Origin of the sequence: Streptomyces sp. NPDC050485 (assembly GCF_044458185.1) — a bacterium.
Lineage (GTDB): Bacteria > Actinomycetota > Actinomycetes > Streptomycetales > Streptomycetaceae > Streptomyces.
Genome location: NZ_JBITHR010000016.1, coordinates 1 through 111,865, shown reverse-complemented (window position 1 = coordinate 111,865; position 111,865 = coordinate 1). Strand labels below are relative to the sequence as shown.

The following is a 111,865-nucleotide window of genomic DNA, read 5'->3' as shown; positions in this document are numbered from 1 at the left end:
ACGGGGCGGGCGGCTCGCCGGACGGCTGGGCCAGCTGGAGGTGCAGCTCGGTGGCGGTGAACCAGGCGGCGTACACGACGGGCAGCGGCCGGTTCGCGTCGTCGAGCGACGCGGACAGCCCCCGCAGCGCCTGGTCGAGGAAGCGTACGGCCGCCGGGTCGGCGCCGACCAGCAGGGCGTCGTGGACATCGGCGTCGGCGCCGGTGGGCACCGGCGGCTCCATGCCGCGGCGCCCGGCGACCGCCGTCATCGCGGACTGCCACAGCGCCATCCGGCGCCGACGGCCGAGCGCGCCGAGCACACCGGCGGCGAGCAGCGGTGCCCCGATGAGCGCGTCGGACAGCCCGAACCCGCTCTCGGACGAGGCCGGGGTGGCGGCCTGCGGGGTGTGCTCCTGCGCCGGGGCCGGAGTCTGCTGCTCCGGTACGGCGCTGGGGGCGGCCGGCGTCTGGGCCCGCGCCCCGCCGCCCTGCTGGGCGGGCTGGGCGGGCTGGGCGTGGTCGCCGGACTTGCTGTACTCGGCGATCTGCTGCTGGAGTTCGGGCGAGACCTCGGGCGCCTGGGTGGGCGCCTCGACCAGATCGCCGCCGTGCGCGTCCGCCGGCATCTCCATGATCCAGCCCGGTCGGATCAGGCTGGCCTCGGACAGCTTGGAGCCGTCCGGCTGCACCCGGTCCTTGTTGAGCTGGTAGATCTCGTGGTACCGCCGCCCGTCTCCGAGGTGCCGCTCGGCGACCTCCCAGAGCGAATCGTGGTGACGGCCCTCGGGCGGGTGGATCCGGTAGAACTTGGTGGCGCCCGCCTCGGCCCCGCCCCCGTGCTCCCGCGCCTCCACCGCGGCATGCTCCTGCGCCGCCGCCTGCTGCTGCATCGCCTCGGCGACGGTGGCGGCCTGCTGCTGCCCCGGCAGTTGCTGGGCCGCGGCGACGGCCGGCTTGTGCGTGACCTCCTGCTGCTGCCCGAAGCCCGGCGCGAAACTGGCGGCCGTGGCGGTGATGAGCAGCACCGCCGCGATGAGCTGGCGCGCGAGCAGCTGGCTGGGGCCCGCGCCGGGAACCCGCGAAGGCAGCCCGACCCCGGACACGGCCGCCTTGACCTCCACCAGCACGCAGGCGGTGAACTGCGCCCAGGCCAGCCACACCACCAGCGTGAGGACCTTCACGAACACCGTCACGGAGATCTGCTGCTGGACCATGTCCAGCGACGGCATCCGGTGCGGCAGCGGCCACCCGACGAACGACGCGAGCGCCCCCGGCACCCCCACCAGCAGCACGAGCAGCGCGACGAACGCGAGGAACGCCTTGGCGAAGTCGCCGGGCGTACGACGGCGCGGCAACGGCTGCGGCGTCCGATTCGCCGGACCCGTCGCGCGGGAGGGGGTGCGTGCCATGGCGGGGTTCCTGGGGTTGAGGGGGTGGGCGGGGCATGATGGGCGACCAGGAGCTGGCCGCCCCAACTCCCGCTCGGTTGCTAACGGTTGATGGACTGGATTTCCTGGACGGTCACGTTCTGGGGCGGCGTGGTGAAGATGCTGTCGGGCAGCGCACCGCCCTCGCCGTTCGAGGCGGACCAGCTGACCTTCCAGGTGATGCTCGCCTTGAACGAGTACGCCCCGGGCCGCTGGTACGTCACGCCGCACGGCGGGGTCTGCCCGGCCTTGCCGGCCGCGAACGGCTCACCGATGCTGCCGTCCGCGTTGATCGGGCAGTCGCCGGACGCCGGGAAGACCGTGGCGTCGGACGTGCCCGGATCGATGTGGAGCGCGACGGGCTTGGCGGTGGCGGTCGAGGAGATGCCCGCCAGGGAAGCGGTCACCTTCTTCTCCGTGAACTTGTTCCCCGGCGCCCAGATCCAGGTCGGCAGGTTGACTGTGGAAGTACCGCTTGGCGCCATTGACACCACGGTCGAGGGGAGCGCTATGGAGTCGGAGGCGTATTCGCCGAGGATCTTGGCGTTGACGGCGAGGGGGACGTCCGGCGTCTTCCCGTTCTCCACCCAGAACGGGAACCTGTCGCACTTCTGGGCCGCGGGGTCGTCCTTGCGGTTCGGGTTCACCACCGCGGCCCAGAACATCCCCCTGCCCTCTTGGTCGAGGTTGTAGTTCTTGTAGCCGCCCTTCGCGGGGTCGCCGGTCTTGTACTGGCGGTCGTAGGCGCCAGCGATGAAGTCGCCTATGCCGAAGAACTTGAAGGCGCGCCACTGAGTGACCATGGCCTCCATTTCCTTCGGCGAGTACGTGGGCTCGTACCAGCAGGCGGGCGGCGTCCAGTTGCTGTCGCTCGACGCCAGGTCACCGGTCGGCTTCGTACCCGACTGCTTGGTGTCCCCGGACGTCGTCGCCTTCGACACGCCAGCCTTGACCTGACCGTTGTCGTTCTGGGCGGTCGCGTCGTTACGGCCGGACGTCTTCGAATTACCCTGTCCCGCCCAGGCGGATGAGGCCTGCAGCACGATCAGCGCCGCAGTGAGCATCGGAAGAGCGACGGCCTTCGCTACACGCGTCACGGCTGGCACTTCTGGTCTCCTCGCTGGGAACGCTCCCTGGTGGTCTGCCAAACGCCCTTGTCGTTCTTGCGCAACCGCGTCACGTACGAGATGTACGAATCCTTGTCCGGCGGGGTGACGTTGACCTTGCCCGTCTTCCGGTCTTTCGTGAATCCCTTGGTCTCGTCACCGCAGTAGGTGAGTCCGGCTGACCCGTCCTTGTCGAGGGTGACCTGGCGGTTGAAGTAGCGGACCGTACCGGTGACTGTGGTGCCGTCCTGGATGAATCCGCCGATCCACTGCGCGTCGCCGATCAGCGCCGCGTCCACGGAGTAGTACGCCACGTTCTTGCTCTTCGGGTCCTGCTTGTCGATCGCCTCGTCGATGGCCTTCAGGTACTCCGCGTTGTCGCTGAGGATCGCGTCCTTCACCGGATCACCGGTCTTCTCCGGGTCGAAGGTCAGCACGTTGCCCTCGGGCAGCACCACCTTCGGCCGGTTCGCGGCGTCCGCCCCCGCGGCGGACGCCGACGCCGAGGGCGTGGCAGAGGCGGACGAGCCGTTGTCCGCGCCCGCGATCTTCTTCGGGTCCTTGGCCCCCGCCGAGCCCCCACCACCGCACCCGGTCAGCAGAAGCGCGCCCGCGGCCGCCAGGGCGGCTGCGGCCGTCGTGGCCTTGTGGTTACGCATCAGGGAGTCCTACCTCCGTAAGGGAAAAGGGGGTCACGTCAGCCCACCTCGTTCTTCGCCACGGACCGCCCGTGCACGACGACCTCGCCGCCGTAGAAGAACCCGGTGAACACGGGCTTGTACGTCAACTGGATCTCGACCTCGACCTGTTGGGCGTTGCCGCCCAGGCAGCGGGAGGCCGCGATGTCCGTTCCGGAGAGCCCGGACGCCCGGGCGAAGGACTTCACGCGGGCGCCGCAGTTCTCGTACCGGATCGGCGCCCCGGCCCCGGAGCCGTTGTACAGGGCTTCCTTGTCGATGTCCTGGGCGGCGTAGCGGGCGGCCTGTTCGGCGATGTCCGCCGCGCGCTCCCGCTTGGAGATGGACAGACCGCCGTCGATGACGAACGCGGCGAGGCCGAGGAAGACGATCGCGAAGATGATGACGGCGGCCGCGCCCGAGCCCCGATCGTCCAGGCGCGTGCGCCGCGCCGCGATCCAGGAGAGCGGGGCCCCGGCCCAGGAGGGCGGCCGCGCCGCGATCCAGGAGCGCAGGGCCGCCCCGGGCCCGTCCGTGTTGCGCAGCACCCTCATGCCGTCTTCCTCTTGAACGGGTCGAGCGGCGAGGTCGACGTGCCGGTCAGGGTCTTGGGGACGTTCAGTCCGAGCATCGCCAGACCCCGGATCCGGCAGCTGACCTCGACGGTGAAGAACTCGGCGTCGGCCCAGCCCGCGCTGGTCTGCCGGACGCTGACCGGGCCGGAGCAGACGTCCGCCAGATCGGCCTCCGCCGCCGCCTTCGCCTCGGACAGCGCCGTGCCGTGGTCCTTCTGGATGGAGCCGGCCCGCGCCGCGTCCCGGGCCGCGCTGTCCACCGCGCCCCGCCCGTCCACGAGTTGGCCGAAGGCCACCAGGACCAGGATGAAGAGGATGATCACCGGGGCGAGGACGACCACCTCGATGGTGGAGAGGCCGCGGTCGCCGTGGTGACGGGAGGAGCCCCGGTCCGATGCGGCCTCGGCAGGGCGGCGTACGGCTTCGGCGACACGGCGGCGTACCGCGTCGGCGAACCGGGTCGGCGTGGCGCGTACCGGCTGCGCACCCATCAGTTCGCCCCCTCGCGTACGAATCGTTCCACCGGTCCCTGCGACCGCGCGTGCACCGTCAGGTGCAGGCCGGGGAAGATTGTCGGAACCTTCGCCGTGATCTCCACGCCCACCGTGTTCGCCCTGGGCTCGACCGCCTTGACATCGGGAGCGAGCACGAGCTGCGGGCCGAGCTGCCGGATGTAGCTGGAGGCCTGGTCGCGGGCCTCGCCGCGCCAGGCGCCGGGCTGCTCGTCGGCCATGGCCCGCGCCTTGCGGGCGCCCGCCTGGGCCGCGGCCTGCGCCACGTGGTCCGCGAAGAAGTACAGGCCGAACTGCACGGTCGCGAAGATCATGAAGAAGAGCACCGGGGTCAGCAGCACGAACTCGATCGCGGTCATGCCGGAGTCGCCGCGGGCGGAGGCTGCCTCCACCCGGCGGCGTACAAGAGCCCGGAGTCTGTCGCGCAAGGTTCCCGCGCCTCAGCAGGTCTTGTCGGCGCTCGCGCCCTCGATGCACTTGCCGACCTTGTCGGCGCCGCCCTTGAGAGCCTGGTTGATGATCGCGGCCACCACGCCGACGATCGCCACGACGACCGCGGAGATGATGACCCACTCGACCGCGGACGCGCCCCGGTCGAGCTCGCCGGAGCGGGCACGCTGGACGCGGCCCCGCAGGAAGGTGACCAGGAAGTCGACAGCCGGGTGGCTGATCTTCGGGAACTGCGGGCGGTTCATGGTGTGTTTTCCTCTCAACAGGAGTGGGGGGACGGCGCGTTCAGCCCGACGTCAGACTTGAAAGACGCGCATCGCGGCCGGGAAGATCAGGAAGACCAGGAAGCCGGCACAGAGCAGCAGTTGGGCGACGAGCATCGACTGGGACTTCTCACCCGCCGCGCCCTCGATCTCGGCCATCTCCCGGTGTCGCATCGTTTCGGCTCGGGACGCCAGCGACTCTCGTACCTTCGCGCCGTCGTCCGCCACCAGGGCAAGCGACGAGGAGAGGTCCTTCAGCTCCTCCACGCCCAGCTCCTCGCCGAGCCGGCCGAGCGCCAGCCACTGGCTGGTGCCGGTGATCCTGGCGTCGGCGAGGGTGTTGCGCAGCCGGCGCAGGGCCCAGCCGTCGCTGACCTCGGCGGCGGCCATCAGCGCCTCGGGCAGCCCGCGGCCGCCGGCCAGGTTCATCGCCACCAGGTCGAGGTACGCCCCGATGACGCGGCGCAGGTCCCGGCGCTTGTCCGCGGCGTCCCGGCGGATTTCGAGGTCCGGCAGGAAGAAGAAGACCGCCCCGCACATCAGCGCCAGCCAGACCGGAATGATCGGGCTGCTGCCGAAGCCGAGCACCGCGACGATCACGAAGAGCATCGGTCCGAAGACCAGGCCCGCGACGCCGAGCAGCACCTTGGTCGCCAGGAACCGCTCCCAGCCGCGGTCGAGCACGGCGAGGTCGGCGCGGATCGAGCGCTGCTCCCAGCCCTGCTTGAGGTACAACTCGGCGACCCTGGCACCGATGCCGGACCGTACGCCGGAGAGCCGGCCGGAGTCCCGCGCCTCGGCCTGCGGGGCGTACACCGCGCCCGACGAACGCATCGCGTCGATCCGCGCGACCTGCGACACCGAGGAGCGCTTCGTCCGCGACAGCGCTCTGACCAGGACGTAGACGCCGAGGCCGAGAACCGCGCCGATGAGCGCCGGCATGGTGATGGTGTCCGTCACTGCACTCCCTCCCCAGCGGAAACAGGACGCTGCGGGGCGACGTCCCGGTTCCCGAGCGGCCCTTGCTGGGGCACGTCCGGGCGGACGAAACGGGGCTCCGGCTCGTCCCGGACCAGGAAGCGTTCCGGCGTCTCGATCACCGACAGCTTGCGCAGCCACCAGAAGCCGAGCCCGAACAGACCGCACACGCACGCAAGCACGAGCTGGCCGACCGGCGAGCTGTACGGCTGCACGAAGTCGCGGTTGAACACCGAGAGCCCGAGGACGAACGCGATCGACACCCCGACGACGATCTGCACGCTGCGTCTGGTGGACGAGCGCTGCGCCATCACCCGGTGGCGCATGTCGATCTCCTCGCGCGCCGACTTGGCGAGCGCGCCGAGCACCTGGCGCAGACCCGGGCCGCGCAACCGCGCGTTGAGGATCAGCGCCGCGACGATGATGTCGGCGGACGCGTCGTCGATCTCGTCGGCGAGCAGCTGCAGCGCGTCGGGCAGCGGCGTACGCGCCCGCAACCGGTCGACCAGGGCGTCGAGATGGGGCCGCAGCGCGGGAGCGGCGGCCCGCGCCGACGCGGGGATGGCCTGTTCGAGTCCGACCGCGCCGGCGATGGTGTCACGCAGCGACTCGGTCCAGGCGGCGAGCGCCTCGACGCGCTTCATCGCGGCCTTCTCCTGCGCGGCCCCGCCGAAGAGCCGGTCCCAGAAGAAGACGAGCAGACCGGTGGCGACACCGGCCACCGTCCACCGGGTGAGCAGCAGCACGAGCAGGCCGACACCGACCGCGATCGAACCGCGCTTGCCCACGAACTGCAGCAGTTCGCCGGCCCGTTCACTCCGGCCGCCCTTGCCGCCCGGCTTCGCCTCGAAGCCGCGGATCGCGAGGACCAGCAGGGCGAGGCCGCCGCCGACGGCGAGGCCCGCGGCGAGCGCGTACAACGTCTGGGCCTCGAAGAGGCCTCCCATGGAGGGAATGCTGTTCATACGGCCCCGCTCACCCCCAGGCCCCGGAAGGCCGATAGCCGTGCACGGCGAGGTCCTCGATGCACGAGACCGGGGCGTGCGGCACGATCCGCCCGTCCGGGGTCTCGGCGAAGACCTCGCTGGACAGGACGCGCCCGTCGCAGCCGTTCACCTCGCGGACCGAGGTGACCATGCGCTGCAGTCGGCCGCCGCTCTCGTAGGCGTTGCGCCGCTCCACGAAGACGACGAAGTTGACGGCGCCCGCGACCAGCATCTGGCTGGCCTCGATGGGCAGCCGCTCGGCCGCCTGGAGGGCGTAGGTCGAAATGCGGTTGAAGACCTCGGCGGAGCTGTTGGCGTGGATGGTCGACAGCGAGCCGTCGTTGCCCTGCGACATGGCGTTCAGCATGGTCACGATCTCGTCGCCGAGTACCTCGCCGACGATGACCCGCGAGGGGTTCATACGCAGCGAACGGCGCACCAGCTCCGCCATCGGGATCATGCCCAGGCCCTCGGAGTTGGGCAGCCGCTCCTCGAACGCCACGACGTTCGGGTGGAGTTCGGGGAACTGGTCGAGCCCGAGCTCAAGGGCCCGCTCGACCGTGATCAGCCGCTCGTGCATGGGGATCTCATTGGCGAGCGCCCGCAGCAGCGTGGTCTTTCCGGCGTTGGTCGCGCCCGCGATCATGATGTTCTTACGGGCCCGCACCGCACAGGCCAGGAAGTGCGCCACCTCCGGTGTGAGCGTGCCGTTTCCCACCAGGTCCGCCATGAAGACCTTGCCCATGCGGGCCCGGCGGATGGACAGCGAGGGCCGCCGGGCGACCTCCATGACGGCCGAAAGGCGCGAGCCGTCCGGCAGCCGCAGGTCGAGCTGCGGATTGGCGGAGTCGAAGGGCCGCGACGAAAGGCCGGAGTAGGCGCCGAGCACCTGGATGAGCTCGATGAGCTCCTCGTCGCTCTCGGCGACGGGCTCCCCGCGCACCTCGCGACCGTCGGCGTACCCGACGAAAACCTGATCGCAGCCATTGATGTCGATGTTCTCGACCTCGGGGTCGTCGAGCAGCGGCTGCAGCCGGCCGACGCCGAAGAGCGCCGCGTGCACGGCGGCCGCGTACTGCTCCTCGGTCTCCGCGTCGAGCGGCGTACGCCCGGAGTTGATCTCCGTACGGGCGTACTCCTCCAGTATCTGGGCTATGACGGCGCGCGCGTACTGCCGCTCGTCCTCGCCCGACATGGCCGGTACGCCGCGCACCTGGTCGAGGCGGCGCTGTTCGGCGATGCGGTCACCGGCCTCCTGGCGGAACCGCTTGACCAGCGAGTGGTCGACCGCGCTCATCGGCCGGCCCCGGCCCATGCCGCGCCGAACTGCTGGTACAGGTCGGCGGAGACCTTCCGCGCGCTGCGGATGAGCAGCGACTTGTCGATCCGCCCGCGGCCCCGCCCGGCGAGCAGGGCCGCGCCCGAGGGGTCGTGTGCGAGGGTTCCGACGATCCGGGCGCCGGTCTGCCCGGCCACCAGCATGTCGTTGACCTGGTGCGCGAGCTTGGCGGATACGCCGGCCTCGGCGACCAGGACCACGCCGATGAGCGGGGTGGCCAGCGCGTTTCCGCGCGGGCCGCCGTGCAACTGGGCGGAGAGGGCCGCGGCCCGGTCCCGTACGCGGGCGAGGTGTTCGGGTTCCGTACGCGATACGAGCAGGGCGAGCGCGGCGTGCGGCAGCAGGTCGAGCGCGGGCGAGCCGCCGCTGATCCGGCCGAGGTCGGCGATCACGTCGGCGGGCGCGTGCGGCGACTCGCCGAGCGAGGCGAAGGCCCGGCCGAGCGTCGGCCAGGCGCCGGCGAGACCGGCGGCCTGCTCGGCCGCGCCGAGCCCCACCAGCAGTTCCAGGCCGCCGGCCATCGGCTGGGCGTGGTCCCAGAGCTGGTCGGCGGCGAGTCCGCGGCGGGCGGCCGCGGCCAGCGAGAGCATTCCGGTGTTCGGGTTGAGGGGACCGCCGTTGGTGGCCGTACAGCGGTACACCAGGTCCCCGCCGGCCGGGTCCGTCTCGGCGAGCAGCACGCGACGGGGCCATACGGCGGCCAGGGCCAGGGCCGCCGTGGTGACACCGGGGGAACCCTTGTCGGAGGCGAGTGCGATGAGCGCCATGTCTTCTGGGTCTTCTGTCTCTTCTGCGCCGCTGCGTCGCCGCGCGGCTCAGCCGTTGTCCGGCGCGGCGCCGTTGTCCGGCGCGACCCGCACCACGGCGGCTTCGCCGGCGGAGGCGGCCTGCGCGAGGGCGGCGGCCTCGGCGGTGTTGACGGTGAGCGTGACGGCGAGGTTGCCGCTGCCGAAGGACTTGTCCCGGGTGCCCGTGTCGCTGACGACGGCGCGCTGAACGACCACCGAACCGGCACTGCCGGAACCGGAGTTGCCCGAACCGCTGCCCTTGCCCGCGGAATTCGCGGAGTTGCCGACCCGGTAGACGGTGACCGTCTCGCCGTCCTTGAGGTTGGTCGGGTACTGGCCCTCCTTGAGCGAGACGCCGACCGCGGCCTTGCCGGCCGGGACGCCGCCGTCGGCCGCGAACATCTCGCCGACGAGGAGGGAGCCCGCGTAGAGGTTGGACTTGGCCCGGAGTTTGGTCAGGCCGTCGTACTGCCCCGGGGTGATGTAGTGGGCGCTGCCGGCGGCCACCATCACGGTGGTGAGATCGTGCTTCGTCACGGCGTGCCCCGCGGGCACGTCGCCCGCCAGCTTGTAGACCTCGACCCGGTCGCCCGCCCGCAGCACCAGAACGGTCGCCCCGAGGGCTCCGATCAGGATGAGCAGTACGGCGAGGGCGGCAAGGGCCGGCTTGCGCTCACGAGGCGGCGCCGGAAGCCGTTCACCAATCGGCTGGCCGGGCGCCGAGCCCCGGTGGGTCCCCGCCCCGCCGCGCTCCTGGACCTTCACGTCGCTTCTCCCCGAGGTAATTCTTTTGCGACAGCGCCGAGTTGAGCAAAGCCGCATCAATGCGAACCGACTTGAACAAAGCCGCCTGAAGTCGAACCGAATCGACCCCGATTGACCGCTTCAGCCCCGCCAGGGGCCGCGCCCCGAGGCCACCGGCACACCGTCAGATCACTTGATCGCACCGTAGCAGCAGCACATAAGCACCTCAAGGCGAGTTAAAGATCGCGAACATCACCCGCATCAGCGCCACCACCGCAAACCGGACAGAAGGACCCGATTCCCGGCCTCGCGACCCCGCCCCGCTATCGCTGGGCGATCCTCACGAACCGGTCACCGAACCTCCCCACGAACCACAAACGAACGACTCCAGGCACTAGTTGTGCACGTAGTTGCATGCGCAACCATCGGTTACCTCCCCCAAGCCCGCCGACTGCGCCGGCGCAACACGGGCAACAGGACGAATCCGGCCACCGCGAGGGCGGCGAGCACCCCGCCGACAACGAAGAAGTCCCAGGGCCAGTCGGGACTGCGGTAGCCGTCCTGGTAAGGCGTCTTGGCGCAGTCGGCGGTCACGTCACAGACGACGTGCTTCCCACCTTTGAGCATGAGCCCAGCGACGACACCGAACGCCGACACCACCAGCGCGCCGGCTAGCAGCCCGCCGGGGAGCGCGTACCAGGCCCCATGCGGCCGAAGCCGAGGCAAGGGCGGACGCGGGGCCCACATGGGCGGGGCGCCGGGGGGCGGGCCTTGGGGAGGAGGTCCCTGCGAGGAGTACGGCCCGTGCGGCAGGTTCGGCCACTGGGCCGGGATCGACCCGTAGGCCGGCGGCGGCCCCTGCTCACATGCCGATCCGTGCGCCGCGGCCGGACCGTACTCCGGCCCCGAAGCCCCATGACTCGTCCGACTCATCGAACAACTCCCCCCTCCGCCGTGCTCCGACCGAACACCACCATCCTCACCAGCGGCCACGCGCTCGTCTTGAGTACCCCTACTCATTCGGTACGGGCCCACCGCCCAGGACAGGGAGCGCTCCGACGCCCGCCGTCCGGCGAAGTTCCGAACGACACCCGACAGCCCATGCCGATAGGCGACACCAGGCCGCCATTCCCGTCAGGGAAGCCGAACACAAAGTTCCAGAAGGGGAGATCGTGGGAGATCACCTCACGGTTGCATACCGGTGCGCCCGCTATGCCCCACCCTGCAGGGGACTTTGCCGTGGCGAAGCCCGCCAAGCATCGGTAGCGTCCAATCACTCGCGACCACATCTGTCCCACCGGGAGCATCCGTGAACCGCCGCACCCTGACGCCGGCCGCCGCCGCACTCGCCGCGACGGCTGCCCTGTTGCTGACCGCATGCAGCAGCAACGACGCCAAGCCCAAGGGGTCCGGGGAGATCGCCGGAGCCGAGGAGGGAGGCAAGCCGTCCTCCTCCGCAAGCCCGGTCACCTCACCGGACGCCAAACGTCCCGACATCACGCTGCCGAATGACGTGAAGGACGTCTTCGAGGGCTGGCAGACGGGCGACCCGACGAAGGACGCGGTGCTGGCGGATGCCGCCCGTGCCCAGACCGCGACCAACTACGCCATCATCAAGGGCAATCCTGACGAGCCCGCCATGTCCTTCTACCGGCATCAGGACGCGCTGGTCAGCGGTCAGGTATGGGTCAAGTCATTCGTCGATGCGGGAATGATCTATACCGGCACGCTCCGGTACTTCACTCCCGATATCAAAATGTTCGACCAGAAGTCCGCCGGACTTTCCTTCTGTCTGGATTCGAGCAAAGCGTTCAACAAGAACCTCAAGACGGGAAAGCTCGACACCAGTCCGGCTACCAAGGACTCATACATCCTCTACAGCACACGTCTCGAGAAGAATGCGCAGGGAATCTGGCAGACGACCAAGCTCCAGTCAGAGATGGGGAACAAGAAGTGCACGCCATAAGAGCACACCGCACTCGGCTGGCAGTTGCTGCAGTGGCCGTGGCTTGCGTCCTCCTGGCACCGGGCACAGCCGTGGCCGGATGGGGCCCGGGTCACTCCGACGGAGAGTCCCAGCCAAGCAACAACCAAGGCGGCGCCCCCAGCATTGCCTCGCGGGTCACTTACGCCCCCGTACCTTCATCCGCCCCGGCGGGAGGCCCCTCGCGCGCCACTCCGGTCGGCAACTGGGCACCGCCGGCCTGCTGGTACGAACCCCGCACCGCCGACGAGTTCGCCAAGGAAATGGAAGACGGATACAACTCCGTCGCCAATGACCCACGGCAGCCCAGCTATGCGAAGTCGGCCGTTGGCCAGTACCGGGGAATCTACAAGGACGGCAAATACAAGAACTACAACTTGGACAAGGCCAACGAGGGAACCTTTTATGTCGCGGTCAGGGACCCGGAGCGCTGGCTGACGCCTGAGGCTCAAGCGTGCAACGAAATGCCCTTCTGGGTGAAGAACGGGGAGACGCCACCTGTCAAAAATGTTGTCACCCCTGAGATCCTGGCCCAGCTTGCCTACAAACAGCTCCCGTTGCCCACGGAGAAGGCCCAGCTCAAACCCGACGGCGGCAGCAAGGTCAATCTCCCCACCTGGGTCTGGCTTTCGAAGCTCTACCACGCGTACTCCGTGACCGCCCAGCTCAAGGTCGGCGGCGTCGACATCAGTGCGACCACCACAGCGACGCCGGTCTCCGTACAGCTCGACCCGGGCACGAAGGACGCCACCCTCTTCCCCTCATCCGGAGAGTGCGCGCCGAATTCGGACGGCTCCATCGGAACGGCGTACGAAGCAGGCGACGCCAACCAGAATCCGCCCTGCGGCGTCGCCTATCTTCGAGCCACCGGTGGCGGCTCATACAAGTTCACCGCCACGGTCACCTGGAAGGTCTCCTGGACCGGCACCGGGAACCCCGGCGTACACCCCCTGCCCGACGCCACTTATGGCACACCCCAGGACGTCACGGTCCAGGAGATCCAGGCCATCAACCGCTGAGGCTCAGTCCCTACCCAGCGGCATATAACCCCGTCAGCCGGGGCCTCACACGCCCCGGCTGGCCGGCGGAGGCCGGGCCGTTGGGAAGGGACTCGGGCCGCACCCGTCAGGCGGAACGCCGCCCTGTGATCCGCTCAGTCTTCCGCTCTCATTACGAGAGGTGCGGCTGCGAATACACGAGCAAGGGAACACGAGGCGCAAAGGCGTCCACCGCGGCCTGTAGGCGTTCGGGGTCGAGTCGCCAGAAGTTGATGGGGCGGCTGGCCAGAAACAGCTCATAGTCGACATGCGGAGCCAGCTTCTCGGCCCGCTGCCGGCTGAGGTGACTGTTCATGCCGGGCAGATGAGGAGCCCCGGGCTTGCGCTGCACTCCGATGTGATCGATCCCATGGCCGGCCGTGCGCTGATGCCACACCACCACCGTGGTGACATCCCCCCACGGTACGAAAGCCAGCTGGCGTTCGTACCGTGCGGGAGCACCCCCGAGCAGTACTCCCTCACCGTCGACACGGAAGGCAACCAACTTTTTCCACTTCATGCCGCCGAGCAGTTGGAAAGGAGTGCGAGTGAAGTACGCCTCGTAGACGAGCGAGCTGTCATCGGTCATCAGGAACCTCTTGAGCGGCTGTGGTGCGGACAGTCGACACCACAACCTACTTCGCAGCGCCGGTCTTCTTCTTGTTCTCTTCGTCCTGCACGCGCTGGAGGATCTTGTTGTACTGCCCCCGCGCCGCGTCCAGAGCGTCGTGGATGGCTTTGCGTCGGCCGTTCCACTCCTTTCGGAAACGGTCACCCGCCGGACCCTGCCAGGCATCGGGGCCGGATGTCGCGTCCACCGCGTCCAGCGTCTTGTCGAGCTCGTCGGCGAACCGCTTCAGGTTGTTGAGATCTTTCCTGCACTCTTCGACGCGATCGCTCATCGTGCCCTCCCCGTGAGTACTGACTTACGCAGTCGGCTGCTTGATCAACTTGGTGATGTACTCCGCGAGCGTGCGCTCGCTGACGGCCTGCGCCGTAATGCCTGTCGGTGCCTGCGGCGAGTCCACGTTCACGGCCCACACCTCGCGGTCGGTCGCGTACGTCGTGAGGAGCGGACCGGGCTCGTCGGCGAGCACGATCAACTGACCGACCACCAGGGCCTTGTCGATAACTCGAGCCAGCGACTTGTCCATCGCGTCGGTCGTCAGTGCCGACGGGTCCAGCTGCAGCTCCTTGCCGTCCCGGTCGGCCATCCCAAACGGGTCCACCAGCGCCTGGACGATTCTCGCAGCGTCCCGCACCTTGCTGGCCAGCGTGAAGATGTGCATGCCGCCGCCAGTGACCTGCTCGATCAGCATGAGCTCAGGCGAGTGCACGAAGACAAAGGCCGTCACGGTGCCGCTGGACGTCTGCTGCTCGACTGCGAGCGCCCGCGAAGCCGTGCGCCGAAGTGTCAGCGCCATGCTGACCTCCGGAGTGACTCTCATGTCCACGTCTGCGGTGAGACCCGACTCGGTGCCCTCCGACCGTAGGACGGTGTCGAGTTCGGCGATGTTCGCGACCTCTACCGCTCCCCTGGAGACCAGTGAGCGAAGCGCCGTCCCAAGCACCCACTCACGCTGCTCGTCCGAGAGCGTCGCCAGGTGCGGCGTCGGCACCACCACGTCTTCGAGCGCGCTGGGGTCCAGCACGGCGAGTTCCTCATCGGTCAGCTTGATGAGCGGCTGAGTGCCGCCTTCTGCGAGGGCTTTGCCGATAAGTTCGCGAAACTTGTCCAGCTCGATGTCGAGTTCAGGATTTGCCATGCCGAGTCCTAGAGTCGTTTGAGTTTTTTAGAATGCATCAGGTTACGAAGCGGTCAGGCCGAGCCGACGCGCGGGCCGGTGGTGTCCGCGATGCACACTCCGGCAAAATCGAGCGGGGGCGCTTCACTACCGCCCAGAATGAAACCGAGGGGCAGGATCGTGAGGCCGTACGCGATACCGCCGGCCCACCGGATGAGGAGCTGCCACGGCCTCGCCCGACCACCGTCAGCCAGTCGCACGACGCGAGTGCCGACGATCAGCTTGCCTATGCTCCCGCGGAACAGAAAGACCAACAAGACTTGATTCACCAGGGAAAGTCCCACGCCGACTGCTAGGATCCGCATCCACAACGCTCCGTCGGTGAGCGGGAGCGCCTCCGATGCCGGCAAAGTGATCACATAGAGCAGCCCGGAGATGCCACCGGAGACAATCGCCAGTGTCCCATCGATGGCGGCCGCCCCGTAGCGTCGAGCCATCGAAGCCGGTACCGGATCGGGATCTCGACTGCCTCGCGGCTCCCGTACCACACCGAACAGGTCCTTCGATTCCATCCGAAGATCCGCCTCCTACCAGAATTTGAACTTCTTGATGGTGTTGGGGACTAGGTTCGTGACTGCATTCTTGGCACCATTCGCGATCTCCTTGCCCTTGTCGGCAACACCGCCGGCCCATTTCGTCGTCGCGTTCCAGGCTTTCTTTGCGCCATCCTTGATCGCTTTGCGGTTGTCATAGGCCCAGGTGCCCAAGAAGTATGCTCCGGCTACGCCCAGAGCTGCCCAGCCAACCACTGGTACGGCCGCCGCCACACCCACAGAAGCGCCGATACCGAGAGCAGCCGCCTCGCCCCCGATGGCTGCCGCCGCACCACCCGCTTCCACGAGCCCCATGCCCCGGTCGAACCCGCCCAGCGTGCCCTTGTGATCAGGGAGGACCATCTCCTTGACACCATGGACGATCGCCAGCGGCAAGCCGACCTTGTCGAAAATGCTGAGGCCGGGCGCTTGGTTAAAGATCTTGGCCGGCAGGGGGATCTTCAGCTTTGTGGTGAGGAAGGCACGAAGTCCCTGCTGCCACTTCCAGGGCTGCTGGAAAGCATTCTCGATCTTCTGGAGCTTCAGAAACTCGGACATGTACTGGATGTTCTTCAGCTTCAGCTGGTCGCCGGTGATACCGAAGTACTTGTTCAGCTCAAGGACAGCCTTTGCCCCAGCCACGTTCTGCCCCTGAGCCCACCGCTCGTATAGCTGAATGGATGCTTCGATTCCGGAGGCGACCTTTGTAATCCTGAGTGCGGTCTGAGGTTTTGCCTTCTTGAACTCGTCTACGTATTCGGCGATTTCACCCTTGTGCTCTTCATAGTCTTTCCAGGTATCGAGCACGTGGGACAGCCCCATGAACATGAGCTCCGCAGCCGGGTCAGCATCCAGGATCCCGAGCCGGTTACGTACATCCTTGGCCTGATCGCGAGACCAGGACGCATCCTGGGGAAAGCGCTTGAGGTTTCCCTGGTCGCCTTCCCATTTTGCGAGAAGACCGGAGACCAGCGGCCCCTGGATGGAGAGCGCACCGTCGACGATGTCCAGCGCGGCCGACAGGCGCCGAGCCTTCTCCTTGGTCATTCCTCTGAACGTCATGCAGAAACCCCCCGTTGACGGTGTCCGTAATTGCCACACTGGTGCGGAGCTTCGTCGCCACTCCGCCATCGATGCACTTCCGAAGCACATCGCCACAGGTCTTGACCGGGCCCCTGGACCCGTTACCCGCCTCCTCCGGCGCGTGGTTGCGTCGGGCGCGACAGCAAACAGCACACTCGGCGCGCGTGAGCGGATCCCTGGTGGGGCAAGGGCGTAGTCAAGGGTATTGACGTTAGCCGTGGTACGCATGGTTTCGCCAGCGCGAACTCGCCACGCCAGAACACCACTCCGACTCAACTACCCTGACCCTCGGTCGACTTACCGGTCAGATCGGGACAATGGGCACCTTCTTCGCTCCCTCCGGTCGGCTATTCGCACGCCCTTTACTGGAACCATCGATGGTGCGGTAGCGTCCGTTGTTGCCGAAGGTTTTATCGTTAACACAGTGACACGGGGAGGAACGCCATGGATCGCGGTGCAAGTCTCAAGGAACTCAGGGACCTTGCCAAACTGTTCGGTCGAAGCGCAGGCGACCTGCAGACGCTCATCAACAACCTGAACTCGGCGACGTCCAGCAGCCACGGCTACTGGAAGGGCCCCAAGTCGGACCAGTTCCGTAAGGACTGGGAGGACGCCCGAGGCACGTTCTCCAAGTGGGTCGACACGCTGCACGACGCACAGAAGTCGGCGTCCACGAACGCCGACAACATCGAGCGCGCCACCTGATCCGTACCGGATCGGTTGCCGGATGACGCACCCTGGGGCGTCCGCCTCCTGAGGTGGGCGCCCCAACGCATGTACGCACACCGGCGGTTGCAGGAACAGCGAGCTTTCGGCAGCAATAAGGCCGCTCGCCACCGCCCGCCCGCCTCATGCGCGGCTCACCCCCGCATCACCCCCTGCACCGGCCGGAACGCCCCGCCCGAGACCAGTAGTCCGCTGCCCGGCTGGCCGCTGCCGGTGTTGGAGGGGAGGCGGATGCTGAACAGCTCGCCCTCCTGGGAGTTCTGGGGGTTGAGGAGCAGGCCGTTGCGGGACTTGCGGGCGGCGGTGACGAAGCCGCGGTACTGGGAGGCCAGGCTGTCCGTCGTGCCGGCCGCGATGAGGCCGAGGCCGCCGTCGGCGCCCTTGCGGATGACGGCCTCCAGGGCCTCGTCGAGCCGGGTGTCGTAGAGCAGTTCGGCGTCGTCGGCCAGCACGACGTACGGGCGGCCTTCCGACTTCTCCAGGAGTTCGTCCAGGTCGTCCTCCCTGGCCTCCGCGTCGAGGACGCCGAGCACGCCCTCGCGCCCCTCCAGGTCCCGCAGGGGCGAGCGGCGCGGGGTGACCAGGACCACCGGGGTGCCCTGGGCGAGCAGCGACTCGGCCGCGCACATCAGGGCCGTCGAGCGGCCGGACTTCGGCGGGCCGCCGATGACGAAGCCGGGGCCCGACTCCTCCAAGTCGATGCCGACGGGAGCCAGTTCGTCGCCGCCGACCGCCAGCAGCGCCCACAGCCTGGACGGTGGTACGAAGTCGGGGTCCAGCGCCATCGCCTCGCGGGCCGTGATGCGGGCCGGCAGCGCGTCCACCCGCATCGGCCGGAAACGGGCGGGCGTCCGGCCGTGCGTCGCCCGCGCCTGCTCGGCGATCTCGCGGAGCACCCGCACCTGGGCCTGGCCGCCCGGGTCCGCGTCGAGGAGGGCGATCTGGGTCTCCTCCATGCCGGTGTCGGTGATCCGCAGCGCGCGGCCCGGCGGCATGTTCTTGGGCACCTCGCGCGGCTGCAGACCCGCCATGGAGTAGTCGTTGGGGTCGGCGAACCGCATGATCAGCCGGTCCTGGAAAGCGGAGGCGACCATGCCGCTGAGGCCGCTGCGGTCGGCGGTCATGACGACCTTCAGGCCGACCGCCGAGCCCTCCCGGAAGATCCGCTGGGCCTGCTCGATGAGCTGGCCGTAGTTGTAGTTCTCGAAGGTGGAGAAGAAGCCCTCCCAGCTGTCGAGGAGCAGCACCATCCACGGCAGCCGGTCCTCCGGCGCGGCCGAGGACCGCTGCTCGGCGGTGCTGGACGCGCCCTCCATGGCGAGGAGTTGCTGGCGTCGGCTGATCTCGGCGAGCAGCCGGTCGAGAAGACGGCGTACGCGGTCGGGTTCGTCGCGGTTGACCACCGCGCCGACGTGCGGCAGCCGCACCAGGGGCAGCAGCGCGTTGGAGCCGCAGTCGATCGCGTAGACGTGTACGTCGCGCGGGGAAGCGGTCCTGGCGAGCGCACCGGCGAGGGTGCGCAGGGCCGTCGAGCGGCCGGAGCGGGCGCCGCCGGCCAGCATGGTGTGTTCGCCTTCGACCAGGTCGAGGGCGAAGGGCTTGCGGGCCTGCTGGGCGGGCAGGTCGGTCAGGGCGTACCCGATCGGCGGCACGTCGCCGTGAGTGGGCGCGGGGCCCCTCGCGGCGGCGAGTGCTTCGAGGGTGACGTGCTCGGGCAGCGGCGGCAGCCACGGGCTGCGGGGCGGCGGGAAGCCCATCTTCTCCGAGCCGTCCCGCACGGCGTCGACCAGCACGGCGAGGTCGGTGACCATCGTGCCGTCGTCCTCCGCCTCCCCCGACTTGGGCATCGGGCGGCTGAACGAGGCCCAGGGCAGCGGGGAGAGCATCGCCTTCGGGCCGCTCTTTCCGGTCGCCGGGCGGCGGCCGCCGATGCGCGCGGACTGCACGCCGACCAGGGACTGCGCGCCGGAGCGGACGTAGGCGCGGCCGGGGGTGGACTTGGCGATGGCCCCGGCGTCCGCGGCGTCGATGACGTCCATGGACTCGGTGCCGTCCGTCACCCGCAGCGCGATGCGCAGGTTGGTGTTGGCCCGGATGTCGGCGCTGACCACACCCGCCGGGCGCTGGGTCGCGAGCACCAGGTGCACCCCGAGCGAGCGGCCTCGGCGGGCGATGTCGACAAGTCCCGCGACGAAGTCGGGGAGTTCGGCGACCAGCGAGGCGAACTCGTCGATGACCAGGACGAGTCGGGGCATCGGCTCCAGGTCGGGCTGGAACTTACGGGTGTCGTTGTAGTCCTCGATGTCCTTGGTGCCGGTGTTGAAGAGGATCGTCTCGCGGTGGTGCAGCTCGGCCGCCAGCGAGGCGAGTGCCCGCTCGGTGAGGTGCGCGTCGAGGTCGCTGACCATACCGACGGTGTGCGGGAGCCGGGCGCAGTCCATGAAGGCGCTGCCGCCCTTGTAGTCGATGAGTACGTAGTTGAGGGCGTCCGGGCGGTTGGCGACGGCCAGCGAGGCGATGATCGTCTGCAGCAGCTCGGACTTGCCGGCACCGGTGGTGCCGGCCACCAGCGCGTGCGGGCCGTCCCTGCGGATGTCCAGGGTGAAGACGCCGTCGGCCGCGATACCGATGGGAGCCGCCGTGGTCGAGCCGCCGGCCCGCCAGATCCGTTCGATGTCGGCGCCGGTCGGGTCGGGCATGCCGAGCAGGCTGAGCAGCCGGGCCGCGGTGGGCAGGGCGCCGCCGGCGTCGTCGCGGCTGACGTCGCGGACCGGGGCGAGCGAGCGGGCGAGCAACTCGCACCATTCGGGGCCGACTTGGTCTGCGAGGACCTCGCCGACGGCTTCGAGGCCCGAACCGCGCAGCCGTACGTGGGTGGGCGACTGCGGGGTCCAGCAGACGACCGCCTTGCACTCCTCGGGAAGCAGCCGGTCGTCCTCGTCGAGGCAGAGCGCGAAGATCCCGTACTGCGGCCCCTCCTGGAGGAGTTGGGGCACGCCGGGCATGCGGCGCAGCAGCCGCGCCCCGTCCAGGACGAGCAGGACGTGCGGCTCGCCGCCGGGGGCGCCGCTCATCATGCTGCCCGAGTTCTCCTTGGCAGCCTTGCGCCGGGCCAGCTCATTGAGGAGCTCGTTCACCCGGCGGGCGATGGTTTCGCTGTCGGAGCCGACCAGGGCGACACAGTCCTGGCCCTGCTGCGGCGCGGTGTGCGGCAGCCAGTGCGCCCAGCCCCAGTCCGCGCCGGACTGCGGCGAGGCCGACAGGAGTACGAGCGAGAGCTCGCGGGGGCTGTGCAGCGCGGCGGCCTGGACGGCGAGCCAGTGGGCGGTGGCCAGCGCGCGCAGCCGGTCGCCGGAGACGCCGATGACGCCGAGTTCGGGGAAGGACACGATGACCGGCACGTCGGGCAGCAGCGGCGGCTCGGGCTTCTCCTCGCCGTAGGCCGCGCCTTGGCCGTGGGCGAGTTCGATGTCGGCGGGCAGACTGCCGACGCCGACCCGCAGCCGCAGTACGTCGACGTCGGTGAGCCGGCGCTCCCACAGCCGGCGCCGGGGGCCGGTGGCGAAGAGCAGCACCTCGGCCGGGTCGGGGTTGTCGGCCCGGCGATTGCGCTGGTCCTCCTTGCCGAAGCGGGCCAACTCGGCTTCGTGCTCGGCGAGATCCTTCTTGTACTGCTTGAGGGACTTCTTGTTCTTCTGCTTGCCGTCGCGGTTGTCGCTGACCCACTGGCCGAGCATCATCACCGGGGTCATCGCGCAGAACAGCAGCATGTAGACCTGCTTGGTCATGAAGTACATGGCCAGGCCGAAGACCATCGGGGTGAGCGCGGCGATCATCTGGAAGCGGGCGCGTTCGGACTTGGACGGCGGCACCGGGATGAAGAGCCGCGGCCGCGGCCGCACCGGCGAGAGCCGCGGGGGCCGGTTGTAGGCGAGTCCGCCCTCGCCGGTCGGTGACAGGTGCGCGTCCGGTTCGCCGACCCGGTCGAGGACGAACAGCGAGTCCCCGGCCCGTACGACGCCGCCGAGCGGCCAGTCGTGCGTGCCCTCCACTTGTTCGTCGTCGAGCAGTACCGCGGCCCCGTTCTGCGGGGTGAGGACGGCGCCGCCCCGGACGTCGACGGTGACCTGGGCGGCGACGGGCGGCAGCAGGGGGTCGGGGGCCGACAGGGTGCAGGTCGCGGCGGAGCCCAAGGTGGCGGTGCCGACCGCGAGCCGGACGACCCGGCCGGCGCCCGGGCCGCCGGCGACCCGCAGCTCGTACCAGCCGACGGGCTCGCCCCTGCGGAGCAGCGGGCCTATGGAGTCGTCGACCGAGATCCGCATGCCGTCCCGCAGGACCTGGCCGGCCGGGGTGTCCGGCTCGCAGCGGTGACCGTCGGCCCAGAGGGTCGGCTCGGCACGCCGGCCGCCGTACCTCGGGTCCAGGACGGTGCCGGGCAGCGCCACCACGACCGGCAGCGGCTGCCCGGTCTGCCCGGGGGCCGCCGCCAGGGCCTGCGCCACATCCCGTGCGGTCGCGTCGTCGTCGGCGTTGACCATGACGTCGTGCGGGGGTGCCCCCTCCTGCACGACGGTCACCAGGACTCGCATGGTCGTCTTCCTCCCCCGTCGGCCCCGCCCGGCCCATCGCTCGGTACTGGCCCACCCGAGGCTAATGGCTGCCCCGGCCCCGGGAAGACCGAGGGTAGGGGGATGGGTGCGTATCCGCCCCGGCGGGCCGCGACCGGCCCCTCAGCCGCTCTGCTTGGCGAGCGTTCCCGTCGGCTTGCCCGCCGCCGCCTCCTGGGACTCGAAGCGGAGCCCGCCGCCGGGTTCCAGGGTGTACGTCATCGTCGCGGTGGCCCCGGTGCAGCCGATGGTCGACGGCTTAGCGGGGTCCGTGCGTTCGGTGATGTGCAGCACGCGCGCGGTGGCCGAGTCCAGCGTGCCGATGCCGTGGCATTCGAGCGGGCCGATGGTGGTGGTCGTACGCACCACGTCCGCGCCCTTCGCGCCCTTGGTGATCACCGCTGTGTAGGCGTAGCCGGAGGTGCCGTTGTCCTGGGTGAGTACGCCCTTCCAGGTTCCGATGAACTCGCCTGGTACGTCGGTCAGTTGGCCACCCTCGGACGGCGAGGCCGACGGTGCGCCCGACGGGGACGCGCTCCCCGGCGGCTCCGCCGATGCCGTCGCCGGGCTGGACGCAGGCGGCTTCGCCCCCGTGGGGTTCGCGCCGCCGCCCGGCATCAGGTCGAACAGGAACGCCGCGCCGAGGGTGACGGCCGCCAGCGCGCCCGCCACGGCGAGGGCCACCGTGCAGCTGACCTTGCGGCCCCGGCCGCGTTCGCCCGGTTCGGCGGCGGTCGCGACGGAGAGCGCGACGCGTCGGCCCCGGTCTGCGGGATCCGGCGGACCGGCCGGTCGCGGGGGCGTACGGGGACCGGGCGGCGCCGACCCCTCGGCGCTCCGGTAGGGCGCGTCCGGCGGATCGGCCGGCCGCGGCCCGGGAAGCGCCGCGCTCCCGTACGACGCGTCCGGCGGCCCGAACGCGCCCACCGCCGGGCCATCGAACGGAGCCGGCCCCGAACCCCGCCCCGCTTCCGCCGCCCCGCCCACCGCCGGGCTGCTGAACGGGATCGGGCCCGAGCGCCACTCCCCGTCCTCCGGCTCCAGGTCGAGCAGCCGCACCGCCGACCGGCTGACCTCCTCGACCAGCGGGCCCGGCAGCCAGCCGTCGCTCGCCAGCGCGGCGGCCCCGGCCGGGGCGAGGCGGGCCGACAGGGCGCCCGGAGTCGGCCGCTGGGCCGGGTTCTTGGCGAGGCAGGCCGCGACCGCCTCGCGGAGCTCGCCCGCCAGGGCCGCGCCCAGCTCGGGCTGTTCGTGCACCACCTTGTAGAGGAGCGCGGCCGAGGAGTCCCCGGGGAAGGGCGGCTCGCCGGTCGCCGCGTACGCGAGGACCGCGCCCAGCGAGAACACGTCGGCGGCCCCGGTGACGGCGATGCCCCGGCCGAGGATCTGCTCGGGCGACATGTAGCCGGGCGAGCCGATGGAGACGCCGGTCGCGGTGAGCGCGGCGGTGCCGTCGGTGGCGCGGGCGATGCCGAAGTCGATGAGGCGCGGCCCGTCGAGGGTGAGCAGCACGTTCGACGGCTTCACGTCGCGGTGGACCAGGCCCAGCGCGTGGACGGCGGCCAGCGCCTCGGCGAGGCCCGCGCCCAGGACGCGTACCGAATGACCGGGCAGGGGGCCGTGGCCCGCGACGGCCTGGGCGAGCGAAGGGCCCGCGACATAGCCGGTCGCCACCCACGGAACCGGCGCGTCCGGGTCCGCGTCCAGGACCGGCGCGGTCCAGGCGCCGCCGACCCGCCGGGCCGCCTCGACCTCGTGCCGGAAGCGGGCCCGGAACTGCTCGTCAAGCGCGAAGTGCGGGTGCACCACCTTGACCGCGACCGTGCGGCCGCCCGCGCTGCGGCCCAGATACACCCGGCCCATGCCGCCGGCCCCGAGCCGGCCCAGCAGCCGGTAGGCGCCGATGGAGCGCGGTTCGCCTGCTTCCAGCGGCTGCAACGTCTGCATCGCGGTGCTCCCCCAACGCCAACTGGTCAAGCCGGTCCGACAGCAGCGTAGAGCCGTATGTGCGCCGGATCGCCCTCAGGGCCGGTGGCTCTCGATCGAGACTGATCCGATGCACATCCCGGCGAACCGAATGGCGCGTTCCGCACTCTTGACTGACGTAGTTCGTGCGTAATCGCCCGAAGGGCGACCAAAACGGTCCGCCCGGAACGCCGGTCACAGCACCACCCGCCGCACCGTCCGAACCCCCAGCCAGATTCACGGAGCCCCGAATGAACCGTCGCCGCCCCGCCGCTCTGATAGCAGCCGCCGTCATCGGCTCGGCCGTGCTGGTCTCCGGCTGCTCGGACGAGGGCAAGCCGGTCAGCTTCGACTCCGGGGCCGCCAGCCCCTCGGGCAAGCCCTCGGCCCCGCAGGCCCCGCAGCAGAACGACGACGCCTCCGCCAAGAACGGCGCGGGGGCGCAGACGCTCCTGCCGACCGGCCCGAAGGCCGAGTTCACCACGCAGAGCACGCTCGCCGACGGCACCAAGATCGGCGTGACCACGCTCACGGGTGCGAAGTCCGGGTTCACCGGCAAGGTGTGGGTGTGGGCGCCGAAGCAGTACTTCGAGGAGAAGTACAAGAACAGCGGCTTCCCGGTGCTCATAGCGCTGCCGGGCGGAAACGGCTACCCCAAGAACTACTGGATGGGCACCGACCTCAAGCTCCAGAGCAGCATCAGCGAGTGGTCGAAGACCGGCAAGAGCCTGCCGTTCATCGTCGTGATGCCGGTGCTCAACCCCGACACGAAGCACTACTACGACGGCAGCGACATCCCGGGCCAGCAGAAGATGGGCACCTGGATGACCGATGACGTACCGGACCTCGTGAAGGCCAACTTCCGCACCTTCAAGTCCCGCGACGGCTGGGCGTTCATGGGGTCCTCGTCGGGCGGCTTCGTCGGCCTGAAGTCGGTGCTCAAGCGGCCCGACCAGTTCAAGGCCGTGATCGCCTCGGGCCCGGACATCGTGCCGGACTCCCCGCTGTGGGCCGGCCACGACGCCGAGAAGCAAGCGAACAACCCCGAGAAGCTCGCCCAGGACCTGATCGACAAGAACGGTCCCGAGGTCGACCTCGCCTTCCAGGTGGGCACCAAGGAGGGCATCGTCGTCCAGAACGTGCAGAAGTTCATCGCCACGTACGGCAAGGGCCCCGTGAAGACCCACCTCCAGGTGATCGAGGGCGGCACCCACAACGCCCACACCTATGTGAAGGGCATGGGCGAGGGGACCATGGAGTGGATCAGCAAGCAGCTGCTGGCCCCGGTCCCGTCCTCCTGACCCCGCTCCCCTCGTCCTGACGCGGGTACGACGCCTTACGGAGCGAGCAGTTCCACCTGCACATCGGCGGGGAACCCCGTCGTCGGCCCGGTCCGCCGGGCGAACTCCCGTACCCCGTCGAGCTGCTGGGCCCCGAAGCGGAAGTCCAGCGTCGTGAAGTAGCGCTCCAGGAGCTCGGCGTCGAAGACCTCCCAGCGCGCGGCCTGCTCGGCGACCTTGGCGACCTCCTCCAGGGAGAGGTCCCGCGACGCGAGGAACGCCTCGTGCACCTGCTGTACGAGGCCGGGCTCGCGGGCCAGGTAGTCCTTGCGGGCGGCCCAGACGGCGAAGACGAACGGCAGCCCCGTCCAGTCCTTCCACATCTGGCCGAGGTCGTGGACCTGGAGCCCGAGCCGGGGCGCGTCGTGCAGCGAGGCCCGCAGCGCGGCGTCGCCGATCAGCACGGCCGCGTCCGCCTCCCGCATCATCAGACCGAGGTCGGGCGGGCACGTGTAGTAGTCGGGGCTCACCCGGTACCGCTCGGCGAGCAGCAGCTGCGCCAGGCGTACCGAGGTGCGCGAGGTGGACCCGAGCGCGACGCGCGCCCGGTCCAGGTCCTCCAGCGGGCGCTGCGAGACGATCACGCAGGACATGACCGGCCCGTCGCAGCCGACGGCGATGTCGGGGAAGGCGACCAGATCGTCCGCGTTGCGCAGGAACTCCACGAGCGTGATCGGTGCGATGTCGAGCTCGCCGCTCACCAACTGCTCGCTGAGCTTCTCCGGGGAGTCCTTGGTCAGCTCAAGGTCGAGCAGCGTCCCGGTCCGTGCCAGGCCCCAGTACAGGGGCAGGCAGTTGAGGAACTGGATGTGACCGACGCGCGGCCGACCGCCGTGGTGCTGGGGGCTGGTTGAATTGTCCACATGCCGAGGCTAGACCCGTCCCGGAGTGTGGACGGCGCCGGGCCCTCGCGCGGCACTCCCTCACCAGCTCAGAGGCCTGCCAAACGCATCGGATCAGGTGATCTTTCCCTCTACCGCGGCACACATTCTGCGTGCTACGCTCAGCGCAAGTTGCAGTTTGGTTTCCCTTGCAGTACAGAGCCTGCGGAGCATGTAACCCGCAGGCTTTTGTAGTTTTCAGACTTGTTTGCAGGTTCTGGAGCAGGGCAACCCTTTGGCCCAAGGAGGGCTTATGGCTACCGGAACCGTGAAGTGGTTCAACGCTGAAAAGGGCTTCGGCTTCATCGCCCAGGACGGCGGCGGCCCGGATGTCTTCGTCCACTACTCCGCGATCAACGCGTCTGGTTTCCGCTCCCTGGAGGAGAACCAGGTCGTGAACTTCGACGTCACTCAGGGCCCGAAGGGCCCGCAGGCGGAGAACGTCACCCCGGCCTAACCTGCCCGGGTTGGCGATCGCTGACTTAGCAGTACCCAAGGAGCCCCCGTCCTTCCGGACAGGGGCTCCTGCCTTTGTGCCCGAGGCGCCCGCTAGGCCTGCCGGTACAGCTCCTCGATCTCGGCCGCGTACCGCTCCAGAACGGCCCTTCTGCGCACCTTCAGAGTCGGGGTCAGCTCCCCGCTCTCCACCGTGAAGTCCGCGGGCAGCACGGCGAACGCGCGGATCCTGGCCGGGCGGGACACCTGGGCGTTGGCCGCGTCGACCGCCTCCTGGACCAGCGCGCGGACCTCCGCCGCGCCCCGCCCCGCCGACTCCGGCCCGTCCACCGTGATCAGCGCGACCGGATACGGGCGCCGGTCGCCCGCCATCACCGCGTGCGAGACGATGCCCGACCGCTCGATGGCGAGTTCCACGTGCGAGGGGGGCAGGTTCTTCCCGGCGGACGTGATGATCAGGTCCTTCTTTCGGCCGGTGATGGCGAGGTAACCGTCCGGGTCCAGCTCGCCGAGGTCCCCCGTGTGCAGCCAGCCGTCCGCGTCCAGCGCGTCCGCCGTGCCCCGTTCGTTCGCGTGGTAGCCGGGGAAGACCATCGGCCCCCGGGCCAGCACCTCGCCGTCGTACGCGATCCTCACCTCGCAGCCCGCGACCGGCCGGCCCACCGTGCCGTACCGCACCGCTCCCGGGTGGTTGAGCGAGATCACCCCAGCGGACTCGGTCATTCCGTACCCCTCGAAGACCGCGATGCCGCAGGCCCGCAGGAAGTCCAGGGTGGCCGGGTCGATCGGGGCCCCGCCGGTCAGCGCCCACCGCAGACGGCCCCCGACGGCCGCCCTGACCAGGCTGAACAAGGCCTGCTCGGCAGCCTCGTACTCCTCCTGCCGCTCTTGCGGAAGCTGACCGTCCGCCGCGAGGACGCCGATCGCGACCGCCGCGTCGAACCGCTCGCGACCGCCCTCCTGGGACTCGGCGAGCGAGCGCACCACCGAGTGGATCTTCTCGAACAGCCGCGGTACGGACGGCAGATGGGTCGGCCGCGCCTCGGCGAGCTCGCTCACCACGTCCTCGATCCGCCCGCCGAAATAGCAGAGCTCACCGCCGTACAGCAGCGTCGAGAACTGGATCAGCTGGGCGAGGAGATGCGCGAGGGGCAGGTAGAGGTACGTGCGGTCGCCCGGGCCGCCCTCGATGAGATGCAGCGTCGCGTCCTGGACGGCGCCGAGGTTTCCGTGGGTGAGCCGGCAGCCCTTGGGCAGGCCGGTGGTCCCTGAGGTGTAGACGAGCTCGGCGTCGTCGCCGGGCCGCACGGCTCCGGACCGGGCCAGCAGCTCGGCGAGCGGCACGGCGGACCCGTCGGGCAGCCCCGGAAAGCGCGTCCCGGCGCCGTCCGCCGACAAAGCGCCGTCTCCCGTCACAGCGCCGTCTCCCGCCAGAGCCCCGTCTCCCGTCATCAGGAGTACGTGATCGAGCGCGGGGAGCTTCCCGCGCAGGCCCGCCACCCGGGCGGCGGAATCCGGCCCCTCGCAGATGACGGCCTTCGCGGCGGAGTCGGCGAGCACCCAGGCGGCCTCCTCGTCGCCCGCCGTCGGATACACCGGCACCACCACCGCGCCCACCGCCAGACAGGCCAGCTGCGCGTACGTCCACTCGGGCCGCGTCTCGGCGAGGATCGCGACCCGCTCACCGGCCCGGATCCCGAGCGCGAGCAGCCCGCGCGCGGTACGGCGCACGGTGTCGCGCAGCTCGGCGTACGTGACCGAGACCCAGCCCCCGTCCGCGTCGCGGAACCGGAGGGCCGGCTGATCGGGGTGGCGCCGCGCCGCCCACTCGGCGAACACGGCGAGCGTCTCGGGACGCGGGTGCGGGCTCTGCTGGGGGCTCTGGGGGGTCATGACCCGACGGTAAGTACGGGGACGGCCCACGCGGGATGACGGGAAGCGTCAGCCCGGCTGACCTCAGCGCTCAACCCGGGGTCCGCGACCTGACAGTACGTACCGGCCCCGCCCGCGCGGGATGGCAGGAAACGTCAGCCCGGCTGACCCCAGCGCTCAACCCGGGGTCCGCGACCTGACAGTACGTACCGGCCCCGCCCGCGCGGGATGACAGGAAACGTCAGCCCGGCTGACCTCAGCGCTCAACCCCGCTACCGTCGTTGACCGTGGCGAAGCCGACGATCACCGTGCACCATGTGCGGGCCGTGCTGCGCGGGGCCGAGCGGCACGGCATCGACACTGTGCCACTGCTCCAGGCGTCCGGCATTCCACCGCTGCTGCTCGGCGACGACCGCGCGCGGGTCACCCCGGCCCAGTTCGCGCTGCTCTTCCGCGCGCTGTACCGGGCGACCGGGGACGAGTTCCTCGGGCTCGGCGGCGCCCCCAGCCGCCCCGGCACCTTCGCGATGATGTGCTACGCGGTCCTTGCCTGCCGCGACCTCGGCGGGGCGATGCGCCGCGGCACCGCCTTCTACGGCCTGTTCGCGCACGGCCCCGACCTCACCCTCCAAGTGACCGGCACGGACGCGGTGTTCGCGATCCGCAACGAGCTGGCGGGCCACGACGAGGACCGGTTCCTGACCGAGTGCCTCGTGATCATCTGGCACCGGCTGTGCAGCTGGCTGGTGGGCCGCCGGATCCCGCTGACCCGCGCCGCCTTCGGCTATCCGCCGCCCCCGCACAAGGACGAGTACGAGTCGCTGTTCGGCTGCCCGGTCCGGTTCGGGGACACCCGCACCGAGGCGGTGTTCGACGCGCACTGGCTGACCGCTCCCCTCGTACGCGACGAGGCCGCCCTGGACCGGATGCTGCGCCGCTCCCCCTTCGAACTGCTGAGCCGCCGCGCGTACGGCACGACCGTCGGCGAGCAGGTGCGCCGGGCGCTCGCGGGCGCCCTGCGCGACTCGCCCCGGCTGCCCACCCTGGACGAGACGGCGGCCCGGCTCGCCATGTCCCCGGCGACCCTGCGCCGCCGCCTGGCGCAGGAGGGCACCTCGTTCCAGCAGCTCAAGGACGCGGTACGGCGCGATGCCGCGATCGCCGGCCTCGCCGAGGGCCGCGAGCCGATCGCGGAGATCGCGGCCCGGCTCGGCTTCTCGGAGGACACCAGCTTCCACCGCGCCTTCCGCCGCTGGACGGGGACGACGCCGGGTGCCTATCGGCTGAACCAGTAACGACTGTCGACCGGCTCGGCGAACCCGGTTCCTGTCGCCCGGGTCAGTGAAGGTGAGCGGTACGGTCAGCGCCGTACCTACCGGTCAGTCACTACCTTCTCCTCAACTGCCCGCGCCCCACCAGACCGTTGGGAGAGCCGCATGCACGTCCGTACCAGAGTCGCCGGTGCCATCACCGCCGCACTCCTCCTCTCGGCAGCCACCCCCACCGCATTCGCCGACGACCCCGCGACCGCCGCACCCGGGGACATCGTCACCCAGTCCCCCACCGAGTTCCATCCACTGCCCGGCCAGTGGACCAACACCCGTTCCTGGCACGTCACTTACCGCTCCACCACCGCCAAGGGCGGCCCGAACGTGGTCTCCGGGACCGTCATCGTGCCCAACGACGGCCGCACCGGACCGCGCCCGCTCGTGACGTACGCCGTCGGCACGGTCGGGCTCGGCGACTCCTGCGCGCCGAGCGCCAACTTCCCGTACGGAACGGCCGTCGAGGCCACCCTGATCAACCAGGTCGTGCAGAAGGGCTGGGCGGTCGCGGTCACCGACTACGAGGGCCTGGGCACCCCCGGCGACCACACCTACACGGTCGGCCGAGCCGAGGGCGCCGCCGTCCTGGACGCGGCCCGCGCCGCCGAGCGCCTCGGCATCCCGGGCGTCGACGCCGACTCCCCCGTGGGGATCATGGGTTACTCCCAGGGCGGCCAGGCCAGCAGCTGGGCGGCCGAGCTGCACGATTCGTACGCCCCCGAGCTGAAGGTGAAGGGCACCGCGACCGGCGGCGTCCCGGCCGACCTCATGAAGGTCGCCGCCTCCAACGACGGCGGCCTCGGCTCCGGCCTCATCTTCATGGCGGCGGCGGGCCAGAACGCCGCCTTCCCCGAGCTGAAGCTGGACTCGTACCTGAACCCGGCGGGCAAGGCGCTGGTCGACTACTTCAAGAACAACTGCGTGGCCGCCGACACCACGGTGGGCTCCTTCAAGCACATCACCGACCTGACCGTGAAGAACCCGCTCCAACAGCCGGACTGGCAGGCCCGGTTGGCCGAGTCGAAGCTCGGCACGCACCGCCCGGACGCGCCGGTGTACCTGTACCACGGCACGGTGGACGAGCTGATCCCGTACGCCGTGGGACAGCAGCTCCGCTCCGACTGGTGCGCCAGGGGCGCGAACGTGGAGTGGCACGCACTGCCGCTGCTCGGCCACATCGGCGGCGTGACGGTGGGCGGCGTCCCGGCCGCCAACTGGCTGGCGGACCGCTTCGCGGGGAAGCCGGCAGGGGGTAACTGCTGAGCGTGGGCCGCTAGTTGCGCGCGCGAGCCCGCCCCTCGTTGCATGGCAAGAGCCCGCCCCCTTCACTGCGACATGGGGGCGGGTTCATCGCTGCGGCATGGGGCGGGCCCATCACGTACCTGCCTACAGCCCGTACCGGCGGGTGGACTCCTCCTGCTGGGCGAGGCGGTGCAGTGCGCGCAGGATCGGTTCGAACAGAACGGTCGCGGCGACGGCGGTCTCGACCTTCTCGGCCTCGGAGGGATGGGTCTCCACGAAGTCCAGGTCGCGGACGGCGGCCTGGTACATCAACTGGGCGTACGGAGCCATCAGTTCGGCGTCCCAGGGGTAGCCGAGCCGGATGAGCGCGGCCACCGCGACGATCAACGCCCTATGGTCGGGGGAGAGTTCACCGAGCTCGCGGGTGGTCGTCCAGCCGAGCATCCCAAGGAGCCGGTGCACCTCGGTGCGGGCGATCGCCACGGACTCGTCGGCGTCGTCGGGGTCGGGCCCGTGCGGCAGGGCCCACAGGGCCGCGCCCAGGCGGATCGTGCGGTCGAGCGAGTCGTCGTCGACGTACCCGATCACCTCCTTGGCGGTGGCCACCGGGAGGCGGCCGACCTCGATCAGGGCGCGCACCAGGCGGAGCCGGCGCAGATGGCTCTCGTCGTAGTCGGCCGTGGTCGGACCGACCTTGCGGCCGGGTGCCAGCATCCCCTGCCGCAGGTAGTACTTGATCGTCGCCGTGGAGACACCGCTCCGCTCGCTCAACTCCGCCAGCCGCATCCCTTGCGCCCCTTCCTGGATAACGCCATTATCCAAGACACAAGGCATGGATAACTCCGTTATCCAACAAGGGACTTGCCAGGATTCTGGAGGCAGCATGTTCGCCAAGCCGATCCCGGGCCGCACCACTGCGGCCGTCGAGGGCGATGCGGTGGTTCTGCTGATCGGGATGCGGATCAACCACTTCTGGGCGGTGCACCAGTGGCTGCCGGTGTTCCTGGCGATGCCGCGGATGCTCCGCGAACTCGCCAAGGACAAGCAGCGGGGCCTGCTGGGCCACGTCCTGCTCACCGCGTCACCGCGTACGTACTACGTGGTCCAGTACTGGGAGTCGAAGGAGAAGCTGTACGCCTACGCGCACGCGCCGGACATGTTCCACCGCCGGGCGTGGGCGATCCTCAACGGCAAGGAGCGCAAGGGCAAGCTGCGCCAGCACGTGGGGCTGTGGCACGAGACGTACGTCGTGCCCGAGGGCTCGTACGAGTCGATCTACGCGGACATGCCGCCCTTCGGCCTCGCGGCAGCCACGGGGGTGCTGCCGATCGAGAGCCGGGGGCGGCGAGCCGCGGACCGACTGGCCCACCGCAGCGGGGCTCGGGCTGGTGCGAAGTAACTGCGGGTCGCTGCACGGGGGTTGATCGGGCTGGGGGCCAACCGCAGTGCGGCTCGCGCTCCGGGCGCGAGTAACTGCGTCTCGCTACCTGGGAGTTGACCGGGCTGATGGCCCACCGCAACGGGGCTCACACTCCGGGCACCGAGTAACTGCGACTCAGCGCCCGGAAGTTGATCGGGCTCACACCGCGACGTGGATCACACCCCGGGGTGCCGAGTAACTATGGCTCGGCGCCCGGGAGTTGACTGGGGTCAGCCCTCGGCGGAACGGCGCCGACGGGCGGCGACCAGCAGGCCCGCACCCCCGGCGAGCGCGACGACGGTACCGCCCGCGGCCCACGGCAGCGCGGATCCGGCGCCCGTGGCGGCGAGGGAGGTACCGGCGGCGGCGGCGTTCTGGGCCGCCGGGGCGGACGGCGTGGCCGAGCCGGTGGCGACCGGCTTCGCGCCCTGGTCGCCCTTCTCCGTCACACCAGCGGTGCCGGTGTCCTTACCGGCGCCCTTGGAGGCGTCCGGCTTCGGCGTGCCCTTGCCCTTGTCCTTGCCCTTCGCGGCCGCAGCGTCCGCCTCGTCCTTCTTGCGCGCCTCGAACTGCCCCTTGTCGAGGAAGGCCTGGACGTCCTCGGGGGTGCCGAGGAGGGCCTTCTTCGCGGCCGCCTTCACGGACGGACCGCCCACGCTGTGGATCTGCATTGCCAGCACCCGGTTGTCGATGATGCGGGCCTCGAACTGGCCGACTTCGAGGAACTGCTTGATGGCCTCGCGGGTGTTCGCGTCCAGGGCCTTGCTTGCGGCTTCCCGCACCGAAGGCCCACCGGCATTGATGATCTGGAAGACGTGCACGCGGTCATCCTCGAACCGGGCGTCGTACTGGCCCTTCTCCAGGAACTTCACTCGGTCCTCGGGGGTGCCGTTGAGCGCCTTGTCGCCCTCCCGGCGTACGCCGCGGCCACCCTGGTCGATGATCTGGGCGATCGCGACCCGGTTGTCGTCGTCGCGGGCGATGAACTGGCCGACCTCAAGGAACCGCCGCATCGCGGCCGCGCCGCGGTCGATGGCATCGCTCCCGAACTCCTTGAACACGGGCCCCGCCCCCTTGGCCCCCATGAGCCGAAGGATCTCGGCCCGGTCGTCCTCCTCCTGCTGTGCGGGGGTCTTCGACCCGGCGTCGGGCGCCGAAACAGCGGGCGCCTTGGCGTCGGCGGCGTACGCCGGAGAGGCGAGCAGAACGGCCGGCGCGATGGCGGCAGATGCGACAAATGCGGATATACGCGTGAATTTCATGTGGTTCCCCCAGTTTCACTGGAAACTCATAAACGGTCACCCGCATGATATGTCGCCCTTGACTTTCTCTTTACACTACCCCCCGCCTCTGATCGTCCGGATGCAATTCGGCCCACACGACCTTCCCCACCCCGGGCCGCGCCTTCACGCCCCACGCCACGGCGACCGCCGCCACGAGCAGCAGCCCGTGCCCGCACTCGGCCTCGCCCGGTACCGGCGCGGACGGAGCGGGCTCGCGCTCGCCCCGAGCGTCGCCGACCTCGATCCGCAGCAGCTCCCCCAGCGTGATCCGCAGCTCGAAGTCCCGCCCCGGTACATGACCGTGGGTCACGGCATTGGCGGCGAACTCGGCGACGACGAGCGCGGCGGCGTCGGAACGCGGGCTCCCGTACGGGATCCCCCACGCGTCCAACTGCTGCACCGCCAGCCACCGCGCAAGCCGCGCGCCGCGCCGCGTACTGCTGAATCTCTGGACGAACTCGGTTGCCGTGACGGCGGATTGGGGATTCATGTCACCGAGCGTGACGATGTGTGCGTACGCTGAACAGGGGCGGCGGCGCAACACCCGTTTCCTGTACGGGTAAGTGCTGCGTTCTGTAAGGGTTGTTGACCGTAACCGCGTGCGCGGAGGCATAGGTGGATCAGGAACGCCGCCCGGAATCGCCGGGCGAAGCCGAAGGTACGTCCGAGCTCTTCAGCGCCCTGGGCAAACAGATCCGGGTGCTGCGCGAGCGGGCGGGCCTGACCCAGCGGGAATTCGGCCGGTCGGTGGGGTACGGCGAGGCCCAGGTCTCGGCGATGGAAAGGGGCGTACGCATTCCGCAGCCCGACTTCCTGGACCAGGCTGACGAACTCCTCAGCGCAGGCGGCCTGTTGAGCGTCGCCAAGGACGACGTACGCAAGGCCCAGGCGAAGGCCCGCACGCGGCACCCGGCGTGGTACCGGGATTACGCGAAGCTTGAAGCTGAGGCCATCGAGTTCCACAACTACAACAACCAGGCAGTGCACGGGCTGCTCCAGACCGAAGACTACGCGCGAGCCATCTTCACGCATCGGCGCCCGCTGCTGAACGAAGAGACCGTCGAAACCCGCGTGGCCGACCGGCTGGCCCGCCAGCAGATCTTGGAGCGCTGGACGTCGGCGACGTACAGCTTCGTCCTCGAAGAAGTCATCCTCCAGCGCCCTGTGGGCGGACGGTCCGTGCTCGACGCGCAGTTGCGGCAACTATTGCGGATCGGCCGACTGCGCAACGTGGAGATCCAGGTGCTGCCGACCGATCGCGAGGAACACCCGAACATGGACGGCTCGTTCACCCTCATCACCACCAAGAGCGGCCACCAGGTGGCATACACCGAGATCCAGGGCTACCCACGCCTGATCACCACCGCGAAAGAGGTCCGCCACATCACGGACCGCTATGGGATCATCCGGGCGCAGGCTCTCACCCCACGGGAGTCGCTGTCCCTGATCGAGAAGATGCTGGGGGAACTATGAACACCACCGAACCGGTCTGGTTCAAGAGCACGTACAGCGGCGGCGAGGGCGGCGAGTGCATAGAACTCGCCTACACCTGGCGAAAGTCGAGCTACAGCGGCGGCGAAGGCGGCGAGTGCCTTGAACTCGCTTACGCCTGGCGGAAGTCCAGTTACAGCAGCGGAGCGGGAGGCGAGTGCATCGAAATCGCCGCCCACCCCTCCACCGTCCACATCCGGGACTCCAAGGACCCGCAGGGTCCTCAACTGGCCGTCGCGCCGGAGGCATGGGCGGCGTTTGCCGCGTACGCCGCGCAGTGAGCGCCGGCATGACGACGCGGCCGCACCCCCTTCGGGTAGGGGTGCGGCCGCGCCTTGGCCCGACTCAGGCCTGCTCGAAGATCCACTTCTGGAAGCGGAGCCCCTCGAAGGGCTGGACGGTGAGCTGGGTGCCCCGCTGACCGTCGGGGAGGGTCACGACGCCGTCCATGTACGGGAAGGCGATGCGGAACAGGTTCTCGCCGACGGGCTCGACCGACCACCGCTCGGGGAAGGGCTGCACCGCGACCCGCGGCGGGTAGATGCGCAGGGCGCTCAGAGCGAAGAACACCTCACCACTGCCGAGCGAGCTCCTGATCTGGTACTCGTTGATGCCGTTGATGCAGGTGAACCGCCACTTCTGGTTGGGCTCCTTGCTCAGCGGCCAGCCGATGATGGGCGCGTTCGGCAGCGGGCTCCCGCCGGAGACGTCCGCGTACAGGTCTTCGGCGGCGTTCTTGATCAGGTACTCGCCATCGGGCAGGATCGGCATGAAAGCCTCCAGGTCAGGACGGTGTACGGGTCTGATCGAGCTCCCTCACCCTATGAGCGGACTGGTCGGAGCGTAACGGTCGGATCCGGTCGGTCCCGCATCAATCAACATGGCTTGCCGATAAGGGACTTGAGCGCATACGTACGCCCGGAACGGCACCATCCACCGCCCGGAACCAGCCAGGCCGTGCTTCCGCATACCGACCCAACCACCCCCGGACCGGCCCCGCGCCCGCGTCAAGCCGCCTCCGCGCCACACCGCACGCAGGCGTCCCCGCCCGGCCACGGGGCCCGGTGGAGCTCCGCCCGGTTTGCGTCTACGAGGTGAAGTGGGCATCCACGCCGCAGAGGGCGCGGCGTACCAGCCCTCCTGACGATTCACCCCCCGCCGCACACACGCCAACGCCCGCGCCCCCGGCAGGCGGGGCGCGGGCGTCTCAGGGGCGGGGCGGTCAGGCAGCGGCCGGGACGGCCACCTTCTGCTCCGGCTCGCGAGCGTCGTGGTCGTCGTCGACCGGCGAAAGGTGCACCGCGTTGAAGACATCGCGGTCCAGGATGTTCTCCCGGGCCGCCACCACGACCGGCACCAGCGACTGCCCCGCCACGTTGGTCGCCGTACGCATCATGTCCAGCACCGGGTCGATCGCCATCAGCAGGCCCACGCCCTCCAGGGGCAGGCCAAGGGTGGAGAGGGTCAGGGTCAGCATGACCGTGGCGCCGGTCAGGCCCGCCGTGGCCGCCGAGCCGATGACCGACACGAAGGCGATCAGGACGTAGTCGCCGACGCCGAGGTGCACATCGAAGATCTGGGCGATGAAGATCGCGGCGAGCGCCGGGTAGATCGCCGCGCAGCCGTCCATCTTGGTGGTCGCACCGAACGGCACCGCGAAGGACGCGTACTCCTTGGGTACGCCGAGCCGCTCGGTGACCTTCTGCGTCAGCGGCATCGTGCCCACCGAGGAGCGGGAGACGAAGGCCAGTTGGATCGCGGGCCAGGCACCCTTGAAGAACTGGATCGGGTTGACCTTGGCGACGGTGGCGAGCAGCAGCGGGTAGACGCCGAACATCACCAGGGCGCAGCCGATGTAGACGTCGGCGGTGAAGGTGGCGTACTTGCCGATGAGGTCCCAGCCGTAGTCCGCGATGGCGAAGCCGATGAGGCCGAGGGTGCCGATCGGGGCGAGCCGGATGACCCACCACAGGGCCTTCTGGAGCAGCTCCAGAACGGCTTCGCTGAGGGTCAGGATCGGCTTGGCCTTCTCGCCGAGCTGGAGCAGCGCGATACCGGCGACGGCGGCCATGAACACGATCTGCAGCACGTTCAGTTGGGTGAACGGCGTGATGATGTCGGTCGGGATGATGCCGGTGAGGAAGTCCAGCCAGGAGCCCGTGTGCTTGGGCAGCTTGCCGTCCTTCGGGGTGAGGCCGGTGCCGGCGCCCGGGTTGGTGAGCAGGCCGATGGCGAGGCCGATGGCCACCGCGATCAGCGACGTGATCATGAACCAGAGCAGCGTGCGCGAGGCCAGCCGGGCGGCGTTGTTGACCTTGCGCAGGTTGGTTATCGACACCAGGATCGCGAAGAAGACGAGCGGCGCGACGGCCAGCTTCAGGAGCTGGACGAAGATGCTGCCGATCTGCTCAAGGGTGGACTTGAGCCAGCTGATGTCCTGGCTGCGGGCGAGCCAGCCGAGCAGGCCGCCGAGGACGAGACCCGCGATGATCTGGGCCCAGAACGGGAACTTGGACGATATGGAGAAGCCGCGCTTGGGCTTCTCGTCGGTGGTCGCGGTGGACGCGGACACGGACACACTCCCGGGTGAGCGGAGACGGAGACGTTCGAAGAAGAGCGCGGCGCCCGTTCACAGAGGACTGGTCAGCGTGGACCGGTCGCAGAAGGCTGGGGACACCGCCGCATGATGCCGGGGTCAGACGTCGCGGCAACAGACCGCGGACATGCAGCGGCAGAGGTCGACATGCAGACGCGCCACGAGCGGAACGGCTCCGCCGGTGGGGTGCTGGTGCACTGCTGCTGTCGTCATGTCGAACACGTTAACACTTGAACTTTGAGAACCTCAAAGCAGTTCTTTTACCCGGGATGACCCGAACCCCGCCCCGGGTTCGGCGTGAACTGGCCGCCCCACGGCCGGAAATGGCGATGGCCCCGCCCCGAAGCGTTGGCTTCGGGGCGGGGCCGTCGGAATGTGTGAGGTGCCTTACTCGGCGACGCGGCGCCTACTGGACGAGACCGTCCTCCTGGGAGCGGTTCGCCTCCAGCTTCGCCTTGGCGTGCTCGACCTTGGTGACGAGCTGGGCGGACATCGCGTCGCGCTGCTTGCGCAGGAGCACGAAGCTGAGCGGCGCCGAGATGACGAGCGCGAGCAGGATGACCCAGACGAAGTTGGCGTGGCCGAGGCCCTTGGGCAGCACCCCGAACTGGACCAGCAGGCCGACGAAGACCAGGCTGCCGATGAAGATCCCCACGCGCAGCATGGTGTACCAGATGGTGGCGCTCGGCTTGGCGGCGTTCACGACTGACCTTCTCTCTACGGTTGCCCCTGCCCGACTAGTGAAGCACGCCCGCAATTGGATCTATTGGGCGGGCGCCCGCCGGCCTCGGCTCAGTGCAGCGGGAGCAGCATGATGATGTCGTCCCGGTCGTCTCCGTCGGCGACCCGGATGGCGCCGGGCACCCGCCCGACCTCCTTGTAGTCGCACGAGGCGTAGAACCGGTCGATGCCGGTCCCGCCCCGGCAGGTGAGCCGGATCGCCTCGATGCCGTCGAAGCCGCGTACGGCATCGGCGGTCGCCGCCATCAGGTCGCGCCCGTATCCCTTGCCCTGGTGACCGGGGTGCACCATGACCGTGTACAGCCACACCCAGTGCTTCATCAGGCGGTGCGCGTTGTACGCGACGAACGCGGTGGCGGCGACCCGCCCCTCCTCGTCGTACCCGACGAGCAGCCGCATCCGCCCCTCGGCCATGGCCGCGAAGTGCTTGACGAGTTCGGGGCGTACGTCCTCGACGGTGACCGGCGGTACGAATCCGACGGCCCCGCCCGCGTTGGACACCTCGGCCCACAGGGCGAGGATGCCGTCCCGCAGGGCGGGCGTGACCGGCGGGTCGAGCTGGAAGGTGAGTGCCATGGCGGCCACGCTCAGAAGCGCATCGGCTGCGGCGTCTCGCGCAGCTCCGTGTCCGGGCCCGGGTACTCGCGGATGATCTCGTACCGCGTATTGCGCTCCACGGGGCGGAAGCCGGCCTCGCGGATGAGGTCGAGCAGGTCGTCCCGGGTCAGCTTGTTCGGCGTGCCGTAGTTGTCGGCGTCGTGCGTGATCTTGTACTCGACGACCGAGCCGTCCATGTCGTCCGCGCCGTGCTGGAGCGCGAGCTGGGTGGTCTGGAGGCCGTGCATGACCCAGAAGCACTTCACGTGCGGCACGTTGTCGAACAGCAGGCGGGAGACCGCGAAGGTCTTCAGGGCCTCGGCGCCGGTCGCCATCGTGGTGCGCGCCTGGAGCTTGTTGCGGACCTTGCCGTCCTGCATGTCCACGAAGTCGTGCTGGTAGCGCAGCGGGATGAAGACCTGGAAGCCGCCGGTCTCGTCCTGGAGTTCGCGCAGCCGCAGCACGTGGTCGACGCGGTGGCGCGGCTCCTCGATGTGCCCGTACAGCATGGTCGAAGGGGTCTTGAGGCCCTTCTCGTGGGCGAGCCGGTGGATGCGCGACCAGTCTTCCCAGTGGGTCTTGTGGTCGACGATGTGCTGGCGTACTTCCCAGTCGAAGATCTCGGCGCCACCGCCGGTCAGCGACTCCAGACCGGCGTCGATGAGCTCGTCCAGGATTTCACTCGCGCTCAGCCCGGAGATCGTCTCGAAGTGGTGGATCTCGGTCGCCGTGAACGCCTTGAGCCCGACGTTCGGCAGCGCCTCCTTGAGGGCCTTGAGCGAACGCGGGTAGTAGCGCCAGGGCAGCGTCGGGTGCAGCCCGTTGACGATGTGCAGCTCGGTGAGGTTGTCGTTCTCCATCGCCTTGGCGAGGCGGACGGCCTCCTCGATGCGCATCGTGTACGCGTCCTTCTCGCCCGGCTTGCGCTGGAACGAGCAGTACGCGCACGACGCCGTGCACACGTTGGTCATGTTGAGGTGACGGTTCACATTGAAGTGGACGACGTCGCCGTTCTTGCGGGTGCGCACCTCGTGGGCGAGCCCGCCGAGCCAGGCCAGATCGTCCGACGCGTAGAGCGCGATACCGTCCTCGCGGCTGAGCCGCTCACCGGCCCGGACCTTCTGCTCCAGCTCGCGCTTGAGTCCCGCGTCCATCAAGGCCGCCTCCCATACGTGTGTCTTTCAGGCTCCACCAAAGGTACGCCCCGACCTACTCGGGCAGTTCTCCGACCCGGTTCTCCCACTTCGTGGAGAGCACGATCGTGGTGCGGGTGCGCGAGACGCCCTTGGTCGATCCGAGCCGGCGGATCGTCTTCTCCAGGCCGTCGACGTCGCCGGCCCGGATCTTGAGCATGTACGAGTCGTCGCCCGCGATGAACCAGCAGTCCTCGATCTCGGCGAGGTCGCGCAGTCGCCGGGCCACGTCCTCGTGGTCGGCGGCGTCGGAGAGCGAGATGCCGATCAGCGCGGTGACCCCGAGGCCGAGCGAGGCCGCGTCAACGGTGGCGCGGTATCCCGTGATGACCCCGGCCGCCTCCAGCCGGTTGATGCGGTCGGTGACGCTGGGGCCGGAGAGCCCGACGAGCCGGCCCAGTTCCGCGTACGAGGCCCTGCCGTTCTCGCGCAGTGCCTGGATGAGCTGCCTATCGACGGCGTCCATATGCCTGAAGCCTTCCATTGTTCAGCGATACCGCGAGTTTACGTGTAGAATCTAAGGCATGCAGGGTCAACACCCTGTGATTCATGCAGCTGTGTGGATAAATTTCCAGCAGATCAAAGACGATCTTTCAGGAGTTGTCACCGTGTACACGATCGAGATGGCCTACGCCCGGATGCGCGAGCTTCAGGACCTGGCCAACCGCTCTCGTGCCCACCAGCCGTCCGCGACGAAGCACCGCGCCGTGAAGCGCGCCGCCAAGAAGAAGCGCTGACCCCGGCGGGAGCCTCCCCCAGGTCTCGGCTTCACTCGACCAGGGGGCGCCCCGATCCGATCTCTCCCTCCCAACGGCGGTACAGGCCGTGCGGCACCCCTGCCGCATCCAGCACCCGCCCCGCGACGAAGTCCACCAGATCCTGGATGTGCGTCGCCCCCGCGTAGAACGCCGGAGAGGCGGGCAGCACCACGGCGCCCGCCTCGTCCAGCGTCACCAGATGCTTGAGCGTCTGGCCGTTCAGCGGCGTCTCACGCACCGCCACCACCAGCTTCCGCCGCTCCTTGAGCGTCACGCTCGCGGCCCGCTGCAGCAGATCCTTCGAGAGCCCCAGCGCCACCCCGGCCACGCAGGCCGTCGAGGCCGGCACGATGAGCATCCCCTTCACGGGGTACGAGCCCGACGAGGGCCCGGCGGCCAGATCCCCGGCCGCCCAGTGCCGCACGCCCTGCGTGCTCACCTCGAACGCGTGCGGCTTCCCGTCCGCGCCCCGCGCCAGCCAGGTCCGCAGATCGTCCTGCCAGTGCGCGTCCCGGAACGCGATGCCGGTCTCGTCGAGCAGCGTGAGCCGCGCGGCCCGCGACACCACGAGATCGACGCTCTCCCCGGCCGCGAGCAACCCCCGCAGCACCGCCGCCGCATACGGCGTCCCGGACGCACCCGACACGCCGACGATCCACGGGGTGCGCTGCTGACTGTGTACGTTCACGTGCTCCACGTGTCCGAGCCTATCGGGGCACCCCTAGACGGTGAGGCCCCGGACCAGGAGGTCGAGCAGCGCGCACCCGAACAGGGCGATTCCGATGAAGCCGTTGACCTGGAAGAACGCCCGGTTGAGGCGGGACAGATCGTGCGGCTTGACGAGGGTGTGCTCGTACAGGAACGCCCCGAGCACGATCAGCAGGCCGAGCCAGAAGAAGAATCCGGCCCCGGTCGCCACGGCGTACCAGACCAGCAGCGCCATCGTCACGCTGTGGCAGCCGCGGGCACCCTGGATCGCGGCCGGGATGCCGAACCGGGCCGGGACCGACTTCACGCCGTGGCCGCGGTCGGCTTCGACGTCCTGGCAGGCGTAGATCAGGTCGAAGCCGCCGATCCAGATGCCGATGGCGAGGCCGAGGATCACCGAGTCCCAGGACCAGGCCCCGGTGATCGCGATCCAGGCGCCGACCGGGCCCATCGCCTGCGCGATGCCCAGGATGGCCTGCGGGAAGTTCGTGAACCGCTTCCCGTACGGATAGACCACCATCGGGATCACCGCGACCGGGGCCAGCGCCAGGCACAGCGGGTTCAGCGCGGCGGCCGCGCCGAGGAAGACGACCAGGGCGATGAGCGCGCCCGTCCAGGCGGAGCGCACCGACACCGCGCCGGTGACCAGTTCGCGGCCCGCGGTGCGCGGGTTGCGGGCGTCGATCTCGCGGTCGATGATCCGGTTGCAGGCCATCGCGAAGGTGCGCAGCCCCACCATCGCGAGCGTGACCAGGAGCAGCCGCACCCAGTGGATGTTCTTGTCGAGCTGGAACATCGCGGTCAGCGCGGCGATGTAGGCGAAGGGCAGCGCGAAGACCGAGTGCTCGATCATGACCAGGCGAAGAAACGCCTTGGTGCGACCGGGCTGCGGGACTGCTGCGGCGGCGCTGCTCACAGGCCGTACTCCGGTTCATCCCCGCGCGGGCGGGGAAACCCCGGCTCCGCGCTGCCGTTCTCCATCATCTGCCTCCGCCTCACAGCCCGTATTCCTTCCAGCGCTTGGTGACCCGTTCGGCCGTCTCCGGGTCCGACTCGACCATCGCGGGCCAGCCGCCGTCCCGCGTGTAGCCCTCCTCGGGCCACTTCGCGGTCGCGTCGATGCCCGCCTTGCCGCCCCAGAACTGCTGGTAGGAGGCGTGGTCGAGGTGGTCGACCGGTCCTTCGACGACGGTGAGGTCGCGGGCGTAGTCGGTGTTCCCGAAGGCCCGCCAGGACACCTCGTGCAAGTTGTGGACGTCGCAGTCGGCGTCCACGATCACGATCAGCTTGGTGAGCGACATCATGTGCGCGCCCCAGATCGCGTGCATGACCTTCTGCGCGTGCTTGGGGTACTTCTTGTCGATCGAGACGATCGCGCAGTTGTGGAAGCCGCCCGATTCCGGCAGGTGGTAGTCCACGATGTCCGGCACGATGATCTTGAGGAGCGGGAGGAAGAACCGCTCCGTGGCCCGGCCGAGCGGACCGTCCTCGGTCGGCGGCCGGCCGACCACGATGGACTGGATCAGCGGGCGCCTGCGCATCGTCACGCAGTCGATCGTGAGCGCGGGGAACGGTTCCTGCGGGGTGTAGAACCCGGTGTGGTCGCCGAAGGGCCCCTCGGGGAGCATCTCGCCCGGCTCCAGCCAGCCTTCGATGACGACCTCGGCGTTGGCCGGGACCTGCAGCGGCACGGTCTTGCAGTCGACCATCTCGATCCGCTTGCCCTGGATGAACCCGGCGAACAGGTACTCGTCGATGTCCCCGGGCAGCGGCGCGGTGGAGGCGTACGTCACGGCCGGCGGGCAGCCGAAGGCGATCGCCACGGGCAGCCGCTCGCCCTTCTTGGCGGCCACCGCGTAGTGGTTGCGGCTGTCCTTGTGGATCTGCCAGTGCATGCCGATGGTGCGCTTGTCGTGGCGCTGGAGCCGGTAGAGCCCGAGGTTGCGGACCCCGGTCTCGGGGTGCTTGGTGTGGGTGAGCCCCAGGTTGAAGAACGAGCCGCCGTCCTCGGGCCAGGTGAACAGCGCGGGCAGCCGGTCGAGGTCGACATCGTCGCCGGTGAGCACGACCTCCTGAACGGGCGCGCTGTCCTGCTTCACCTTCTTCGGCGGCACGTGCACCATCGAGCCGAGCTTCCCGAAGGCCTCCCGGATCCCGACGAAGCCCTGCGGCAGCTCCGGCTTGAGCAGCCCGCCGATCCTGTCGCTGATCTCCGCGTACGACTTCAGGCCGAGCGCCTTGAGCAGGCGCCGGTCGGTCCCGTACACGTTCATGGCCAGGGGCATCGCGGCGCCCTTGACGTTCTCGAACAGCAGCGCCGGACCGCCCGCCTTGTTGACCCGGTCGACGATCTCGCCGACTTCGAGGTACGGGTCGACTTCGGCCTTGATGCGCTTGAGGTCGCCCTCGCGCTCCAGCGCCCTGAGCAGCGAGCGGAGATCGTCGTAAGCCATGGGGTCAAGTATCGGGCACCCGATACCCTGGGCCCGTCACCGGGGCCGAGGCACGGCCCGCAACCGCTCCCGGGGGGACCGCCCAACCATGCTCAGGTATCTGCCGTTCCTGCTGGTCCTGGCGCTGTGGATCTACGCGTTCATCGACTGCCTCAACACCCCGGAACAGGACGTCAAGGGCCTGCCCAAGGTGGTGTGGATCATCATCGTGCTGCTCTTTGGCGAGGTCCTGCTCGGCCCGGTCGCCTGGCTGGTGGCCGGCAAGGTGCGGCGGGCGCCCGCGCGCTACGTCGCTCCCGACGACAACCCGGAGTTCCTGGCCTCCCTGAACAGGGACGAGCCGTAGCAGTCCGCCGCGTCGATGCCGTCACCGCCGGTTGACGTACGCGTCCCTCAGCTTCCGCCAGTGCTCCGGCGACCAGGACGACCAGTCCTTGGGGCGGCCGTCCAGCGCGTCGGCCAGGAACTCGAAGTGGTTGTGCCAGCCGGCGAGGCAGTCCAGACGCATCGATTCGCTGCCGGGGAACCCGTTGGTGAAGCGGACGGCCGTGCCGTCCGGGCCCTCCGGTTCCAGGTGGAACCTGATGCGGCCGTGCAGGTCGACGGTGTACTCGGCGACGCGGTCGACGTCCCAGGCCGTGACGGTCCCGCTGTGCACCCCGTCGGCCTCGTTGTTCAGCCAGCGCAGCGTGACCGCGCCGCCGAGCCGGGGTTCGAGGACATCGGCGGCGGCGAGCCAGCCGGGCAGCCCCTCGGGCGTCGCGACGGCCGCCCAGACCTCTTCCACCGGATGCGGCAGATGCAGCTCGTAGTGGAGCAGCCAGGCGCCGTCCTGAAACGCGCTGGTGCCATAACCAAGGAGCTCGGTCATGGCACCAGTGTCTCTCCGTACGGAACTACACGCCTGCGTAGGAGTGCTTTCCGTTCACGAAGATGTTGACGCCGTAGTAGTTGAACAGCCAGCAGCCGAACGCGATCAGCGCGAGGGTGGCGGCCTTGCGGCCCTTCCAGCCGGCGGTGGCGCGGGCGTGCAGGTAGCAGGCGTACGCGACCCAGGTGATGAAGGACCAGACCTCCTTGGGGTCCCAGCCCCAGTAGCGGCCCCAGGCGTCGCCCGCCCAGATCGCGCCCGCGATGATCGTGAACGTCCACAGCGGGAAGACGGCCGCGTTCACGCGGTACGCGAACTTGTCGAGCGAGGCGGCGGCCGGCAGGCGCTCCATGACCGAGGTCGCGAAGTTGCCCGGCGTGCCGCCCTCGGCGAGCTTGGCCTCGTACTTGTCGCGGAAGAGGTAGAGGATCGTGGCGACCGCGCCGACGTAGAAGACCGCGCCGCAGAAGATCGCGGTGGAGACGTGGATCCACAGCCAGTACGAGTGCAGCGCGGGAACGAGCTGGTCGCTGGCGGTGTAGAGGACGGTGACCGCGAGGCCGAGGTCGAGCAGGACCGTGGTGACCAGCGGCAGTCCGAGCCAGCCGATGTTCTTCTTCAGGGCGAGGAGCGTGAGGTACACGCCGACCGCGACCGTGGAGAAGGTCAGGTTGAACTCGTACATGTTGCCCCACGGCGCCCGCTGCACGGACAGCGCGCGGGTCAGCACACCGGAGAACTCGATGAGGAAGGCGAGGACCGTCAGCGAGACGGCGATGCGGCCGTAGAGGTCGCCCTTCTCGTCGCCGCCGGAGGCACCAGGGCCGTCCGGCACGTCGCGGGCGCCCGAGACGGAGCGCGTCACGATCTTGGGCCGTTCCAGGACGGCGGTGCCGCCGTTCTTGGTGGCGACCTCGACCTTGACGGTGCCGGCGTCCTGGCCGTCCTGCGCGGCGCCGGTCAGCGCGGCCGCCGTGCGGGCGACCTTGCTGCGGCTGCCGAAGAGCCACTCGGCCATGTTGGCGAAGAAGGCCAGCAGGTACACGGCCATCGACGAATAGATCAGGTAGTTGCTGGTGTGCGCCAGGCTCTCATTGGTGGCGGCGGCGAGATTCACTTCTCAGCCCCTTCGGCAGGAACAACTGAGGATTCGGGTTCGGGATCCGGCGCGGTCGGCGCCTGCGGGATGAGCGTGACCGCGAGATCGGCCAGCTCCTCGGGTAGCTTCGCGGACTCACTGCGGCCGAGTCCGGCCATCTCGACGACGGTGACTCCGTCGTCGCCCGTGACGGCCCGGACCCAGATCCGGCGCCGCTGGATGAACAGGGAGCCGGCGAGTCCGGCGATGGCACCGATCGCACCGGTGAGGGCGAGACCGTTGGCCGGCTGGTGGGAGATCTGGAAGCTCGCCCACTGCTTGATCGCGCCGGGCCCCTTGTCGAAGGTGATCGACCCGGCGCCGTCGGGCAGGTCCAGGCTCTCGCCCGGCAGCAGCAGCTTCTTCAGGATGTTGCCGTTGGCGTCCTTGAACGGCTTGATGGAACGGCTGCTGGTGTCCAGCTGGTACACGTTCTTCGGCAGTCCCGAGTCGACGCCGAGGTCGCCGTGGTAGGCGCCGACGTTGAGGACCGGGAAGTCGAGGGCGGGGAACTGCGAGAACATCTGGCCGGTGCCCCTGCCGCCGAAGGTCGGCACGAAGAACGCGGCGAAACCGAGCTGGTCCTTGTTGCCCTTGGCGTCCCGGTAGCCGTCGAGCACCTTGATGGCGCCGCTGGACGTGATGTTGTTGTCCATCGGCAGCAGCGGCACCGCGCCGTGGAAGACGACCTGGCCCCGGCCGTCCTTCACGGTGACCGTCGGCGCGTAGCCGTGCGCGAGCAGGTAGACCTTCGAACCGTCCACGTCCAGCGGCTTGTTGACCTCGACGGTCTTCTCCTGGGGCTTGCCGTTGGCGCCCTCGGAGTAGGTGAGGTGCGCCTTGAACTCGCGGGCCGTGCCCTTCTCGGGCCCGGTGCGCTGATACGTCGCGTCGAACCGGTCCAGGGTGAAGCTGAACGGCGCCAGGTCCTCCGTGTTGAACAGCGAGCCGGACTTGAAGTCGTCGAACTGCGTGAGCGTGTTGGAGAACCCGTCGCCCTGGACGACGAGCTTGTGGCCCTCGGACTTGAAGAGCTGTCCGGTGGCGAACGCCACCAGGATCACGATCAGCGAAACATGGAAGATCAGGTTGCCGGCCTCGCGCAGATAGCCCTTCTCGGCGGCGACCGCGTCCCCGCTGATCCGGGACCGGAAGCGGCGCTTCTTGAGCATCGCGAGCGCGGCCTCGCGGACCTGCTCGGGCTCGGCCCCGGTCCGCCAGGTCGTGTACGCGGGCAACCGGGTCAGGCGGCCGGGCGCGGCCGGCGGCAGACCGCGCAGCTGGCCGACGAACTGCCAGGTGCGCGGCACGATGCAGCCGATGAGCGAGAGGAACAGCAGGATGTAGATCGCGGAGAACCACACCGAGCTGTAGACGTGGAACAGGCCGAGCTTCTCGTAGATCGGCGAGATGGTGTCGTGCCGCTTCTGGAAGTCGGCGACCTTCATCTCGTCGACGCTGGTCTGCGGGATCAGCGAGCCGGGGATGGCGCCGAGCGACAGCAGGAAGAGCAGGATCAGCGCGACCCGCATCGACGTCAACTGCCGCCAGAACCAGCGGATCCAGCCGATGACACCGATGCCGACGGGGCCGTTGGACCGCTCCTCGGTGGGGGCGGTCGAGAGCTGCGCCCCGGCTGCGCCGAGGTCGGGCTCCGTACCCGCTTCCCCGACGTCGGGCTCCGGCCCGGCTTCACCGAGGCCGGGCCCCGGGGTCGATTCGGTCTTGCTCATGCGTCAGACACCCACCTGAAAGCCTTGGGACCAGCCCTGCACCTGCTGGACGAGCTCCGCCCAGGCGCCGGTCAGCAGAAGCACACCGGTCACGATCATCATGCCGCCGCCGACCCTCATCACCCATGCGTAGTGCCTCTTGACCCAGCCGAAGGCGCCGAGCGCCTTGCGGAAGGCGACCGCCGCAAGCACGAACGGCAGCCCGAGGCCGAAGCAGTACGCGACCGTCAGTATCGCCCCGCGCCCCGCGCTCGCCTGGTCCATCGCCAGCGCGTTCACGGAGGTGAGCGTCGGCCCGAGGCACGGCGTCCAGCCGATGCCGAAGAGCGCGCCGAGCACCGGCGCCCCCGCCAGACCCGTCACCGGCCGCTTGTGGATGCGGAATTCGCGCTGGGTCATCCAGGGCATGAGGCCCATGAAGAAGACGCCCATCAGGATCATCAGCACGCCGAGGATCTTGGAGAGCGTGCTCCCGTGGTCCTGGAGGTTCTTGCCGAAGTAGCCGAACAGCGCGCCGCCGGAGACGAAGACCGCCGTGAAGCCGAGCACGAACAGGCTCGCGCCCGCGACCATCCGGCCGCGCCGCGCCTCGGCCAGGTCGGTTCCGGTGACTCCGGTGACGTAGGAGAGATAGCCGGGGACCAGCGGCAGTACGCAGGGCGAGAAGAACGAGACGAGGCCACCGAGTACGGCGACGGGCAGGGCCACGAGCAGGGCCCCGCTGAACACCGTCTCGTTCATTCCGCCGACGGCGGCCAGTGCCATCACAAGATCACTTCTCCGCGATCAGCGGGTCGATCATCTGGTGCAGCTTGGTGTCGTCCAGCGCCATCAGGGCGCGTGCGGCGATCTTTCCGTTCCGGTCGAGAACGATCGTCGAGGGAATGGCCTGCGGATTCAGGCTGCCCTTCGGAAAACGCAGAATGAGCTTGCCGATCGGGTCGTACAGACTCGGATAGTCGACGCCGAATTGCTTCTCGAACTGCTGGGCCGGGCCCTTGTCCGTGTCCCGGGTATTGATCCCGACGAACTCGACGCCCTTGGCCTTCGTCTCCTTGGAGACCTTGGCCAGATACGACGCCTCCGCCCGGCAGGGCGCGCACCACGAGCCCCACACATTCAGGACGACGACCTTGCCCTTGAGGCTTGCGACGTCGAACTGCTTGCCGTCGACGGTGTCGCCGGAGAGCTCGGGGGCGTTCTTGCGGTCGCCCTTGGCCACGGTGGAGATGCCGCCGGTGCCGGTGACGAACTTGGTGTCACCGGAACCACCGGACGTACCGCCGGAACTGCAGGCCGTCAGGGTCAACGCACCGGCGGCCGCGGCAGCCGCGGCCAGCGTCAGGGGGCGACGGCGTCGGAAGGCAGGACTCACGGACATGTGAAAAGTTTCGCATGGCGCTTTCGGGGATCTTCCGCGCCCCCCTGGCTGCCCGGAAAGCCCCTTGTCAGGGACGCCTAAACAGACGTCATGAACGTGTTCCAGCCACCGGCGGGGGCCTGTCCCACGTTGAGCGTACGGAGCTTGGCGAGCACCTTCGGGTCCTGAACGTCGAGCCAGTCGACGTACTGCTTGAAGGAGACGAGCCTCACATCCTTCTTCTCGTCCCGCTGCGCCACGATGCCCTTGAACGCCTCCTCGACGGCATCCATGTAGATGCCGCCGTTCCACTGCTCGAAATGGTTTCCGATGTAGAACGGCGCGCGATTGGTTTCGTAGGCGCGCTTGAATCCGGCGAGATACGCCTCGGTTGCCTGCTTGCGCCAGCCGGGATAGTTGGCCGGCGGCGCCTTGGTCGAATTCTGCGACTGGTTGGCGAGGATGTTGTAGTCCATCGACAGGACCTGGAAGGAATGCCCGGGGAAGGGTATTTGCTGGAGCGGCAGGTCCCACAGGCCGTGCCGCTTGACCGGCCACACCTGGGTGCCGCCGGGCGAGGAGGCGTCGTAGCGCCAGCCCAGCTTCTGCGCGGTCGGCAGCAGGTTGTCCTGGCCGAGCAGACAGGGCGTGCGGCCGCCGGCGAGCTCGCGCCGGTAGTCGAACGGCAGCGGGTCCTCGTCCGTCCAGCCGGTGTTGGTCTTCCACTTGGTGACGAAGTCGACCGCCTGGTCTATCTCGCTCTGCCACTGGGCCGGGGTCCAGTGCTCGACGGTGCCGCGCCCGGAGCAGAAGTGGCCGTTGAAGTGGGTGCCTATCTCATGGCCGTCGGTCCACGCCTGGCGGACGTACTTCAGCGTCTCCTTGATGTGCGGATCGGAGAGGTAGCCGATGTCGGAGGCGCCGACGGGGTTGTTCGGCGGCTGGTAGAGGCGCTTCTTCTCCTCGGGCAGCAGGTACAGCCCGGAGAGGAAGAACGTCATGCCTGCGCCGTGGTCCTTGGCGAGCTGGAGGAAGCGCGGGAAGAGGCCGTTGCCGACCTCGCCGGCGCCGTCCCAGGAGAAGACGACGAACTGGGGCGGGGTCTGGCCGGGTTCGAGCGGGACGGGCTTGTCGGGCTGGTGCGGCTGCTTACCGGTGTCCGAAGTGGAACCGTCGCCTATCAGTTTCGCGTCGGCCTTCTTGGCGGCCGCGTCGTCGCCCTTGCCACCCGATCCGCCGCCCGATCCGCCCTTGCCGCAGCCGGCCAGCCCGGCCGCCGCGGCAGCCCCGAGTCCCAGTCCGAGCATGCCCCTTCGGCTGAAGTTCCGACCGATCTCCCGCATCTGTCCGTCCGTCCCCATCGCGTCGCACCGTCGTCTCGTCGTCCACGAAGCCCAAGCGCGTCACCGCAGTTGGACAATATGTGGGATGCCGGGAGGGACGGGATGGTTCCCCCTCCATCGCACAAATCTCCGTAAACCGTACGAGAGGTGGGGCGGGGATGGGGAGGCGGGGGGGGCGGGTCGGGCGTGGCTTGAGGCGGGTCGGGCGCGCGGCACGGCGGCGGGCGCCCGGGCTGCCGGGCCGCCCGGTGGGGGCGGGTCCGGCTGCCGGAGGCGGCAGGCGTCAGGCGCCGAAGGCCTTCGACTTGCCCTTGACCGGCTTGGCGCCGGCCAGCAGATGCGCCGGTACGAGATCGCGGGCGGGCTCGCTGTAGCCCACGGACACGATCCGGTCACCCTGATAGGTGAAACTGGTCAGCGAGGCCAGGGTGCACTGCCGCTTGCGCGGGTCGTGCCACAGCCGCCGCTTCTCCACGAAGCTGCGCACGATCCAGATCGGCAGCTGGTGGCTGACGCACACCGCCTCGTGACCGCGGGCCGCCTCGCGCGCCGCGTCAAGCGCGCCCATCATCCGTACGACCTGCTCGACGTACGGCTCGCCCCAGGACGGCCGGAACGGGTTCGTCAGGTGCTTCCAGTTGGCGGGCTTGCGCAGGGCGCCGTCGCCGACCCCGAAGGTCTTGCCCTCGAAGACGTTGGCCGCCTCGATGAGCCGCGGGTCGGTGGCCAGGTCCAGGCCGTGCACCTTGGCGATCGGGGTCGCCGTCTCCTGGGCACGCTCCAGGGGAGAGGCGACGACGTGGGTGATGTCGCGCCCCGCCAGGTGCTCGGCCACCCGGTCGGCCATCTGCCGGCCGAGCTCGGAGAGGTGGTAGCCGGACCGGCGCCCGTAGAGCACTCCGTCCGGGTTGTGCACCTCGCCGTGCCGCATCAGGTGCACGACGGTGAGGTCGCTCTTGCTGTCACTCATGCGGTGGCCTCCGCTGCGGCACGGGCGGCGGCGGGCAGCGCGGCCGCGATGCGCTCGATCGCGCGCTCGTCGTGGGCGGTCGACACGAACCAGGACTCGAAGGCCGACGGCGGCAGGTAGACGCCCTGCGACAGCATCGAGTGGAAGAACCCGTTGAAGCGGAAGGCTTCCTGCTTCTTCGCGTCGTCGTAGTCGCGGACTTCGCCGTCCGTGAAGAAGACGGAGAACATGTTGCTCGCGGTCTGCAGCCGGTGGGCGACGCCCTCCTTGCTGAGCGCGGCCGTGACGAGCGCCTGGATCTCCCTCGACACCGCGTCGACCTTGGCGTACGCCGCGTCGTCGAGCAGCCGCAGCTGGGCGAGCCCGGCGGCGGTGGCGACGGGGTTCCCGGAGAGGGTGCCCGCCTGGTAGACGGGGCCGGCCGGGGCGAGGTGGCCCATCACGTCGGCTCGGCCGCCGAATGCCGCGGCCGGGAAGCCGCCGCCCATGACCTTGCCGAAGGTCATCAGGTCCGGAGTGACGCCGTCGACGCCGAACCAGCCCGCCTTGGACGTACGGAACCCGGTCATCACCTCGTCGGAGATGTACAGCGCGCCGTTCTTCGCACAGGCCGCCTTGAGCCCGGCGTTGAAACCGTCCTTGGGCGGTACGACGCCCATGTTGCCGGGCGACGCCTCGGTGATCACACAGGCGATCTCGCCGGGGTGCGCGTGGAAGGCGGCGTGCACCGCGTCCAGGTCGTTGTACGGCAGCACGATCGTGTCGCCGGCCTGCGCGCCGGTGACCCCGGGGGTGTCCGGGAGGCCGAATGTGGCGACCCCGGAACCGGCGGCGGCGAGCAGCGCGTCCACATGACCGTGGTAGCAGCCGGCGAACTTGATCACCTTGGCGCGGCCGGTGAAGCCGCGGGCCAGGCGGATCGCGGACATGGTCGCCTCGGTGCCGGAGGACACCAGGCGGACCTGCTCGACCGGCTCGACCCGGGCCACGATCTCCTCGGCGAGCACGACCTCGCCCTCGCCGGGCGTACCGAAGGAGGTGCCGCGGGCGACGGCCTCCTGCACGGCGGCGATGACCTCGGGGTGTGCGTGCCCGAGGATCATCGGACCCCACGAACACACCAGGTCGACGTACTCACGGCCGTCGGCGTCGGTCAAGTAGGGACCCGTACCGGACACCATGAACCGGGGCGTACCGCCCACGGCGCGGAAGGCACGGACGGGGGAGTTCACGCCGCCGGGCGTCACGGCGGAAGCGCGGTCGAAGAGGTTCTGCGAAACTGGGGCGTCGTATTCGTACGGATAGCTCACACACGCCATGGTGGCAGAGGGCCGGACGTTCTTGCGGACTGGTGTTTCACCGCACCCGCGCGGGGGAGGTCAATGACACGATGATCCGCAGATGATCGAGTTGCATCGGCGGATCATCGGGTTGCGCGGTGGGGGCCGCGCCGTCTACAAAGCAGTCGGGCTACAAGCAGTCGGGTGAAGGATATGCATCGCGGTGGCGGACTGGGCGAAGGGACCGACGACCGGGGTCCCGAGCGCGCCCACCGTCGGGGACGGCACAGGCGACGCGACGCCCAGGACCGGATCGAACGGGTCGCGGGCGGCGCAGGGGCGGGGAACGGGAGTGGCCGGATGGGGGTGACCTATAAGTACTTCGGCGCCCCCGACGGCGCCACGGCCGCCCGGGTGCCCGTCACCATGCGCCCCGAGGAACTCGGCGGCGACGAGCTGGGCATGGGCGGCATGTTCACCAAGATCAAGCCGGAGACGGTGGCCGCGATGGTCCTCACCGGCATCCAGGGCATACCGCTGCACAAGGTCCCGCCTCTGGAACTGGTCGTCCTGCACCCCGACTACGCGGTGGTCAAGCTCCCCATGACGGTCGTCGACCCGCTGCGCGGCGTCGGCGAGGAGTCGGTCGGCGCCGCCGCCTTCATCTGGTCCACAGTCCCGGACCGCGGCGGCCCCCGCGACGCCTTCAACGTCTACCAACTCCTGCACGAATGGCAGGATTTCAGCCATCGCCTGCACGATGCGGGGCACCAGGCTTACTGCCTGGTCTGGCCCTGACCACCTGAAGCGCCTGCCCTGGGCCCGGATACGGGCCGGGGTTCGCGGGGCGGGGCCGGGGTTCGGGTGCGGGGGCCGGTGCGGGGCAGGGGCTTCGGCCGGGCTGCCGGGGTCAACAGGGCCAAGGCGCGGGGGCAGCCTTGGGGACGCCGACCTGTGGGGACGAGCCCGCCGTGCGGGGGCTGCCGGGGCGATCTGCGGGGCCGGGGCCGACGAGCCGACCCGCCCGGCCGATGTGCGGGCCGACCTGCGGGGCCGAGTCCGCAGGGCAGGGCCGGGGCCGTGAGGGCCGGGTTCTCTCACGGCTGGCTTATTCGGCGCGGCTCCCTGAGCCGGGCTCCGGGTCGCCCGCGCATCGCTTGGACCTTCGTCCACTTGGCTTCGCATCTGCGACGTACCTTCGGACAGGCCCTTTGTATATGCGAGCTCCGGCCGCTTATCTTGTCGCGCATGCAGTCCTACACCATCGGCCAGGCAGCGCGTCTGCTCGGCGTCAGTCCCGACACCGTGCGCCGCTGGGCCGACGGCGGCCGCGTCACGACCCATCGCGACGAAACCGGTCGCCGACTCATCGACGGGCAGGATCTGGCCGCCTTCTCCATCGAGGTCGGCCAGTCCCCCAATGGCGAGGAGGAGGAGCCCTACACCTCCGCCCGCAACGCCTTCCCCGGCATCGTCACCGCCGTCAAGCTCGGCGATGTCGCGGCCCAGGTCGAGATCCAGGCCGGTCCGCACCGGCTGGTCTCCCTCCTGACCCGGGAGGCCGTCGAGGAACTGGGTCTGGAGGTGGGCATGCAGGCCACCGCGCGGGTGAAGTCCACCAGCGTGCACATCGACCGCACCTGATCGACCACATCCAGAGGTACCCGGCGGGTGCCGTGCGGGGCGTCGCAACCCGCGCCCACGCCCCGCCCGACATCCCTCCCAGGCCGAACCAAGGCCACTAACGTACGTCCCCGCGGCGTCGCCCTTCCCCCCCCAGCTCTCCCATGACTGCAAGCGGGGAACCCCTCACCTCCGGCGCGGCTCGACAAGCATCCGAAGGAGCTCCACCCATGTCTGTCATGGCCCTCAGCACCAAGCGCCGCCGCGCCGCCGCGGCCGTCGTCTCCGCCGCCCTGCTCATTCCGCTGGCCGCGGCCTGCGGCAGCGACAAGTCCGGTGGCAGCGCCAAGACCGCAGCCCCGTCCGACAGTTCCGCCTCGGCGCCGAAGGCGCAGCTCACCGTCCTCGCCGCGGCCTCGCTCACCGACGTCTTCAAGACGGCGGGCGCGGCCTACGAGAAGGAGCACCCCGGCACCAAGGTGAAGTTCTCCTTCGCGGGCTCGCAGGAGCTCGCCGCCCAGGTGAAGCAGGGCGCCCCCGCCGACGCGCTGGTCACGGCCGACACCAAGACCATGGACGGCCTCAAGGCGGACACCGGCAGCCCGTCGGTCATCGCCAAGAACCGTCTGGTCATCGCGACCGGCAAGGGCAACCCGAAGAAGGTCGAAGGCCTCAAGAACCTGGCCGACACCAACCTGAAGGTCGTCCTCGCCGCCCCCGAGGTGCCGGTCGGCCGCTACAGCAAGCAGGTCCTCGACGCCCAGAAGATCACGGTCAAGCCGGTCTCCCAGGAGGCGAGCGTCCGCGCCGTACTCAGCAAGGTCGAGCTGGGCGAGGCCGACGCGGGCATCGTCTACAAGACCGACGCCGCCTCCGCGAAGGGCAAGGTCGCCGAGGTCGACATCCCGGACGCACAGAACGCCGTCGCCAAGTACCCGGCCGCTACCCTCAAGGCCTCGAAGAACGCCGATGCCGCCGCCGCGTTCGTGAAGTGGCTGTCCTCCCCCGAGGCGCAGAAGATCCTCCAGGGCGCCGGATTCCAGCAGCCGTAAGCCACAACTCCCTTATGGGGTCTGCCCGTTCACGGGGGGACGGGCAGACCCCATGACGATCAGGACGCCGTGACCGCCAGGACCTCATGGCCGTCAGGACACCGTGGCCACCACGGCCTCGTAGCCATCAGAACACCGTGACCACCACAACCTCGTGGCCGTCAGGACACCGCCATCACCACCGAGTCGCCGTAACCATCAGGACGCCGTAGCCATCAGGACACCGGGGCCAGTCATGACTCGCAGCCGCACCCGCACCCGCCCGCGCACACCCGTCGCACTGGCCGTGCCCGCGCTGCTCGCCATCGCGTTCCTGCTGATGCCGCTGCTCGCCATCCTGGCCCGGACCTCGTGGGGCGAACTCGGCACCCACCTGACCAGCCCCGACGTCACCGAAGCCCTGCGGCTCTCGCTGGTCGTCTCCTTCTGGGCACTCGGACTCTCCCTTCTCCTCGGTGTGCCCCTGGCCTGGCTGCTCGCCCGGGTCGACTTCCCCGGCAAGGCCCTGGTGCGCTCGCTCGTCCTGCTGCCGATGGTGCTGCCGCCGACGGTGGGCGGTGTCGCGCTGCTGCTCGGCTTCGGGCGGCGCGGGCTGCTCGGCCCCTGGCTGGAGGGCGCCTTCGGCATCACCCTCCCCTTCCACACGTCCGGCGCGGTGGTCGCCGCCACCTTCGTCGCCATGCCGTTCCTGGTGATCAGCCTGGAAGGCGCGCTCGGCGGACTGCGGCCGCGTTACGAGGAGACCGCCGCCTCGCTCGGCGCCTCCCCACTGCGGGTCTTCCTCACCGTGACCGTGCCCATGGTCGCGCCGGGCCTCGCCGCCGGCGCGGCGCTCACCTGGGCCCGTGCGCTCGGCGAGTTCGGCGCGACGATCACCTTCGCCGGCAACCTCCCCGGCACCACGCAGACCCTGCCACTCCAGGTCTACCTCCTCCTCCAGGACTCCCCCCAGGCCGCGACCTCCGTCTCCCTGCTCCTGCTGGCCATCGCCATGGCCGTACTCGTGACCCTGCGCGGCCGCTGGGCCGGCCCCGCCGCACTACGGGGCGAGGCACCTGCCGCTCCCGCGCTCCCGGACCCCCCGGCGGATTCCGTCCCGGGGCAGCCGGAGCCAGCGGCGGACCTCAATCCGGCCGAGCCGACGCCCAGTTGGGGACTGCACGCCGACATCTCCGGCTTCAATGAGCTGACCCTCGATGCCGAACCCGGCACCACCGTCGCGGTCGTCGGTGAGAACGGCGCCGGAAAGACCACCCTGCTGCGCGCCCTGCTCGGACTCACCCCGCGCGCCCACGCCGCACTGCGCCTCGGCGACCTCGATGTCACCGCGCTGCCGCCGCACAAGCGCGGGGTCGCCTGGGTCCCCCAGGACGGTGCGCTGTTCCCGCATCTGAGCGCGCTCGCCAACACGGCGTACGGGCTGCGCGCCCAGCGCGTCCCCCGCGCCGAGGCCCGCGCCGCCGCCCAGCGCTGGCTGGACCGTCTCGGCGTCGGCCACCTCGCCCAGCGCAGGCCCGCCCAGCTCTCGGGCGGCCAGGCGCAGCGCGTCGCCCTGGCGAGGGCGCTCGCCGCCCGCCCCCGGCTGCTGCTCCTGGACGAGCCGCTCGCGGCGCTCGACCAGACGACCCGCGCGCACGTCCGCCACACGCTGCGCACCCATCTCGACGGCTTCGGCGGGGTCTGCCTGATCGTGACCCACGATCCGGTCGAGGCGCTCTCGCTTGCCGATCGCGTCCTCGTACTGGATGCCGGGCGCACCCTTCAGGACGCGCCGCCCGCCGAGGTCACCCGGCATCCGCGCTCCCCCTGGGTGGCCCGGATGCTGGGGCGCAACGCCTGGGCCGGGGAGGCCAGCGGCGACGGACTCGCGCTGGCCGGCGGCGGGCGGATCGTGGCGGCCGAGCAACTGCCCCAGGGCAGCCGGGCGTTGGCGATCATCGCGCCGGAGTCGGTGTCCGTGCACCGCAAGCGTCCCGATGGCAGCCCCCGTAATGTCTGGCCCGGCACTGTGCGGGAGATCACGGCGAGCGGGAGCCGGCTGCGGGTACTCATCGGGTCCGCCGAGTCGCCCGACCTGATCGCGGAAATCACCCCGGAGGCCGCCGCGGAGCTGGGCCTGGTGGAGGGTGCGGCCGTGTGGTCGAGCGTGAAGGCGACCGAGGTAACCCTCGTGTCGCTGTGAGCGGTCACCCCTAGACTGGCTGCCCGGGGCGACAGGAACAGCCACCACACCGAGGAGACGGGAGGCGATGGTGACGAAGACGGACACCGACCCGTCGGCCGAGGTGCTCGGCGAGGCAGCGGGGGTCTTCGGACTCCTTGCCTCGCCCGCGCGGCTGCACATCGTGTGGGTGCTGAGCCATGGCGAGTCCGATGTGTCGGGGCTGGCCGAGAGGGTCGGCGGTGCGCTGCCGGCCGTCAGTCAGCATTTGGCGAAGCTGAAACTCGCGGGGCTCGTCCGGTCCCGGCGGGAGGGTCGCCGGGTCGTCTACTTCGTCGACGATCCCGATGTGGCTCAGATGGTGTGCTGGCTGGTCGCCCGGCTGGGCGAGGGCGTGAGGTTGCCGGGACCGTCGGGACTCGTCCGTGACCTGGGCGCCTGAGCGGATCTCTTCTCTGCAGTTGTCAAGGAGCACTCCTTTGCAGCTGCTGCGTTCGCTGGGCTCGGGGCCACGGGGACTGGTGGAGTCCGAAGCCGAGGAACGACTCGTGCGGTATGGGGAGAACGTCCTGCCCACGCGCCGAGTTCCGTCCCTGCCGATCATTTTTCTCCGCAGTCTCCGCGACCCGTTCACCGCGGTCCTCGCCTGCCTGGCGCTGGTCTCCGCGGCGGTCGCCGCCTGGGCCACGGCCGCGGTCATCGCGGTGCTGGTGGTGGTGAGTTGTGCGCTGCGGGCGGCCGGTGAGCACCGCGCGGACCGTTCGGCGGCGGGGCTGCGGGAGTTGGTGGCGAGCACCGCGACCGTGCTGCGCAGGGCGGACGAGGCCGCGGTGCCGGTGTCGCGGGAGATCCCCGTGGACCAGGTGGTGCCAGGCGATGTGGTGCGGCTGGCTCCTGGCGATCTCGTACCGGCGGACCTGCGGCTGCTGCGGGCCACCGGACTGACGATGCATCAGGCCGCGCTGACCGGGGAGTCCGCGCCGGTGCCCAAATACCCGGTGGACGAGCCCGCGCCGGACGCGGCGGATGCCCTGCCGTCCGCCGCATCGCGCGAGCGGCCGCTCGACGTGCAGGACTTCGACCGGCCCGAGGTCTGCTTCCAGGGCAGCAGTGTGGCCTCCGGCAGCGGCACCGGTGTGGTGATCGCGACCGGCGCGGGCGCCCGGTTCGCGACGAGCGACAAGTTGCCGGGGAACGATCGCCGCACGACCGCTTTCGACCGGTCGGTGTACGGCATCTCCTGGATCCTGATCCGTTTCATGCTGCTCACTCCGCCGCTGGTCCTGATGGCCAACGCGGCCCTGCGCGGCCGCGGCCTGGAGACGCTGCCGTTCGCGGTGGCGGTGGCGGTCGGGCTCACGCCCGAGATGCTTCCCGTGATCGTGACGACCACGCTGGCCCGCGGCGCGTCCGCGCTGGCCCGCACCCACCAGGTGATCGTCAAGCGGCTGCCCGCGCTGCACGACCTGGGTGCCGTCGATGTCGTCTGCCTGGACAAGACGGGCACCCTGACCCAGGACCGGCCGGTCCTGGACTGCGCGCTCGACACGTCCGGCGCGCCCGACGACTCCGTACTGCACTGGGCCGCCGTCAACAGCCTGTGGACCTTGCAGCTCGCCGAACTGCCCACCGCCGACGCCCTCGACGCGGCTCTCCTGGACGCCGCGGAGGAACACTTCCCCGAGGGCCTCGACGCCCTGGAGTACGACGCCGTCACCGCCCTTCCCTTCGATCCCGTACGCCGTCTCTCCACCGCCGTCGTCCGAACCCCGCACCGGCTCGGCCGCCACACCCTGGTGGTCAAGGGCGGCGTGGAGGACGTACTGGACCGGTGCGTGCTCACCGCCGACGAGCGGGAGCGGGCGGTCGCGCTCGCGGACCGGCTCGCCGCGGACGGGCTGCGCGTCCTCGCGGTGGCGCTCGCCGAACGGCCCGCCGCCGCGCGCCCGTACACCACCGCCGACGAGCGCGGGCTGACCCTCCAGGGCCTGGTCGGACTGCGCGACGCGACAGCGGAGACGGCGGCCGACGCGCTCGCGGCGCTCACCCGCAGCGGGGTCGCCGTGAAGGTGCTGACCGGCGACCACCCCGGCACGGCCGCCCGCGCCTGCCGCGAACTCGGCCTGGCGCCGGGCGAGGTCGTCACCGCCGCCTCCTTCGACGCCCTGACCGACGCCGAACTGGGCGAACTCGCCGACAGCAGTACTGTCTTCGCCCGCTGCTCCCCCGAGCACAAGGCCCGGATCGTACGGGTCCTGCGCGAGCGCGGACATGTCACCGGCTTCCTCGGCGACGGCGTCAACGACCTGCCCGCGCTGCGCGCCTCCGATGTCGGCATCTGCCCGCCCGAGGCGGTGGACGTGGCCCGCGAGACGGCCGACGTCGTCCTCGCGGCGAAGGATCTGACCTCGCTCGACCACGCCATCATGGCGGGCCGCAGCAGCGGCGCCACCATCGCGACCTATTTGCGGATCACTCTCTCCTCAAACCTCGGCAACGTCATCGCGATGCTGACCGCCGGTCTGCTGCTGCCGTTCCTGCCGATGCTGCCGTCCCAGGTCCTGGTCCAGAACCTGTGTTTCGACGCCGCCCAGCTGGCCTTCGCGTACGACCGCCCGCAGGCCGGGGCGCTGCGCCGCCCGCTGAAGCTGCGCCCGAGCGAAGTCCTCGCCTCCGTCACGGGGTTCGGCGTCCTGAACGCCGCCGCCGACCTCGCGACCTTCGCGGTGCTCGTCTGGGCGGTGAGCCACACCCGGGCCGAAACCGCCTTCCACGCGGGCTGGTTCACGGAGAACCTGCTGACCCAGGCCCTGGTGATGGTCCTGCTGCGCACCGGACGCGGCGGCGGGGTCCCGGTCACCGCCGGTCTCCTCGCGCTGACCGGTCTGCTGCTCCCGCTCTCGCCCCTGGGGCCGCTGATCGGCATGGCCGCGCTGCCCCTGGCGTACTACCCGCTGCTCACCCTGGTGCTCGCCCTGTATGCGGGGGCGTTGTACTGGTTCGACCGATCGGGCCCGGCGCAGCGGCACTCCGTAGGAGACGACGACTCCGTAGGATCGCCCCATGGCAGCGCACAACCCCGGACCACGCCGTGACACCCGGGGCATCGTCGACGCCGCCGACCTCTTCACGCACGTACGGTTCCGCCGCCACGAACCGGCGCCCGCGCTGCGCCCGTACCTGGAGCACTACTGGCTGATCGACTGGGATCTGCCGCAGCCGTACGCCTCACACGTGGTGCCGCACCCCTCCGTCAACCTGGTCTTCCAGCGGTACGACGACGGGCGCCCCGACTTCCTGGAACTGTCGGGGGTCGGCCTCTCCCTGGCCACGCGGAAGCTGTCGGGCCGTGGACGGGTGTGCGGAATCCAGTTCCGGCCGGGCGGGTTCCGGCCGTTCGCGCCCGTCTTCCCCGTGTCGGAGTGGACGGACCGGGTGATCCTCGCGGACCCGGTGTTCCCGGCCGCCGACCCCGCAGCGGTGCTCTCGCCGGACCGGGACGAGGACCGGGTGGCGGCGCTCGACGGCTTTCTGCTGGGCCTCGATCCGCGGCCCGATCCGCAGGCGGAGCTCGCGATGGAGCTGGTCGACCGCATCCGCCACGACCGGACGGTGCGCCGGGTCGACGCGCTCGCCCGTGAAGCAGGGCTGTCCGCCCGGTCCCTGCAACGCCTCTTCGCGGCCTGCGTGGGCGTCGGCCCGAAATGGGTCGTCCTGCGCTACCGCATCCATGAGGCCCTCGAACACGCCGAGTCCGCCGCCATCGTCGACTGGACCCGGCTGGCCGACGAGCTGGGCTACGCCGACCAGGCCCATCTGGTACGGGACTTCACGGCGACGTTGGGCGCACCGCCCTCGGCACTGCGCCCAGCGGCCTTCCGCCCCTGGTCAGGGGCCGTTGTCAGACCCGACGCCTACAGTTCTGGACATGAACGACACAGTCCGTGACGAGTTGACAGCGAACCCGCGGCCTCCGCCCGCCACCCTGGGCAGCTGCTCAGTCGAGCCGCTTGTAGAAGTTGAAGGCCGTCACCGCCATGCGCTCGCGGAAGTAGAAGCGGTGCGCGTCGGTGCGGTGGGTTCCCGAGTCGAGGCCGAGGGAGATGCAGCCGGCCGCCCGCGCGCGGCTCTCCAGGTGCGCGAGGAGTGCGTGTCCCACCCCGGTGGAGCGGGCCGTGGCGGCGGTGACCAGGTCGTCCACGTACAGGCTCCGGACCGCGCTGGTGTTGACGACGATCCGCCACCCGGCGGCGCCGACGCACACCCCGTCGTCGCCGTACGCGGCGGTGAAGCGCAGCCCCTGGCCGTGCCCCTCCCCGTAGATCTCGGCGAAGAGCTCCTCAGTGAGGTGCGGGCGGAGTTCGCGGAGCACCGGCAGCAGGTCGTCCGTCAGACGCCGGTCGCCCGGCTCAAGGTCGGTGATCTTCATGCGGGAAGGGTAGATGCCGCCACCCCGACAGCCCCCGCCCGGTCCGCTGCACGTGCCGGGCGGCTCAAAACCCCCTTGACGGGCAGGCGCGCAGTCGCCCATATTTATCTGCGCAACGCAGATTCTGTACGATGCAGGATAATGTCCAGGGCGCCGAGCCACCGGAAGCCGCCCGCCTGCCCGCGCCCGCAAGCCGCACCCCTCGCGGCCGCGCCCGCCGACCGGGCCCGCGCCGCTTCAGCCCCCCGAAGGCAGACCGCGACGTACGCTCGTTCTCTGCGCGTCAACCCTGCTGCAGGGCATCAACTTCCTTTTCCCGAAGGGTATTTCCACCATGACGGTTCTCATCACCGGCAGCCGAGGCAAGGTCGCCACAACCCTCATCCCGCTGCTGCGCGAGCGCGGTCTCAGCGTTCGCGCGGCCTCCGCGAGCCCCGACAAGCTGACCCTCCCGGACGGCGTGGACCGCGTCGTCTGCGACCTCGACGAGCCGGCGACCTTCCCGGCCGCCCTGGCCGGCGTCAAGTCGGTCTTCCTCTACGCCAACCCGAAGCACATCGAGGCGTTCCTCGCCGCGGCGAAGGCCGCCGGAGTCCAGCACATCGTGCTGCTCTCCTCCAGCTCCGTCCTCCAGCCCGACGCCGACACCAACGCCATCGCGGCGATGCACAGCGGCGTCGAGCGCGCCCTCGAAACGTCCGCCATCGAGTCGACTTTCCTGCGGCCGGGCGCCTTCGCGGGCAACGCTCTGGGCTGGTCCTGGGCGATCAAGTCGACCAGCACCGTGGACCTCCCCTACCCCGAGGCCCAGTCCAGCCCCATCCACGAGGCGGACATCGCGGAGGCCGCGCTCGCCGTCCTCACCACTCCCGAACTGCGCGGCCGCGCCTACCACCTCACCGGTCCCGCCTCCCACAGCGCCGCCGAGCAGGTCGCGGCGCTAGCCGAGGCGGCCGGCCGGCCGATCACCGTGAACACCGTGACCGGCGAGGCCTGGAAGGAGTCGATGGCCGAGTACATACCTCCGAGCGTGGCCGACTCGCTGCTCAGCTACTTCGCCGCCAGCGAGGGGCGCCCCGACACCGTCACCACCGCCGTCGAAGAGCTCACCGGCCACCCGGCCCGCACCTTCGCGGCCTGGGCCGGCGAGAACGCGGACGCCTTCCGCCCCTGATCCACCGAAGCGCCTCCGGCGAATACCGGTGCTCGCGCCGGAGGCTCCGTGCCCCCGGTGCTCCGGCGCGAGCGCCGGGGCGCGCCCCGAAATCCCTGGTCCCCACACCCGTACCAATGCGATCCTGACGGCGTGAACGGACCGGAGATCCACCTCGACTTCGCCCCTGAGCTGCGGCTTTTCGTTCCGACGAAGCGCCGCCAGGGGCGCAGCGCCGTCGTGACCGACGGCGCGTCCACCCTCGGCCACGTCGTGGAATCGCTGGGTGTCCCGCTCACCGAGGTCGGCCGACTGCTCGCGGACGGCCGCGAGGTCACGGTCTCCCACATTCCGGCCGCCGGAGAGTCCATCGAGGTACGCGCCGTCGAGCGCCCGCAGCAGGTCCCGGGGGCTCCGCTCCGCTTCCTGCTCGATGTCCATCTCGGCACGCTGGCCCGGCGGTTGAGGCTGCTCGGCGTCGACGCGGCGTACGAGAGCGAGGACATCGGCGACCCGGCACTCGCCGCGCTCTCCGCGCGGGAACAGCGCGTCATGCTGTCCCGGGACCGGGGGCTGCTGCACCGCAGGGAGCTGTGGGCCGGGGCGTACGTCTACAGCCACCGCCCCGCGGAGCAACTCCGGGACGTACTGGGCAGGTTCGCGCCCGCCCTCGCGCCCTGGACCCGCTGCACCGCCTGCAACGCGCCGCTGCGGAAGGCGGACAAGGACTCGGTGGGCGACCGCCTGGAACACGGCACCCGCACCACGTACGAGGTGTTCGCCGAGTGCACCGCTTGCGAGCGCGTGTACTGGCGCGGCGCCCACCACGCCGGCCTGGAGGCGATCGTCGACGACGCGGTCCGGGAGTTCGGCGCGGCCGGAGCATGCCCGGCGGACCGGGCCGGATAAGAGCCTGCGCCTGGGTGGTGAGAGCCTGCGCCTGGGCCCCGCCCGGATCACGCCGCGGACCCGGGCGGGTTTTGACACAGGCTCCAAACCCCGGGCCGACGCGCTTCCGTACGTCAGAACTCGCCACTCCTGAGGCGTTCGATCTGGCTGGTGCTGAGCTCCATGGTCCGGCGCATGTGCCTCGCGATGAGCGCGATCTCGTCGTCCTCGTACCCGTCGAACATCTCCCACCAGGCACCGTTGAGCCGGCCCCAGACCTTGCCGAACTCCGCCATCCGCTCGGGCACGAGCTCCACGAGCACCTTCCTGCGGTCCTCGGTGCACCGGCGCCGCGTCACATATCCGGCCTTCTCCAGGCGGTCCGCGAGCCGGGTCGCGGAACCGGTGGTGAGCCCGGTCAGTTCGGCGATCCGGCCCGTGGTGACGGGCCCGGCTTCGAGGCCCAGCAGATTGAGGCACTGGAGATCCGTCGGGTGCAGCTCCAGACAGTCGGCCAGGGCCTGGTTGAAGAGCACGTACGAGGCCATGTAGCGGCGCGACACGACACCCAGGTCCCGCATCAGCCCGGCCCGGTCGGTGTGCTCCCGATCCTGGCCGGTTTTCTTCTGTGCCATGCAGAAAGTGTACGGCGCAGGACTCGCGCGAGGGCAGCGCGCGGCGTGGCCTGCGCCGGGCGGGGGCCTGCGCGCGGCGGGGCTAGCCGGCTGTTTCGGCTGTGAGGTAGCGCTGGATCGTGGGAGCCAGCCAGGCGATCACCTCCTCGCGGGCCATCGCGACCGCGGGCGGGAAGCGCAGCACATAGCGGGCCATCGCCATGCCGAGTATCTGCGAGGCGGCCAGTGCGGCCCGGCGCGGGGCGTCGGCCGGGTCGGGGCAGACGCCGGCGGCGAGCGGGACCAGCTGCTCGGCGAGCACCAGCTGCACCCGCTCGGCGCCCGCCGCGTTGGTGACTCCGACCCGGAGCAGCGCGGTGAGCACGTCGTCGGCCTCCCAGCGGTCGAGGAAGTGCGCGACGAGCACGGCGCCGATGTGCTTGCCCGGCAGCCCCCCCAGCTCCGGCATGCGCAGGTCGATCTCGGAGGCGGCGGCGAACAGACCCTCCTTGTTCCCGTAGTAGCGCATCACCATCGACGGGTCGATCCCCGCGTCGCGGGCGATGGCCCGGATGGTCGCGCGCTCGTAGCCATCGGCCGCGAAGCGCTCGCGCGCGGCTTCGAGGATCGCGGCCTTGGTGGCTCCGGAGGTGCGGCGGGGGCCTCCGGCGGGGGCTTCGGTCGTCATGCCAACAACTGTAGGCCAACAAGTGTTGACATGCCACTCCCGAGGGTTCTACATTTGCCAACAAGCGTTGACCAACAAGCGTTGGCACCGAGGAGGCAGCCATGAACGGCACCACCAGCTCGACCGGCTCCACCCGCTCCACCGGCCCCGAAGACACCTTCACCACCGATGTCCTCGTCGTGGGCTCGGGCCCGACCGGGCTGCTCCTCGCGGGCGACCTCGCCGCAGCGGGGCTGAACGTCACGGTCGTCGAGCGCCGTGCGCACGGGGTCAGCAACATGACGCGCGCCTTCGCCGTCCACGCGCGCACGCTGGAAATGCTCGACGCCCGCGGCCTGGCCGACGAACTGGTCAAGCGAGGCAGGACGATCGACCACCTGCGGCTGTTCGGCCGCCTCTCCCTCGACCTGACCCGGCTGCGCTCGCGATTCCCGTACGTGCTGATCACCCCGCAGTACGAGGTGGAGCACGTGCTGGAGCAGCGCGCGCTGTCCGCCGGGGCCGAATTCCGTTACGGCACCGAGCTGTTGAGCCTCCAGCAGGACACCGAGGGGGTGACCGCCGAGCTGCGCGACACCGCCACCGCACGGCCCGCCACGGTCCGGGCCCGCTATCTCGTCGGGACCGACGGAGTGCGCAGCCGCGTCCGCGAGGCGCTCGGCCTCCCGTTCCCCGGAGTGTCCGTGATCCGCTCGATCGTGCTGGCTGACGTGCGGCTCGCCGAGGAGCCGGAGGGGCTGCTCACCGTCAACGGCTCGGGGGATTCCTTCGCGTTCATCGCCCCCTTCGGCGACGGCTACTACCGAGTCATGGGCTGGAACCGGAAGCGCCAGGTCCCCGACACCGCGCCCGTCGACCTCGATGAAGTCCGCACGATCGCCCGCGAGGCCCTCGGCTCCGACTACGGGATGCATGACGCCCGTTGGATCTCCCGGTTCCACAGCGACGAGCGCCAGGCTCCCGCCTACCGGGCCGGCCGGGTCTTCCTCGCCGGGGACGCCGCGCACGTCCACTCCCCCGCCGGTGGCCAGGGCATGAACACCGGCCTCCAGGACGCCGCGAACCTCTCCTGGAAGCTCGCCGCCGTGCTGCGCGACCGCACCGCCGATGCCGAGGCCCTCCTCGACAGCTACCAGGCGGAGCGCCACCCCGTCGGCGCGATGGTGCTGCGCAGCAGCGGCTCCCTCGTGCGGCTCGCCATGGCCCACAACCCGCTGCAACGGGCGGCCCGTTCACTGTTCACCCGCTTCCTCAACGCCGTACGGCCCGCCTCCGACCGGGCCATCGCAATGATCAGCGGCCTCGGCGTCTCGTACCACGCGGAGCGCGGATCCCACCCGCTGGCCGGAAAGCGCGCCCCCGACCTGGACCTTGCGGAGGGCCGCCTCTACGAGGTGCTGCGGCGGGGCGAGTTCGTCCTGGTGACGCCGCGGGACGGCGACGTGGCAGCACCGTCGGGGGCGATACGCGCACATTGGAAGAGCGGGCGCCGCAGCACGCTCCTGGTCCGACCCGACGGATACGTGGCCTGGGCGAGCGACCGCCCGGACGCGCCCGGCCTGGATGCGGCTCTCGCCCGCTGGACGGGGTGCGCGTAACGGCGGGCGGTCGCCCGGGGCGGGGTTCCGGGTGGGCCGGCCCCCGCGTGACCGACCCCCGCGCCGCTCGCCGCCCAGGGGTCAGAACGTGTACGGGTCGCCCGTCGCAAGCGCCAGCACGCGGTGGGTGTTGTTCACCGGGTTGCGGTCGGTCAGACCGCCGCTCCAGACGGTGTCGATGTCGACGGTCACCTGGGCCGGGGTGCCGACGACCGCTGCGTCCAGGGCAAGTTGGACGCCGGTCCCTGCTGCCCGCATCGGACCGGTGCTGCACTGCACCACCGACGGGCCGGTCCGCAGACAGGTCGGCGGCAAGGTGACGCCGTCCGCGAGAGCCACCGAGAACCGCAGCCGCACGGTGGCACCGGGGACCGCCGCAGGACCGTGGTTCGCGGTCTCCACCCAGACACCGACCCGACCGTTCCAGAGGGAGACGTGCCCGTGATACGACACATCCGCCTCGGTCCCGACGCCCCCGGCCACCCCCGGAACTGGCTCCACGCCACGATTGAGGCCGGCCGCCCCGCTGGGTGTACCGGTGGCGATCAGCGTCGCCGCCGCCAGCACGGCGACGGCGACCGTTGCCAGAGTTCTGCGGGCCCCGGCCGGGCGCAGAGCTCCGGCGACCTCGCCCGACCCGCTGGACACGCCGACCCCACCGGAGCTGCCGACACCGCCCGACCTGCCGGACCTAGAGGCTCCGGCCGACCTGCCGACTCCGCCGGAGTTAGAGGCTCCGCCAGATCGACCGGATCCGCTGGAGCTACTCGATCCACTGGAGTCACTGGATCCAGCGGATCTACCGGATCTGTCCGATCCACCGACCCTGCTCAATCCGCTCAATCTGCTCATCACATGAACCACCATGAGCGAAAGGTACCTTTCACCCCTTATATCCCCGGAACGCCATCCCGTCCCGTGCCACCCTGGGCACATGCTTGTCGCCCGCTCAGCTCTCCTGTTCGTCGTGGCCGCCCTGTTCGAGATCGGCGGGGCGTGGCTCGTCTGGCAGGGCGTCAGGGAGCACCGGGGCTGGATCTGGATCGGCGCCGGAGTCGTCGCGCTCGGCATCTACGGATTCGTCGCGACGCTCCAGCCGGACGCCGAGTTCGGCCGGATCCTCGCAGCGTACGGCGGTGTCTTCGTGGCGGGTTCGCTCGCCTGGGGCATGGTCGCCGACGGCTACCGCCCCGACCGCTGGGACGTCACCGGCGCGCTGATCTGCCTGGCCGGTATGGCCGTGATCGTGTACGCCCCGCGCGGTCGCTAAGAGTCGGCTCCCTCCCGCCGCGCCACCGGCCCGCCCCTGCCGCACGGCCCACCCCGCCCGTCCCGACCAGTCCGCCCGCCCCGCCCCGCCTATCCTGACCGCATATCGGCTTCGATCACCCCTTCGACTGCCGCGTCTTCGGCTGCGGCATCTTCAACCGCCCCACCCTCGACCGCAGCGCCGGTCACCACACGCGCGAGGAGCACGACATGACTGCCGCCGGGACCCCGATCGCCGTCGTCACCGGAGCGAGCAGCGGAATCGGTGCCGCCACGGCCCGCCGACTCGCCGCCGCCGGCTACCGGGTGGTGCTCACCGCCCGCCGCAAGGACCGCATCGAGGCGCTCGCCGCCGAGATCAACGAGGCGGGCCACCAGGCGACGGCGTACGCGCTCGACGTGACGGACCGCGCCGCCGTCGACGAGTTCGCCACCGCCTTCCGCACGATCGGGGTGCTCGTCAACAACGCGGGCGGCGCGCTGGGCGCCGACCCGGTCGCCACCGGCAACCCGGACGACTGGCGGCAGATGTACGAGACGAACGTCATCGGCTCGCTCAACGTCACCCAGGCCCTGCTGCCCGCACTCGAAGCCTCGGGCGACGGCGCGGTCGTCATCCTCTCCTCCACGGCGGGCCACGCCACCTACGAGGGAGGGGGTGGCTACGTCGCCGCGAAGAACGGGGCCCGCGTGCTCGCCGAGACCCTCCGCCTGGAGATCGTCGGCCGCCCGGTACGGGTCATCGAGATCGCGCCGGGGATGGTGAAGACGGACGAGTTCGCGACGACCCGCTTCCGTGGCGACACCGAGAAGGCCGCCAAGGTGTACGCGGGCGTGGCCGAGCCGCTCACCGCCGACGACGTCGCCGACACCATCACCTGGGCGGTCACCCGGCCCAGCCACGTCAACATCGACCTGCTGGTGGTCCGCCCCCGTGCCCAGGCCTCCAACACCAAGGTCCACCGCGAGCTGTAGGCGGGAAGCCGGGCCCCCGCCCAAGGTCCCGGGACCAGCTCGGTAAGGCCCGGGAGCAGTGGGCCGCACCCACCCCGACTACTGCACCTGCGTCGCGCGCAGCATCGGTGTGCGGGTGTGGCGACGCTTCTCGCCCGCGTGGAAGACCAGAATGATCATGCGGGCGCCCGGCGCGGCCATCGGCTGGGCGGCGCACATCGTCACCCAGCCGGGCCCGAGCACCGCGTGGTTGAGGGGCCGTTCGTCGCCGTCGAGGTGGAGATAGGCGCTGGCCCGGTTGTAGATGCCGGCGGCGAGGGGGTCGGCGAGGACCTCCTTCTCGATCTGCGCCAGCGTCTGGTCGGCGGGGTCGGCGGCCAGCGCGGCCCGCAGCTGGGGCAGCACCAGCGGCGCCCAGGACCGCTCCCAGTCGGTGAGGGTCTCCCGGGCGCCGGGGTCGAGCGCCATCCACCGCATGGTGTTCTGCGGCACCTGCCGGTCGGGGAACATCTCGGTCCAGCGGTCGTTGTGGGCCAGCAGGTTCCACGAGCGGTCATTGACGTACGCCATGTGCCCAATGCCATCGACGGCCTCTTGCCACACGCCGGGGATCTCCTCTCCGGACTGCGAGTTCAGCGGGAACGGTGGGTCCTGGCCCAGGCAGTACCGCCACAGCGCGATCCACTCCTGCTCGTTCATGCCGAGCAGTCGGGCCACGTCCTGGAGCAGGTCCGCGGGCGGGTTGGGGTAGCGGCCGGACTCCAGACGCCCGTAGGTGTCCGGGGCGCGGTGCAGGATCTGGTCGATCTGGGCCTGCGACAGGCCGGGCGCCCGCCGTCCCTGCCGGGTGGGCCTGCTCAGCCCATGGCTCTCGGGCTTGATCAGCGCACGGCGTTCGCGCAGCAGAGAGCGCAGAGCGGGCTTGTCCATCTGTGGTTCTCCCCCGGATACGGGCGGCCGGCAACTTCGCCGATGGCCGCGCGGTTGGAACGGCCGCTCCCGACTGTCGGTCCCGACTCTGCCATCAGCTCCGGGCCGGGTGATCGGCGTACACCGGGTTGTCGGTGCACATCCAATGCTCGGCGTACGTTCCATTGTGGGAGCGGATCGATTCCTCGATGTGCACCGGGTGGTCGAAGAGCGCCGTTCGACCGGCGTGGACCAGCGGGGGCACGGCCCGCCGACAGCGCAACGGCCCCGGACGAGATCGTCGGGGGCTGGCACCGCGGTCACTGCGGGCGGGGCGAGGGCGGCGGCCATCACGGCCGGGGCGAGGGCCGGGAGGTGGTTGGCGAGGCGTGCCCTTTCGTGGACGGGTCGGGGTACGGTCGGCCCCTCCGGGCACAGCGTTGGCGCCCGCAGCTTCGGGCCGGCCGCCGAGGCACCCGCCGGGAGAGACCCCACAGGTACGCTGACTGATGGGCCATGCATGGATCAAGCGGTAGCGGGGTGCGCGCGTACGCCGGGCGCACACACGCAGCGGCACAACGGGGGCAGTTATGGGCGAACCGGACAACTGGGCGGCCACCGCCGGTGGGTTGTCGCCCGAAGCCGTCGACGTCTACGGCCGGGTCACCCGCCATGAGCACATCGACCCGGAGCGGGACGCCCCGGCGCTCGCGGAGCTCGCCGAGTGGGGTCTGGTCACCACCGATCCGCGGCTGCCGCATCTGCCCATCGCGCTCGACCCCCAGGAGGCGGGCCGGCGCCGCCTGGACGACGAGCTGCGGCGGGTGGCCGCCAAGGCCGCGCACGTGGCCCGCATCCCGCAGCTCACCGATGAGCTGAGTCTGCACTTCGATCGGGCGAAGTGGCGTTCGGGCCGCGGCTCGGAGTTCCTGGCCGAGCCCGAACTCGTCAACGCCCGCATCGAGCAGGCCGTCGGCCAGGCCCGCGGCGAACTCCTGACCGCGCAGCCCGCCGGCCCGCGCACCCCGGCGCAGCTGGCGGCCGCCGAGGAGCGGGACGGCGCGGCGCTCGCCCGCGGGGTGAGCATCCGCACGCTCTTTCTGGACACCGGCCGCGACGACGCGGTGACCCGCGCGTACGTGACCGCTATGGCGGGCCGGGGCGCCCAGTTCCGTACCCAGGTCACCCAGTTCCAGCGCTGTGTGGTCATCGACCGCCGGCAGGCGTTCATCTCCGATCACATCGTCAACTCCGCACCCAGCCACGCCTCTTGGCACGTTCGGGACCGGGCGGTGGTCGCCTTCATCGCCGAGGTCTTCGAGGAGGGGTGGCGGCGCGCCGACCCCTGGAACGGCGACCCGCGGACCGGCGCGCCCCGCACCGCCGAGCGTTCCGGTACGCGTACGACGCTGCTCCAGCGCGAGATCCTGCGCGACATGGCGCGGGGCATCGAGCAGCGGCTCACGGCGCAGCGGCTCGGGATCGGGCTGCGCAGCCTGTCCAAGGAGGTGCACACGCTGCGGCAGCTGTTCGGGGCGTCCACGCTCCAGGAACTCACCTATCAGTGGGCCCTGTCCGACGAACGCCTCATCGACGACCCCGCGCCCCACCGCAACCAGGCCACGGCCTGAACCAACGGGCGCCACCCGGAGAGCCCGCGCCCCAGCCCACCCGGGAGAACGCCCCGCACCCCCCGACCGCATCTCGGCCAGCCCACCCACCCCTATCGCGCCCGCCGGGCCGGATCTTTTCCCATCCCGCTTTTCAGCGGATAAATCTTCAGCGGAAAACCCCGCCCGCTTCCTGCATGCTGAGTGAGGACGATCAACTGCACACCCCGTAAAGGGGGAAGCTGGATCGCCGTACGTCCGCTGTCACGAGGACGTTGTCCGCGCCACGCCAGAACCGGCAGTGCAGGGCATGGGCAGACGATGCCCTGCCGGGCGTCCCGCGGACACCGGGCGGCTTCTGCCACGGCCGCCCGGGCAAAACCGGACCCCTCCCCGGTACGTCCTCGTGATACGGGCAGTGCCCGGCAGCCCCTCGGCTCGCCGACGGCACAGCCGTGCGCCCTTCCGGCGCTTTCCCGGCATGCGGGCCGGGAAGAGGCGGCGGCCGGGGGCGAAAGCCCCCGGCCCGGCCGCCCTCCTCACACGCGAGACCCGGCCGCGCCCCCCTCACGCGCGAAATCCGGCCGCGCCCCCCTCACGCGCGAAATCCGGCCGCGCCCCTGACACGCAGAACCGGCCGCCCCCCACGCACAACACGTCAGCCCTTGACGCACACCACCTGCTTCAGCTTCGCCACGACCTCCACCAAGTCGCGCTGCTGGTCGATGACCTTCTCGATCGGCTTGTACGCGCCCGGGATCTCGTCCACGACGCCGGAGTCCTTGCGGCACTCCACGCCCCGCGTCTGCTCCGCCAGGTCCCGCGTCGAGAACGTCCGCTTCGCCGCGCTCCGGCTCATCCTGCGGCCCGCGCCGTGCGAGGCCGAGTTGAAGGACGCCGGGTTGCCGAGGCCCTTCACGATGTACGAACCCGTGCCCATCGAGCCCGGGATGATCCCGAAGTCCCCGGAGCCCGCCCGGATCGCGCCCTTGCGGGTGACCAGCAGGTCCATGCCGTCGTACCGCTCCTCCGCCACGTAGTTGTGGTGGCAGGAGATGACCGGCTCGAAGGTCACCCTGGCCTTCTTGAACTCCTTGCGGACCACGTCCTGGAAGAGCGCCATCATGATCGCCCGGTTGTACTTCGCGTACTCCTGCGCCCAGAAGAGATCGTTGCGGTACGCCGCCATCTGCGGGGTGTCCGCGACGAAGACGGCGAGGTCGCGGTCGACCAGGCCCTGGTTGTGCGGCAGCTTCTGCGCCTCGCCGATGTGAAAGTCGGCGAGCTCCTTGCCGATGTTCCGGGATCCGGAGTGCAGCATCAGCCAGACCGAACCCGACTCGTCCAGACAGAATTCGACGAAGTGGTTGCCGGATCCGAGCGTTCCCATCTGCTTGACGGCCCGTTCCTCGCGGAACTTGACCGCCTCCGCGATCCCCCCGAACCGCTCCCAGAACCCTTCCCAGCCCGCCGTCGGGAAGGCGTGCAGCCGGGCCGGGTCCACCGGGTCCGCGTGCATGCCGCGACCCACCGGGATGGCCTGCTCGATCTTCGAGCGGAGCCGGGACAGATCGCCGGGGAGATCGTTGGCGGTCAGGGAGGTCTTGACCGCGGACATGCCGCAGCCGATGTCGACGCCCACCGCGGCCGGGCACACCGCGCCCTGCATGGCGATCACCGAGCCGACCGTGGCGCCCTTGCCGTAGTGGACGTCCGGCATCACGGCCAGACCCTTGATCCACGGCAGCGTGGCGACATTGCGCAGCTGCTGCAGAGCCCCCTCGTCGACCGACTCCGGGTCGGTCCACATCCTGATCGGCACCCGTGCGCCGGCCATCTCCACGTACGACATGATTCCTCGATCCCCCGAAAGCTGACATCTGCCGCCGATGTCTACAGCTGACATCCACGGCCGGTATCCACAGCCGGCATCCACAACTGATACCTACAACCGATACCTACACGAAAACCCCAAAACGCACGTAAGGCAAAAACTGGAGCCAAGGCCCACAAGCAGGACAGTGGACCGGCGTTCACAGGTGCGCGTGCGATACACATTGTGTCCGGCCACCGCCTTCCGGCGGCAACCGCTTTTTCTTACGTCGTCCTCTTATGTCGTCTTACGTCGTCCTGCTGAAAGGAGCCTGGGAACCGTGCAGCGAAAGGCGTACGTGCCCGGTCTCGCGCTCCTCGTGGCGCTCGTGTCCGGCTGCTCTGCGGCCTCCGGTACCGACAGCTCCGCCACCGACTCCAAGGCGGGCGACACCAAGGCCGCCCCCGCGCCGCCCGGCAAGTACCGCACCCTGCCCGAACCCTGCCGCGCCGTGAGCAAGAGCGTGCTCAAGGGCATGCTGCCGGGCGCGGCCGCCCTGCCGGAGGCCGACGCGGCGAAGGAGTACGCGGGCACCGCCGACCTCACCTACGACACCGACCGGCGGGTCGGCTGCCGCTGGAAGGACGAGACGGCCGAGGGTGTGCGCAGACTCACGGTCGACTTCGAGCGGGTCGTGTCGTACGACCCCGCGGTGAGCGACGACGACACCGCGAAGGCGCTGTACGGGAAGAAGGAGACCGCGGCGAACCTGCCCGCTCCGCAGAGCTCCGCGCCGGTGCCGAGCGGATCCGCCACCCCGAGCACGTCCGGCTCGCCCGCCCCCGGCACCCCGTCGGCCACCCCCAGCGGCAGCCCGGCGGCCGCCGGCACCCCGAGCTCGCCCAGCCCGTCGACCGGCACCGGCGGAGCCGGGCTTCAGCCGCGCCGGCTCAGCGGCCTCGGCGACGCCGCGTTCCTGAACGAGGTGTCGTCCCCGCTCGGCTCCGACGCCGGGACCGAGGCCGGACGGCGTACCGTCTCTGTGGTCTTCCGTACGTCCAATGCGATCGTGACCATCGAGTACACCGCCCAGTCCGCGGCATCCGCCGCGGTCCCCGACAGCAAGGAGCTGCAGGAGCAGGCCCAGGCCCTGGCCGGCAAGCTCGTCGAGCAGTTCAGCGAATAGCGCGCCAGCGCGAAGAACGAAGAGCGAAGGAATCATGCACCGATCAGCCCCGGCCACCCCCGAGAAGGCCCACGCCCCGGCCCCGCGCATCCGGCTCGCCCGTGTCCTCGCCTGTGCCGCCGTCCCTGTGATGCTCGTCGCGGCGGGCTGCTCCTCCGGCTCGGGCGGCGGCAGTACGAAGAACTCGGCGTCCGCCTCCGCGTCCGGATCCGGCGGCAAGCAGGCCTCGCCGTCAGGCTCGGCCGCCCCCGCACCGGCGAAGTTCGCCAAGCTGCCCGACCCGTGCAAGGCGGTCACGGCGGCGTCGGTCGACAAGTACGTCCCCAACGCGAAGACGAAGGCGGGCGAGGTGGGCAAGACCTCGGACCCGCAGACCCAGGCGAGCTGCACCTGGAACGGCCTGGAGGACAAGGGCGTCAAGGGCTCGCTCTACCGCTGGCTCGACGTCGACCTCAAGCGCTACGACTCCACGCCGGCCCTCGGCAGCGGCGACTCGCTGGCGCAGAAGCAGTTCGACCGGGCGGTCTCGGCCGCGAAGTCGACGGCCGACGCGAAGAACGTGAAGACCGCCCCGGTCTCCGGCCTGGGCGACCAGGCGACGGCGATCACGTTCGAGCTGAAGAAGACCGACACGAACTTCAGGTACGCCGTCGTGGTGGTCCGTACCGCCAACGCCGTCGTCGCGCTCGACTACAACGGCACCGGCTACCAGGGCGCGGACGCCCCCCCGGCCAACGACGTGCAGGACGGCGCGACCGCCGCGGCCAAGGAGGCGGTGGCGGCAGTGGCCGCCGCGAACAACAAGTAGTCCAAGCACGACCGTACGGAGTCCGGCCCTCCCCTGTGGGCCGGACTCCGTACGCATGTGCCAGGCTGTGCCCGCCAGTTGCTTGACAAGGCGACCAGTTGCTTGACATGGGGAGGGGACGCGGGTGGCCGCGACTCAGCTGACACGTACGCACCGCATTCTGATCGGAGTGGTGGTCGCGGGCGCGGTGGTCATCGCCGGGATCGGTTTCGCGGGATCGTACGCGGCGGTCCGGGCGCTCGCGCTGCAAAAGGGCTTCGGAAGGTTCTCCTACGTCTTCCCGGTCGGCATCGACGCGGGCATCTGCGTGCTGCTCGCCCTCGACCTGCTGCTTACCTGGCTGCGCATCCCGTTCCCGCTGCTGCGCCAGACCGCGTGGCTGCTCACGGCCGCCACGATCGCCTTCAACGCCGCCGCGGCCTGGCCGGACCCGCTGGGCGTGGGCATGCACGCGGTCATCCCGGTGCTGTTCGTGGTCTCGGTCGAGGCGGCCCGGCACGCCGTCGGCCGGATCGCCGACATCACCGCCGACAAGCACATGGAGGGCGTCCGCCTCACCCGCTGGCTGCTCTCGCCCATCCCCACCTTCCGGCTGTGGCGGCGCATGAAACTGTGGGAGCTGCGCAGCTACGAGCAGGTCATCAAGCTCGAACAGGACCGCCTCGTCTACCGGGCCCGCCTCCAGTCCGTCTACGGCCGCGCCTGGCGCCGCAAGGCCCCCGTCGAGTCCCTGATGCCGCTGCGGCTCGCCAAGTACGGCGTCCCGCTCGCCGAGACCGCCCCGGCGGGACTCGCCGCGGCCGGCGTCGAGCCGGTGCTCCTGCCGCCCCCGCCGGTGATCGTGAAGCACGAGCCGCAGCCCGAGCTGCCCCCGGCGCACGCGCACTCCGCCCCCGAGGAGCAGCCGGTCGAGACCCCCGTCCACGACCCCGCTGCCGCCCCGGAGCAGCCCACCACGCACGAGAGCCCCTGGTTCGCCGCCCAGCAGATCTCGCAGGAGGCGTACGAGGGCACGTACGACCCGGACTTCATCGAAGCCGAGCCCCAGCCGCAGCAACAGCCGCAGCCTGAGCAGCAGCCTCAGCCGGAGCCGGTGATGGTCCCGGCGGGCCCCGGCCGAGAGCGCCGCCTCGGCGTGCCCGACCCGCGCGCGGCCCAGCCGCAGCGGGTGCCGGAGCAGGAGCCCCAGAAGACCGCAGAACCCTCCGTGGAGGACGCGGAGTTCGCCGAGATGGCGTACGTGGTGTTCCGCCAGTACGCGCACCAGCACAACGACTACCCGAGCGTCGAGGTCCTCGACATACACCTCTCGGACGGCCACGGAGTGACCCACCCCCGCAGCACCGCCCTGCTGCGCGGCCTGATCCCCGGTTTCAAGCAGCGCTACGACGCCGAGCTGACCGAGGACCACATCGCCTGAGCATCCGCCTGAACATCGCCTGACGGTGCGTCAAGAAACCTTCTGCGGCGGCTTCTTGCCCATCTCCGCCCAGACGGCCACCCCGGCACCCAGTACGGCGAGAGCCAGATAGCCGGCCGTCGGGATGTCGGTGATCTTGTGCAGGAAGCCCCAGGGTCCGTTGCCGAACTGCGCCCCGGCGAAGCCGAGTACGCCCTGGATGCCGACGACCCAGCCGATGGGCCCGACGACCTGCTTGGTGATGTTCGCGTTCATGGCTCCACGGTCTCGCGAGAACCCGCCCGGTTCCTCCTGCCGGAGGCCGAAACCGCCGTACACCCAAAGATGCAGTACGCCCCGAAGACGCAGCGAGGGCCGCCACCCGGAAACGGATGACGGCCCTCGGCCACGTCTGCTTCTGCGCGGTCAGACGGCGAGCAGCTTGCGCACCCGGTCCGCGCCCACGGCGAGCAGCAGGGTGGGCAGGCGCGGCCCCGTCTCGCGGCTGACCAGGAGCGTGTAGAGCAGCGCGAAGAAGGTGCGCTGGGCGACCTTCAGCTCGGGCGTCGGCTTGGCGTCCGGCTCCAGGCCCGCCATCACCTTCGGCACGCCGTAGACGAGCGTGGTGAGCCCGTCGAGCGACCAGTGCGAGTCCAGGCCCTCGACAAGCAGCCGCAGCGACTCGCGGCCCGCGTCGTCCAGCGAGGCGAGCAGCTCGGTGTCGGGCTCCTCGCGGACCAGGGTGCGCTGGTCGGCCGGGACCTGGGTGGAGATCCAGTTCTCGGCGCGGTCCAGGCGCGGCCGCACCTCGTCCAGGGAGGTGACCGGGTTCGCCGGGTCCAGCTCACTGAGGATGCGCAGGGTCTGGTCCTCGTGGCCCGCGGTGATGTCCACCACGGAGGCGAGGGTGCGGTACGGCAGCGGGCGCGGGGTGCGGGGCAGCTCACCGGCGGCGGTGCGGGCGGCCCGGGCGTACGCGGCCGCGTCGGCCGGCAGCACCGAGCCGTCGGCGACCTTCGCCTCCAGCTTGTCCCACTCGTCGTAGAGCCGCTGGATCTCCTGGTCGAAGGCGATCTTGAAGGACTGGTTGGGCCTGCGGCGCGCGTACAGCCAGCGCAGGAGCTGCGGCTCCATGATCTTCAGCGCGTCGGCCGGGGTCGGCACGCCGCCCTTCGAGGACGACATCTTGGCCATGCCGCTGATGCCGACGAAGGCGTACATCGGGCCGATCGGCTGCACGCCGTCGAAGATCGAGACGATCTGGCCGCCGACCTGGAAGGAGGAGCCGGGCGAGGAGTGGTCGACGCCGGACGGCTCGAAGATCACGCCCTCGTACGCCCAGCGCATCGGCCAGTCGACCTTCCAGACCAGCTTGCCGCGGTTGAACTCGCTGAGCCGGACGGTCTCCGAGAAGCCGCACGCGGAGCAGGTGTAGGTCAGCTCCGTGGTGTCGTCGTCGTACGCCGAGACGACCGTGAGGTCCTTGTTGCAGCCGCCGCAGTACGGCTTGTACGGGAAGTAGCCCGTCGAGCCCGTGCCGTCGTCCTCGGCCGCGGCGCCGGAGCCCTCGGCGGCCTCCAGCTCGGCCTCGTCCACCGGCTTCTGCGACTTCTTGCCCGGGGCCTTCTTGGTCCGGTACTGCTCAAGGATCGCGTCGATGTCACCGCGGTGCTTCATCGCGTGCAGCACCTGCTCGCGGTAGACGCCGCCGTTGTACTGCTCGGTCTGGCTGATGCCGTCGTACTCGACGCCCAGCTCGGCGAGCGCCTCGATCATCGCGGCCTTGAAGTGCGCGGCCCAGTTCGGGTGCGCGGAGCCGGCCGGGGCCGGGACCGAGGTCAGCGGGCGGCCGATGTGCTCGGCCCACGACTCGTCCACGCCGGGCACGCCGTTGGGCACCTTGCGGTACCGGTCGTAGTCGTCCCAGGAGATCAGGTGACGGACCTCGTACCCCCGGCGGCGGATCTCGTCCGCGACCAGGTGCGGGGTCATGACCTCGCGCAGATTGCCCAGGTGAATGGGGCCGGAGGGGGAGAGTCCGGACGCGACGACGACCGGTTTGCCAGGCGCACGTCGCTCCGACTCGGCGATGACATCGTCCGCGAAACGGGAGACCCAGTCGGTCTCGGTGCTGCTCTGAGCCACGGTCGGCACGTCCTTCTTTCTCGTAATGCCCTCGTCTGCCTGGGAGAGGCCGGCACGCCCATTCTCCCAGACGGAACGAGCTCCTCCGGGGTTGCCCGATATCCCGGCGAAAGGGATGGGGCCCCCGTGGGAGAATCGGAGGGCAATCGTCCCCACCCTCGACAGGAACGGCACCTCAATGGCCTCGGTCCATTCCCTCGCTTCCACGGTCCAGCAGCGCCTGGCGGACGCCCTCTCGGCTGCGCTGCCGGAGGCCGGCTCCACCGACCCGCTGCTGCGACGAAGCGACCGGGCCGACTTCCAGGCCAACGGCATCCTGGCGCTCGCCAAGAAGCTGAAGGGCAACCCGCGCGAGCTCGCGACGAAGGTCACCGACGCGCTCGACACCGGTGAGCTGCTGAAGGACGTCGAGGTCTCGGGCCCCGGCTTCCTCAACATCACGCTCACCGACCGGGCGATCACCGAGACGCTGGCCGCGCGCGCCGCCGACGACCGGCTCGGCGTGCCGCTGAAGGCGGACCCGGGCATCACCGTCATCGACTACGCCCAGCCCAACGTGGCGAAGGAGATGCACGTCGGCCACCTGCGCTCGGCGGTCATCGGCGACGCGCTGCGCGGCATGCTCGACTTCACCGGCGAGCAGACCATCGGCCGCCACCACATCGGCGACTGGGGCACCCAGTTCGGCATGCTCATCCAGCACCTGATCGAGCACCCCGGCGAGCTGGCCCCGGCGGCCGACGTCGACGGCGAGCAGGCGATGAGCAACCTGAACCGGGTGTACAAGGCCTCGCGCGCGGTCTTCGACGCCGACGAGGCGTTCAAGGAGCGGGCCCGCAAGCGGGTGGTCGCCCTCCAGTCCGGCGACAAGGAGACGCTCGACCTGTGGCAGCGGTTCGTGGACGAGTCGAAGGTCTACTTCTACTCGGTCTTCGAGAAGCTGGACATGGAGATCCGCGACGACGAGATCGTCGGTGAGTCCGCGTACAACGACATGATGGCCGAGACGGCCCGGCTCCTGGAGGAGTCCGGTGTCGCGGTCCGCTCCGAGGGCGCGCTCGTGGTCTTCTTCGACGAGATCCGCGGCAAGGACGACCAGCCGGTGCCGCTGATCGTGCAGAAGGCGGACGGCGGCTTCGGCTACGCGGCGAGCGACCTCTCCGCGATCCGCGACCGCGTCCTCGACCTGCACGCGACGACGCTCCTGTACGTGGTGGACGTACGGCAGTCGCTGCACTTCCGGATGGTCTTCGAGGCGGCCCGCCGGGCGGGCTGGCTCAGCGACGACGTCACCGCGCACAACATGGGCTACGGCACGGTGCTCGGCGCGGACGGCAAGCCGTTCAAGACGCGTGAGGGCGAGACGGTCAAGCTGGAGGACCTCCTGGACGAGGCCGTCGAGCGGGCCACCGCCGTCGTGCGCGAGAAGGCCGAGAAGGTGGGCCTGTCCGAGGAGGAGATCGTCGAGAACGGGCGGTACGTCGGGATCGGCGCCGTGAAGTACGCGGACCTGTCGACGTCGGCGAACCGGGACTACAAGTTCGACCTGGACCAGATGGTGTCGCTGAACGGCGACACCTCCGTCTACCTCCAGTACGCGTACGCCCGTATCAAGTCGATCCTGCGCAAGGCCGGAGACAAGGGCCCGGTCGCCCACCCGGAGCTCGAACTCGCCCCGGCGGAGCGGGCGTTGGGCCTGCACCTGGACGCGTTCGGGGAACTGCTCGCGGAGGCCACGGCCGAGTACGCGCCGCACAAGCTGGCCGCGTACCTGTACCAGCTGGCGTCGCTGTACACGACGTTCTACGACCAGTGCCCGGTCCTGAAGGCCGACACCGAGGCGCAGGTCGAGAACCGCCTGTTCCTGTGCGACCTGACCGCCCGCACGCTCCACCAGGGCATGGCCCTGCTCGGCATCCGCACGCCCGAGCGCCTCTAGCAACTCCCTTGCGGGGAGCGGCTGTTCACGACTGCAGCCGCTCCCACACATGGGTGTCGGTCCGGTACTCGTACGCGGGCCGGCCCTTCAGCGCGGCCGAGCGGAACGGCTTGCCCTTGTCTTTGACCTCGATCGTCCCGGAGCGGTCGCCGCTGCTCCAGTCCAGCTCCAGGTACCACGTCACGTCGTGCGCGTCGGTGTGCACATCGAGGTTGAGCACCTGCGGATCGGTCGAGGACACCTTGTACGGGAAGTCCACGGCCGGGAGCTTCGTGTCGCCCTGCTCGCCCGCGACGGGCTTCGGGCGCGGCTGCGCGGCGTCGAGGTCGATGTCGAAGAACTGCGGGGTGACGCCGCCTCCGCATCCCGAACCCATCGAGTACGCGGTCCAGTTCAGCGGCGCCTCGCGCCCCACGACCCGTACGTGAAGTCCCGTGAGCACCACGGAATCCTGCGTCTTGCCGGTGGCGGTCAGCTCCAGCGTGAAGTGCCCGGCGTCGACCCCGCCCAGCGCCCTGGCCCAGGGCCGGCTGTCCTGCGGGGCGGGCGGCGGCGGCACCGCGCCCGGTTGCTGGTCGAGCAGATAGTACTTCCCGCAGGGCCCGTCCCATTGGTACGAGCTGACGCCCACGCTCACCGGCGTGCCGGTGGCGCCCAGCTTGGACGAGGGTGTCGAGCGGGCGGCGGACGCCGAGGGGCTCGGCGTCGAAGCCGACGGGCTGGGCGTGGCGCTGGGCGAGCCGTTCGGCGTACGACCGGCGGGGCTCTTCACCGCGGCGTCGGCGCTCTGCTTGGCGTCCGCGACCGTGCCGCTCCTGCCGCCCTCACCATCCGGCCCGGACAGGCTGGCGTAGGCGACGGCGGGCACGGCGAGCGCCACGACGGCCGCCCCGATGAGCGCGAGCCGCACCTTCTTGCCGCCGAACCGGCTCGTACGGTGCGGGGCGGGCGGGTCGGCCGCGACGACACCGGGCAGCTCGACTTCCTCAGATACTTCAGGCTCCGGCCCCGGCTCGGACTGCCGTGGCACCGCCGGGACTTCAGCGGGCGCGGGGCCCGAAGCGGGCCCGGCCTCCGCGGTCGGGGCCGCGGCCGGGTTCGCCCCGCGCGAGCGGCGCCGCGCCTCGTCCGCCAGGATCCAGCGCCGGTGCAGTTCGACGGACTCCTCGGGGGTCGCCCCGCACAGCCGGGCGAGCCGCTCGACGGGGGCGTACTCGTTCGGAACCGCGTCGCCGTTGCAGTACCGGTGGAGCGTGGACGTACTCATGTGGAGCCTGCCCGCGAGGACTCCGTAACTGCGTCCCGAGCGGTCCTTCAACTCCCGCAGCAGCGCCGCGAACTGCTCGGACTCGGTCGTCGCCATGCCCCGGTTCCCTCCCCATCCATCCCAGGAACGCATTCCAGGGACAGGTCGTTTCCCCAGGTCAAAGGGTGTTCCAGCGTTCCAGCTTCCCCCATTGTCCCTTGCTCGTTGCCCGGCAGTCCGGCCGCCCCGCAAGGTAGTTGCAGCAAGCAGCCGAACAGCTCGCTCCGGGAGCAGTCCATGCGATTCCGCATCCGGTTCAACCTCGCGGACTCGATGGCCGTCGTCATCCTGGCCGCGTCCATCGCCACCGTCATCACACTGATCCACCAGCTGCGCCGCTGACGCGTTCACACCGTCAAGCGGACGTACTCACACGAAGACGTACTCACACGGGGAGCACCAAGCATCATGCGCACCAACTTCCGCATCGCCGCCGCCGCGACCACCACCCTCGTCGCCGCGCTCGCCCTGACCGCCTGCGGAGGCGGCTCGGACGCCGCGAAGGCGAGCGACAACCCGTCCGCCGCCGCCCCGGCGACCGGCGACGGCCAGTCCCCGGCGGCGGGCGACAGCAAGGGATCGGGTTCGGGCTCCAGCACGGGAGCCGACAAGCACGGCACCCCCGCCAAGTCGACAGGCAAGACCGGGAAGAAGCCCTCGTCCGGGGGCGCCGCCACCGACGTGCCCTGCACCGGCGCCAAGGTCAAGCTGACCGCGACCCCGGTGACCCGCCCGATCAACCACATCCTCCTGACGGTCACCAACACCGGCAAGACGGCGTGCAACGCCTACGACGCCCCCGCCGTCGGCTTCTCCAACGCCCAGTCCCCGATCCCGGTCGACAAGGAGACCATTCCCCAGGCGGTGGTCACGCTGTCTCCCGGCGCCTCCGCCTACGCGATGGTCCGCACCCAGGGCGAGGGCGACGGCAGCAAGGCGTACAACGCCGGCCAGGTCGTCGTGTACTTCCGTGGCAAGGTCGGCATGGAATCCACCGGCCCGTCCGCCTACGCCGCCCTCGCCAAGAGCGTGTCCGTCGTGGACAGCCAGGCCATGGCGACCTACTGGCAGTCGGACCTCTCGGCGATCGAGGCCTGGTAGCCGGAGACCTGGTAGCCGGAGGCATGGTCCTCAGTGGGGGGTTTAGACACAGGCTCTCAGCCCTTGAGGGCGCGCCCCAGCCGGTCCAGGCCCTCCCTGATCTCGTCCGGCGCCGAGGTCACGAAGCACAGCCGCAGCGCGGCCGCATCGGGCACACCGGCGAAGAACGGCGCGCCGGGAACGTACGCGACGTCGTGCTCAACCACCGTACGCAGCAAGGCAGTTGCGTCGCTGCCCTCGGGCAGCCGGGCCCACAGGAACATGCCGCCCTCGGGCCGGTTCCACGTCGAGCCCTCGGGGAGCGCGTCGGCGAGACCCGCGAGCATGGCGTCCCTGCGCTCGCCGTAGGCGGCCCGCACCTTGGCGACGTGCGCGTCCAGGTCCCGGTCCGCGAGATAGCGGGCGGCGGCGAGCTGGTTCACGGTCGGGGTGTGCAGGTCGGAGGCCTGCTTGGCTATGACGCAGGCGCGCAGCAGTTCATGCGGCGCCCGCACCCAGCCGATGCGCAGACCGGGCGCCATGATCTTCGAGTAGCTGCTGAGCAGCACGGTCCGGTCGGCGGCGTCCTCGTACGACGAGATCCACGGCACGTGCTCGCCCTCGTAGCGCAGCTCGCCGTACGGGTCGTCCTCCACGATCCACACCCCGCGCCGCACCGCCACATCGGCGACCGCCCGGCGCCGCTCGGCGCTCATGGTGCGGCCGGTGGGGTTCTGGAAGGTGGGCACGCAGTAGAACAGCTTGGGCCGCTCGCGCACGACCAGCTCGTCCAACGCGACCGGGTCGGGCCCGTCCTCGTCGCACGGCACGGCGACGATGCGAGCGCCCGCGAAGCCGAACACCTGCAACGCGGCGAGATAGCAAGGGTCTTCAACGAGCACCACGTCACCGGGTTCGAGCAGCGCGGCGGCGAGAAGGGTGAGGCCCTGCTGCGAACCGGTGGTGATCAGCAGGTCGTCGGCACCGGTCGCAAGCCCGCGCTTGGCGAGCCGCGCAGCGGTGGCGGCCCGCAGCGCGGGGGCGCCCTCGGTCGTGGAGTACTGAAGTGCCGTCGCCGCCTGCTCCTCCATCACGGCCCGGAACGCGGCGGCGATGCCTTCTGCGTCGAACAACTCGGGCGCGGGCAGACCGCCCGCGAAGGAGATCACCTCGGGCCGGGCGGTCAGCGCCAGGATCTCCCGTACGGGCGAGGCCCCGACGGATGCCGCGCGAGCGGCGAGCGCGGGCACGGCGGCGGCGGCCGATGAGGCAGCGGCGGGCATGGGGCAGCTCCTGTCAGTTGCTCGGACGTCCAACTACCCAGCACCTTACGCAGACCGCAGCCATCGCGATCAGGCCATCCCACGATCCGGGCCGGCGTATGGGTCGGCGTCCGGGCCTGCGCACGGGTCGGCGTACGGGCCACCGCCTGCCCCGCTGCCCGGGCCGCTGCCCGAGCCACCGCTTGTCCCGCCGCCCGAGCCACCACCTGGCCCATGGCCGGAGCCAGCACCTGGCCAGCCGCCCGGACCACCATCGGAGTCTCCGCCAGGGCAGACGAACTCGCACCAGACCACCTTCCCCGGGTCCCGCTCCCCCACCCCCCACTTGTCGGCCAGCGCGGCCACGAGCAGCAGCCCCCGCCCGCCCTCGTCCGCGACATCCGCCCTGTCCGCGACCCGGGGCACCCCACCCCCGCTGTCGTGCACCTCAACCCGGAACACGGCCCCGTCGCACAGTTCCAGCCTCAGCAGAAACCCCCGCCCCGGCGGCACCCCGTGCACCAACGCGTTGGTGGCGAGCTCGCTGACGCAAAGCAGTACGTCATCGAGCCGATGAAAGAACCCCCAGTCGGCAACAGCCCCCACGCTGAACTGCCGTGCTGCGGGGATCGATTGGCGCTGGCGCGGGTAGAAGCGCTCGCGGAATTCGTTCTCGGTCGTCTCGGTCATGGGGGGAGGGTGGCGGAGCGGGTGCCTGATGCCGGAGGGATTGGACCCGTACAAGAATTCTGTACGGGTCCGGTGTGCATAAGGCACCTTTGCGGGTGGGGAGTTGGGGGTTATGCAGCCCAGGAAGAACACGTCCGCAATGCGCATGGTGGGCGCCCAGCTCGCCTGCTTCAGGCGAGCTGCCGGCCACACCCAACGGACACTCGCCGAGCTGGTGTGCGCGGAGCCGGAGACGATCGCCTCGATCGAGCAGGGGCGACGGGTCCTGAAACCCGAACTGGCCCGGGAACTGGACGCGTTGCTGGACACCAAGGGCGCGCTGACGGTGGCGGTCGAGAACATGCCGGAGGTGGACCGCTATCCCTTGTGGGCGGAGAAGTACATGGACGAGGAGCGGGTGGCGATCGCGCTCAGCTTCTATGCGAACCAGGTACTGCCGGGCCTACTCCAGAACGAGGAGTACGCCCGCGCGGTGTTCCAGAGCCGCGTACCGGCATACGGCGAGGACGAGATCACCTTTCAGGTCGGCGCCCGCCTCGACCGCCAGGCCATACTGCACCGCAAGGTGCCACCCTCGCTGAGCTTCGTCCTCTCCGAGGCGATCATTCGCGACCGGCTCGGCGGTCACGCAGTACACAGGGGGATGCTCCGCCACCTCCGCGAATGCGCCGAACTACCGGGCCTGGCCCTCCAGATCATGCCACTCGGCCGCAAATCTCATGCGGCCTTGGCAGGGCCGTTCATCCTGCTGGAAACACCACAACACCAGCACCTCGCCTACACCGAGACCCAGCGTGGCAGCCAGTTCGTGGCCGACCCCGATGAGGTCAGCATCCTGGCGCGCAAGTATGCGATGCTGCGAACACAGGCCCTCAACACCGAAGCGTCGATGGGCCTGTTGGACCGGCTACTAGGAGAGCGATGAGCGACACACTGGAGTGGTTCAAGTCCAGCTACAGCAGTGATGAGGGCGGCGAATGCCTCGAAGTCGCCTGCGTCTGGAGGAAGTCGAGCTACAGCGGAAGCGACGGCGGCGAGTGCGTCGAGGTAGCAACCCACCCCTCCGCCATCCACATCCGGGACTCCAAGGATCCCGAAGGCCCCACCCTCACCCTGAGCCCGACCACATGGCAGGGCTTCGTAGCGGAACTCTGAGCTCCACACTGTGAGCTGAGGGCGTTGTCAGTGGCGGGACATACATTCAGGACATGGCGATGCTCCCGAATCCACTGCCCCACCTGACCGACGACCCGACCGGCAAGGTACTGGGCCTCGACCTGCCGCCCGGCAGACTGATCGGCCCGGCGAGCGAGCCGCTGCTCTGGCTCGCCGATGAAGCGGCAGGCCCGGAGGACTGGGCGCGGCTGTCCCCGGCCCGCAGAGCAGCGGGCCTGCATCCCGTACTGCTGGGCGGGATACGGGAGTTGGCGGACTGGGACCTGACACCTCCGGACCTGATGACGTACCCGGGGGACCACGACGCCGAGGACGTACTGGCCGACTTCTGGGAGGCGTACGCCGAGGAAGAGCTGGGCTACGAGAGCGAGGAGTGGCCCGGCCTCGCACTCGCCCCCGCACTCCAGGCGGACCCGGACCGCAGGGCAGCGGAAATAGCCGGAACGGCAACGGCCGAGGGCCCCCTGAAGGGCGCCCGCCTGGCCCTGATCCCGGCCCGCCGCAGCGCCGACATACCCGCTGCCATCGGCTGGCGCGGCCCCCTGAACCACGAGCACGACGTGGCAAGGCTGTGCGCGGTGCTGCGCTCGTGGGAGGACAGGTTCGGCATACGGGTAGTGGGCCTCACGAGCAACGAGCTGACGCTCTCGGTGGCGTCCCCACCCACGACCAGCGAGGAGGCCCTGATCCTCGCAGCGGAACACTTCGCATTCTGCCCCGAGGCGATAGAGACCGACCTGCACGAGTACGCCAGCTCCCTTCTGAAAGGCGGGAGTTGGACCTTCCAGTGGGACAAATAACCGGGCATCCAACGCGTGGCCGTTGCCGTGGCCGTGGCTGGATCCGTGTCAATAGGCCCGGAACCTCATTGCGTATGCAACGCATGTTCGAGGAAGATTGGCCCTTGACCGGTGGGGCGTACGGGGCGCGGGGAGCAGGGAGTGGGGGGTTCGGTGTCGGGTTGGGATGTCAGTGTGCCGGGGGTTCAGGGCGCGCTGAGGAAGACGGCGGTGTCGGCGGAGGGTTTGTCGACGGCAGGGACGAACCTGAGTGACACGTTGCCGCGTACGGCGACCGCTGCGGGCACGGTTGCGGCCGGGTATACCGGTCCGGCGCTGGCGACCGGTCCGGTGGCGGCGGCACTGGGTGAGTTCATGCAGCACTGGCAGAAGGACCTTCGGTACGTCGTGGAGCGCACGGGCAAGTCCTTGACCGGGGCGGCCGAGGCGACCAACGAGTACGTCAAGGGCGACTTGAAGATGGCTGCGCAGGCACAGCACACTGCTGCGGAGGAGCCGACGCCTGCGCCGCCGGGGTTCTCGGGGAAGCGGGCCGGCAGTGAGTGACCCCGAAGCGATCGTGCCCTCGGGTATCCCCCAGTTCACCGGCGACCTGGACAGCCTGGACATCGACACGCTGCTCCTGAGTACGGAGGCAGGGGCATTTCGCGATGCCGGAGCGGGCATCCATTCCAACTTCCAGGGTGTGGCGGCGTTCTACAAGGCGCCGGAGGCGGACCAGTTGTTCGCCACGACCGCGCCGGTGGCCGCGAAGACCGCCACCTTCGCGGACAACTTGGAGAAGGTGTCCGGTGCGCTGAGCGCCTACAGCCAGCAAGTGCGGCCGCTGGCGAAGAAGCTCGAAGACCTGCAACGACAGGCGTTTGCGTTCACCGCGAGCATCGAGGGCGACGACCACTGGCGCCGAGACGAGAAGAAGCGGGACCACAACGACGGCCTGAAGAACGAGGTCCAGGCCACCTTGCAGGCGTTCTACGAAGCCGAGATCGCCTGCCACAACAAGATCACCGCTTTGGTGGGCGGCAGCACCCTGGTCCTGGGCAAACTCAGCGGCGGGCAGATGTTGCCCAAGGGCACCAGCGCGTACGGGGCCAGTGCCGATGACCTCAACCACCTGGACAACGCCCCCTGGGGCAACTACGCGGAGCCCGAGTACACCGGCCTCAGCTGGCTGTACCACCAGGGCAAGAGCCTCGTGTGGGACGGCTTCATCGTCGACGGCATCTGGGGCACGGTCACCGGCCTGGACATCCTGCTCGGCTGCCAGGGCTGGGACGCGGCCGGCGAGGCCTGGAAAGGCCTGGCAAAACTCGCCACCGGCCTCGTCCTCATCAGCCTCCCCGGCGGCCCGGCGGTCCTGGCCACTCCCAGCAGCCAGCTGCCGAAATGGTTCCGCGACTCCCGCACCGCACTCAAAGAATCCGCCAAGGCCATGGTCGCCTACGACGAATGGGGCAAGAACCCGGCCCGCGCCGCAGGGTCCGTCAGCTTCAACATCCTCACCGGCGTCTGCGCCGGCGGCGCCGGCAACGCCGCGAAAGCGGGCGCTGTCGCCAAGACCATCAACGCCCTCGGCAAGGTCGGCCGCGCGGTCGACCCCATGACGTACGTCTTCACAGCGGGCAAGTTCGGCGCCGTCAAGGTCGGCGACCTGTTCGGCGGCGTCAAGAACGTGTTCTCCGGTGCCTCCAAAGACATCCTGTCCGGCACCGGCCACGTCCAGCCCGACGGCACAGTCCTGAAGTTCAGCGACGACATGCCCGTCGTCAAGGGCAACACCCTCGAATGGCCAGGCGGCACCCGCCTCAACCTGGACGACAGCACCGTCACCCTGCCCAACGGCGTGAAGTCCGCAGCCCACATCGAGCTCTCGGCCGCCGACCGAGCGTTGCTGGAACAGAGCCTTCCGCACCATGAACCAGCCATCGTCGGCACCCACCCCTGGGAGAACGCAGCGGGCCACGCCGGAGACCACCCGCGCCCGGAGGGACCGCGCAGCCGGGCAGGCCATACGCCCGGCGGAACGGCTCACGGCCTGGGACGGGGACCGGAGGCCTCCCAGGCCGCCGGTCACGGCTCGCCTGCCCAACACGCCGGATCCAGTCCCACCAACTCTGCGCACCATGGGTCCACCGCCACGCACCAGGGAAATGGCTCTGGCGGCGCTGCAGCTCATGGCTCAGGATCTGCAGCGGCGCACGTTCCGCCCTCGGGAGGCGGTGGCCACGGCGCTGGCCCGGCAGCGAGTCCAGGGCCCCACACACCCTTGGACCCTCAGGTTGTTGATGACCGCATTAAGGAGCTCGACGATCGCCAGGGGGGTGAGGGGCACGCGCCCGGACGTCACCTCTACCCCGACGACCAGGCGTTGAAGGCTCGTCTGGGAACGGTCCTCACCGACAGCGGCGGCGCACCGAAGATTTACGGGTCGAACTCCGACTACGCCGGGCTCCTCAAGTCGGAGAACAACATCGACCCGCTGACCGGCACTACCGTGGACGGCGTCCATGGTCGCGTTCACCGCGTCGGTCCGTATGCCACCAAGTTCGACAACCCTGGAGACATGGTCCGGGCCGACCAGTATTTCCGCGACGAGATTGCGCGCACTGGCGAGCCGCCGGACGCGACACCGATCGACCAGGTACTCGGCACAGAAGGGCACGAGCGCCTGTCCGGCTACTATCGGAACCCGGCAAACCATGGCGAATTCCTGCCCGTCGACTTCGAGGGTGGAACAATTGTGCCGGTGTATAGACTCCATGACGGAAAATGGAACCTGCACACAATGTTCAGCAATCCGGCACCCGGCCGCCACCCTTGATGGAGCCCATATGAATCGCGAACTGCAGAAGTTCATCAGGACCTACTTGCAACTGGAGCAGGCTTACGACACCAGCGGTTACCTTCGCCCCACCCTGATGGCGTTCAGCGAGAACTTCGTCCAGAACGTGCAGATCGGGCTCAGCGAAGTACTGCGCGAAAGAAGCCTAACAGTTGCCGACTACGAGCGCCTGACAGATATTGAGTTTCCCGACCCGGACACGCTGTACGAGTACCTTCGCGAGATCTATGCATATCTCTTCGAAGGGCTTTCTCAGCAGCCCTCACCTCCAGAATAGGTCGTCCGTGACGGTGCCCTTGGATTCTCTAGCGATGGCGAGTGGGCATGGCCGACTCAAAATTCGACGACGGGTCTGTCACCATTTATCCGACCAATGCCCCCAGGCCGCCCGCCACCGCCGCACCGACCGGTCGCTGACCCACAACCCAGCCGCGATGCCCCGCGTGCCCTCGCCGGCCTAGAACCGCTGCGCCGCCTCTCGGCGCACCCGCTCCTCCTGCTCGGCAGGCGTCATCCCGCCCCCTTGCGCGTACCGCATGAGGCGGTCATACCGCAGGCGTCCAAGTATGACATGATCATGATGTTTCGAAGTCGGTGGTGAATGCGCCGTAATGCGCATTCACCACTCTTCCGTCGCTACACACAAGTTTAGGTAAGGGATCATGGCTCTAAGGCGCGTAGCCGCACTCATGTCCGGTCTTATGCTTACTGTCGTCGGGGTAGCGCTTGCCCCTTCTGCTTACGCGGTTAACCCGGATATTCGCAACAAGAACTCCGGGCTGTGTCTCGGTGTTATGGGGGGGAGCACAGTACGCGGGTCGAGCGTGGCCCAGTGGGAATGCAACGGCAACGCTGACCAGAAATGGGTTTACGAGTACATAGGTAACGGCTTCTACAACATCCGAAATGTTGGCTCTAACCAGTGCCTGGCCATCAAGGGGGGAAGCTGGAATCAGGGCGCCCCTATAATCCAGTGGGACTGCAACGGCAACGGGGATCAGATGTGGTACATACGCCAGGGCAGCGGGGGCTATTTCGAGCTGCTCAACGGAAACAATACGGCCACCGGTGGCAGCGTTGATCTCTGTCTCGCTATTGACGGTGCTCGAACGGACTGGGGAGCTCCCGCGATTTCCTGGGAATGCAACGGCAGAGACGACCAGAGTTGGACTTAAGAGGCAGTGGCGCGGCTGGCGAACGCTGAGCTAGCCGCGGCGCATTTGGTGTCACCGCGCTGTGCGATGACACCACTGCTCTTACCTCTTAGGCGTTGGCCGGGGCGGTCTCTGGCTTGGGGCCGACAGGGGTCCAGACTTTCGCGTCGCCGACGCCCGTGATCTGCGCGAGTTCGGAGCCCGCGGCCGGGTAGTCCGACTTGCGTCAACCTGAGTAACCGGTAGGAGCCTTAAGTCCGGCGCCGTCCACCCGACTGCTCGCCACCGGACACGCCGAGCGGCCTGCTGCAGCCGCCAGAGAGTCCCGGCCCCCATGAAGCGCCGAGGAAGGCATCGTCCTCGTTCCGGGTCCCCAGAACGAGGAGATGCTGCCGCCCTCGAAAGCCGCGGCACCTGCCGCAGGCGAACTGGTCGCGCCACACGGCCTGACCAGCACTCAGACTCAGAGCCCCCACGCCACCTCCGTCGCCCAGTACGTCAGAATCATGTGCGCGCCCGCCCGCTTGATGCTGGTCAGGGTTTCCAGGATGGCTCGTTCGCGGTCGATCCAGCCCTTTTCCGCGGCGGCCTCGATCATCGCGTACTCGCCGCTGATCTGGTACGCCGCGACCGGCACGTCCACCGACTCGGCGACCTTGGCCAGGACGTCGAGGTAGGGACCGGCCGGCTTGACCATCACCATGTCCGCGCCCTCGGCCAGGACGAGCGCCAACTCCCGCATGGATTCACGGGAGTTGGCCGGGTCCTGCTGGTACGTCTTGCGGTCACCGTGCAGCGAGGAGCCGGCCGCCTCGCGGAAGGGACCGTAGAGCGGCTCCCGGCTCCGGTAAAGAGCCGGGCCGTCCGCTCCTCAGACGCCGGGCAGGGTTCGTATCGTCAGGCGCATGGAGGTCACGTAGGCCAGGACTGGGCGCGGTCGGCGCGCATCCTGCTCGCGGGCCCTCGGGCACGCGCCGCCGAACACAGTCGCCGTCTCGAAGATCAGGCGACCAGTTGGCCTATCCACTTGAGGCCAGTGGGCAGCTTGTCCTTGGCGCAGCGTTTCTCCACATAGCCGATCAGCTGGTCGACCGCCTGATCATGCGTCAGGCCGTTCTGGGTGTCCGCGACGTATTTCGCGGCGGCTTTGGCTCCGGAGACGGACCGGTCCGCGGCGCTCGCCTCGTCGTAGCCCGAACCGATGGCACGCAGCAGGAATTGGTGGTCAGTGAAGACGGTCGCGAGATCGGCGAAGGCGACTGTGACCCCTTCTCCTATCCGGTCCTTGATCGGGCCCGACTGCGCAGTGTCGTCCAGAATTCCAGTGACCTCGGGGCTGTTGTGGTGGGCTTGACGGAATCTCTGGAGGAACCTGTTGATGAACGCGTTGTCGTGGGCGGGATCGCGAAGCATCTTCAGGTAGCCGAGCTTCGCCGCAAGCCTGTCGTCCAGCTTCTTACCGCCCGCCCGGGTGGGAAGGACCTCCGGGGCCGTGAACCGGGAGTTGTTGTCGATCGCAGTGAGCTGTGCCGTCGGAGCGATGGCTGTCGCTGCCTGGTAGAGGAAGTTCCCGAGGTTGACCCGGCCACCCACCACCCGGTCATCGTTGCCGAGGAAGGCATCGGCGACCATCGTGCGGCCGGTTTGCCGCAAGGCTGCCTCGTCGCCCAGAAATCGCAGTGCCGCATCGGCGTCCATGCCTTGCAGCGTGGCTCCCGGGGCCGTCTCCATGACCAGGAATGCCTGAGCCGTGCGCAGCTGATTCGGGATCTCTTCGGGGGTCCGGCCAGCTGCCTGGTTGTTCATCAGGAGGTCGTGGAGCGCCCGTCCCTCGGGTGAGGTGACCGCATGGCGTTCGATCCGGGGCGCCCGGATGTCCATGTGCTCCAGAAACCGATGGGCGTATTCCACATTGCCCGTGGACGACAGCGGTTTGACCACGACCGCCGCCCCCGGCGGGCCCACGAAGAAGACTCCGTCGACTCCCTCGCCCGAGCGCCGCACCGCTTGGCCGTGCCACGACGAAGGTGCGTCGTCAATGGTGAGGCGCTGGACGGAGAGGTCCATCGGAGCGGGCACGCGCTGCACCTGACCATGGGCGGTGTCCTGGCGAGCGGGCTCGCCTGGAGCGGTCCGCTCCGGCGACGGGCCGGAGAGCGCGCGCGTCGCCCGGGCCTCGGCCTCCCTCTCGAAGGCGTCCGACGGATCGCTGACGCGGAGCCCGTCGGCGGTGGGCGTTCCCGCGACCGGACCGCGGCGCTGCTGGATCACGTGGGTGAGTTCGTGGGCGAGGGTGTGTTTGTCGGCGCCGCCGTCGCCGATGACGACGTGGCTGCCGGAGGTGTAGGCGCGGGCGCCGACCTCGGCGGCGGAGGCTTTGGCGGCGCTGTCGTTGTGGATGCGCACGTCGGAGAAGTCGGCCCCGAGCCGGGCCTCCATGTCGGTGCGGATCGCGTCGTCGAGGGGGCGGCCGGGGGCGCGCAGGACGTCGTGGACGGATGAGCGCTGCACAGCGGGCTGTTCGGTCTGCTGGTGGCCGCAGCCGGCGCCGTGCTGGTGCTGCTCCTGGGCCCAGACGTGGCCGGCCCCGCGGAGCATCTGGACGACGGCGGCGTTGCCCGCCGTGCTCTGCAGGGCGAGGAGGGCGGCAGGGGCCCCGCTGCCCGGCGCTGCGGTCCTCGCGGCGCTACGGGCGGGCTTGTTGCCCTCGGAGGTCCGGGCCTGTTCGTTGGCGTACATAGGCATAGGGTCCTTTCGGAGGCACCACGTCCGGCATGGGGAGCCTGCGGTGCCGTGCCGGCCGAGACGGGTAGCCCGACACCCGCAGCCGCAGCCGCAGCCGCAGCCGACCCTCTCACCACACGCCAACGTCCCCCTAACGCCGCCGCTCCACGCTGTTAGGGCGCGTATCCAGTCGTGATCAATCGGTTCGGGTGAGGTCTTTGAGGAGAGGACCCCATGGCCTGAGCACGGCATGAGCACCAACTGATCGACGGGCGACCTCGAAGCACCCAGCCACGGCGTTGCGGTGGCAGCGGTCGTCGCCCGCAAAGGGCCCGGCTACGTCCCCGTACACCCGAACTACCCTACTTCTGCACGGAGTTCGGGGGTTCGTGACCGTACGGCATCGGCAAATGACCCGGCTGTCCCGCCTCCCTGGCGGCGGGTAGACGGGACAGCAAAGTAGTGGGCAGGCAGCCGCGTTCAAATCCCCCGGGCTCAGAGCCCGCGTGCGACCTCAGTCGCCCAGTACGTCAGGATCATGTGGGCGCCCGCCCGCTTGATGCCGGTCAGGGTTTCCAGGATGGCTCGGTCGCGGTCGATCCAGCCCTTTTCCGCGGCGGCCTCGATCATCGCGTACTCGCCGCTGATCTGGTACGCCGCAACCGGCACGTCCACCGACTCGGCGACCTTGGCCAGGACGTCGAGGTAGGGACCGGCCGGCTTGACCATCACCATGTCCGCGCCCTCGGCCAGGTCCAGCGCCAACTCCCGCATGGATTCACGGGTGTTGGCGGGGTCCTGCTGGTACGTCTTGCGGTCACCGCGCAGCGAGGAGCCGACCGCCTCGCGGAACGGGCCGTAGAAGGCGGAGGAGTACTTCACGGTGTAGGCCAGGATGGACACGTCCTCGTGGCCGGTCTGGTCCAACGCGTCGCGGACGACGCCGACTTGGCCGTCCATCATGCCGGAAGGGCCGACTACGTGGACCCCGGCGTCGGCCTGGACCTGGGCCATCTCCGCATACCGCTCAAGGGTGGCGTCGTTGTCGACGCGGCCGTCCGCGTCCAGCACTCCGCAGTGGCCGTGATCCGTGTACTCGTCCAGACACAGGTCGGACATGATGACCAGCTCGTCGCCGACCTCTTCCTTCACCGCGCGGATGGCGACCTGGAGGATGCCGTCGGGGTCGGTGCCCGCGGTACCGGCGGCGTCCTTCTTCGCGTCCTCGGGCACGCCGAACAGCATGATCCCGGCGACCCCGGCGGCGGCGGCCTCGACGGCCGCCTTCCTCAGGGTGTCCAGGGAGTGCTGCACGACGCCGGGCATCGCCTGGATCGGGACGGGTTCGGTGATCCCTTCCCGTACGAACGCGGGGAGGATGAGGTCGGCGGGGTGCAGCCGGGTCTCCGCGACCATCCGCCGCATGGCGGGGGTGGTGCGAAGCCGCCGGGGCCGGGCCCCGGGAAAGGATCCGTACGCAGTCATGCCCCTACGCTACGCCGCTGCGCGGGGCGCTTTTCCCCCACCCCGCCCCTTCCCGAGACCCTCCGGGGGATGAGGGTCAGCTGCGGCCCGGTGGCTGCTGGGGCTCCGCCCCAGACCCCGCTCCTCAAACGCCGGAGGGGCTTGATTTTCGCTGAGCAGCGTTCCCGAGGGGGCAGGAGGCAGAACCCCCTGCACCCCGACCGGGCCAACTACGTCGTGCGCCGCCGCCTCGCGCCCGGTCGGCGCTCGCTCGGCCGGGTCACGTGCTCGCCCGCCTCCAGCGCCGCATCCCGCCGCGCCGCGCCGAAGTCCGCAAGGGCCTGGGCCAGCTTGTGGACGGAGGGCTCCGGAGCCATGACGTCCACCCGCAGCCCGTGTTCCTCCGCGGTCTTCGCGGTGGCCGGGCCGATGCACGCGATCACCGTCACGTTGTGCGGCTTGCCCGCGATGCCCACCAGGTTGCGCACCGTCGAGGACGAGGTGAAGAGCACCGCGTCGAAGCCGCCGCCCTTGATCGCCTCACGCGTGTCGGCCGGCGGCGGCGAGGCCCGTACCGTCCGGTAGGCCGTGACGTCGTCGACCTCCCAGCCGAGCTCGATCAGGCCCGCCACCAGCGTCTCGGTGGCGATGTCGGCGCGCGGCAGGAAGACGCGGTCGATCGGGTCGAAGACCGGGTCGTAGGGCGGCCAGTCCTCCAGGAGACCGGCGGCCGACTGCTCGCCGCTCGGCACCAGGTCCGGCTTCACGCCGAATTCGATCAGCGATGCCGCCGTCTGCTCGCCGACCGCGGCGACCTTGATGCCCGCGAACGCGCGCGCGTCGAGACCGTACTCCTCGAACTTCTCGCGCACCGCCTTCACCGCGTTGACGCTGGTGAACGCGATCCACTCGTAGCGTCCGGTCACCAGGCCCTTGACCGCGCGCTCCATCTGCTGGGGCGTGCGCGGCGGTTCGACGGCGATCGTCGGCACCTCGTGCGGCACGGCTCCGTACGACCTGAGCTGGTCGGAGAGCGAGGCGGCCTGCTCCTTCGTACGCGGTACGAGCACGCGCCAGCCGAACAGCGGCTTGGACTCGAACCACGACAGCTGGTCGCGCTGAGCAGGGGCACTGCGCTCGCCGACCACGGCTATGACGGCCTGGTGCCCGTCCGGCGAGGGCAGCACCTTCGCCTGCTTGAGCACCTGGGCGACCGTACCGAGCGTCGCGCTCCAGGTCCGCTGCCTGGTCGTGGTGCCGGCGATCGTCACCGACATAGGGGTGTCGGGCTTGCGCCCGGCCGAGACCAGCTCGCCGGCCGCGGCCGCGACGGTCTCCAGGGTGGTGGAGACCACCACCGTCCCGTCGCTCGCGCCGACCTCGGCCCAGCACCGCTCGGAAGCGGTGCGGGCGTCGACGAAGCGCACGTCCGCGCCGGCCGCACCGCGCAGCGGCACACCGGCGTACGCGGGCACGCCGACCGCGGCCGCGACGCCCGGCACCACCTCGAAGGGGATGCCTTCGGAGGCGCAGGCCAGCATCTCGCCGGCGGCGTCGCCGTCCAGGCCGGGGTCGCCGGAGACCGCACGGACGACCCGCCTGCCGGAGCGCGCGGCCTCCATGACAAGATTGGCGGCGTCCCGCAGCACCGGGATCCCGGCGGTTGTTGACGCCTCGTCAACTACCGTCAGCTGGGGCGTGTCCACACCTGCCCGCGCATGCGCGCGAACGACGTCGAGCACTGCGGGCTCGGCGATCAGGACATCGGCCGACGCCAGCGCCTCCACGGCGCGCAGCGTCAGTAGTCCGGGGTCTCCGGGCCCGGCACCGAGGAAGGTGACGTTTCCGGCAGCGGTGGGGTTGGTGGTGGGGCTCAAAGTTCTCGCTCCCCCATAAGACCGGCCGCACCCTTGGCGAGCATCTCGTCCGCGAGTTCGCGTCCAAGAGCCATCGCCTCGTCGTGCGACGTGGGTACGGGACCGGTGGTGGACAGCTGCACCAGCGTTGAACCGTCGGTGGTACCGACGACTCCGCGCAGGCGCATCTCATGAACAGCCTGTCCGTCGGCCAAAAGGTCGGCGAGCGCACCCACAGGTGCACTGCAGCCGGCCTCCAGGGCGGCGAGCAGGGACCGCTCGGCGGTCACGGCGGCCCGGGTGAACGGGTCGTCGAGCTCGGCGAGCGCGGCGGCGAGGTCGGCATTGGCTGCCGCGCACTCGATCGCCAGTGCCCCCTGGCCGGGGGCGGGCAAAACGGTGTCGACCGACAGGAACTCGGTCACCACGTCGATGCGTCCGATGCGGTTGAGCCCGGCGGCGGCCAGGACCACCGCGTCGAGCTCGCCCTTGGTCACGTATCCGACGCGGGTGTCGATGTTGCCGCGGATCGGCACGGTCTCGATCGTCATACCGTGACTGCGGGCGTACGCGTTGAGCTGCGCCATCCGCCGCGGCGAACCGGTGCCGATGCGGGCCCCGGCCGGAAGTTCCGCGAAGGTCAGCCCGTCGCGGGCGACCAGCACATCGCGCGGGTCCTCGCGGACCGGGATGGCGGCCAGCACCAGGTCGGGGTGCTCGGCGGTGGGCAGGTCCTTCAGCGAGTGCACCGCGAAGTCGACCTCGCCGCGCAGCAGCGCCTCGCGCAGCGCGACGACGAACACACCGGTGCCGCCGATCTGCGCGAGGTGCTCGCGGGAGGTGTCCCCGTACGTCGTGATCTCCACCAGCTCGACGGAGCGCCCGGTCAACTGCCGTACGGCGTCGGCCACTTGGCCGGACTGGGCCATGGCGAGCTTGCTGCGCCTGGTCCCGAGCCTCAATGCTTTCTCGGTCATGACCGCCCTCGGTTCTTGACATCGGCGTCGTTCAGATCGGCCCTGGACACGGCGGCCACCGTCTCCGGGTCGAGGTCGAAGAGGGTGCGCAGCGCGTCCGCGTACCCGGCGCCGCCGGGTTCGGCGGCCAGCTGCTTGATCCGCACCGTCGGCGCGTGCAGGAGCTTGTCCACCACGCGGCGCACGGTCTGGGTGACCTCGGCGCGCTGCTTGTCGTCGAGCCCGGGGACCCGGCCCTCAAGGCGGGCGACCTCGCTGGCCACGACCTCGGCGGCCATGGCGCGCAGCGCGACGACGGTGGGCGTGATGTGCGCGGCCCGCTGGGCGGCGCCGAAGGCGGCCACCTCGTCGGAGACGATGGCGCGCACCTGGTCCACATCGGCGGCCATCGGCGCGTCGGCGGACGCCTCGGCGAGCGACTCGATGTCCACGAGCCGCACCCCGGGCACCCGGTGCACGGCGGCGTCGATGTCCCGCGGCATGGCGAGGTCGAGCAGCGCGAGGCGCACGGGCCCGGCCGGTACGGGAACGCCCCGCGCGGCGCGGGAAAGGCGCCGCTGGGTGTTCTCGGCCCAACTGCCGTGCAGCTCAAGGGAGTCGGCGTCGACACCAGGGGTCGCGGCGGCCGCGCCATCGGCCCTGAGCGCCCCGTCCACCACCCCGAACCCGGCCACCGCGGCACCCGCGGCCGCCGTGCCGGAGAAGTCCACGGGGCAGCCCGCGGCAGCGGCGGCGTCCGCCGGCCCGGCCACCGTCAGCTCCTCGCCCACCGCGAAGGCCACGGCCGCGCCGGTGAGCACCAGGCCGGTGGCGCCGGTGCAGGACACCGCCACGTCGACTCGTGTCAGTTCGTGTGCCACATCGGCCATCGCCACCGCGCGCGCGGCCGTGCCCGCCTCGCCGAGGATCTCGACAAGGCGCTCGGCGCGGGCGTGCGTCCGGTTGGCGACGACGATCTCGCTGACGCCGATCCGGCCGAGCGTCGCCGCGGCGAGCGAGGACATCGAACCGGCGCCGATCACCAGCGCCCGCTTGCCCTTGGCCCAGTCCTCGACGGGCTCGCCCGCGGCGATCTGCTCCAGGCCGAAGGTGACGAGCGACTGCCCGGCCCGGTCGATGCCGGTCTCGCTGTGGGCGCGCTTGCCGACCCGCAGCGCCTGTTGGAACAGATCGTTCAACAGGCGTCCGGCGGTGTGCAGTTCCTGCCCGAGCGCGAGGGTGTCCTTGATCTGCCCGAGGATCTGCCCCTCGCCGACGACCATCGAGTCGAGGCCGCAGGCCACCGAGAAGAGGTGGTGGACGGCCCGGTCCTCGTAGTGGACGTACAGATAAGGGGTCAGCTCTTCGAGGCCGACGCCGCTGTGCTGGGCGAGCAGCGTGGAGAGCTCGGCGACGCCGGCGTGGAACTTGTCCACGTCCGCGTACAGCTCGATCCGGTTGCAGGTGGCGAGCACGGCCGCCTCGGCGGCGGGCTCGGCGGCGAGGGTGTCGTGGAGCAGCTTGGCCTGCGCGTCCGTGGAGAGGGAGGCCCGCTCCAGGACGCTCACGGGGGCGCTGCGGTGGCTCAGACCGACGACCAGGAGGCTCATGCCGGCATCACGGCGGGCATGTCCCCGTCCGGTCCCTTCCGGCCATTGCCCACGGCGCCGCGCACCGGCGGCACCACGGCCGCGGCGGCCTCGGCGACGGCCGCTTCCTCACCGGCCTTGCGCTGCTCGTGGAAGGCGAGGATCTGGAGCTCGATGGAGAGGTCGACCTTGCGCACGTCGACGCCCTCGGGCACCGACAGGACCGTCGGCGCGAAGTTGAGGATGGAGGTCACCCCGGCCGCGACCAGCCGGTCGCACACCTGCTGAGCAGCGCCCGCCGGGGTCGCGATGACCCCGATCGAGACCCCGTTCTCGCTGATGATCTTCTCCAGGTCGTCGGTGTGCTGCACCGGCATCCCGGCCACCGGCTTCCCGGCCATCGCGGGGTCGGCGTCTATCAGCGCGGCGACCCGGAAACCGCGGGAGGCGAAGCCGCCGTAGTTGGCGAGCGCGGCGCCGAGGTTGCCGATACCGACGATGACAACCGGCCAGTCCTGGGTCAGCCCCAGTTCCCGGGAGATCTGGTAGACGAGATACTCGACGTCGTACCCGACACCGCGGGTGCCGTACGAGCCCAGGTACGAGAAGTCCTTGCGCAGCTTCGCGGAGTTGACCCCGGCGGCGGCCGCGAGCTCCTCGGAGGAGACCGTCGGCACGGAGCGCTCCGAAAGACCGGTGAGCGCACGCAGGTACAGCGGAAGCCTGGCGACGGTGGCCTCGGGGATTCCTCGGCTTCGGGTCGCCGGTCGGTGAGTTCGGCCAGTTGCCACGGTGCTCCTGCGGGATGAGCGGGGCTGCAGGCGGCCACACGTTCCAGGGCCGCCCCGTCGGATGCAGGCTATGTCTTTGTGAACGCGTGCACAAAGATGGTGTCCGCTTTGTCCGAGCAAAGTGACCGGGCTCACGCGACGTGACGAGCAAATCGCGGAACCGCAGACGGGTTCAGTCCGTTCAGGACCCGAAGGGGGCAAAGCCGCACACTCTCCTCACAGCGATACCCCCGAACCACAGCAAAACGACCATGATGGTAACCGCAACCATCGCGATCCCCATCATCGCGCCGGTCAGCCGTCCACCGCCCGGAACTGCGCCAGGACTCGCTTCAGCCGGCCAGTGCGCCCTTGAGACGGCCCGGATCCACCCGCCAGAAGGTGTGCTGCTCGCCGTCGACCAGCACGACCGGGATCTGCTCCCAGTACTCCTTGTACAGCGCCTCGTCCTGGGTGATGTCCTTCTTCTCCCAGGCCGCACCCGTCTCGGCACACACGGCCTCGATCACCTCCTGTGCGTCGTCGCACAGATGGCAGCCGGGTTTTCCGATGAGCGTGACCATCCGTTCGGCGGCGTTCCGCCCCGGCTGCCTCTTCGTACGTCGCGGCAAGAAACTCATGCCTTCCATTCTCCAACCCCCGCGCCCCCACGCGGACCCATAAGCCCGGATCGTCCGTTTAACACAGCGGCCTCGGAGAGTTCACGCCATGGCATCCCGGCGGGTCGGGTACTTCCGAACAGAATGGCTATGCTCACGACATGGCCGCACTGGGATGGCTCACCCCTCGTAGGCGCTCGGCGACAGCACGCAGCGTGCTGGCCGGCGAGGCCGCAGCCGAGGCAGCCCGCAAGTCCTCGCAGGAACTGGCAGCGCTGGCGAGCGCCGAGGCCGCCGAGAAGCCCTCGGAGCCGGAGTTCCCCGTCGTCGGGGACGACCTCGCCGCCGCGTTCTTCGACCTCGACAACACCGTGATGCAGGGCGCCGCCATCTTCCACTTCGGCCGCGGCCTGTACAAGCGCAAGTTCTTCCAGCGCCGCGAGCTCGCGAGATTCGCCTGGCAGCAGGCCTGGTTCCGACTGGCCGGCGTCGAGGACCCCGAGCACATGCAGGACGCCCGCGACAGCGCGCTGTCCATCGTCAAGGGCCACCGCGTCTCCGAGCTGATGTCGATCGGCGAGGAGATCTACGACGAGTACATGGCCGACCGCATCTGGCCCGGCACCCGCGCCCTCGCCCAGGCCCACCTCGACGCCGGCCAGAAGGTCTGGCTGGTGACGGCCGCCCCGGTCGAGACCGCCACGATCATCGCCCGCCGCCTCGGCCTGACCGGCGCGCTCGGCACCGTCGCCGAGTCCGTCGACGGCGTCTATACGGGACGCCTGGTGGGCGAGCCCCTGCACGGCCCCGCCAAGGCCGAGGCGGTCCGCGCGCTGGCCGCCGCCGAGGGGCTCGACCTGTCGCGCTGCGCCGCGTACAGCGATTCGCACAACGACATCCCGATGCTCTCGCTCGTCGGCCACCCCTACGCCATCAACCCGGACGCCAAACTCCGCAAACACGCCCGCGCCCGCGAGTGGCGCCTGCGCGACTACCGCACCGGCCGCAAGGCCGCGAAGGTCGGCATTCCGGCCGCCGCCGGTGTCGGCGCCCTCGCGGGCGGCACGGCCGCCGCCGTCGCCCTGCACCGCCGCCGACGGTAGTCGGCCGCCCCAATATTCGATTGCGGGGGTTTCACCCCCATCCCCCTTGGCCCGTCTGCCCCGTTGACGACACCCGGGCACAACAGATCCCCATCACGGACAGATCCCGAAGCAATTCGATCAACTTCTGCTCACGATGTGCGACTTGAACAGACGCATAGACGTAACAGAAGCGACGGAATCGACGATTTGAGCAACTGGGTGTAGCGCTCCCTGCACGAAGCGTTATTCTCCTCAGACGCAATCCGGAACCCGCACATCGCCACGATGGGTGAACGGTTCCGCACTGCACGTGATGGAAGCTCTGCCTCTGGGAGTCCCGTGTACCCACACGTCGGGGTTGACGCCTCGGGCCTGGCTACGCTGCGCGGGGCGGTCGTCGACCGCCTGCGCGTATTCGTCCCCACCGCGTACGCCGGCGCCCCTGCCTTCGCCACCGCAACACCCGTCGGGCCCTGCTACGCCCTGGCCGACGGTGGTGCCGCAGTCGGTAGACGGAGCGGCGGCCGCAGCACGGGCACGTCCGCGACGCCCACCGCCCGCCGGCCCACCGCCGACAGCGACAGCGCCCGCATGATGGATCTCGTCGAACGCGCCCAGGCCGGCGAGGCCGACGCCTTCGGCCGGCTCTACGACCAGTACAGCGACACGGTCTACCGCTACATCTACTACCGCGTCGGCGGCAAGGCGACCGCCGAGGACCTCACCAGCGAGACGTTCCTGCGCGCCCTGCGCCGGATCTCCACCTTCACCTGGCAGGGCCGCGACTTCGGCGCCTGGCTGGTCACGATCGCGCGCAACCTGGTCGCCGACCACTTCAAGTCGAGCCGTTTCCGGCTCGAAGTGACCACCGGCGAAATGCTCGACGCCAACGAGGTCGAGCGCTCCCCGGAGGACTCCGTCCTGGAGTCCCTCTCCAACGCCGCCCTGCTCGAAGCCGTGCGCAAGCTCAATCCCCAGCAGCAGGAGTGCGTCACCCTGCGCTTCCTCCAGGGCCTCTCGGTCGCCGAGACCGCCCGCGTCATGGGCAAGAACGAGGGTGCGATCAAAACCCTCCAGTACCGGGCCGTGCGCACCCTCGCCCGGCTCCTCCCGGACGACGCCCGATGACCCGCCCCGCCTCCGCCCGGACGACACCGGCCGACCCGCCCGGGGCGGGCCCAACTCACCTTCGGTGAGCTCCTGATGACGCTGTGGTCCGATCATCTTCCGTCCGTAACCCAAGTGCCGCGTCCGTCGTTGTGCGGAATGAAGGCTCCCTGTGGTCACGCCATGTCCACAGCCGCTCACTCGATCGTGTGGATGTGGTCAAGGCGTGCAACCTTCCAGGCCCCTTGGGGAGTCGACCGTGATGACGAGAGGAGGTGCCGCCAGTGATCGCGAACGTATCGGCGCACCGGCGGGCGAACGCCTTCGCCCAGGCCCTGGAAGAAGCCTCGGCGGCCGACCAGGAGACACCCGAGACCGGCGGGGCCGAACAGGCCGACACCGGCAGGATGTTGACCCTGGCGGGTGGGCTCGGCGAACTGCCGAAACCGGAGATGGACCCGCAGGTCAAGGTGGAGCAGCGGGCGCTGCTCATGGCCGAGATGGAGCGGATGTTCGCCGGCGGCGGTGCCGCCGACCCTCAGGTGCCCGAGCAGCGGACCGGCCGCGGCGCCCACCGGGCGGCGTCGCTCCGGAAATTGCGACCCCGCTCCCGCTGGTCCAAGGGCATCGCGGCGGGCGGACTCAGCATCGGTGTGGCCGCGGGCGCGTTCAGCGGCGTGGCCGCTGCCAGTTCCGACGCCCTTCCCGGTGATTCCCTGTACGGGCTGAAACGCGGCATGGAAGACCTCAAGCTCGGCATGGCCGACGACGACGCCGCCCGGGGCGAGCTCTACCTCGACCAGGCGTCCACCCGGCTCTCCGAGGCGCGCCGCCTCATGGAGCGGGGCCGCGCGGGCGACCTCGACCACGAGCAGCTCGGGGAGGTCCGCCGGGCGCTCAGCGGCATGGAGCACGACGCCTCCGAGGGCCACCGCCTGCTGCACGACGCGTATGCGCGGGACGGCTCCATCGGCCCCATCGCGGCGCTGAACTCCTTCGCCGAGGCGCACCGCGACAGCTGGAGCAAGCTGCGCGGCAAGCTGCCGACCCAGTTGAACGACGTGGGCAACAAGGTGAGCTCGGTCTTCGCCGCCATAGACCAGGAGGTCGAGCCGCTGCAGTCGATGCTGCCCAGGACGTCGTCCACCACGCGCGGCCGGACGGACTCGTCGCACCCCGGCGGCTCCTCCGGCAACAGCCAGCCGTCCACCCCGTCCTCGGCCGCCTCGTCCGGCCACGGCACGCCCGGCACCAGCGACAAGCCGCGGCCCTCCGGCTCCCCGTCGAACGGCGGGCTGCTCGGCGGCAACACGGGCGGCCTGTTCGAGCCGGGCACCGGGGGCATCACCCCCGCCCAGCCCGGCCATCCCGGCAAGCCCCCGGTCCCGGACGTCACCCTGCCCCCGCTGCTGCCGGGCCTGCTACCGGGCCTGGGCATCGACGCGGACAAGGCGGAGTAGGTACGGAGGGTTACGCACGGAAGGTTACGCACGGAGGGCCGGGGAAACCCGGCCCTCCGTCGATTCCGTCCCCCGCCCACGCCCAGAGCCGGCGCGCAGCGGAACGCTCAGAAAAACACGGACCTCCGCTGCACCAGCAGCTTGTACAGCGTGTGCTGGATCTGCTCCCGCACCTGGTCCGTCAGGTTGAACACCAGCATCGGGTCCTCCGCCGCCTCCGGCGGATACCCGTCCGTGGGAATCGGCTCGCCGAACTGGATCGTCCACTTCGTCGGCAGCGGCACCAGACCCATCGGCCCGAGCCACGGGAACGTCGGCGTGATCGGGAAGTACGGGAAGCCGAGCAGCCGGGCCACCGTCTTGGCGTTCCCGATCATCGGGTAGATCTCCTCGGCCCCGACGATCGAGCACGGCACGATGGGCGTGCCCGTCTTCAGCGCGGTCGACACGAACCCGCCCCGCCCGAACCGCTGCAACTTGTACCGCTCGCCGAACGGCTTGCCGATGCCCTTGAAGCCCTCCGGCATCACCCCGACGACCTCGCCCCGCTCAAGCAGCGCCTGGGCGTCCTCCGAGCAGGCCAGGGTGTGCCCGGCCTTGCGGGCCAGTTCGTTGACGACCGGCAGCATGAACACCAAGTCGGCCGCGAGCAGCCGCAGATGGCGCCCGGCCGGATGGTGGTCGTGGACGGCGACCTGCATCATCAGCCCGTCCAGCGGCAGCGTCCCGGAGTGGTTGGCGACGACGAGCGCCCCGCCCTCGGCCGGGATGTTCTCGACGCCCTTCACCTCCACCCGGAAGTACTTGTCGTAGAACGGCCGCAGGATCGACATCAGGACCTGGTCGGTGAGCTCCTTGTCGTAGCCGAACTCATCGACGTCGTACTCGCCGGTGATCCGCCGCCGCAGGAACGACAGGCCGCCCGCGATGCGCCGGTCCCAGCCGCCGCGCTGCTCCTCGGGGGCCGCCGCAGCGGCCCCGGGTGCCTCCTCGACGGGCTCCTGCGCCCCCGGCAGGGCACTGACCGGGGCCGCGGGCCTGTCGAGCGGCTGGGCCACGGGGTCGGCCTTGCGGCGGCCCGGGGCCGGGCGCCTGCGGCCGGTGCGCTGCGCGCTCTGCCGCGAGCGGTCGTCGTCGAACGGGATGACCTTGGCATCCGCCATCGTTGGTGCGCTCCTCATTCCGCGTTCGAAGGGGTGGCGTGGGCGAGGGCCGCGCCGGGGAAGGGCGCGAACGGCAGCGCCGACACCCGGTCCACCGCCCTGGCCAGCGAGTCCGGCGGCAGCAGCCCCGGGCCCCGGCTGCGCGCGAAGTCCGCGAAGGTCTCGGCCGTCGTGTACTTGGGCTCGTACCCCAGCGTCTCGCGCATCTGGGCCGTGCTGACCACCCTGCCGTGCGTGAGCAAACGAATCTGCTCCGGCGAGAAATCGGTCACCCCGACCGTCCTGAGCGCCGTGCCGACCCAGCGGACCGCCGGCAGCAGCACCGGCACCGTGGGCCGCCCGAGCCGCCGCGAGCACTGCGACAACAAAAGCACGCCCTCCCCCGCCACGTTGAAGGTCCCGCTGTTGAGCGTGGCGCGCCGCGGCTCGCCCGAGGCGATCCGCAGCACGTCGATCACATCGTCCTCGTGGACGAACTGGAGCCGCGGGTCGTAGCCGAACACCGTCGGAAGCACCGGCAGCGAGAAGTATTCGGCGAGCGGCGAGTCGGCGCTGGGACCCAGGATGTTCGCGAAGCGCAGCACGCACACCGCCACATCGGGCCGCCTGCGCGCGAATCCGCGCACATATCCCTCGACCTCGACCGCGTCCTTCGCGAAGCCCCCGCTGGGCAGCGACTTCGGCGGCGTCGTCTCCGTGAACACCGCGGGATCACGCGGCGCCGACCCGTACACGCTCGTACTGGACTTCACCACGAGCCGCTTGACCGCCGGCGACTTCTGACAGGCGCCGAGCAGCTGCATGGTGCCGATGACGTTGGTTTCCTTGACCGTGGCACGCCCGCCGCCGGAGCTCAGCGGCGTCCCGGTCACATCCATGTGCACCACGGTGTCCACACCGTGCTCGGCGAGCACTCTCGCTATCGCCGGCTGGCGGATGTCCGCCCGTACGAAATCGGCACCACCCAAATGGTGCCCCGGCCGGACCACATCGACCCCGATCACCCGGTCCACCTCCGGGTCCCGCTGGATCCGCCGCACCAGGCGACCGCCCAGCTGCCGGGCCACTCCGGTGACGAGCACGACCTTCCCCAAGATCAGCGCCTTCCTTCGGCCTTCGGTACGCCCCTGCACCCTCTGCGCCACCGTAGCGGCTGGATGTTGCGCGGCGATGACCACGTACCGGCGCTTGGCCGAGAAACTGCCTCCGCGAACGCCGCAGCCCTCCCACCGACAATGCGGCGGGAGGGCTGCGAATTCACGAACAGCGCTCGCTTACTTCTTGTTGCGACGCTGAACGCGCGTGCGCTTGAGCAGCTTGCGGTGCTTCTTCTTGGCCATCCGCTTGCGCCGCTTCTTGATAACAGAGCCCACGACTACCCTCGCTCACTTCTTCTCACTCGGTGCGGGGCGTCTGGGCCCACACGACCTACGTCGGCCTAGCCTACCTGCCGCTGAGTGAGGGGCGTAATCCGAGGGGAGCGGGGAGCCCCCTCAGGCCGTCTCCACCCCCACAAAGGACTCGCGGAGGTACTCCTGAACTGCCTGTTCCGGAACCCGGAAGGACCTGCCCACCCGGATCGCCGGCAGATGACCGCTGTGCACCAAGCGGTACACGGTCATCTTTGACACTCGCATCACCGAGGCGACTTCCGCCACGGTAAGGAACACGACCTCGTTGAGAGGCCTCTGGTCTGCAGCCATGACCCACCTGTACCTTCCGCACCCAACGCGCACCGGCTTCCCCTCCGGTGACTCAACGTCGCTGTGCGCTCACTCCCCAGACTAGGGGCGGGTGGTGCGAGTGGGGAAGAGGAGCTGCCATCGGCCGCCTACTGTGACAGACACGCTCGATTGAGTACATAGCGAGTAAGCGGCCGGTAGTAATCGGACCGCACAGCGTCATCAAGCGGAACGGCCACGGACACCCGCCCCTCGGCCTCGCCGACGAACAGCGCCGGGTCGTCGGTGTCGGCGAGCCCGACCGCCTCGATGCCCAGCTGACCTGCCCCGCAGACCCATCCGTGATCTCCGATCACAAGGTCCGGGACCCGCCCAGAGCCCCCCGCCGCGACCCCCAGCGCGACCCGAACCGGGAGCGGTGAATGGGTGTGCGCACCGGGCTCGCCCCCGGCTCCCCGCGCCCCGGGTTCCCGCACCAGCGCGACTCCCCGTACGTAGTCAAGGTTGTACGTACGTACCCCGAACCGGGTCGTTATGTCGACAGAGCTACCCTGCGCGGGGGTGAGGACAGGACATCCCGCCGCCGACAAAGCGTCCGCCAGCGCGGCGTAGAACCCGAGCAGCCGGTGCGGATGCCCGGTCCCGAGCAGCACCGCACCCCGATGCGAGGCGACCGCCCCGAGCCGCGCCGCGAAGGCGTCCAGCCCGGCCAGTGTCCGCTCCGGATCGATGGCATCGGGCCCGCTGACGTACCGCGGGTCGTCGCTCACCCCGCACTTGTCCGCCATCAGCCGCAGCAAGTCCCGCTCGCCCCAGCCCCATTCGGGATCAAGACCGAGGGTGACCCGCGGATCCCGGGCCGCGAACAGCCGGTAACTCCGCAGACTCTCCTCCCGAGAGGTGGCCACGGGCCCAGCCAGCCTGGCCGCCAGAAGATGCGCCCGCAGCGCCCCGGTACTCAACACGCAACGATGCTCCCGCAGAAACGAACCATCCGCGTCAAAACCCCGGGCAGGACGCACAGTTGGCGTAACAGGACGCCCCCTACGCCAACAGCCCCCGCAACGGAAACGCCGCCCGCCGAGTGGCGAGCACCGCCTGGTCGAGCCGGTCCGCAGGGTCGTACCCCGCATCCCACCCCCGCCACGACACGACCCGCCCATCCGTCATCCGCCCCGGCCCCAACTGCCGCGTACGCGCGAAGACTTCATCCCGCCAGGACGCCGGAATCACCGACTCCGGGTCGATCGGCGCATGCCCCGCGATCCCCACCAGATGCGTCCAGGACCGCGGCACCACGTCCACCACCGCATACCCCCCGCCGCCGAGCGCGAGCCACTTCGCCCCCTCGACGTACTCGTGCGCCAGCTCATGGCAGGCGGCCTGCACCGCCCGCTGCGCGTCCAGCGAAACGGCCAGATGGGCGAGCGGATCCTCGAAGTGCGTATCGGCCCCGTGCTGGGTGACGAGCACCTGCGGCCGGAAGTCGGCGATCAGCTCCGGCACCACGGCGTGGAAGGCCCGCAGCCACCCCGCGTCGCCGGTCCCGGCCGGCAGCGCGAGATTGACGGCACCGCCCTCGCCCGGCCCGTCCGCACCGGTCTCCTCCGGCCACCCGGTCCCGGGGAACAGCATCCGGGGATGCTCGTGCAGCGAGACCGTCAGTACCCTCGGGTCCTCCCAGAACGCCGCCTGCACCCCGTCCCCGTGATGCACATCGACATCCACGTACGCGACCCGCTCGGCGCCCAGCTCAAGCAGCCGCGCGATCGCGAGCGCGGCGTCGTTGTAGATGCAGAACCCGGCGGCCCCGCCCGGCATCGCATGGTGCAGCCCGCCCGCGAAGTTCACCGCGTGCGCCGCCTCCCCCGCCCACAACGCCTCGGCGGCGGCGACCGACTGCCCGGCGATCAGCGCGGAGGCCTCGTGCATCCCGGCGAACGCGGGATCGTCCACCGTCCCGAGTCCGTACGAGATGTCCGCGGCCCGCGGGTTCGCGGAGGCCGCCCGCACCGCGTCGACGTAGTCCTCGCGGTGCACGAGCCGCAGCGTGGAGTCCCCGGCCGGCGGCGCGGCCACCACGTCCAGCTGCTTGTCGAGCCCGTACGCCCGCACCAGACCCATGGTCAGCGCGAGTCGCACCGGGTCCATCGGATGGCTCGGTCCGAAGTCGTAGCGCGTGACAGCTTCATCCCACATCAACAGTGCGCGGCCGCTCATGCCCGCCACCGTATCGGGCGGCCTCGGAGCCAAACGATCGGGCGTACACCAGCGTCAGCAGCACCAGAACCATCGGCACGAGCATCGCCCCCCGGTAGCTCCAGGCGTCGCCGAGCGCACCGACGAGCGGCGAGCCGACGAGGAACCCCACGTAATTGAAGACGTTGAGCCGGGCGACCGCGGCATCACTGGCGCCCGGGAACAGCCGCCCGGCCGCGGCGAACGTCTGCGGCACGATCACACACAGCCCGAACCCGAGCAGCGTGAACCCGGCCATCCCCATCCAGGGCCCGGACGCGGCTGCCACCACGGCGAACCCGGCCGCCGCCAGCACCGTCCCCAGCCGCACCACCGCCACCGCCCCGAACCGCCGCACCCCGAAGTCCCCCGCGGCCCGCCCGAGCAGCGTGGTCACCATGTAGACGTTGTACGGAACGGTCGACAGCTGCTCGGAGCTGCCCAGCGTGTCCTGGAGGTACTTCGCGCTCCAGTTGGAGACGGTCGAGTCCCCGATGTACGCGAAGCTCATCACCAGGCACAGCGGCAGCAGCAGCCGGAAGACAACGGGCTTCGCCCCGGGGGCCCCCTCCGCCGCGTCGACGGCCGGCTGCCCGTCGACGTACCACCGGCTGGCCACCAGGCACACCGGCAGCAGCACGGCCACGACCGGCAGATACGACACGAGCAGCGGCAGCTGCCAGTGCGCCCCCACCCAGGCGAGCGAGGCGCCGCCGATCCCCCCGAGGCTGTACGAGGCGTGGAACCCCAGCATGATGCTGCGCCCGTACGTCCGCTGGAGGCTGACCCCCAGCATGTTCATGGACGCGTCGAGCGCCCCCACCGAGAGCCCGAACGCGCCGAGCGACAGCGCGGCCTGCCACATCCGGTCGCCCGCCCCGGCCCCGAGCAGCGCCAGGAGCACCGCGGGCTGGGCGAACCGCAGCACCGCGCTCGGCCGGACCCGCTTGACCAACTGCTCGGTGCAGACGCTGCCGACCCCCGCGAGGATCGGCACGGCCGCGAGGAAGACGGGCAGCAGCCCGTCGGAGATGCCGTACCGCTCCTGGATCGCGGGTATGCGGGTCACCAGGAGGGCGAAGGCCATGCCCTGCGCGAAGAAACTCACCGCCAGGGACGCCCTGCCGTGCCGCAGGCGTGCGTCTGTCATGGCCGCACAGCCTAGGGCGGCTACTTACTCCTGGGTAGATGGATCACGCGAGCAATCCGAGCAGCTGCCCCATGTCGTCGAAGTACCCGTCGGCCCCCGCGAGCCGCTCGGCGGGCGTCATCGCGGTGAACCCGTACACGGCCATCCCCGCGGCCCGCGCGGCCTCGACCCCGAGCCGACTGTCCTCGACCACGACGCACCGCTCGGGCGCGACCCCCATCCGCTCGGCCGCGTGCAGGAACAGATCCGGCGCCGGCTTCCCCCGCCCGACATCCTCCGAGGAGAACACCCACTCCTCCTCGAACCACTCGTCAAGCCCGGTTCTGCGGTGCCCCACCCGGATCCGCTCATGAGTGCCGGACGACGCCACGCAGTACGGCACCCCGTCCACGACCAGCTTCCCGAGTACGTCGGTGACACCGGCGACGGGCTGCAGCTCCCGCTCGAAAGCGGCGAAGACCCGGGCGTGCAGCGTCTCGTCGAAATCGGCGGGCAGCGACTCCCCGGTCCGCTCCTTGATCAGATCGTGTACGCGGTGAACGGCGGCCCCCATGTAATCGCGGAGGGATTCCTCGTACGAGGTGGGATGACCGAGCTCCGTGAGATACCCGGCCAGGATGGTGTTGGAGAGGGGCTCGCTGTCCACGAGCACGCCGTCGTTGTCGAAGATGATGAGGTCATAACGCATGACTCGACCTTAAACGCAGAAAAGCCCCGCACCGTGGTCCCGAAGGATCCTGGTGCGGGGCTTTCCCCAAAATTTGTTCGGCGGCGTCCTACTCTCCCACAGGGTCCCCCCTGCAGTACCATCGGCGCTGAAAGGCTTAGCTTCC

Annotated in this window: 108 protein-coding genes and 1 pseudogene (1 of these 109 cut by a window edge); 40 read left to right on the top strand and 69 right to left on the bottom strand. The window is 70.1% G+C overall.

Going from position 1 to position 111,865, the window contains the following annotated elements; all coding sequences use genetic code 11:
- The 13 genes from ACIBK6_RS28795 to ACIBK6_RS28735 all read right to left on the bottom strand — a co-directional run.
- Window positions 1-1,390 carry the start of a BTAD domain-containing putative transcriptional regulator gene (locus tag ACIBK6_RS28795; RefSeq protein WP_399054312.1) on the bottom strand. The gene continues 1,562 nt to the left of window position 1, outside the view, so only the first 1,390 of its 2,952 coding nucleotides appear in the window; its start codon is at window positions 1,388-1,390; the stop codon falls past the left edge of the window.
- An 80-nt stretch (window positions 1,391-1,470) separates the two neighbouring features.
- Window positions 1,471-2,505 (bottom strand): hypothetical protein, encoded by a 1,035-nt coding sequence (locus tag ACIBK6_RS28790; protein ID WP_399054311.1) that lies wholly within the window; start codon window positions 2,503-2,505, stop codon window positions 1,471-1,473.
- Window positions 2,502-3,173: a hypothetical protein gene (locus tag ACIBK6_RS28785; protein WP_399054309.1), complete on the bottom strand. Its 672-nt coding sequence runs from the start codon at window positions 3,171-3,173 to the stop codon at window positions 2,502-2,504. The genes ACIBK6_RS28790 and ACIBK6_RS28785 overlap by 4 nt, the downstream gene beginning before the upstream one ends.
- A gap of 38 nt (window positions 3,174-3,211) precedes the next feature.
- Entirely contained in the window at window positions 3,212-3,745 is a 534-nt protein-coding gene (locus ACIBK6_RS28780; protein ID WP_399054308.1) for a TadE/TadG family type IV pilus assembly protein, read from the bottom strand.
- A complete protein-coding gene (locus ACIBK6_RS28775) occupies window positions 3,742-4,257 on the bottom strand; it encodes a TadE/TadG family type IV pilus assembly protein (RefSeq protein ID WP_399054307.1) in 516 nt (171 codons plus the stop codon). The genes ACIBK6_RS28780 and ACIBK6_RS28775 overlap by 4 nt, the downstream gene beginning before the upstream one ends.
- On the bottom strand, window positions 4,257-4,637 hold the full coding sequence (locus ACIBK6_RS28770; RefSeq protein WP_399054386.1) for a TadE family protein: 381 nt from the start codon (window positions 4,635-4,637) through the stop codon (window positions 4,257-4,259). The genes ACIBK6_RS28775 and ACIBK6_RS28770 overlap by 1 nt, the downstream gene beginning before the upstream one ends.
- Window positions 4,638-4,718: 81 nt before the next feature.
- Window positions 4,719-4,973 carry a hypothetical protein gene (locus ACIBK6_RS28765; RefSeq protein WP_399054306.1) on the bottom strand — a complete coding sequence of 85 codons (255 nt, stop codon included), beginning with the start codon at window positions 4,971-4,973 and terminating at the stop codon, window positions 4,719-4,721.
- A 51-nt stretch (window positions 4,974-5,024) separates the two neighbouring features.
- On the bottom strand, window positions 5,025-5,933 hold the full coding sequence (locus ACIBK6_RS28760) for a type II secretion system F family protein (RefSeq protein ID WP_399054385.1): 909 nt from the start codon (window positions 5,931-5,933) through the stop codon (window positions 5,025-5,027).
- A gap of 14 nt (window positions 5,934-5,947) precedes the next feature.
- Window positions 5,948-6,916, bottom strand: a complete 969-nt coding sequence (locus ACIBK6_RS28755) for a type II secretion system F family protein (protein ID WP_399054305.1) — start codon at window positions 6,914-6,916, stop codon at window positions 5,948-5,950.
- A 28-nt stretch (window positions 6,917-6,944) separates the two neighbouring features.
- Window positions 6,945-8,252: a CpaF family protein gene (locus tag ACIBK6_RS28750; protein ID WP_399054304.1), complete on the bottom strand. Its 1,308-nt coding sequence runs from the start codon at window positions 8,250-8,252 to the stop codon at window positions 6,945-6,947.
- Window positions 8,249-9,061 (bottom strand): hypothetical protein, encoded by an 813-nt coding sequence (locus tag ACIBK6_RS28745; protein ID WP_399054303.1) that lies wholly within the window; start codon window positions 9,059-9,061, stop codon window positions 8,249-8,251. Before ACIBK6_RS28745 ends, ACIBK6_RS28750 begins: the two co-directional genes overlap by 4 nt.
- A gap of 48 nt (window positions 9,062-9,109) precedes the next feature.
- The gene (locus ACIBK6_RS28740; RefSeq protein ID WP_399054302.1) at window positions 9,110-9,847 is read right to left on the bottom strand and encodes a hypothetical protein; all 738 of its coding nucleotides are present in this window, start codon (window positions 9,845-9,847) and stop codon (window positions 9,110-9,112) included.
- Between the two features lie 408 nt (window positions 9,848-10,255).
- Complete coding sequence (locus ACIBK6_RS28735; RefSeq protein WP_399054301.1) at window positions 10,256-10,453, bottom strand: hypothetical protein; 198 nt, start codon at window positions 10,451-10,453, stop codon at window positions 10,256-10,258.
- Window positions 10,454-11,135: 682 nt separating this feature from the next.
- Between ACIBK6_RS28735 and ACIBK6_RS28730 the strand changes: the two genes are divergently transcribed.
- Both ACIBK6_RS28730 and ACIBK6_RS28725 read left to right on the top strand, forming a co-directional pair.
- Window positions 11,136-11,792 (top strand): hypothetical protein, encoded by a 657-nt coding sequence (locus ACIBK6_RS28730; protein ID WP_399054300.1) that lies wholly within the window; start codon window positions 11,136-11,138, stop codon window positions 11,790-11,792.
- A 281-nt stretch (window positions 11,793-12,073) separates the two neighbouring features.
- Complete coding sequence (locus ACIBK6_RS28725) at window positions 12,074-12,829, top strand: hypothetical protein (protein WP_399054299.1); 756 nt, start codon at window positions 12,074-12,076, stop codon at window positions 12,827-12,829.
- Window positions 12,830-12,980: 151 nt separating this feature from the next.
- Here ACIBK6_RS28725 and ACIBK6_RS28720 read toward each other — a convergent pair whose 3' ends face one another.
- From ACIBK6_RS28720 to ACIBK6_RS28700, 5 genes are read right to left on the bottom strand one after another with little or no spacing between them, the layout of a single operon-like run.
- Window positions 12,981-13,436, bottom strand: a complete 456-nt coding sequence (locus ACIBK6_RS28720; RefSeq protein ID WP_399054298.1) for a hypothetical protein — start codon at window positions 13,434-13,436, stop codon at window positions 12,981-12,983.
- Between the two features lie 46 nt (window positions 13,437-13,482).
- Window positions 13,483-13,749 (bottom strand): hypothetical protein, encoded by a 267-nt coding sequence (locus ACIBK6_RS28715; RefSeq protein WP_399054296.1) that lies wholly within the window; start codon window positions 13,747-13,749, stop codon window positions 13,483-13,485.
- Window positions 13,750-13,773: 24 nt separating this feature from the next.
- Window positions 13,774-14,613, bottom strand: coding sequence for a hypothetical protein (locus tag ACIBK6_RS28710; protein ID WP_399054295.1), 840 nt, complete (start codon window positions 14,611-14,613; stop codon window positions 13,774-13,776).
- A 53-nt stretch (window positions 14,614-14,666) separates the two neighbouring features.
- Window positions 14,667-15,164 (bottom strand): RDD family protein, encoded by a 498-nt coding sequence (locus tag ACIBK6_RS28705; RefSeq protein WP_399054294.1) that lies wholly within the window; start codon window positions 15,162-15,164, stop codon window positions 14,667-14,669.
- 15 nt (window positions 15,165-15,179) lie between these two features.
- On the bottom strand, window positions 15,180-16,232 hold the full coding sequence (locus ACIBK6_RS28700) for a hypothetical protein (protein WP_399054293.1): 1,053 nt from the start codon (window positions 16,230-16,232) through the stop codon (window positions 15,180-15,182).
- A 480-nt stretch (window positions 16,233-16,712) separates the two neighbouring features.
- Here ACIBK6_RS28700 and ACIBK6_RS28695 point away from each other — a divergent pair, with 480 nt between their 5' ends.
- A complete protein-coding gene (locus tag ACIBK6_RS28695) occupies window positions 16,713-16,973 on the top strand; it encodes a WXG100 family type VII secretion target (RefSeq protein WP_365436408.1) in 261 nt (86 codons plus the stop codon).
- Window positions 16,974-17,128: 155 nt separating this feature from the next.
- On the opposite strand, the gene ACIBK6_RS28690 is transcribed toward ACIBK6_RS28695, so the two are convergent.
- Window positions 17,129-21,586, bottom strand: coding sequence for an FtsK/SpoIIIE domain-containing protein (locus ACIBK6_RS28690; protein WP_399054292.1), 4,458 nt, complete (start codon window positions 21,584-21,586; stop codon window positions 17,129-17,131).
- A 141-nt stretch (window positions 21,587-21,727) separates the two neighbouring features.
- The gene (locus ACIBK6_RS28685) at window positions 21,728-23,542 is read right to left on the bottom strand and encodes a serine/threonine-protein kinase (protein ID WP_399054383.1); all 1,815 of its coding nucleotides are present in this window, start codon (window positions 23,540-23,542) and stop codon (window positions 21,728-21,730) included.
- Window positions 23,543-23,820: 278 nt separating this feature from the next.
- Here ACIBK6_RS28685 and ACIBK6_RS28680 point away from each other — a divergent pair, with 278 nt between their 5' ends.
- Window positions 23,821-24,870 carry an alpha/beta hydrolase gene (locus ACIBK6_RS28680; protein ID WP_399054291.1) on the top strand — a complete coding sequence of 350 codons (1,050 nt, stop codon included), beginning with the start codon at window positions 23,821-23,823 and terminating at the stop codon, window positions 24,868-24,870.
- A 35-nt stretch (window positions 24,871-24,905) separates the two neighbouring features.
- On the opposite strand, the gene ACIBK6_RS28675 is transcribed toward ACIBK6_RS28680, so the two are convergent.
- Window positions 24,906-25,772: a menaquinone biosynthetic enzyme MqnA/MqnD family protein gene (locus tag ACIBK6_RS28675; RefSeq protein WP_399054290.1), complete on the bottom strand. Its 867-nt coding sequence runs from the start codon at window positions 25,770-25,772 to the stop codon at window positions 24,906-24,908.
- Window positions 25,773-26,043: 271 nt separating this feature from the next.
- Between ACIBK6_RS28675 and ACIBK6_RS28670 the strand changes: the two genes are divergently transcribed.
- A complete protein-coding gene (locus ACIBK6_RS28670) occupies window positions 26,044-26,247 on the top strand; it encodes a cold-shock protein (RefSeq protein ID WP_003967102.1) in 204 nt (67 codons plus the stop codon).
- Window positions 26,248-26,339: 92 nt separating this feature from the next.
- Here ACIBK6_RS28670 and ACIBK6_RS28665 read toward each other — a convergent pair whose 3' ends face one another.
- The gene (locus ACIBK6_RS28665) at window positions 26,340-28,139 is read right to left on the bottom strand and encodes an AMP-dependent synthetase/ligase (RefSeq protein ID WP_399054289.1); all 1,800 of its coding nucleotides are present in this window, start codon (window positions 28,137-28,139) and stop codon (window positions 26,340-26,342) included.
- A 266-nt stretch (window positions 28,140-28,405) separates the two neighbouring features.
- Between ACIBK6_RS28665 and ACIBK6_RS28660 the strand changes: the two genes are divergently transcribed.
- The gene (locus ACIBK6_RS28660) at window positions 28,406-29,413 is read left to right on the top strand and encodes an AraC family transcriptional regulator ligand-binding domain-containing protein (RefSeq protein WP_399054288.1); all 1,008 of its coding nucleotides are present in this window, start codon (window positions 28,406-28,408) and stop codon (window positions 29,411-29,413) included.
- A gap of 141 nt (window positions 29,414-29,554) precedes the next feature.
- Window positions 29,555-30,706, top strand: a complete 1,152-nt coding sequence (locus ACIBK6_RS28655; protein WP_399054287.1) for a lipase family protein — start codon at window positions 29,555-29,557, stop codon at window positions 30,704-30,706.
- A gap of 123 nt (window positions 30,707-30,829) precedes the next feature.
- Here the strand turns inward: ACIBK6_RS28655 and ACIBK6_RS28650 are convergent, their stop codons facing one another.
- Complete coding sequence (locus ACIBK6_RS28650; RefSeq protein WP_399054286.1) at window positions 30,830-31,471, bottom strand: MerR family transcriptional regulator; 642 nt, start codon at window positions 31,469-31,471, stop codon at window positions 30,830-30,832.
- 97 nt (window positions 31,472-31,568) lie between these two features.
- Between ACIBK6_RS28650 and ACIBK6_RS28645 the strand changes: the two genes are divergently transcribed.
- On the top strand, window positions 31,569-32,084 hold the full coding sequence (locus ACIBK6_RS28645) for a DUF4188 domain-containing protein (protein ID WP_399054285.1): 516 nt from the start codon (window positions 31,569-31,571) through the stop codon (window positions 32,082-32,084).
- Window positions 32,085-32,335: 251 nt separating this feature from the next.
- On the opposite strand, the gene ACIBK6_RS28640 is transcribed toward ACIBK6_RS28645, so the two are convergent.
- Together ACIBK6_RS28640 and ACIBK6_RS28635 are read right to left on the bottom strand one after the other, a co-directional pair.
- On the bottom strand, window positions 32,336-33,367 hold the full coding sequence (locus ACIBK6_RS28640) for a hypothetical protein (RefSeq protein ID WP_399054284.1): 1,032 nt from the start codon (window positions 33,365-33,367) through the stop codon (window positions 32,336-32,338).
- Window positions 33,368-33,437: 70 nt separating this feature from the next.
- Window positions 33,438-33,878 carry an ATP-binding protein gene (locus ACIBK6_RS28635; protein ID WP_399054283.1) on the bottom strand — a complete coding sequence of 147 codons (441 nt, stop codon included), beginning with the start codon at window positions 33,876-33,878 and terminating at the stop codon, window positions 33,438-33,440.
- Window positions 33,879-34,003: 125 nt separating this feature from the next.
- Here ACIBK6_RS28635 and ACIBK6_RS28630 point away from each other — a divergent pair, with 125 nt between their 5' ends.
- Both ACIBK6_RS28630 and ACIBK6_RS28625 read left to right on the top strand, forming a co-directional pair.
- Window positions 34,004-34,861: a Scr1 family TA system antitoxin-like transcriptional regulator gene (locus ACIBK6_RS28630; protein WP_399054282.1), complete on the top strand. Its 858-nt coding sequence runs from the start codon at window positions 34,004-34,006 to the stop codon at window positions 34,859-34,861.
- A complete protein-coding gene (locus ACIBK6_RS28625) occupies window positions 34,858-35,160 on the top strand; it encodes a DUF397 domain-containing protein (RefSeq protein WP_399054281.1) in 303 nt (100 codons plus the stop codon). Before ACIBK6_RS28630 ends, ACIBK6_RS28625 begins: the two co-directional genes overlap by 4 nt.
- Window positions 35,161-35,224: 64 nt before the next feature.
- Here the strand turns inward: ACIBK6_RS28625 and ACIBK6_RS28620 are convergent, their stop codons facing one another.
- From ACIBK6_RS28620 to ACIBK6_RS28595, 6 genes are all read right to left on the bottom strand, one after another.
- Window positions 35,225-35,650 (bottom strand): RICIN domain-containing protein, encoded by a 426-nt coding sequence (locus tag ACIBK6_RS28620; protein ID WP_399054280.1) that lies wholly within the window; start codon window positions 35,648-35,650, stop codon window positions 35,225-35,227.
- A gap of 451 nt (window positions 35,651-36,101) precedes the next feature.
- Window positions 36,102-37,451, bottom strand: a complete 1,350-nt coding sequence (locus tag ACIBK6_RS28615; RefSeq protein ID WP_399054279.1) for a dicarboxylate/amino acid:cation symporter — start codon at window positions 37,449-37,451, stop codon at window positions 36,102-36,104.
- 430 nt (window positions 37,452-37,881) lie between these two features.
- Entirely contained in the window at window positions 37,882-38,178 is a 297-nt protein-coding gene (locus ACIBK6_RS28610) for a DUF4229 domain-containing protein (protein ID WP_399054278.1), read from the bottom strand.
- A gap of 89 nt (window positions 38,179-38,267) precedes the next feature.
- The gene (locus tag ACIBK6_RS28605) at window positions 38,268-38,792 is read right to left on the bottom strand and encodes a GNAT family N-acetyltransferase (protein ID WP_399054277.1); all 525 of its coding nucleotides are present in this window, start codon (window positions 38,790-38,792) and stop codon (window positions 38,268-38,270) included.
- 11 nt (window positions 38,793-38,803) lie between these two features.
- Window positions 38,804-39,967, bottom strand: a complete 1,164-nt coding sequence (gene mqnE, locus ACIBK6_RS28600; protein WP_399054276.1) for an aminofutalosine synthase MqnE — start codon at window positions 39,965-39,967, stop codon at window positions 38,804-38,806.
- Window positions 39,968-40,022: 55 nt separating this feature from the next.
- The gene (locus ACIBK6_RS28595; RefSeq protein ID WP_053728817.1) at window positions 40,023-40,472 is read right to left on the bottom strand and encodes an Lrp/AsnC family transcriptional regulator; all 450 of its coding nucleotides are present in this window, start codon (window positions 40,470-40,472) and stop codon (window positions 40,023-40,025) included.
- 142 nt (window positions 40,473-40,614) lie between these two features.
- On the opposite strand from ACIBK6_RS28595, the gene ACIBK6_RS28590 reads away from it, so the two are divergent.
- The gene (locus ACIBK6_RS28590; protein WP_399054393.1) at window positions 40,615-40,743 is read left to right on the top strand and encodes a hypothetical protein; all 129 of its coding nucleotides are present in this window, start codon (window positions 40,615-40,617) and stop codon (window positions 40,741-40,743) included.
- 31 nt (window positions 40,744-40,774) lie between these two features.
- On the opposite strand, the gene ACIBK6_RS28585 is transcribed toward ACIBK6_RS28590, so the two are convergent.
- The 3 genes from ACIBK6_RS28585 to ACIBK6_RS28575 all read right to left on the bottom strand — a co-directional run bounded on the left by ACIBK6_RS28585 (window position 40,775) and on the right by ACIBK6_RS28575 (window position 43,925).
- On the bottom strand, window positions 40,775-41,461 hold the full coding sequence (locus ACIBK6_RS28585) for a UbiX family flavin prenyltransferase (protein WP_399054275.1): 687 nt from the start codon (window positions 41,459-41,461) through the stop codon (window positions 40,775-40,777).
- 24 nt (window positions 41,462-41,485) lie between these two features.
- Entirely contained in the window at window positions 41,486-42,388 is a 903-nt protein-coding gene (gene mqnP / locus ACIBK6_RS28580; protein WP_399054274.1) for a menaquinone biosynthesis prenyltransferase MqnP, read from the bottom strand.
- Between the two features lie 79 nt (window positions 42,389-42,467).
- Window positions 42,468-43,925 carry a menaquinone biosynthesis decarboxylase gene (locus tag ACIBK6_RS28575; RefSeq protein ID WP_399054273.1) on the bottom strand — a complete coding sequence of 486 codons (1,458 nt, stop codon included), beginning with the start codon at window positions 43,923-43,925 and terminating at the stop codon, window positions 42,468-42,470.
- An 88-nt stretch (window positions 43,926-44,013) separates the two neighbouring features.
- On the opposite strand from ACIBK6_RS28575, the gene ACIBK6_RS28570 reads away from it, so the two are divergent.
- Window positions 44,014-44,271: a PLD nuclease N-terminal domain-containing protein gene (locus ACIBK6_RS28570; protein WP_399054272.1), complete on the top strand. Its 258-nt coding sequence runs from the start codon at window positions 44,014-44,016 to the stop codon at window positions 44,269-44,271.
- Window positions 44,272-44,292: 21 nt separating this feature from the next.
- Here ACIBK6_RS28570 and ACIBK6_RS28565 read toward each other — a convergent pair whose 3' ends face one another.
- The 8 genes from ACIBK6_RS28565 to hemL form a co-directional block, all read right to left on the bottom strand.
- The gene (locus ACIBK6_RS28565) at window positions 44,293-44,796 is read right to left on the bottom strand and encodes an SRPBCC domain-containing protein (RefSeq protein WP_399054270.1); all 504 of its coding nucleotides are present in this window, start codon (window positions 44,794-44,796) and stop codon (window positions 44,293-44,295) included.
- Window positions 44,797-44,821: 25 nt separating this feature from the next.
- Window positions 44,822-45,913, bottom strand: coding sequence for a c-type cytochrome biogenesis protein CcsB (gene ccsB / locus ACIBK6_RS28560; protein WP_399054269.1), 1,092 nt, complete (start codon window positions 45,911-45,913; stop codon window positions 44,822-44,824).
- Entirely contained in the window at window positions 45,910-47,667 is a 1,758-nt protein-coding gene (locus ACIBK6_RS28555) for a cytochrome c biogenesis protein ResB (RefSeq protein ID WP_399054268.1), read from the bottom strand. The genes ccsB and ACIBK6_RS28555 overlap by 4 nt, the downstream gene beginning before the upstream one ends.
- A gap of 3 nt (window positions 47,668-47,670) precedes the next feature.
- Entirely contained in the window at window positions 47,671-48,432 is a 762-nt protein-coding gene (locus ACIBK6_RS28550) for a cytochrome c biogenesis CcdA family protein (RefSeq protein WP_399054267.1), read from the bottom strand.
- Window positions 48,433-48,439: 7 nt separating this feature from the next.
- The gene (locus tag ACIBK6_RS28545) at window positions 48,440-49,048 is read right to left on the bottom strand and encodes a TlpA family protein disulfide reductase (RefSeq protein ID WP_399054266.1); all 609 of its coding nucleotides are present in this window, start codon (window positions 49,046-49,048) and stop codon (window positions 48,440-48,442) included.
- 77 nt (window positions 49,049-49,125) lie between these two features.
- Window positions 49,126-50,334, bottom strand: a complete 1,209-nt coding sequence (locus tag ACIBK6_RS28540; protein ID WP_399054265.1) for a hypothetical protein — start codon at window positions 50,332-50,334, stop codon at window positions 49,126-49,128.
- Window positions 50,335-50,653: 319 nt separating this feature from the next.
- Window positions 50,654-51,340, bottom strand: a complete 687-nt coding sequence (locus ACIBK6_RS28535; protein WP_399054264.1) for a histidine phosphatase family protein — start codon at window positions 51,338-51,340, stop codon at window positions 50,654-50,656.
- Window positions 51,337-52,659: a glutamate-1-semialdehyde 2,1-aminomutase gene (hemL, locus tag ACIBK6_RS28530; protein ID WP_399054263.1), complete on the bottom strand. Its 1,323-nt coding sequence runs from the start codon at window positions 52,657-52,659 to the stop codon at window positions 51,337-51,339. Before hemL ends, ACIBK6_RS28535 begins: the two co-directional genes overlap by 4 nt.
- A gap of 321 nt (window positions 52,660-52,980) precedes the next feature.
- On the opposite strand from hemL, the gene ACIBK6_RS28525 reads away from it, so the two are divergent.
- From ACIBK6_RS28525 to ACIBK6_RS28495, 7 genes are all read left to right on the top strand, one after another.
- Window positions 52,981-53,418, top strand: a complete 438-nt coding sequence (locus ACIBK6_RS28525; RefSeq protein ID WP_399054262.1) for a hypothetical protein — start codon at window positions 52,981-52,983, stop codon at window positions 53,416-53,418.
- 450 nt (window positions 53,419-53,868) lie between these two features.
- A complete protein-coding gene (locus ACIBK6_RS28520; protein WP_399054261.1) occupies window positions 53,869-54,264 on the top strand; it encodes a molybdopterin-binding protein in 396 nt (131 codons plus the stop codon).
- A 218-nt stretch (window positions 54,265-54,482) separates the two neighbouring features.
- A complete protein-coding gene (gene modA, locus ACIBK6_RS28515; protein WP_399054382.1) occupies window positions 54,483-55,295 on the top strand; it encodes a molybdate ABC transporter substrate-binding protein in 813 nt (270 codons plus the stop codon).
- Window positions 55,296-55,530: 235 nt separating this feature from the next.
- Window positions 55,531-57,477 (top strand): ABC transporter permease, encoded by a 1,947-nt coding sequence (locus tag ACIBK6_RS28510; protein ID WP_399054260.1) that lies wholly within the window; start codon window positions 55,531-55,533, stop codon window positions 57,475-57,477.
- 67 nt (window positions 57,478-57,544) lie between these two features.
- Window positions 57,545-57,898 carry an ArsR/SmtB family transcription factor gene (locus ACIBK6_RS28505; RefSeq protein WP_399054259.1) on the top strand — a complete coding sequence of 118 codons (354 nt, stop codon included), beginning with the start codon at window positions 57,545-57,547 and terminating at the stop codon, window positions 57,896-57,898.
- Window positions 57,882-60,551 carry a magnesium-translocating P-type ATPase gene (gene mgtA, locus ACIBK6_RS28500; protein WP_399054258.1) on the top strand — a complete coding sequence of 890 codons (2,670 nt, stop codon included), beginning with the start codon at window positions 57,882-57,884 and terminating at the stop codon, window positions 60,549-60,551. The genes ACIBK6_RS28505 and mgtA overlap by 17 nt, the downstream gene beginning before the upstream one ends.
- Window positions 60,520-61,404 carry a DUF6597 domain-containing transcriptional factor gene (locus ACIBK6_RS28495; protein WP_399054257.1) on the top strand — a complete coding sequence of 295 codons (885 nt, stop codon included), beginning with the start codon at window positions 60,520-60,522 and terminating at the stop codon, window positions 61,402-61,404. The genes mgtA and ACIBK6_RS28495 overlap by 32 nt, the downstream gene beginning before the upstream one ends.
- A gap of 49 nt (window positions 61,405-61,453) precedes the next feature.
- Here the strand turns inward: ACIBK6_RS28495 and ACIBK6_RS28490 are convergent, their stop codons facing one another.
- Window positions 61,454-61,885 (bottom strand): GNAT family N-acetyltransferase, encoded by a 432-nt coding sequence (locus ACIBK6_RS28490; RefSeq protein WP_399054256.1) that lies wholly within the window; start codon window positions 61,883-61,885, stop codon window positions 61,454-61,456.
- A 334-nt stretch (window positions 61,886-62,219) separates the two neighbouring features.
- Between ACIBK6_RS28490 and ACIBK6_RS28485 the strand changes: the two genes are divergently transcribed.
- Both ACIBK6_RS28485 and ACIBK6_RS28480 read left to right on the top strand, forming a co-directional pair.
- Window positions 62,220-63,059 (top strand): NAD(P)H-binding protein, encoded by an 840-nt coding sequence (locus ACIBK6_RS28485; RefSeq protein ID WP_399054255.1) that lies wholly within the window; start codon window positions 62,220-62,222, stop codon window positions 63,057-63,059.
- A gap of 132 nt (window positions 63,060-63,191) precedes the next feature.
- Window positions 63,192-63,947: a Mut7-C RNAse domain-containing protein gene (locus ACIBK6_RS28480; RefSeq protein WP_399054254.1), complete on the top strand. Its 756-nt coding sequence runs from the start codon at window positions 63,192-63,194 to the stop codon at window positions 63,945-63,947.
- Window positions 63,948-64,060: 113 nt separating this feature from the next.
- Here the strand turns inward: ACIBK6_RS28480 and ACIBK6_RS28475 are convergent, their stop codons facing one another.
- Complete coding sequence (locus ACIBK6_RS28475) at window positions 64,061-64,507, bottom strand: MarR family winged helix-turn-helix transcriptional regulator (protein ID WP_399054381.1); 447 nt, start codon at window positions 64,505-64,507, stop codon at window positions 64,061-64,063.
- A gap of 136 nt (window positions 64,508-64,643) precedes the next feature.
- Complete coding sequence (locus ACIBK6_RS28470; RefSeq protein WP_399054253.1) at window positions 64,644-65,228, bottom strand: TetR family transcriptional regulator; 585 nt, start codon at window positions 65,226-65,228, stop codon at window positions 64,644-64,646.
- 101 nt (window positions 65,229-65,329) lie between these two features.
- Between ACIBK6_RS28470 and ACIBK6_RS28465 the strand changes: the two genes are divergently transcribed.
- Window positions 65,330-66,826, top strand: coding sequence for an FAD-dependent monooxygenase (locus ACIBK6_RS28465; protein ID WP_399054252.1), 1,497 nt, complete (start codon window positions 65,330-65,332; stop codon window positions 66,824-66,826).
- Between the two features lie 81 nt (window positions 66,827-66,907).
- On the opposite strand, the gene ACIBK6_RS28460 is transcribed toward ACIBK6_RS28465, so the two are convergent.
- Window positions 66,908-67,474, bottom strand: coding sequence for a hypothetical protein (locus ACIBK6_RS28460; protein ID WP_399054250.1), 567 nt, complete (start codon window positions 67,472-67,474; stop codon window positions 66,908-66,910).
- A 286-nt stretch (window positions 67,475-67,760) separates the two neighbouring features.
- Here ACIBK6_RS28460 and ACIBK6_RS28455 point away from each other — a divergent pair, with 286 nt between their 5' ends.
- Window positions 67,761-68,096, top strand: coding sequence for a YnfA family protein (locus tag ACIBK6_RS28455; RefSeq protein WP_399054249.1), 336 nt, complete (start codon window positions 67,761-67,763; stop codon window positions 68,094-68,096).
- Between the two features lie 209 nt (window positions 68,097-68,305).
- Entirely contained in the window at window positions 68,306-69,070 is a 765-nt protein-coding gene (locus ACIBK6_RS28450) for an SDR family NAD(P)-dependent oxidoreductase (protein WP_366348015.1), read from the top strand.
- A gap of 78 nt (window positions 69,071-69,148) precedes the next feature.
- Here ACIBK6_RS28450 and ACIBK6_RS28445 read toward each other — a convergent pair whose 3' ends face one another.
- Window positions 69,149-69,979, bottom strand: coding sequence for a helix-turn-helix domain-containing protein (locus tag ACIBK6_RS28445; RefSeq protein ID WP_399054247.1), 831 nt, complete (start codon window positions 69,977-69,979; stop codon window positions 69,149-69,151).
- Between the two features lie 569 nt (window positions 69,980-70,548).
- Here ACIBK6_RS28445 and ACIBK6_RS28440 point away from each other — a divergent pair.
- A complete protein-coding gene (locus ACIBK6_RS28440) occupies window positions 70,549-71,589 on the top strand; it encodes a hypothetical protein (protein ID WP_399054246.1) in 1,041 nt (346 codons plus the stop codon).
- A 637-nt stretch (window positions 71,590-72,226) separates the two neighbouring features.
- On the opposite strand, the gene ACIBK6_RS28435 is transcribed toward ACIBK6_RS28440, so the two are convergent.
- Entirely contained in the window at window positions 72,227-73,420 is a 1,194-nt protein-coding gene (locus tag ACIBK6_RS28435; protein WP_399054245.1) for an RtcB family protein, read from the bottom strand.
- 301 nt (window positions 73,421-73,721) lie between these two features.
- On the opposite strand from ACIBK6_RS28435, the gene ACIBK6_RS28430 reads away from it, so the two are divergent.
- From ACIBK6_RS28430 to ACIBK6_RS28420, 3 genes are all read left to right on the top strand, one after another.
- The gene (locus ACIBK6_RS28430) at window positions 73,722-74,567 is read left to right on the top strand and encodes a DUF3558 domain-containing protein (RefSeq protein WP_399054244.1); all 846 of its coding nucleotides are present in this window, start codon (window positions 73,722-73,724) and stop codon (window positions 74,565-74,567) included.
- A 34-nt stretch (window positions 74,568-74,601) separates the two neighbouring features.
- On the top strand, window positions 74,602-75,375 hold the full coding sequence (locus ACIBK6_RS28425) for a DUF3558 domain-containing protein (RefSeq protein ID WP_399054243.1): 774 nt from the start codon (window positions 74,602-74,604) through the stop codon (window positions 75,373-75,375).
- 124 nt (window positions 75,376-75,499) lie between these two features.
- On the top strand, window positions 75,500-76,795 hold the full coding sequence (locus ACIBK6_RS28420) for a DUF2637 domain-containing protein (RefSeq protein ID WP_399054242.1): 1,296 nt from the start codon (window positions 75,500-75,502) through the stop codon (window positions 76,793-76,795).
- Window positions 76,796-76,825: 30 nt separating this feature from the next.
- Here the strand turns inward: ACIBK6_RS28420 and ACIBK6_RS28415 are convergent, their stop codons facing one another.
- Together ACIBK6_RS28415 and lysS are read right to left on the bottom strand one after the other, a co-directional pair.
- Window positions 76,826-77,050 carry a hypothetical protein gene (locus tag ACIBK6_RS28415; protein WP_399054241.1) on the bottom strand — a complete coding sequence of 75 codons (225 nt, stop codon included), beginning with the start codon at window positions 77,048-77,050 and terminating at the stop codon, window positions 76,826-76,828.
- Window positions 77,051-77,200: 150 nt separating this feature from the next.
- Window positions 77,201-78,928, bottom strand: coding sequence for a lysine--tRNA ligase (gene lysS / locus ACIBK6_RS28410; RefSeq protein WP_399054240.1), 1,728 nt, complete (start codon window positions 78,926-78,928; stop codon window positions 77,201-77,203).
- Between the two features lie 169 nt (window positions 78,929-79,097).
- Between lysS and argS the strand changes: the two genes are divergently transcribed.
- A complete protein-coding gene (gene argS / locus ACIBK6_RS28405; protein WP_399054239.1) occupies window positions 79,098-80,858 on the top strand; it encodes an arginine--tRNA ligase in 1,761 nt (586 codons plus the stop codon).
- 25 nt (window positions 80,859-80,883) lie between these two features.
- Here the strand turns inward: argS and ACIBK6_RS28400 are convergent, their stop codons facing one another.
- The gene (locus ACIBK6_RS28400; protein ID WP_399054237.1) at window positions 80,884-82,221 is read right to left on the bottom strand and encodes a helix-turn-helix domain-containing protein; all 1,338 of its coding nucleotides are present in this window, start codon (window positions 82,219-82,221) and stop codon (window positions 80,884-80,886) included.
- 351 nt (window positions 82,222-82,572) lie between these two features.
- Between ACIBK6_RS28400 and ACIBK6_RS28395 the strand changes: the two genes are divergently transcribed.
- Entirely contained in the window at window positions 82,573-83,265 is a 693-nt protein-coding gene (locus ACIBK6_RS28395; protein ID WP_399054236.1) for a DUF4232 domain-containing protein, read from the top strand.
- A gap of 56 nt (window positions 83,266-83,321) precedes the next feature.
- Here ACIBK6_RS28395 and ACIBK6_RS28390 read toward each other — a convergent pair whose 3' ends face one another.
- Window positions 83,322-84,527, bottom strand: coding sequence for a PLP-dependent aminotransferase family protein (locus ACIBK6_RS28390; protein WP_399054235.1), 1,206 nt, complete (start codon window positions 84,525-84,527; stop codon window positions 83,322-83,324).
- 69 nt (window positions 84,528-84,596) lie between these two features.
- Entirely contained in the window at window positions 84,597-85,196 is a 600-nt protein-coding gene (locus ACIBK6_RS28385; protein WP_399054234.1) for an ATP-binding protein, read from the bottom strand.
- A gap of 112 nt (window positions 85,197-85,308) precedes the next feature.
- On the opposite strand from ACIBK6_RS28385, the gene ACIBK6_RS28380 reads away from it, so the two are divergent.
- From ACIBK6_RS28380 to ACIBK6_RS28350, 7 genes are all read left to right on the top strand, one after another.
- Window positions 85,309-86,121 (top strand): Scr1 family TA system antitoxin-like transcriptional regulator, encoded by an 813-nt coding sequence (locus tag ACIBK6_RS28380; RefSeq protein ID WP_399054233.1) that lies wholly within the window; start codon window positions 85,309-85,311, stop codon window positions 86,119-86,121.
- Window positions 86,118-86,351 carry a DUF397 domain-containing protein gene (locus ACIBK6_RS28375; RefSeq protein ID WP_399054232.1) on the top strand — a complete coding sequence of 78 codons (234 nt, stop codon included), beginning with the start codon at window positions 86,118-86,120 and terminating at the stop codon, window positions 86,349-86,351. The genes ACIBK6_RS28380 and ACIBK6_RS28375 overlap by 4 nt, the downstream gene beginning before the upstream one ends.
- Before the next feature lie 53 nt (window positions 86,352-86,404).
- A complete protein-coding gene (locus ACIBK6_RS28370; protein ID WP_399054231.1) occupies window positions 86,405-87,172 on the top strand; it encodes a DUF4253 domain-containing protein in 768 nt (255 codons plus the stop codon).
- A 111-nt stretch (window positions 87,173-87,283) separates the two neighbouring features.
- Window positions 87,284-87,718: a DUF6507 family protein gene (locus ACIBK6_RS28365; RefSeq protein WP_399054230.1), complete on the top strand. Its 435-nt coding sequence runs from the start codon at window positions 87,284-87,286 to the stop codon at window positions 87,716-87,718.
- A 196-nt stretch (window positions 87,719-87,914) separates the two neighbouring features.
- Window positions 87,915-89,993, top strand: coding sequence for a hypothetical protein (locus tag ACIBK6_RS28360; protein ID WP_399054228.1), 2,079 nt, complete (start codon window positions 87,915-87,917; stop codon window positions 89,991-89,993).
- A 10-nt stretch (window positions 89,994-90,003) separates the two neighbouring features.
- Window positions 90,004-90,291, top strand: coding sequence for a hypothetical protein (locus tag ACIBK6_RS28355; RefSeq protein ID WP_399054227.1), 288 nt, complete (start codon window positions 90,004-90,006; stop codon window positions 90,289-90,291).
- A gap of 385 nt (window positions 90,292-90,676) precedes the next feature.
- Window positions 90,677-91,189, top strand: a complete 513-nt coding sequence (locus ACIBK6_RS28350; protein ID WP_399054226.1) for an RICIN domain-containing protein — start codon at window positions 90,677-90,679, stop codon at window positions 91,187-91,189.
- A gap of 442 nt (window positions 91,190-91,631) precedes the next feature.
- Here ACIBK6_RS28350 and ACIBK6_RS28345 read toward each other — a convergent pair.
- From ACIBK6_RS28345 to ACIBK6_RS28310, 8 genes and pseudogenes are all read right to left on the bottom strand, one after another.
- Window positions 91,632-91,997, bottom strand: a pseudogene (locus ACIBK6_RS28345) (porphobilinogen synthase); the annotation flags it as partial.
- A 173-nt stretch (window positions 91,998-92,170) separates the two neighbouring features.
- Window positions 92,171-93,907, bottom strand: a complete 1,737-nt coding sequence (locus ACIBK6_RS28340; protein WP_399054225.1) for a DUF4157 domain-containing protein — start codon at window positions 93,905-93,907, stop codon at window positions 92,171-92,173.
- A 480-nt stretch (window positions 93,908-94,387) separates the two neighbouring features.
- Window positions 94,388-95,377, bottom strand: coding sequence for a porphobilinogen synthase (gene hemB, locus ACIBK6_RS28335; RefSeq protein WP_399054224.1), 990 nt, complete (start codon window positions 95,375-95,377; stop codon window positions 94,388-94,390).
- A gap of 209 nt (window positions 95,378-95,586) precedes the next feature.
- Window positions 95,587-97,233: a uroporphyrinogen-III synthase gene (locus ACIBK6_RS28330; protein WP_399054223.1), complete on the bottom strand. Its 1,647-nt coding sequence runs from the start codon at window positions 97,231-97,233 to the stop codon at window positions 95,587-95,589.
- Window positions 97,230-98,189, bottom strand: a complete 960-nt coding sequence (hemC, locus tag ACIBK6_RS28325; protein ID WP_399054222.1) for a hydroxymethylbilane synthase — start codon at window positions 98,187-98,189, stop codon at window positions 97,230-97,232. The genes ACIBK6_RS28330 and hemC overlap by 4 nt, the downstream gene beginning before the upstream one ends.
- Window positions 98,186-99,778, bottom strand: a complete 1,593-nt coding sequence (locus tag ACIBK6_RS28320; RefSeq protein WP_399054221.1) for a glutamyl-tRNA reductase — start codon at window positions 99,776-99,778, stop codon at window positions 98,186-98,188. Before ACIBK6_RS28320 ends, hemC begins: the two co-directional genes overlap by 4 nt.
- Window positions 99,775-100,548, bottom strand: coding sequence for a redox-sensing transcriptional repressor Rex (locus ACIBK6_RS28315; protein ID WP_399054220.1), 774 nt, complete (start codon window positions 100,546-100,548; stop codon window positions 99,775-99,777). Before ACIBK6_RS28315 ends, ACIBK6_RS28320 begins: the two co-directional genes overlap by 4 nt.
- A 332-nt stretch (window positions 100,549-100,880) precedes the next feature.
- Window positions 100,881-101,168, bottom strand: a complete 288-nt coding sequence (locus ACIBK6_RS28310; protein WP_399054219.1) for a glutaredoxin family protein — start codon at window positions 101,166-101,168, stop codon at window positions 100,881-100,883.
- 140 nt (window positions 101,169-101,308) lie between these two features.
- On the opposite strand from ACIBK6_RS28310, the gene ACIBK6_RS28305 reads away from it, so the two are divergent.
- The 3 genes from ACIBK6_RS28305 (at window position 101,309) to ACIBK6_RS28295 (ending at window position 104,799) form a co-directional block, all read left to right on the top strand.
- A complete protein-coding gene (locus ACIBK6_RS28305; RefSeq protein ID WP_399054218.1) occupies window positions 101,309-102,250 on the top strand; it encodes an HAD family hydrolase in 942 nt (313 codons plus the stop codon).
- Window positions 102,251-102,571: 321 nt separating this feature from the next.
- Window positions 102,572-103,360, top strand: coding sequence for an ECF subfamily RNA polymerase sigma factor, BldN family (locus ACIBK6_RS28300; RefSeq protein WP_053724590.1), 789 nt, complete (start codon window positions 102,572-102,574; stop codon window positions 103,358-103,360).
- 263 nt (window positions 103,361-103,623) lie between these two features.
- A complete protein-coding gene (locus ACIBK6_RS28295; protein WP_399054217.1) occupies window positions 103,624-104,799 on the top strand; it encodes a DUF5667 domain-containing protein in 1,176 nt (391 codons plus the stop codon).
- Between the two features lie 107 nt (window positions 104,800-104,906).
- Here the strand turns inward: ACIBK6_RS28295 and ACIBK6_RS28290 are convergent, their stop codons facing one another.
- The 8 genes from ACIBK6_RS28290 to ACIBK6_RS28255 form a co-directional block, all read right to left on the bottom strand.
- Window positions 104,907-105,962, bottom strand: coding sequence for a lysophospholipid acyltransferase family protein (locus ACIBK6_RS28290; RefSeq protein WP_399054216.1), 1,056 nt, complete (start codon window positions 105,960-105,962; stop codon window positions 104,907-104,909).
- Window positions 105,963-105,976: 14 nt separating this feature from the next.
- Window positions 105,977-107,056: an NAD-dependent epimerase/dehydratase family protein gene (locus tag ACIBK6_RS28285; protein ID WP_399054215.1), complete on the bottom strand. Its 1,080-nt coding sequence runs from the start codon at window positions 107,054-107,056 to the stop codon at window positions 105,977-105,979.
- Between the two features lie 180 nt (window positions 107,057-107,236).
- Window positions 107,237-107,335, bottom strand: coding sequence for a 30S ribosomal protein bS22 (locus ACIBK6_RS28280; protein ID WP_003948845.1), 99 nt, complete (start codon window positions 107,333-107,335; stop codon window positions 107,237-107,239).
- A 120-nt stretch (window positions 107,336-107,455) separates the two neighbouring features.
- Window positions 107,456-107,665: a helix-turn-helix domain-containing protein gene (locus tag ACIBK6_RS28275; protein ID WP_159047648.1), complete on the bottom strand. Its 210-nt coding sequence runs from the start codon at window positions 107,663-107,665 to the stop codon at window positions 107,456-107,458.
- A 128-nt stretch (window positions 107,666-107,793) separates the two neighbouring features.
- On the bottom strand, window positions 107,794-108,609 hold the full coding sequence (locus tag ACIBK6_RS28270; RefSeq protein WP_399054214.1) for a phosphatase: 816 nt from the start codon (window positions 108,607-108,609) through the stop codon (window positions 107,794-107,796).
- 79 nt (window positions 108,610-108,688) lie between these two features.
- Window positions 108,689-109,864, bottom strand: a complete 1,176-nt coding sequence (locus ACIBK6_RS28265; RefSeq protein ID WP_399054213.1) for an acetoin utilization protein AcuC — start codon at window positions 109,862-109,864, stop codon at window positions 108,689-108,691.
- Complete coding sequence (locus ACIBK6_RS28260; protein WP_399054212.1) at window positions 109,833-111,032, bottom strand: MFS transporter; 1,200 nt, start codon at window positions 111,030-111,032, stop codon at window positions 109,833-109,835. The genes ACIBK6_RS28265 and ACIBK6_RS28260 overlap by 32 nt, the downstream gene beginning before the upstream one ends.
- Window positions 111,033-111,075: 43 nt before the next feature.
- Window positions 111,076-111,720 (bottom strand): HAD family hydrolase, encoded by a 645-nt coding sequence (locus tag ACIBK6_RS28255; RefSeq protein ID WP_399054210.1) that lies wholly within the window; start codon window positions 111,718-111,720, stop codon window positions 111,076-111,078.
- Window positions 111,721-111,865 lie beyond the last annotated feature (145 nt).

What these genes read in the sequence shown, in the direction of transcription:
- ACIBK6_RS28545 (WP_399054266.1), bottom strand. Translation starts at nt 49,048, where the DNA reads ATGTCCGTGAGTCCTGCCTTCCGACGCCGTCGCCCCCTGACGCTGGCC.
- ACIBK6_RS28540 (WP_399054265.1), bottom strand. Translation starts at nt 50,334, where the DNA reads ATGCTCGGACTGGGACTCGGGGCTGCCGCGGCGGCCGGGCTGGCCGGC.
- ACIBK6_RS28670 (WP_003967102.1), top strand. Translation starts at nt 26,044, where the DNA reads ATGGCTACCGGAACCGTGAAGTGGTTCAACGCTGAAAAGGGCTTCGGC.
- ACIBK6_RS28310 (WP_399054219.1), bottom strand. Translation starts at nt 101,168, where the DNA reads ATGAGTTTCTTGCCGCGACGTACGAAGAGGCAGCCGGGGCGGAACGCC.
- ACIBK6_RS28565 (WP_399054270.1), bottom strand. Translation starts at nt 44,796, where the DNA reads ATGACCGAGCTCCTTGGTTATGGCACCAGCGCGTTTCAGGACGGCGCC.
- modA (WP_399054382.1), top strand. Translation starts at nt 54,483, where the DNA reads ATGGCCCTCAGCACCAAGCGCCGCCGCGCCGCCGCGGCCGTCGTCTCC.
- ACIBK6_RS28355 (WP_399054227.1), top strand. Translation starts at nt 90,004, where the DNA reads ATGAATCGCGAACTGCAGAAGTTCATCAGGACCTACTTGCAACTGGAG.
- ACIBK6_RS28375 (WP_399054232.1), top strand. Translation starts at nt 86,118, where the DNA reads ATGAGCGACACACTGGAGTGGTTCAAGTCCAGCTACAGCAGTGATGAG.
- ACIBK6_RS28550 (WP_399054267.1), bottom strand. Translation starts at nt 48,432, where the DNA reads ATGGCACTGGCCGCCGTCGGCGGAATGAACGAGACGGTGTTCAGCGGG.
- ACIBK6_RS28490 (WP_399054256.1), bottom strand. Translation starts at nt 61,885, where the DNA reads ATGAAGATCACCGACCTTGAGCCGGGCGACCGGCGTCTGACGGACGAC.
- ACIBK6_RS28440 (WP_399054246.1), top strand. Translation starts at nt 70,549, where the DNA reads ATGGGCGAACCGGACAACTGGGCGGCCACCGCCGGTGGGTTGTCGCCC.
- ACIBK6_RS28535 (WP_399054264.1), bottom strand. Translation starts at nt 51,340, where the DNA reads ATGAGTGACAGCAAGAGCGACCTCACCGTCGTGCACCTGATGCGGCAC.
- ACIBK6_RS28695 (WP_365436408.1), top strand. Translation starts at nt 16,713, where the DNA reads ATGGATCGCGGTGCAAGTCTCAAGGAACTCAGGGACCTTGCCAAACTG.
- ACIBK6_RS28770 (WP_399054386.1), bottom strand. Translation starts at nt 4,637, where the DNA reads ATGACCGCGATCGAGTTCGTGCTGCTGACCCCGGTGCTCTTCTTCATG.
- ACIBK6_RS28320 (WP_399054221.1), bottom strand. Translation starts at nt 99,778, where the DNA reads ATGAGCCTCCTGGTCGTCGGTCTGAGCCACCGCAGCGCCCCCGTGAGC.
- ACIBK6_RS28450 (WP_366348015.1), top strand. Translation starts at nt 68,306, where the DNA reads ATGACTGCCGCCGGGACCCCGATCGCCGTCGTCACCGGAGCGAGCAGC.
- ACIBK6_RS28780 (WP_399054308.1), bottom strand. Translation starts at nt 3,745, where the DNA reads ATGAGGGTGCTGCGCAACACGGACGGGCCCGGGGCGGCCCTGCGCTCC.
- ACIBK6_RS28290 (WP_399054216.1), bottom strand. Translation starts at nt 105,962, where the DNA reads ATGGCGGATGCCAAGGTCATCCCGTTCGACGACGACCGCTCGCGGCAG.
- ACIBK6_RS28755 (WP_399054305.1), bottom strand. Translation starts at nt 6,916, where the DNA reads ATGGGAGGCCTCTTCGAGGCCCAGACGTTGTACGCGCTCGCCGCGGGC.
- ACIBK6_RS28655 (WP_399054287.1), top strand. Translation starts at nt 29,555, where the DNA reads ATGCACGTCCGTACCAGAGTCGCCGGTGCCATCACCGCCGCACTCCTC.
- ACIBK6_RS28690 (WP_399054292.1), bottom strand. Translation starts at nt 21,586, where the DNA reads ATGCGAGTCCTGGTGACCGTCGTGCAGGAGGGGGCACCCCCGCACGAC.
- ACIBK6_RS28265 (WP_399054213.1), bottom strand. Translation starts at nt 109,864, where the DNA reads ATGAGCGGCCGCGCACTGTTGATGTGGGATGAAGCTGTCACGCGCTAC.
- ACIBK6_RS28785 (WP_399054309.1), bottom strand. Translation starts at nt 3,173, where the DNA reads ATGCGTAACCACAAGGCCACGACGGCCGCAGCCGCCCTGGCGGCCGCG.
- ACIBK6_RS28465 (WP_399054252.1), top strand. Translation starts at nt 65,330, where the DNA reads ATGAACGGCACCACCAGCTCGACCGGCTCCACCCGCTCCACCGGCCCC.
- ACIBK6_RS28455 (WP_399054249.1), top strand. Translation starts at nt 67,761, where the DNA reads ATGCTTGTCGCCCGCTCAGCTCTCCTGTTCGTCGTGGCCGCCCTGTTC.
- ACIBK6_RS28385 (WP_399054234.1), bottom strand. Translation starts at nt 85,196, where the DNA reads ATGACCGAGACGACCGAGAACGAATTCCGCGAGCGCTTCTACCCGCGC.
- ACIBK6_RS28370 (WP_399054231.1), top strand. Translation starts at nt 86,405, where the DNA reads ATGGCGATGCTCCCGAATCCACTGCCCCACCTGACCGACGACCCGACC.
- ACIBK6_RS28275 (WP_159047648.1), bottom strand. Translation starts at nt 107,665, where the DNA reads ATGGCTGCAGACCAGAGGCCTCTCAACGAGGTCGTGTTCCTTACCGTG.
- ACIBK6_RS28765 (WP_399054306.1), bottom strand. Translation starts at nt 4,973, where the DNA reads ATGAACCGCCCGCAGTTCCCGAAGATCAGCCACCCGGCTGTCGACTTC.
- ACIBK6_RS28505 (WP_399054259.1), top strand. Translation starts at nt 57,545, where the DNA reads ATGGTGACGAAGACGGACACCGACCCGTCGGCCGAGGTGCTCGGCGAG.
- ACIBK6_RS28650 (WP_399054286.1), bottom strand. Translation starts at nt 31,471, where the DNA reads ATGCGGCTGGCGGAGTTGAGCGAGCGGAGCGGTGTCTCCACGGCGACG.
- ACIBK6_RS28775 (WP_399054307.1), bottom strand. Translation starts at nt 4,257, where the DNA reads ATGGGTGCGCAGCCGGTACGCGCCACGCCGACCCGGTTCGCCGACGCG.
- ACIBK6_RS28640 (WP_399054284.1), bottom strand. Translation starts at nt 33,367, where the DNA reads ATGAAATTCACGCGTATATCCGCATTTGTCGCATCTGCCGCCATCGCG.
- ACIBK6_RS28635 (WP_399054283.1), bottom strand. Translation starts at nt 33,878, where the DNA reads ATGAATCCCCAATCCGCCGTCACGGCAACCGAGTTCGTCCAGAGATTC.
- hemL (WP_399054263.1), bottom strand. Translation starts at nt 52,659, where the DNA reads ATGGCGTGTGTGAGCTATCCGTACGAATACGACGCCCCAGTTTCGCAG.
- ACIBK6_RS28725 (WP_399054299.1), top strand. Translation starts at nt 12,074, where the DNA reads ATGGAAGACGGATACAACTCCGTCGCCAATGACCCACGGCAGCCCAGC.
- ACIBK6_RS28435 (WP_399054245.1), bottom strand. Translation starts at nt 73,420, where the DNA reads ATGTCGTACGTGGAGATGGCCGGCGCACGGGTGCCGATCAGGATGTGG.
- ACIBK6_RS28390 (WP_399054235.1), bottom strand. Translation starts at nt 84,527, where the DNA reads ATGCCCGCCGCTGCCTCATCGGCCGCCGCCGCCGTGCCCGCGCTCGCC.
- ACIBK6_RS28510 (WP_399054260.1), top strand. Translation starts at nt 55,531, where the DNA reads ATGACTCGCAGCCGCACCCGCACCCGCCCGCGCACACCCGTCGCACTG.
- ACIBK6_RS28380 (WP_399054233.1), top strand. Translation starts at nt 85,309, where the DNA reads ATGCAGCCCAGGAAGAACACGTCCGCAATGCGCATGGTGGGCGCCCAG.
- argS (WP_399054239.1), top strand. Translation starts at nt 79,098, where the DNA reads ATGGCCTCGGTCCATTCCCTCGCTTCCACGGTCCAGCAGCGCCTGGCG.
- ACIBK6_RS28750 (WP_399054304.1), bottom strand. Translation starts at nt 8,252, where the DNA reads ATGAGCGCGGTCGACCACTCGCTGGTCAAGCGGTTCCGCCAGGAGGCC.
- ACIBK6_RS28525 (WP_399054262.1), top strand. Translation starts at nt 52,981, where the DNA reads ATGGGGGTGACCTATAAGTACTTCGGCGCCCCCGACGGCGCCACGGCC.
- ACIBK6_RS28575 (WP_399054273.1), bottom strand. Translation starts at nt 43,925, where the DNA reads ATGGCTTACGACGATCTCCGCTCGCTGCTCAGGGCGCTGGAGCGCGAG.
- ACIBK6_RS28605 (WP_399054277.1), bottom strand. Translation starts at nt 38,792, where the DNA reads ATGGCACTCACCTTCCAGCTCGACCCGCCGGTCACGCCCGCCCTGCGG.
- ACIBK6_RS28350 (WP_399054226.1), top strand. Translation starts at nt 90,677, where the DNA reads ATGGCTCTAAGGCGCGTAGCCGCACTCATGTCCGGTCTTATGCTTACT.
- ACIBK6_RS28415 (WP_399054241.1), bottom strand. Translation starts at nt 77,050, where the DNA reads ATGAACGCGAACATCACCAAGCAGGTCGTCGGGCCCATCGGCTGGGTC.
- ACIBK6_RS28745 (WP_399054303.1), bottom strand. Translation starts at nt 9,061, where the DNA reads ATGGCGCTCATCGCACTCGCCTCCGACAAGGGTTCCCCCGGTGTCACC.
- ACIBK6_RS28485 (WP_399054255.1), top strand. Translation starts at nt 62,220, where the DNA reads ATGACGGTTCTCATCACCGGCAGCCGAGGCAAGGTCGCCACAACCCTC.
- ACIBK6_RS28595 (WP_053728817.1), bottom strand. Translation starts at nt 40,472, where the DNA reads ATGGACGCCGTCGATAGGCAGCTCATCCAGGCACTGCGCGAGAACGGC.
- ACIBK6_RS28340 (WP_399054225.1), bottom strand. Translation starts at nt 93,907, where the DNA reads ATGTACGCCAACGAACAGGCCCGGACCTCCGAGGGCAACAAGCCCGCC.
- ACIBK6_RS28555 (WP_399054268.1), bottom strand. Translation starts at nt 47,667, where the DNA reads ATGAGCAAGACCGAATCGACCCCGGGGCCCGGCCTCGGTGAAGCCGGG.
- ACIBK6_RS28260 (WP_399054212.1), bottom strand. Translation starts at nt 111,032, where the DNA reads ATGACAGACGCACGCCTGCGGCACGGCAGGGCGTCCCTGGCGGTGAGT.
- mqnE (WP_399054276.1), bottom strand. Translation starts at nt 39,967, where the DNA reads ATGGACGCGGGACTCAAGCGCGAGCTGGAGCAGAAGGTCCGGGCCGGT.
- hemB (WP_399054224.1), bottom strand. Translation starts at nt 95,377, where the DNA reads ATGACTGCGTACGGATCCTTTCCCGGGGCCCGGCCCCGGCGGCTTCGC.
- ACIBK6_RS28620 (WP_399054280.1), bottom strand. Translation starts at nt 35,650, where the DNA reads ATGCCGATCCTGCCCGATGGCGAGTACCTGATCAAGAACGCCGCCGAA.
- ACIBK6_RS28720 (WP_399054298.1), bottom strand. Translation starts at nt 13,436, where the DNA reads ATGACCGATGACAGCTCGCTCGTCTACGAGGCGTACTTCACTCGCACT.
- ACIBK6_RS28665 (WP_399054289.1), bottom strand. Translation starts at nt 28,139, where the DNA reads ATGACCCCCCAGAGCCCCCAGCAGAGCCCGCACCCGCGTCCCGAGACG.
- hemC (WP_399054222.1), bottom strand. Translation starts at nt 98,189, where the DNA reads ATGACCGAGAAAGCATTGAGGCTCGGGACCAGGCGCAGCAAGCTCGCC.
- ACIBK6_RS28255 (WP_399054210.1), bottom strand. Translation starts at nt 111,720, where the DNA reads ATGCGTTATGACCTCATCATCTTCGACAACGACGGCGTGCTCGTGGAC.
- ACIBK6_RS28305 (WP_399054218.1), top strand. Translation starts at nt 101,309, where the DNA reads ATGGCCGCACTGGGATGGCTCACCCCTCGTAGGCGCTCGGCGACAGCA.
- ACIBK6_RS28520 (WP_399054261.1), top strand. Translation starts at nt 53,869, where the DNA reads ATGCAGTCCTACACCATCGGCCAGGCAGCGCGTCTGCTCGGCGTCAGT.
- ACIBK6_RS28395 (WP_399054236.1), top strand. Translation starts at nt 82,573, where the DNA reads ATGCGCACCAACTTCCGCATCGCCGCCGCCGCGACCACCACCCTCGTC.
- ACIBK6_RS28715 (WP_399054296.1), bottom strand. Translation starts at nt 13,749, where the DNA reads ATGAGCGATCGCGTCGAAGAGTGCAGGAAAGATCTCAACAACCTGAAG.
- ACIBK6_RS28495 (WP_399054257.1), top strand. Translation starts at nt 60,520, where the DNA reads ATGGCAGCGCACAACCCCGGACCACGCCGTGACACCCGGGGCATCGTC.
- ACIBK6_RS28445 (WP_399054247.1), bottom strand. Translation starts at nt 69,979, where the DNA reads ATGGACAAGCCCGCTCTGCGCTCTCTGCTGCGCGAACGCCGTGCGCTG.
- ACIBK6_RS28680 (WP_399054291.1), top strand. Translation starts at nt 23,821, where the DNA reads ATGAACCGTCGCCGCCCCGCCGCTCTGATAGCAGCCGCCGTCATCGGC.
- ACIBK6_RS28710 (WP_399054295.1), bottom strand. Translation starts at nt 14,613, where the DNA reads ATGGCAAATCCTGAACTCGACATCGAGCTGGACAAGTTTCGCGAACTT.
- ACIBK6_RS28475 (WP_399054381.1), bottom strand. Translation starts at nt 64,507, where the DNA reads ATGCGGGACCTGGGTGTCGTGTCGCGCCGCTACATGGCCTCGTACGTG.
- ACIBK6_RS28645 (WP_399054285.1), top strand. Translation starts at nt 31,569, where the DNA reads ATGTTCGCCAAGCCGATCCCGGGCCGCACCACTGCGGCCGTCGAGGGC.
- ACIBK6_RS28425 (WP_399054243.1), top strand. Translation starts at nt 74,602, where the DNA reads ATGCACCGATCAGCCCCGGCCACCCCCGAGAAGGCCCACGCCCCGGCC.
- ACIBK6_RS28705 (WP_399054294.1), bottom strand. Translation starts at nt 15,164, where the DNA reads ATGGAATCGAAGGACCTGTTCGGTGTGGTACGGGAGCCGCGAGGCAGT.
- ACIBK6_RS28625 (WP_399054281.1), top strand. Translation starts at nt 34,858, where the DNA reads ATGAACACCACCGAACCGGTCTGGTTCAAGAGCACGTACAGCGGCGGC.
- ACIBK6_RS28570 (WP_399054272.1), top strand. Translation starts at nt 44,014, where the DNA reads ATGCTCAGGTATCTGCCGTTCCTGCTGGTCCTGGCGCTGTGGATCTAC.
- ACIBK6_RS28400 (WP_399054237.1), bottom strand. Translation starts at nt 82,221, where the DNA reads ATGGCGACGACCGAGTCCGAGCAGTTCGCGGCGCTGCTGCGGGAGTTG.
- ACIBK6_RS28760 (WP_399054385.1), bottom strand. Translation starts at nt 5,933, where the DNA reads ATGCCGGCGCTCATCGGCGCGGTTCTCGGCCTCGGCGTCTACGTCCTG.
- ACIBK6_RS28700 (WP_399054293.1), bottom strand. Translation starts at nt 16,232, where the DNA reads ATGACCAAGGAGAAGGCTCGGCGCCTGTCGGCCGCGCTGGACATCGTC.
- ACIBK6_RS28735 (WP_399054301.1), bottom strand. Translation starts at nt 10,453, where the DNA reads ATGCTCAAAGGTGGGAAGCACGTCGTCTGTGACGTGACCGCCGACTGC.
- ACIBK6_RS28470 (WP_399054253.1), bottom strand. Translation starts at nt 65,228, where the DNA reads ATGACGACCGAAGCCCCCGCCGGAGGCCCCCGCCGCACCTCCGGAGCC.